Here is an 87,888-nt window from a genome sequence, read left to right on the forward strand (position 1 = left end):
GACATCAAGCCTATGGAGATCGCCCTCGACATGGCGCTTGACCACGTGAAGTCGTTCCTCACGGCGTGACGGCGTGTGCGCGGACGTAGCCGAGGGCTATGTCCAGGGCCACCTCCAACCGCCGCACGTCGCGGGTGGTGCGGGCGAGAAGCAGACCACCCTGTAGTGCGGCCATCAGGCCGGTCGCGAGCCTTTCAGGATCGGCATCCGCCGCGAGTTCGCCGCTGTCCCGAACCCGGGTGATGCCGCCTGCCAGGAGCGACTCCCATGCCGCGAAGCCCGCGCGAACCGCCGACCGTCCAGCTTCGTCGCCGTCGGCGAGCAGCTCAGCCAGGTCGCCCAGCGGACGGATCCCGTCGTCGCGCCTCTGCTCCAGGCGGACCACCTCGTCCCGCCATTGGACGAGGTCCCGTACCGAGTGCAGGTTGTTAAGCAATGGTTCCTGAATCGCGAGCAGCCTACCGAGCCTGGCTTCGACGGTCTCCCCTGTCGGACGCTCGTCGGCACGGCCGCCGTCCTGGCCATAAAGGTCCATAAGGTCCACTATAGGCAATGGCCAACCCGGGAAAATACATGATTATTGGACTATATAGTCCCTATTGAGTGATGTGAGTTCGATCATGAGCATGCATGAACCACGGGAGTCATTCGGGGAGAGCGCCGGGGCGACCGCGGACGGCATGGTGGTGGTAGTCGGTGACGTCCCGGCATCGGGGCGGTTCGAGGCACGTAACGGCGATGGTGAGCTTGTTGGGTACACCAGCTACCGACACAACGGAGGCGAGACGTTCCTGGTACGCACGGTGACCGAGCCGGCCTGGCGGGGACGTGGCGTGGCGACGGCCATGACTGTGGCGGTGCTCGACCTCCTCCGTGCGGCAGGTCGTTCAGTTATCCCGCGCTGCCCGTTCGTCCGTGATTTCCTCACACGACGCGACGAGCTGTGGGATCTGCTGCCCGAGCGGCACCGGCACATGATCAGACGGCGTTTCGGCCCGCCCAAGCCACAACGGACTGGGCGACGGTGCTGGGAGATGAGCGGGTGGCGAATGACCACCACCCCGGAGAGTGAGCAAGGCCGGGGTAATCAGGCCTGCTGGTGTTCGGCGCTGACCATCCACAGGTACTTCTCCAGGTCGTCGATGATGGCGTGCAGGAGGTCGGCGCTGGCCGGGTCGTCGGCTTCGATCTCGTCGTGCACCTGTCGCACCGTGGCCACGGTCGCGATGAGACGGTCGCCGACCAGTGCCACCACGTCCGTTGTGGATACTTCGCCGGCTGGGAACGTGGGCAGCGTCGTGGTCGCCGAGACGGTGTCCGAGCGACCGTCCGGGATGGCGCAGACAGCCCGCATGCGCTCGGCGATGGTGTCACTGGCCTCGCGGGCGGTGTCGACGATCTCGTCGAGTTGGTGGTGCAGATCGCGGAAGTTGGCGCCCACGAGGTTCCAGTGGGCCTGCTTTCCTTGCAGGTGCAGTTCGATCAGGTCGACGAGGATGGCTTGGAGGTTCCGCGCGAGCCGTTCGGGTCCGATGAAACGCAGGCCTTCGACGTCGTCACGGCGGGACGAGGTGGCAGTGCTGGTCATGGTGACGCCGTCTCCTTCGGTCTTGGGAGTGTTCATTCGGGGTCGTCACCGACGATGTGCACCGCCGCTTCCTCGGCGGATGCCGCGGAGCCGTCGATGCCGACGTCGCGTGCGTAGAGGTAGGCGTACGGGGTTTCCTCGTCGGCGCCCTCGACGAGACGTCCGGCACGGGTGATGCCGACCTCGTCGTCGAAGGGTTCGCCGTCGGTGTCGCTGGTGTCACCGATCCCGTCGCCCTCCTCGCGTAGGGCAACGTTCGGTATCTCCCTGGCAAGTCTGTCCGCCAGGGATTCGTGGCCGCCCGCTTCTCGGGCCGTGACACCCCAGTCGAAGACGGCGACGGGACGCTCCGGCGGCGAGTAGCCCTCGTCGAGCACGTCGGCGACCCCGCGGTCATCGAGGCTCTCCTTGGGCTCGAGCAGGCCGGAGTCGTTGTCGATGTCGTCTCTCACCGCGGGCTCCCGGCGGCGAGCGGAACCCGTACGGACAGTGCACCGCGCAGATCGAGCCATGCGTCGGTCGCGGTACGGACGAGGCGGGCGAGGACCGAGGTACAGCCGGGACAGCGAACCACGAGGCCGGCGCCGTCGTAGACGTGGGTCTCGGCGAACAGGCTGGCTCGGCCGCAGTGTGCGCAGGTCAGGACGGTGGTTGTGGCGTCGATGCCGAGTGCCTCGCCGAACGGGCCACCCGCGCCATTGCCATCGATATAGTCCCCGATGTGATCGTCGGCCATGTCGTAGATGCGGTCGCCGTTCGAGATCGTGCTCATCATCGTCCTTTACTCGGTCCGAAGCGTTCGGTCCGGATGGTGTCGGGGTTCTCTCCCTGAGCCAGGAGGAGCACGGAGACCATCTCCACGAAGCTGGCCGGGCCGCAGATGTAGGTGCGCGCGTCCATCCCTGGGCGGCCGAGCCGTCGCGAGGTCGTCCGGTCCGATCCGCCCCGCCGGGCGATTGGTGCCGAACGCCTTGCGCGTGAACAGGATCCTGATGTCCAGGCCGGGGCGGGATCGCAGCTCGGCGTCGTAGTAGATGTCGGCCGGGGTGCGTACGGAGTAGAGGAGCGTGAACGGTGGTGGGTGGGTGACGCGCGCCCGCTGCCGGACCATCGCCATGATCGGAACAATGCCCGAACCACCCGCGACGAGGAGGACCGGCATGCGTTCGGTGTCGCGCCAGGTGAACCAGCCACCGATCGGGCCGCGCATCTCGAGTTGGTCGCCGACTCGCAGTTCGTCGACGAGGTACGGGGAGACCTCGCCGTCAGGGATACGCTGCACCGTCAGATCGACGCGTTCGCCGTCGGCCGGGGAGGCGATGGAGTGATCGTCGCGGACTCAGTCATTGCTGTAGCGCTGCTCGCGCCATGGGTCGCCGTAGCTGTGGTAGCCGAGCTGCTCCCAGAAGCCGGGCTCCTCCTCGTTCAGGAGGTCGATGCCGGTGACCCACTTGGCCGATTTCCAGAAGTAGAGGTGCGGGACGAGCAGGCGCGCCGGACCGCCGTGCGAGCCGCTCAGGTCCTCGCCGTCGTACTTGTAGGCGATCCAGGCCCTCCCGTCGAGGAGGTCCTCGAGCGGCATGTTGGTGGTGTAGCCGCCGTAGGAGCGGACGAGCGCGAAGTCGGCGGCCGTCTCGACGTTCTCGAACAGCGTGTCCAGGGAGACGCCCTGCCACGTCGTGCCCAGCTTCGACCACCGCGTCACACAGTGGATGTCGACCGTGGGCTTCTCACTCGGCAGGGCGAGCAGCTCCCGCCACGACCAGCTGTACTTCGCGCCAGCTTCGTTGCTGATCGTGAACTGCCACGTGTCGAGATCGACACGCGGCGTCGGTCCGGCCTGCAGCACCGGGAAGTTCCTGGTCAGGTACTGGCCGGGAGGCAGGTCCGGAGTTACGCGTTCGCGGCGCCCGTGGAACCCCCTGCTGACGACATTCATCGACACCTCCTGAGTCGAAGCGCAGCATAGCTGAACTAAAAGGTCCACACAAAGGGTTCGATGCGCGGTCCCGAAGACGATGTAAAGAGGGCTGCCCGGTGAAGGTTAGGATGCCGTTGGCTGGACTTGATGGTCCATCGTGGAGGGAATCGTGAAAAACAGGCTCGACCGGATCCGGGCTGAGATCGTCGCGCATGACTCCAACGCCTGGGCGCGCGAACTCGGCTATGAGCCGATCTACTCCGTGGCGCCAGGCGCCCGGATCGCGCTCATCGGGCAGGCACCCGGTCGGAAGGCCCAGGAGAGTGGCGTACCGTGGAACGACGCCAGTGGTGTGAAGCTGCGGACCTGGCTGGGCGTTGACGACGAGCGGTTCTTCGATCCCAGCCTGTTCGCGATCCTCCCGATGGACTTCTACTATCCGGGCAAAGGCACGTCCGGCGACTTACCACCGCGCAAGAACTTCGCGGACCTCTGGCACAAGCGGATCCTCGCCGAGCTGGGGGATCTCGGCCTCACGATCCTGGTGGGCGGGTACGCCCAGAAGTACTACCTGGGTAATCGGATCAAGCCGAGCCTCACCGAGACTGTGCGCGCCTATGCCGAGTACCTGCCGTCGATGATCCCACTCGTGCACCCGTCACCGCTGAACTTCCGCTGGCAGGCCAAGAATCCCTGGTTCGAGGCTGAGGTCGTCCCCGCGTTGCGGTCGCTGGTGACCAAGGCGATCATCGCGTAGCCCAGTCCTTGGTGGTCGTTCGTCGTAGGAGACCCTGGATCCTGGCCGGGGTGACGGCGAGCCTGCCCCCGCATTGCGCCAACCGTCGCATCGCCGAGCTGGGCGGCACGGCCCGGCCGTCCAGCACCACCTCGGTCTGGCCGAGGGGCCCGATCCTGGGCCGCTCACTCAGCATCGACGCGCCTACCGTCCGCGACCGACGAGGAACACGGTCACGTGGTCCAATGCCATGGTCAATCCGATGGCCAGGACCTGGGGGTCGCGGGCGACGCCGAGACCGCACCCGCTTCGCGATTCCGATGCCTTCCGGTATGACATCGACGTCGCCGAGGTGGCGGAGGTGTGGCGTCGCGGGTCGGTGGTGGCTTCGTGGCTGGTCGATCTGCTGGCCGACGCGCTGGCCCAATCTCCGGAGCTTGCGAATTTCCGCGGGCGTGTCTCGGACTCCGGCGAAGGGCGCTGGACGCTGATCGCCGCGATTGAGGAGAGCGTACCCGCGCCCGTGATCGACGCGGCGCTGTTCGAGCGGTTCTGCTCGCGTGGGCTCGGCCGCTTCTCCGACGAGGCGCTGTCGGCGATGCGAGCCGAATTCGGTGGCCACGCGGAGAGAAGGACCGCCCCTGAATGCGCCACGACCTGCAGATCCTCGACGGCCCGGACGCCGTGACCGCTCGCGCCGCCGACGAGGTCGCGAATCTCGCCACCACTGCGGTCGTCGACCATGGGCGTTTCACCTTCGCAGTCAGCGGCGGCCACACGCCATGGCAGATGTTCGCCGCGCTCGTCACCCGCGACCTGCCCTGGCCGAACATCACCATCTTCCAGGCCGACGAGCGCGTCGCACCCGATGGCGATCCGGATCGAAACCTGACCCATCTGCGAGAAAGCCTCGGCGCGGTGGGCGCCGAGGTCGTACCCATGCCGGTGACCGACGCCGACCTGGAAGCCGCGGCACGACGATACGCCGAGCTGTTGCCGGCCCGATTCGATCTCGTCCATCTCGGCCTCGGCCCGGACGGTCACACCGCCTCTCTGGTCCCCGGCTACCCGGTGCTCACCGAGACCGACCGGCTGGTCGCGCTCACCCGGCCCTACCAGGGCCATCCGCGGATGACGCTCACCTATCCCGCACTCGCCCGCGCCGACCAGTTGCTACTGGCTCATCACCGGATCGAACAAGCGAACGCCGCTGCGCAAGCTACTGGCCGGTGATCCGTCGATCCCCGCCGGACGGGTGACGGCGGCGCGTTCGTACGTGCTCGCGGACAAGGACGCCGCGGGGCCGTGATGCGAGACGTGTCAGGGCCGCAGCGTTCGTCGCTCGACCGAATCACCGTGGCCGACCAGCACCTCCGTGACAAGCTCGGGAGGAAAAAGGCCGTGCCCGACGACGCCCGGTGTCGCCGACAGCCGTTCCGACAACCTTGCCGGGTTCCCCACGTCACCGTGATAGTCGGCGAGAATCCCACCATCCGGGCTCTTCGGCGCCTCGCGCACCAGGGCGGGCCCCAGCCTGCGCAGGGTGGCCGACAGGCCGAACTCCAGCAGCTCAAGCGGGATCGGAGCACGAATCACCTCGACGGGCTTTCGCGAATCACCGATCACCACGAACCGGCTCGCCGCCGCAGCAACGATCTTCTCCCGGGTGTGCGCTCCTCCGCCACCCTTAACCAACCAGCCGTCCGGGGCGATCTGATCCGCGCCGTCGATCGTCATGTCGAGATGGTCGACGATGTCGAACGGCCTGACGTCAAGACCCAGCTCCAAGGCCGCTCGCTTGGTGCGCGGCGACGTCGCGACACAACTGATCGACAATCTCCGCCGAGCCAGGGCCGGCAGCAGGTAACCGACCGTCGACCCGGTGCCCAGCCCGACGATCATGCCGTCTTCGACGAGTCCCGCCGCGGCCTCGGCGGAAAGCCGCTTCTCCCGCTCCACGTTCACCGGCTTCCTTCTCCCCGCATCCGGGGAATGAGAAACCCCAGGAGGGGTCATGCCCGAACGATCCTGTTGAGCGTGACTTCGTCAAGTCCGGCCTGCTGCTGCAGGGCTACCTGGACGGACGCGCCGGTTTGGGGCTCAGACAGGTCTTCCTACCGGCACCCCCTGGGTTACTACCGGCAGATGCTCCGTGCCGTTCCATCCGACACACCGGTGGTTTCCCAAGCCCGTAGGACGACAAGCGCTGTCCATGCTCCGGAACCGGTTATCGAAGGTGCAGGTCAAGGACCCGTCGAGCGAGGTTTCCCAGCTTGGCGGGCAGAGCACGGACAGCGAAAAGGGCCCGAAAAGGGCCCGGAGAGAAAGAAGATCGACTATGACGACAGCACGGGATGTCATGCACCGCGGTTGCGAGTGCCTGCGAATCAACGACAGCCTTGCCGAGGCCGCCCGGCGGATGGCCGAGTTGAATGTCGGCTCCTTGCCGGTCTGCGATGAGAACGGCCAGCTCAAGGGGATCATCACCGACCGCGACATCGTGGTGAAATGCACCGCAAAGGACAAGAACCCGGCCGAGGTCAAGGCTGGCGACCTCATCGAAGCCCCGGTGCGGTCCATCGACGCCAACGCCGACATCGACGAGGTCCTGCACCAGATGGCCGAGCACAAGATCCGCCGTATGCCGGTGCTGGAGAACAAGGAATTGGTCGGCATCATCAGCCAGGCCGACCTCGCGGCAAAGCTGCCCCAAGACAAGGTCGGCGAGTTGATGGAAGCCATCTCGGCCACCTCTCGCTGAAACAGCCACGACCCGCCCGGAATCGATGTTCGGCTACCGCGAGGCTGAGGAAACGACCACGGGAAGTGACTCCACCGAGCCAAGGGCCGACCAAACGAGTGATGTCGAGAGATGGGCGTCTGGCAGGTCTCTTCCCGGACACCCCTGTGCCGCCAGACGCCCACGTTTCCTTGCCTCAGGGGACCCTCCCCGATCAGGGTCCCTCCCAAGCCGGCGGAGCGGCTGCTGGGCGCGGTCGAGGCGATCTTTAGGATCTGGCCGAGGTGCGGTGTATTCGCCTTGACCCGATCGTCCCTCTTTGCAGGCCGTTGGAGTTTCCGGCGTACCTGATCGAGGAAGAGCTATGAGGGACGGCCGTACGGCCGCACACCAGTGGTGCCTCCCACGCCGGCGGCACCATCACGCACGTCAGGACGCCCCCCTCGTCCGCGAGGAGGGTAATGATCGCATGTTGCTGACCCGCGTCCTCACGACGTCAGCGACGCTGCTCCGCGGGGTGTTGCCCGACCCCCTGCGGAGCGCTTTCCCCTGCCCGCGGCGGCTCGCCACCTGCCCGGGAGGGTTCCATATCGACCTGCACCGCATCGGCGGGCCCGGTACGGAGAGCGCGGCCGAGCGGCTCGAGGACATGCTGCTCGAACAACCCGGAGTCGAGCGAGCGGAGGTCAACGGGCGTCTCGGCTGCGTTTTCGTGGGCTGCGATCCGGATGAGGTCGACCAGGACAAGCTGATGGCGATCGCCGCCGAACTCGACGAACAGGAGGAGCGGGCGCACCACACGCCGATCCGGCTGGCCGAGGAGCACGTACGCGCGACGATCCGGCTGGCCGCCGGCGTGACGGGGATCGGGCTGGTGTTCGCGGGCAGGGCGGCCAGGCTGCCGCGTCTCACCCCTGCCGTCCCCGCGCTGCTGCACCTGGCGGAATCCACGCCGATCCTGCGCGAGGAGCTGGACCGGCTCCTCGGCCGCCGCGCCACGAACGCCCTGTTCACCTCGGCGACCCTGATCACGCAGACGCTGACGCTGCGCCCGGTCGGGCTGCTCGCGCACGCGCTCGTGTCCGCCGGCCGCTACGTCGAGGCGCGAGCCGGCCGACAGGCCTGGGAGCTGCTGGAAGAGCGGCTCGCTCATCAGGCAGGCGCCTACCGGCACATCAGGACGGCGGCGCGGCTGCGGCCGTGCCCCCGGTCCCATGGCCCGATCGAGCGTTATGCGGACGTGGCGAGCCCGGCGGCGGCCGGCGGGTACGCCGTCACCAGGGTCGCCACGCGCAGCAAGCAGCGGGCTCTGGCCATCCTGATCTCAGCCACGCCAACGGTCGCAGCCATCAGTCGCGACGCCTTCGCGGGGGCGGTCAGCCGCGCGCTGGGGCAGCGCGGCTCCATCGTCTTCGAAACCGAAACGCTGCGCCACATGGACCGCGTCGACACGGTGATCCTCGATGCCGACAGCATCACAACCGGTTCGTGGACGATCGACCGGCTTGTGCCTCTCAGCACCGGCCTGGACACCGGCGAGCTCGGTGACCGGCTCTGCTCGCTGATCGACTTCGCCGATCCGTCCGGGACTTGGACCAGCGAGGACACGGTTGCCGAACCGCTCGCCGATCTGGACAAGCACCTCCCGGCGGAGGCTCCCGAGTGGCGAGCGCGAGGGTTGCTGCCGATCGGCGTGACCAGGGAAGGCCGCCTGGTCGCGGTCGCGGGACTGGCCCACGAGCTCGACCCCATGGCGGAGGCCGTCGTCGACACGGCCAAGGCGGCGACGACCGTGATGCTCGCGGGAGACGACGAAGGGCTCGCCCAGCGGCTCGCCATCGAGCGGCTGGTTCCCGGTGGTCCCGAACTCGGTGACGCGGTTGTCGAGCTGCAGTCCGAGGGGCACTGCGTCGTCGTGGTGTCACGAGAGTCCTGTCAGGGCCTGGTTCATGCGGACATCGGCGTCGGCGTGATGGACGAATCAGGGACCGTGCCCTGGGACGCCCACGTGGCCGGCGACCTGAGCGGCGCCCATCTGCTCCTGAGCTGCCTGCCCAGAGCCGTGCGCGTCAGCCGTAACGGCGCACGGCTCAGCGCTGCCGCGGCCGTCGTCGGCGGCCTGGTGGCGATCGCGGGCCCCGAGGCGACGTCGCTTCACCGAGGGCAGCTCGTGAATGCCGGCGCCTCGGTGATGGCCCTCATCCTGGGCGAGGGGGCCGGGCGCAGCGCCGGCCGCGTCCCGGTCCCCACCCTCGCCGACGCCAGGTCGGCCAAGGACGTCCTCGTCCGGCTGCACTCGTCCACCCACCGCATCGCGGAGGCCGAAGCCGTACAGCGCCGTGGTGTCGCGGGACAGGGTGGAGCCTGAAGGCCCGCACCCGCTCGCGTGCACGCGCCTGTAACCCCACGAGGGGTTCTCCTGGACCAGCCGCAGAATAGGCATGCGGATGGAGCGCACGGTGGGTGGACGCCCTAATACCTTCATGATTCAAGACACGCTCGCTGAGCCTGAATGGGCCGACGTGCTCACCGACGTGGACCGACCGGCGCGGCCTGACCCCGCTGTTCCACACCAACAGGACGCCGTACGGGACGGTGCAGTTGCGGCGCGATCGCCGCCTTGATCTGACCGGGCCGCCAGTGCCTGCGCAACAGAGCTGACGCGAGCCCGGTCGTACGCAGGACCAGGGGAAGACAAGCTGGCCTGCGGTGGCAAGGAGCCCTTGCATCATCCCGAGCACGGGAAATCACTCAGACGTGCCGCAGCCGTGAGCGTGCCTTGATGAGCCGCCGGGTAGCGGCCCCTCTTTCCGTCCGCTGGGAAAGGTGCCACGTGTCATGACCGCTGCCAAGGCGCCCGAGACAGCGCACGCAGACCACCGCCAGCCCGCTCGACGCACCGGCTGGCAGCCACCGTCGGCCCGCAAAGGGTCCGCCAGCCTGTGAGGGGGCTACCACGGCTCAGGTCCGTGCTTGGGCCAAACAACACGGCATCACGGTCCCCGCACGAGGAAGACTCAGCACGACCATCTGGGAGCAGTATCACGCCAGCCGGCAGTAGAGCACAGCGCCCCGCAGCCCCCAACGCAGACCGAGAGCACCACCCGTGCCCCCCGATAGCGCGGCGGCCGTGGGCACGGCCATCCACAGCCGAAATCCCGGCTTCCGGCCCCAGCGGCTGACCTGCCGTTCAGCTCGGCGACCGGGACGAGGTACGCCTGATCGTCTCCGGCGACTTCTACTACACCTTGTACGGCGACAACGTGCTCACCGCGCACGTCGAGCCCGCCGACATGGCGCGCATGCTGACCGCGTTCGTGGTCGATGTCGGTGAGGGCCGCGCCGCCATGGTGGATCGCATCAGCACCGTGGCGGCCGTCCGGCTCAAGTCCAAGGTCGGCGCGGCGGATTCGTCAGGCGGGCCTCCAACTGCGCCAGCGGCCCCCGTATGGCTTCGGGGCAGTCCGTCTGCGGACTTTCAGCCCGCCGGGCCGCTGATCGCGGCCAGGAGGCCCTCGAAGTCGTCCGAGCAGGGGCCGCACGCGCGCAGGTGCGCGGCGATGCCCGGGTAGCGCCGCTCGGCTCCGGCGTCCTGAGCCAGCAGCTCGACGTAGACATGGAGCATGGCCATCGCCTCCTCGCATCCCACGTCGCGAGGGTCGGTGCGGAGGAAGCGGTCCAGCTCAGCCCAGCCGTTCATGGTCGCCTCAACATGTCGTGGTCCATATAACCGTTCGCGGCGAGGGCGGCCCGGATCTTACGTCTGGCGTCGAACATCGTCTTGTAGATCGCGTTCCGGTTGGAGCCCAGCTCGAGGGCCAGGGCGTCCAGCGGAACCCCGGTCAGGACCAGCGCGACGAAGATCCGGCGTTGCCGTTCGGTCAGTTCTTCCTCCACGGCCCGGCGCAGCGCGGCGAGCAGATCGCGCCATTCCGACTCCCTGGCCGGGTCGAACCCGAACCGGTCGGGCAGCCGCTCCCAATCCTCGCCCTCGAGGCGTACCCCGGGATCACGCCAGAAATGCCGCCCGACCTTCGCCGACACCTCCAAGACGACGAACTTGTAGGCCCAGGTCGTGAACCGGCTCTCGCCGCGGAAGCCGCCGATCTTGGCGGTGATGGCCAGCAGCGCGTCGGACGCGGCCTGATGCGCCAGGTCGTCGAGCTCGGGGCCGGTGATGGCCAGCTGCGGGCTCCGCCTGTTCACCTCGCTCCTGGCGATCCGCAGGAGCAGCCCGTGCAACCGCTCGACGGCCGCCTGCCGCTCCGCCTCTGAGGCGCACAGCGCCCGCACCCACTCCTCCGACTCGGTGTCGAACGAGGCATGGGCGGCCGAGGTCGCGCCCCCCGCACGATGTGGCCTCGCCATATGGCCATGCTATCGACCTGCCGCATGTCGGCGAATTCGAAGGTAAGACTCTACGCGGTGACGACGCCAACACCATATGACCATCGGCGCGCACCCGGCGCGAGCGCTCATCAGCCATGTCATGCCCGTGGACCGGGCCGCCGAGGCATTCGATCTCCTCGACAAGCACCCATCCGAGGTTCTCCGGCTCGTCTTCGAATTCAAGGAGTAACAGTGAAGCTCGCCGTACAGGAGCAGCTTCTGCCTGGCCGTACCCTGCAGGAGAAGTTCGCGTTCGCGATGGACGCCGAGCTGGGCGGCATCGGAGTCATGACCCCGGCGTCCTGGGGCCAGTTCTCCCGGAGGCTGCCGCCGTTCGAGCCGCCGCGCACCCCCGAGGAGGACCGCGAGGTGCTGGCCGAGGCGCTCGGCATCCTCGGCGAGCACGCGCAGCGCAACGGCGTGCTCATCATGCTGGAGCCCCTCAACCGCTACGAGAACCACATGGTCAACACCCTGGCCGAGGCCGTCTCCTACTGCGCCATGGACTCCATCAGGGTCGTCGGCGACACGTACCACATGAACATCGAGGAGGACGACCCCTGCCGCTCCCTGATCGAGGCCGCCCCTTACATCGCCCACATACAGATCAGCGAGTCGAACAGGAACCAGCCCGGCACCGGCCACCTCGACTGGAGCGCCCAGCTGGCCACGCTCGACGCCGTCGGCTATGACGGCTACCTCGCTCTCGAGTGCCGCCTGCGCGGCGACCCCGAGATCGTGCTTCCCCAAACCGCTGCCTTCGTCAGGAAATATCTATGATTCTTCGCGACGCCGTGCGCGTTCTGGTGAACAACTGGGACGGCAACTACACGGTCCCTTCCCGTCGCCTCTACCCGCATCAGTGGAGCTGGGATTCCGCCTTCATCGCGATCGGCAACGCCCGCCTGTCACCGCGACGGGCCAGGACGGAGCTGCTGTCACTGTTCTGCGCCCAATGGCCGGATGGCAGGGTGCCGCACATCGTGTTCAACCCGAAGGTGCCGGAGGCCGCCTACTTCCCAGGACCACAGTTCTGGGGAGTACGGGCGCCGTCCGGATCGGCAACCTCCGGGATCGTGCAGCCGCCCGTGCACGCCCTGGCCGCGTGGAAGACGCACCTGGCCGAGCCCGATCCGGCGTTCCTGCGGCGTATCTACCCCCGGCTGGTGGCGCAGCAGGGCTTCTTGCGCACGCACCGGCGCTCCGCCAAGGGACTGATCTCGATCGTGCATCCCTGGGAGTCGGGCATGGACAACAGCCCGGCCTGGGATGAGCCGCTGCAGGCCGTGGAGCCGGGGCAGACCGGGCTCGTCCGCAAGGACCTCGACACCGTCAGCGCCGAAGAGCGGCCCACCGATTGCGACTACGCGCGCTACGTCGCCCTGGCCCTCGCCTACCGGGACTCGGGCTACCGCCTGCCCGGGGCGTTCCAGGTCGAGGACCCGCTGTTCAACGCCGCGTACGGGCTGGCCGAGCACACCCTCGCGGCGATCGCGCGGGAGCTCGGGCTCGACCCCGAGCCGCACGAGCGCGAGGCGTCCGCGACGACCCGGGCCCTGGTCGACCACCTCTTCGACGGCGCGCTCTTCCAGGCCCGCGACGTGCGCACCGGGCAGCTGATCGACTCCGCCAGCGCCGCCGGGCTCATGCCGCTGCTGCTGCCCGACCTGCCGGACAAGGTGGCCGACGCGCTGATCGACACCGCGCTCGACCGCTTCGCGCTCAAGGACGGCGTGCTGCCCGGCTACTCGCCGTTCGCGCCCGGCTTCGACCCCGCCCGCTACTGGCGCGGGCCGAGCTGGATCAACCTCGACTGGCTCGTCTGGCAGGGGCTCAAGAAGCGCCGCCCCGACCTCGCGGGACATCTCGCCAACGGCATACTCTGCGCCGCGGCGCGCGCGGGGCTACGCGAGTACTTCGACCCGTTCACGCTGCGCGGCCACGGCAGCCGCGACTTCAGCTGGTCAGCCGCTCTCGTCCTCGACGTCGTCGCTGAGCACGCCCTGCACAGCGTGCCGGCGTCCGGCCGCGAGATCGGTCAGAAGCTGAGGTGCTTCGGCGAAGCGGGCAACGTCAGTGATCACGTGCCGGCGTAGCAGCCCGACGCGCTCCCGCAGCAGGGCGATCGTCTCGTACGAGAGCCGCTCGCGGTCCCAGGCGTGCGCGAGGCCGCGCGGCACCCCGCCCATCTCGGCGCAACGCACGGTCAGCCCGTTGTGGTGGAACTCCTCGCCGGGCCGTACCTCGTCGGCGCCCCGAGTGTAGAAGGCCAGGTCGGCCAGTGTGCCCTGGGGGCGCAGCAGGCGCAGGCCCAGCGCCGGCGCCCGGCTCTGGCCACGTGCTGCGCAAGGACACGGATTCCGGTCGACTGGCGACCGGCCTCATGGCAGCGCTGCAGGGCGGATACCTCCTGGCGCAGACGGCCCACGACACCGGGCCCATGAGGATCGGGCTCGACATGGCGATCGACCACGTCAGGTCCTACGCCGTCACGGACGGGAGCGGCGGGGCCTGAGCGTGGGCACCCACGGCAAGAAACCCCGGGGTCGTGCCTCGCCCGGATCCCTCATCGGGGCGCCCGGACGGAGGCGCACCCTCTTCGACTTGGCTCGGCTCGGCGAGTTCCGAGGCGTGTAGGCTCGCACGAACTCGCTCATCGCGTAGTGGCCCGGCTCGTGCTCGGTGAGCAGGTGGACCTGCGCGAGGCCGCCAAAGCCCAGCTTGACGCTGGTCAGCGGCCAATGCACAAGCGGCACCGCGTCCTCGGCGTGAGATCGTCCGCCTCGACGCCACTCAACGCGCGCAAGAGCTCGGCGCACTCGGGGCCGAGCGCTTTGTAGGACCATGCGAGGGCGGAGCGGATGTCAAGGGCCGGTTCGCCCTCGTCCGCGAAGGTGTCGAGGAGACATGGCTTGGCCCGGATGCCGTCGGCTATGCGCTCCACAGTCAGGGACAGGCGGTAGGTTGCCTTCGCTCCGACGATCGACAGTGCCCGGGGGCAGACCCCCGCACAAGTCGATGACGTCGTCGGTCGCCGTCGGTTCCGCATTCGCGCGGGCCTGGCCGAACATGCGGACGAGGAATCGGCGGGACTCGTCTGCACTCAGTGGCGCTAGGGACACGGGTGTCCCTGATGCGTCATGAGCAGACCCGGCAGCCGGCTCCCAAGCCCTGTTTGGGGGAGAAGGGCAGACGTCAGCTAGCGTTACCACCGTTGACGTCGAATCCTGGTGGTGACGGTGATGGCGGCGGAGGAATCGAACTCCAGGGGCACGGCGGCGGCGCCGCGGCGCCGCCGTGACGCCGCAGCGACGCGGCAGGCGCTGCTGGAGGTGGCCCGCCAGCGGTTCGCTCGTGACCGCTTCGAGGCGGTCAGTGTCAGGGACATCGCCGCGGAGGTCGGCGTCAACGTCGCCCTGGTGTACCGCTACTTCGGGTCGAAGGCAGGGTTGTTCGCCACGGCGGCGGCGGACTCGGCGATGTTCGGGCGGTTGGACGTACCGGCCGAGGAACTGCCTGACCGGATGGCCGAGCTGCTGGCGTCCAGCGCGGCGCACTCGCCCGGCCTGGACGACCTGCTCACGGTCTGGCGGCTCATCGGGGAGACCTCCGATGAGGAGGGGCTGCCCGAGAAGGTGCGGGACTACGCCGAGAACAATGTCGTCGGGCCGTTCGCCACGGTCGCGGCCGGTGACGACCCGCGGCTGCGCGCGGAGCTGGCCGCCGCGCTTCTCGCTGGGATCAGGGTGCTGCGGTGGGCGTCTCCGCAGGGACGGCTGGCCACCGCGCCGCCCGAGCAGGTGGTCGAGTACGTCCGCCAGGGAGTGCGGGCACTGCTGCACGGCAGTGCCGGGGAAGGCAGTAAGTAAACGTATTTACTTACTAAACAGGGTGACGCTATCGTGCGAATGTAAACGTGTTTACTTGTATGGAGCCTGCCATGAAGACACAGCGCACGCACTACGTCACCACCACCGACGGCGTCACCATCGGCGGAACCGTGCACGGCCAGGGACGGCCACTGGTGTTCCTGCACGGGGGCATCGGCGACGGCGACATCGACTGGGACCGGCTGCTGGAGCACCTGACCGGCCGGTTCACCTGCCATCTGCCGAGCATGCGCGGCCGTGGCCTCAGCGGCGACCACCCCGACCTCAGCCCAGGTCGGCAGGTCGACGACGTCCTCGCCTACGTCGACAGCATCGGGGGGCCGACCGGACTGGTGGGCTGGTCCGCCGGCGCCAACCTGGCGCTCGGCGCGGCAGCGCGGTCCGACGCGGTGGACGCGGTGGTCCTCGTGGAGCCTCCGATGCGGGGCCTGATGGACGAGCGGGAGCAAGCGGTTATCGGCGACGCCGTCGCCCGGATGGGAGAACTGGCCGCCGAAGGCGACTTGACGGCTGCGGTCCGCGCGTTCGCAGGCGGGCCCTTCAACGACGAGGAGATGGCCGTGGCCGAGGAGGCCGGCTACTTCGAGGCCGCGGGCCGCTACGTCCCGCACCTGCTCAACATGCTCCAGCAAGTGGTGGCCTACGAAGGCCCCACCGCTGAGGATCCGGCCGTGCTCGGCGCGATCTCCGCTCCGGTGCTGGTGTTGCACGGATCCGACACCATGCCCTTCTACCACGCCAGCGCGCGGCACGTGGCCGACCACATCCTCAACGCACGGGTGCGCGAGATCCCCAGCGCCGGGCACGCCGCCCCGCTCACCCATCCCGAGACACTCGCCAAGACATTTGCCGAGTTCTTCGTAGCTGCGCGGCCGTCTGGGCTTGTTTCATAAGCGGGTTCCGTTGCAGGTCCACCCCCGACTCGGTCCAGCGGCAGGCCAAGAAAGACGGTGTCAGCGCGGGCCATCAAAATCCACGGAGGGTACGCCCTCAACGCCGGCGCCACCGAGGACGACCTGAAGGAGATCGTCTACCTCACCACGATCCCCGGCGGCTTCCCCCGCGCCATCCAGGCGTCGCAGGCGGTGGAGGAACTCCTCGCCTCCCGCCGACCAGACTGAGTCCTACCGGTGAGATGGTGGCCTAAGTGGTCGCGGGCAGACAGGCGGGCATCTCGTGCACGTCGTCGGCTCTAGGAACGAGTATCCGTTCGTACGGTCGCCCAGGTGAGCAGCGCGGTGACGGCCATGAGTGCGGCCGCAACCATGGGTAGCGCTCCCGCGCCGTACAGTTCCAGCCCGGCGGCGCCCACGGCTCCCGACAGCGAGACGGCGACGTAGGTTCGAGCGGCCACCGACTGCCTCAAAGGCTCGGGCAGGCCGTTCACTTGGTCATTCCTCCTCAAGGGGCCGATCGGATTTGTCCGGCGTGCCGGCTCCCCGGACCGCGTGTGCCTGTCCGTCTCGGCACACGACCACCTGGTCGAGCGCCAAAGAGGCGAGGACGATCTCCCGCGCCGCGCGGACCGTGGCCGCGAAGGCGTCCGGGTCCCGGCCGATGCGTTCGGCGCCCGCGCGCATGACACCGGACAGCAGCTCCACCGCGAGGTGCACGTCTCCGACGTCGTGGAACTCTCCGCGCGCGATGCCGGCCCGGACGACGTTCTCCACCTCCACCACGATCGCGTGGAACGGGCTGTCCGGCCCCTTCGGCAGATCGGAGCCCGGCCGGAACATCAGCTGCATGATCTGGTCCGTGAATGCCTCCAGAACCGCCACGACGATCTCCCGCATCCGCTCCGCGGCCGGGTTCGCGGACCGCGCGGCGATCGCGGCCACACGCTCGACCGCGGGCCGGCCCGCCCGCTGGGTCAGCGCCAGGACCAGCGCGCTCTTGTCGCGGGCGTAGTTGTACAGCGTGTTGCGCGCGAGCCCGGCCCGGGCCGCGATGTGGCCCATGTTGATCGAGTCGTAGTCGCGCTCGAGCAGCAGCTGCCGCATCGCCTCGGCGAGGTCGGCCCACACCATCTCGTGGTGCTCCTCGATGCTGGCTCCCCGGATCCGCGGCATCCGATCATCCTCTCCCATCGCGGTTTCCCTCTCGTCCCCGGTCCGCCTCCTGCCCCGCGCGTGACTACCTCTCGCCCCGCACGGCGGCCGTCCGCCTCCCGCCCCGCTTCACCTCCCGCTCAGCGCGGGGGCCGGGCGCCGGGCCGCCCGGCGCCTGAGCCGGTGGGTTACGCAGTGGCTCCCTTCGGGTAGTGGCGGCGCAGGTTGGCGGCGATGACGCGGTCGAGCGTGCGGTCGGACAGCATCCGAGCCAGGCGGATGATCAGGGCGGCATCCCGGCCGATGGTGTAGCGGGTGCGCGGCTTACGGGTCGTCACGGCCTTCGCGATGACCCGGGCGGCGGCATCGGCGGTCACGCCCGATGCGGTGCCCGAGGCCATCAGCGTGTTGATCGCCTGGACCAGGCTGCCGTAGCGCTCGTCCTGCTCCGGCGTCATCTGGGCGGCCAGTTGGTTCGCCGTCGCGATCCCGCGGGCGGCCATCTCCGTGCGGACGCCGCCGGGCTCTACCACGACCACCTGTACGCCCAGCGGTGCGACCTCCCGGCGAAGCGAGTCGCTGACCGCCTCCAGGGCGAACTTCGCGCCGGCGTACGCGCCGTAGGTGGGCATGGCGGCCTTGCCGCCGACCGAGCTGATGTTGATCACGCGACCCTTGCTGCGCAGCAGCGCGGGTAGGAGCGCCTGAGTGACGGCGATGTGACCGAACAGGTTGACTTCGAACACCCACCGCCACTGCGCCATCGGCAGGGCTTCGACCGGGGCGTTCACCTGGATGCCGGCGTTGTTGACGAGCGCGTGCAGCGCGCGCGGGTCGCCGGCGACCCGCGTCGCGAGCGCCTCCACCTGCTCGGACTTGGTGATGTCGAGGATGACCGGCTCGATCCCGGTCGATCGGATGGCGTCGGCGTCACGGTCGCGTCGCACGCCGGCCAGGACGTGGAATCCCCGTCGAGCCAGTTCGCGGGCGGCTGACGCGCCCATGCCCGTGGAGGCTCCGCTCATACGAAACACGCCGAATTCCGTGATTGCCCTCGTGGACGTCCTTGGCGATGCGGGCCAGGGCGTAGGCGTCGGCTTTGTTGTCGTTTTTGATGGTGACGCGCCGACGTCGTTCGATTTCAGCCATGACCGCTTTCTTGTCGGCGGTGCCCCCCATCGCGATGCAGTACGAAATCGAAGTAGAGGAATGTCTTTCTAGGATTCTCCCCTCCTCCACAGGAAAACGATGAAAATCTCTCCTGGTTCCCGGGTCGCCGGGAACCACCGGCCGCAGGAATTGTGACCCCGAGTTCGAGAGCCGGCTGTACGAACCCGGCTTGCCGGTACGTCGGCATCAGGACCGAGACCCGCGCGCGGTTCAGGGCCGGGGCGCGGGGCGGCGACGGCAGGTAGCCGCTGATACCGCAGCTCACAGTGGAGATGGCAGGTCGCACGAGATCGCCCTTGCCGCCGGACGGCAGTGGGCGGCTATAGTGAAGAACGCTCGTGTACGACAGTTCGAGGAGACCAGACGTGGCAGGTGACGACGACATCTCCGGGTGATACCGGAGGTTGATCGGCCCCGGCAGGCGCATGTGACCGCCGCCGATGTGGCCCTGGTCGTCGTTCCCTCAATCCCTGTCTCCTTTGCCGGGCGGCGTAAGCGCTGTCCGGATCACGTACGTACGAGGTCACTCGCATGTCCAATGCGTCTATCATCTGCTCCAACCTGTCCTTTTCCTGGCCTGACGACACGCCCGTCTTCAGCGACCTCTCCTTCACCGTGGGCGCGGGCCGTACCGGCCTGGTCGCCCCGAACGGCGCGGGCAAGAGCACGCTGCTCAAGCTGATCGCCGGCGAATACCGGCCCGGCGGCGGCGGCGTGTCCGTCAACGGCGTGCTCGGCTACCTGCCGCAGAGCCTGCCGCTGGTCGGCGACCTGACCGTGGCCGAGGTCCTGGGCATCGCGCCCGTGATCGCCGCGCTGGACGCCATCGAGTCGGGCGACGCGAGCGAGGAGCACTTACCACGATCGGCAACGACTGGGACATCGAGGAGCGCACCCGTGCCCAGCTCGACCGGCTCGACCTCGGCGACCTCGCGCTCGACCGCACGACGGGCACGCTGAGCGGCGGCCAGGTCATCTCGCTCGGCCTGGCCACGCAGCTCCTCATGCGGCCCGACGTGCTGCTGCTCGACGAGCCGACGAACAACCTCGACCTCGGCGCGCGCCGCAGGCTGCACACCGTGCTCAGCGACTGGAACGGCTGCCTGCTCGTGGTCAGCCACGACCGGGCCCTGCTCGACCGCATGGACCGCATCGCCGAGCTGGACCGGGGTGAGATGCGCTACTACGGGGGCGACTTCACGGCGTATGAGGAGGCCGTACGCACCGAGCAGGAGGCCGCCGAGCGGACCGTGCGCAGCGCCGAGCAGGAGCTCAAGCGCGAGAAGCGGGAGCTGCAGCAGGCCCGCGAGCGCGCCGAACGCCGGGCGAGCAACGCCGCCCGCAACCTCAAGAACGCCGGCCTGCCGCGCATCTTCGCCGGGAACATGAAGCGCGGCGCCCAGGAGTCGGCCGGGCGGGCGGGCCAGACGCATGCCGCCCGCGTCAGCGACGCCAAAACCCGGCTCGACGAGGCGGGACGCGCGGTGCGCGACGAGCAGAAGATCGTCCTGCACCTGCCCGGGACCAACGTGCCCGCCGGGCGCACGGTCTTCCACGGCGAACACCTGCGGGCCCGCGGCCTGTTCGCCGAACCCGGCCTCGACCTGACGGTCCGCGGGCCCGAGCGCATCGCGCTGACCGGCCCCAACGGCGCAGGCAAGTCCACCCTGCTGCGCCTGGTCAGCGGCGAGCTGGAGCCCGACGGCGGCACGATCAGGCGGGCCGACGGCCGGGTTGCCTACCTGTCGCAGCGGCTGGACCTGCTCGACGTCGAGCGCACCGTGGCCGAGAACCTGGCCGCCTTCGCGCCGGGCATGCTCGAAGCCGAGCGGATGAACCTGCTGGCCCGCTTCCTGTTCCGGGGCGCGCGGGCGCACCTGCCGATCGGCGTGCTGTCGGGCGGCGAGCGGCTGCGCGCCACGCTGGCCTGCGTGTTGTGCGCGGAGCCGGCACCCCAGCTCCTGCTGCTCGACGAGCCCACGAACAACCTCGACCTGGTCAGCGTGGGGCAGCTCGAAAGCGCGCTCAGCGCGTACGAGGGGGCGTTCGTGGTGGTCAGCCACGACGAGCGATTCCTGGCGGAGATCAAGGTGGAGCGCCGGCTGGAGTTGTCCGGCGGGCGGCTGCTGGAGACCGGGGGGCCCGCCGGTGAATGACGCGCTGCTGGCCCGCGATCTCGTACGGACGCTGGGCACGCGGCGCGTGCTCGACGGCGTCTCGTTCACCGCCGCGCCCGGCCACCGGATCGGGCTGATCGGCGAGAACGGCGCGGGCAAGACCACCCTGCTGCGGCTGCTGGCCGGGGTGGACGAGCCAGACTCCGGCACCGTCGCACGACCCGCCGACCTGGGCTTCCTGCACCAGGAGATACCGTTCGGCGGCGGGGTCACGATCGCGGACGTGGTCGGCGACGCGCTGCGCGAGGCGCGTACGGACCTGGCCGAGCTCGACCGGCTCACCCGCGCGCTGGCCGAGGCCCCGCACGACGCCGCGCTGCTCGACGCGTACGGGTGTCGGGCTGCTGACCCAGGACACCGTGTTCGAGCGGCCGGACCGGACGGTGCGGGAGACGTACGAGGTGGCGCTCGGTACGGAGCGCGCCGAGTCCGTGCCGTTGCGCTCGCTCGGCCTGATCAGCCCGCGTGACGTGGACCTGCGGGTGGGAGAGCTGTCGGTCGGCCAGCGCCGCCGGCTCGCCCTGGCGCTACTGGTGGCCGACCCACCCGAGCTGCTCCTGCTGGACGAGCCCACCAACCACCTCTCGCCCCGCCTCTCCGACGAGCTGGAGGTGGCCCTGGGCGCCGAGAGACCCGGCGCACTCGTGATCGCCAGCCACGACCGCTGGCTGCGCTCACGCTGGAAGGGCCGATACATCCGGCTGCCATGAGAGCTCAGTGGCACAACCCCCGCTCAGGGCCGGGTGGGCGGCCGGCCGTCCGATCGCGGGTTGACTGGACCCTCGGGTCCGGTTAGCCTGAACGGACCCCGCCCACGGAATCCGGCTGCGACACACGCACGGCCCCAAGCCGGCCCGGCAGCCTCTGGCCGGCGCCGCCGAGTCGTTCCGGCGGCTTGGTGCCACGACCCCAAGCTGAACATCAGCACGCGTGCCGCGCTACGCGACGCCTTGGGCAAAACATCCGACCACCACGAGGCCACCGTTACACCCGCACCCGGACACCAGGCCCTCCGGGCGGGCGCCGCCTGAACGGCCCGCTCAGCATCCCGGATGCTCTGCGCGAATACCGGAACCCGCGGGCAATCAGTACCAGCATCGCCCAGGCGCACCTCTACGGGAACAGTCGAATGACTCAATGTCAGGGACCGTCAACCTTGGCGGTCCGACGCGGACGAGTCCAGTTCGGCTGCTCGGCGGAGGTCCTTGGGGCGGCCTATGGCGCGGCGCATCTGGATCAGGTCTTTTCGGGAGACGTAGTGAACTTCCAGGCCGCCCGGGTCGACTGCGGTGATCGCGCGGTCGAGGAACTCTCGGACTTGAAGGATTCCCCAGGGGAGCGCCGGGGTGCAGCAGTCGCCGCTGGCTCCGGGTGAGGTGAACTGCACTTTGGGGCGGAGAAAGGAATCCGGGTGAATTGCTACGGATTTGCCCGTTTCGTCGGTAAGTCGGGCGTTGACGGAGGTGAAGGCGGCCGCCAGGGCTGGGGCGTGGGCCGGGGCGCCGTCCCAGAGCAGGTCTAGATCGCCGGTCAGTTCGGTGGATCCATGCATGATGCCGGCGACCTGCCCGATCACTACGACCCGAACGCCGTTGTGGTGGAAGGCTTCGAGCAGAGGGAACGGGTCGAACCCGAGGGCATCGTCCGTGTCGATCGTGCCGACGTCGTCGTCGGCGTCCTCGTGGCCCAGGCCGGTGGCCGCCCGGTTCAGGGCCAGTTCACGGGTGCGTCGTACGGCGGTGCGGAGTCGTTCCAGCGGTTCGTCGATCATCTGATTCATGCAACACCGACCGCACTCCTGGCGCACTCGAATTTCTCAGGGTCTGGCCGGGGCGGTCAGGTCGGGGGCATGACGCCCTTGCCGGCGAGGGCTTCGGCCAGGCGGTGGGATTCACCCACGACGTCAGGAGCCGTCCGAGGACAGGTCGAATTCCTCCGCCACGAGAGCGTACGAGCGCTCGCGCGCAAGGAAGTCGTGGATCATCGTGGTGAGCATCAACTCGTCCGCCTGGGTGCGCCGTTGCAGGTCTGTGAGGCCGGCGCGAATCGTGTCGGGGGCTCCGTGGATGACCGCGGTGAGCCACGTGTCGACGAAGCTCTGCTCGTCTGGCGTGTAGCGATATTGCGCCGCCGTGTCCGCGGCGGGCACGGCGGCTTCTGTGCTGGGAGCTTGCCACTTGGTGTAACTGGACCATAGAGTCCGGATGGCGTCGCAGTGTCGTCGTCCAGCGCGTCTCAAGCTGTCCCCTGCCGCCGAGCGCGTCGGCAACGCAGTCCGTCCGGGCCACAACGCAGAAAAGGGGGGAATTGCTGTGGAGACCAGTCCGCCGCCGGCAGATCCGGAAGGGCCGTTCCAGCGCGCCGACGCACGCCGCAATCACGAACGCGTCTTCGCGGCCGCGTTGGAGGTCTTTCGGGAGTTCGGCTTGCAGGGCACGGTGCCTCAGGTCGCCCAGCGCGCCGGAGTGGCAAGGCCACGGTCTACCGCAGCTATCCCGCCAAGGAAAACCTCGCGAAGGCGGTCGTCCAATACCGTCTGGCGGAACTTGAACGCAGGATCACCGGGTCGGCCACAACCGGCTCTGATCGCCGCCAGGTCTTCGACGCTTACGTCCGGAGCCTCTTCGAGAGCCTTGCCCACGACCGGCTACCGCCGGAGGTCCTGGCCGTGGCTCAATCGGCGGACGCAGCCGAGCTGCTGAAGCGGCTCACCCAACTGATGGAGGAGGCCAAGGCGGCCGGGCACGTCCGTTCCGACGCGACCGCGCTGGATCTGCGCGTGGTCTTGTGCGGTCTGGTGCTGCAGCTGTCGACCATCGCCGACCGAGATCCCGCTCTGTGGCGCCGCCTTCGCGGTCAGGGGCGCAGCGCCTGGAGTGTCAGTTCGCCGAACCGGCGCCACAGTGCGGGTTCCCTGTCGGCCACTCTGATCAGTTGCAGCATCATGCCGCAAAGCACCACGCGCAGATCCAGCACAGTGGCATCGGCGCGCACCAGACCCGTGGGTTTGGCCACCTCCATCAGGTTGGACAGCCGGTCGAGCAGGCCAGAGATGTTCCTGAACTGGCCGTCCGCGAGCGCCTCGGACAGCAGCCGGTCATCGGCGAGGCTCTCGAAGAGCCGGAGCACATATTGGCTGAACGCCACGTACGGATCCGTCTGGGCCAGCGCGGGTGCGGTGAAACGCTCCAGTTCGGCCAGCCGGTGGTCGACGACGGCTGCTACGAGATCTTCCTTGGTGGGATAGCTGCGGTAGACCGTGGCCTTGCCCACTCCGGCCCGTTCGGCGATCTGCGGCACGGTGCCCTGCAGACCGGCTTCCGCGAAGACGTCCAGCGCCGCCGCGAAGACCCGTTCGTGGTTGCGACGGGCGTCAGCCCTGCGAAACGGCTCGGCGGGTCTCGGACTCGTCTCCACTGGTTCCACGCCCCCAATTGTGCCTGTTGCCCGGCCATCCACCGTAACCACCGATCGTGCCCTGCACATGCTGGGCAGATCGACCGTCGAGGTGGTCCGGCCGCGGCCTTCCGGCTCGGGTACGAGCCGGTTTCAGCACCAGGGCCCGTGCATCAGCACCAGCACCAGCACATCCGTCATCGTCTTCATGCCCTTCTTCGCACAAGGCTTCTCCGTACGAAGCCATAGACTGGACCTCCACGTCCAATCTGGAAGGCTTGTCATGCGTCCGCTGACGCGCAAAGGAACTGCGACGCGGCAACGCGTCCTCGAAGGCGCTGCCATGCACATCCGCGAGCACGGTGTGGCCGACACGACGCTCGACGACATCATGGCCAGGACGTCGACGAGCAAGAGCCAGCTCTTCCACTACTTCCCCGGCGGTCGGGAGGAACTACTGCTGGCCGTGGCCCGCCTCGAAGCCGACCGCGTGCTGGAGGACCAGCAGCCCCAGCTCGGCGACCTCACCTCCTGGGACGCCTGGCAACAGTGGCGCGACCGGGTCGTCGAGCGCTACCGCAACCAGGGCCGCCAGTGCCCGCTCAATTCCGTCATGTCGCAGCTGCGCGGCAACACACCCGGCGCCCAGGCCGTGGTCACCGAGCTGATGAACCGCTGGCAGGCCGAGATCGCCGCCGGTGTCCGGCACATGCAGACCGCGGACGAGATTGACCCGGGCCTCGACCCCGACCAGGCGGCGGCCGCACTGCTCGCGTGCATCCAGGGCGGCGTGCTGATCCAGCTCTCCACCGGCCGCACGACGCACCTGGAGGCCGCCCTCGACATGGGCCTCGCCTACCTGCGGGCCGACCGTCTCCCAGCGAACTGACGATCCAAATTTGGACTTGACAGTCCATTTTTCACCGCGCAGGCTGTGGTCCGCACGGTACGGAACGGCCTTCGAACGGAGTAACACCCTCATGCCCGTGGACCACTACTACCTGCTCGGACGCTCGGGGTTGCGCGTCAGCCGGCTCGCGCTCGGCACGATGAACTTCGGCACCGGCGGCTTCCACGCCGCGTACGGCAAGACCGAGCAGGAGGCCCGCCCGATCTTCCGCCGCTACCTCGAAGCGGGCGGGAACTTCGTCGACACCGCCGACTTCTACACCGCCGGCGAGAGCGAGACCATCCTCGGCAACCTGATCGCGGAGGCCGGGGTGCGCGACCGGGTGGTGCTGACCACCAAGTTCACCAACAGCGTCGATCCCGCGGACCCGAACGCGGGAGGCAACGGGCGCAAGCACATGATCCGGGCGGTCGAGGCGTCACTGCGCCGTCTGCGCACCGACTACATCGACCTGTACCTGCTGCACACGTGGGACCGGATCACGCCCGTCGAGGAGGTCATGCGGACCTTCGACGACCTCACCAAGGCCGGGAAGATCCGCTACGCGGGCCTGTCGGACGTGCCGGCCTGGCCGACCGTACAGAATTGGGTGCCGGACAGCGCCGCCTGACGCCGCGCTCCCGGCCGTCGGGCCGCCGCGAACGCAAACCGGGTCGCGCTCCGCGAGGCCACCCGGCGCCACGGCATGGAGAACACCGTCGAGCAGATCGCGAAAAACCTATGGTGCGCTGCCTGGCGCACGGTGGCCCGTCGTTGGTCATCGACTCCTGCCAGCGGGTGCACGACCAGCCGGTCGACGGAGTCTGGTGCAGCGACCACTTCGGACTGACGGCTGACCTGACTCCGTCGCCGACGGTGGAGTTCGGCTGAGCCCGCCGGCTGGGCGCCGGCGGGCCCGCCGTTGACACCGTTAGCCGAGCGGTATGACCGGCTCCGTCGAACGGCCGGCGTAGAAGCAGCCCGTGGTGGGCAGGCTGCTCGCCGCCGGCGGCGTGGCGCCGTCGTAGACGGCCAGCAGGAAGTTCTGCGGGCACCGCCGGGTGCTGCCGGTGCGGATGCCGAAGTGCAGATGCGGACCGGTCGAGTTGCCGGTGTTGCCGGTCAGCCCGATCTGCTGCCCGACGCCGACCGACGCGCCGTTGGAGACGGACCACGACGAGAAGTGGCAGTACGTGTAGATGGCCCCGTCGGTTCCGGTCAGGTTGATGCCGCGCCCGCACGAGCTGTCGTCGATGACCGTCACCGTGCCGGCGCGCACAGCGTACGCCGGAGTGCCGGTGCCGACCGGTAGGTCGATCGCGGGATAGTCGTGGTGCGGGTCGTCGTACTCGCTGCGCGGCAGCGAGCTCCGCGGAAGGGGCAGCGAGAACGAGACCGCTCCGGTCGACGAGGTGATCCGGACCGCGTCGGCGACGACGTAGCCGGGCTGGCTGGTCCAGCGGCTGACGCCGACCACGTTGTAGTCGCCGGCGGCCAAGGTGAACGCGCCGAGACTGACCCAGCGGCCACCGTTCGCGCGCTGGTCGACGACCACACTGCGGGTGCCGCCGGTGGTCGCCACCATGAACGGGGTGGCGCTGTTGTAGCCGGCGTCCGCCGGATACCAGACCTCGACCAGGTGGGCCCCGGCCGCGGCGATCGACGCCTTGAACCAGGCGGCGTCGCTCGCGACGGTGTTCGGTGTCGCGAACCGGTAGTCCGCGCCGTACCGCTGCGCGGACCATGCCGACGTGCCCCAGTCGGCGCCGGCGATGAACCGTTCGGCGGTGGCGTTGTCGACCGTGGTGGTCGCGGCAGTCGCGGGGTCCGCGGGGCCGAGCAGAACCAGAGAGGCTGCCACGACGGTGGCTAACCAACGAGTGATGATCTTCACGGGCTGTGCCCTCCGGGGGGTTGAGGGGAAGCGCAGATGAAGATATTTAACCAATATACGAACGTCAATGAAAGATATCTACATATATCAGTTTCTTAGGGGGTCGAGGAGGATCTGGGCAGGATTGAACGGTAAGCCAGGGGCCCGGTGCACCACCCCGGCGGCGTGCATCGCGGTGAGCGCCTCCCCCAATCCGGCCGCCACGCCGTACAGTTCGTCGCCGGAGAGCGGGCCGTCGTCCTGCGCCCGGCGCTCCAGCGTCGGGCCGGGCACGTATTCGGTCGCCACCCAGGGGGTGCCGCTGCCGATGTCGGAGCCGAGCACCTTCGCCGTACACAGGCCGCCCACCCGCCGCAGCACGCCGACCTCCCTGGCGAACCTCGCCACGAACTCGTCGTCCCCGGTGTGGGCGGGATGGATCAGCTTGACGGCGGCACGTGTCCCGGAGGCGTCGACGCCGGCGTAGACGACACCCATGCCGCCCATGCCCAGGCGTCCCACGATGCGGTACGGGCCGACCGTCTCCGGCAGGTCCGAGGAATGCGCTCGGGCGTCCATTGAGCAGGCGTCCCTTCTCCCGCATGCGTTCCGCCGCGTTCTCGTGATCTCTACGAGAGATTAAAGGGGCCCAGGCACTCGCGGTAGATCAGCCGGGCGGCACGATTCCGTACTTGGAGACGGGGACGGCCGGTTGGGCGGCGCTGGTGAGTCCGATCGACGCGGTGGTGAAGGCGCCCTGACCCGCGCCGAACCCGCTCAGGGCTTGCGCGCCACCGCGCCGTACGCGTCGATCGGCTCGTCCGTGTCGGTGCCGGGGCGCCAGCGCGCGATCGGCACCACCCCCGGCTCGACCAGCTCCAGGCCGGCGAACTGCTCGGTGAACTGCTCAAGGCTGCGCAGGTAGTAAGGCACGGCCCCGCTCTCCGCGAGCTTGGCGCTGCCCTCATTGACGGCGTTGCCGGTGTCGGTGCTGTCCCAGAGCACCAGGTAGCTGCCGGAGGGGACGGCGTCCATCACCCTGCGCACGATGGAGAGCAACTCGTCGAAGTCCTCCACGTAGCCGAGCACGCCCATGAACATCACGCCGATCGGCTTGGTGAAGTCGAGCACGTTGCGGGCGTCGGAGATGATCTGCTCGGGCTCGTGGTAGTCGGCGTCGACGTAGGTGGTCACGCCCTCGGGGGTGGTGTTCCTCAGCAGGGCGCGGGCGTGCACGAGGACCAGCGGGTCGTTGTCGACGTAGACGATGCGCGCGTCCGGTCTGATCCCCTGGGCGATCTCGTGGGTGTTCTGCATCGTGGGCAGGCCCGTGCCGATGTCGAGGAACTGGTGGACGCCCGCCTCAGCGGTGAGGTGGCGCACGGCGCGGATGAGGAAACGCCGCGACTGCTTGGCCATCGTGACGATATCGGGATAGACCTTGGCGACGGCGTCGCCCGCGGCGCGGTCGGCATCGAAGTTGTCCTTGCCGCCCATCCAGTAGTTCCAGATGCGCGCCGCGTGCGGCACGCCGGCATTGATCTTCGCGGCGAGGCCTGAGCGGTGCTCATCGGGCATTTACGGGCTCCCAACGCGAACAGGGGTCATTGGGGAAGATCGTATAGGATTCCGCAATGGACGCCGACCCCCCAGGCTCGCTTTCTGGGTGTCCCGCTCGAAAATTGTGTCACGTGTTCTGAGCTGCGGTTAAGCGGCGTGGTGGTGCTCGCTGATCAAGCCGGCGCCTACCGGTTTTCGGCGGATAGATTGCAGGTCGTTGAGGTCGGTCACGTCGCGGAGGGTGTGTCGCGATGTCCGGGGGCCGTTGCTGCCGCGACTGGTGAGGCCGGTGCCCGTTGCCATGGATCAGGTTGTAGGGCGTCAAACATGGTCGCGCCGCCAGGCCTTCGTGACCTGCGCGACCAGGCGACGGAAGTTCCGCGCCGACCCGCCATACTCGGCGGCGGCCTGGGCCAACGGCAGCAGCCGCTTGGCTGAGACCTTCCCGTGCGTCGCGCCTGGCGCCGGTCAGGGGTGGAGCGAGCTCGGGGTCGCGCCGGCGGAACGTGATGAGTTTCCGATCGTGCGTGCGGTGGGACAGACCTCGCATGGGCGACATGTGGGACGTGGCGATCGTGGGAGCGGGACCGGCGGGCTCGGCGGCGGCGCTGCGGGCCGCGCAACTACGCCCGGAACTGCGCGTGCTCCTGCTGGACAGGGCCGACTTCCCCCGTGACAAGCCGTGCGGCGACGGCATCGCCGCCCACGGGCGCGACGAGCTGGCCCTGCTGGGGCTGCCCGCGCTCATCGACGACTACCGGCCCACTCCCCGCCTGACCGTGGTCTCGCCGGGCGGGGTGCGGGTCTCCGCCGAGGCCGCGCGGCCCAATCACGTGGTGCCGCGCCGGGTGTTCGACGCTCGCCTGGTGGCCGCCGCGCGGGCCAGGGGCGTCGAGGTACGCCGCCACCGCGTCAAGAATCTCGTCTTCGACGGGTCCGGGGTGGTCATCGACGGGCGGCTGCGGGCCCGTACGGTGGTGGCCGCCGACGGGGCCGGCTCGGTCGTGCGCCGCCTGATCGGCCTGGGCGCCGCCGCCGAGAAGCACACCGCCATCGCCGTGCGCGGCTATGCCGACGTGCCCGAGCAGGACGATGTCCAGCTCATCGCCATGCAAAAGGCGGGCTGGCCGGCCTATGCGTGGTCGTTCCCCATCGGCGACGGCACCGCGAACGTCGGCTTCGGCATGCTGCTGCCCCGGCTGCGCGCGGCGGGCGCGCCCGGACGTCAGGTGCTGCACGGCAGGCTCGCCGAGCTGCTGCCCGACCGGCCCGCCCGCGATCTGCGCGCCCACCACCTGCCGCTCTCGACCGGGCGGCCGACGCCCGGCGCTGGACGGGTCCTGCTCGCCGGTGACGCCGCAGGGCTGATCAACCCGCTCACCGGCGAGGGTATCTACTACGCGCTGCTGTCCGGGCGGCTGGCGGCCGAGGCGGCGGTGGAGTCGCCGGGCGATCCGCTGGCGCTGTACCGGGGCAAGCTGCGCGGGGCGCTCGGACGGCACCTGCGCACCACCGACGTGCTGGCCCGGCTGGCCCAGTCCCCCGGTTTCATCGACGCGGCGATCGAGACCGCCGCGCGCCGCAAGAACGTGTTCGACCTGCTGGTGGAGGTGGGGCTCGGGGCCGGGACGGTGCCCGCGCCGCTCGCGCTGGCCGTGGGGATGCGGTGGCTGCGCGGATCCCTGCGCGCCGGGCGGTGAGCGGGCGTGGAGCCATGCAGGTCACGCGGTGAGCGACGCGCCGCCGGCGACCAGGAGGATCACGTCCACGGCCGCCACGGCGACGGCGGTGACGAACGGCACCCGTGAGGACCTGGCGGCCAGTAGCAGCCCTGTGGCCGCGAGGGCCGAGGCGGCGGCTACGGCCAGCCAGCCCGCCACCCCGGGGGCGGCGCCTCCGGGGCCGAAGACGAGCAGGCAGGTGGCGGCCAGCAGCGGCACGGGGACCAGAAGCCGTACGCGGGCGGTGCCCATGTGCTGCGGCCAGCCGCGTACGCCGGTGTACAGGTCGCCCGCGATGTCCGGCAGCACGTTGGCCAGATGCGCGCCCACACCGAGCAGCGCCGCGGCCAGGATGGCCCACCACGCGGGCCACGGCTCACCGGGCAGGCCCAGTGTCACAAAGGCCGGCAGCACGCCGAACCCCACGGCGTAGGGCACCCACGACAGAAGTGTCGCCTTCAGCCCGAAGTCGTACCCCCAGGCCGCCAGCACCCCCGCGAGGTGCAGCGCGCCCGCCCGCCAGCCGGAGGCCAGCGACAGCGGCACGCAGCAGGCCAGCGCCACAAGAGCGGCGATCCAGACGGCACGCGCGCTCACCGTGCCGCCCGCGACGGGCTTGCCCGCGCGCCCGGTCGCCGCGTCCCGCTCGGCGTCGATCGCGTCGTTGCACCAGCCGATCGAGAGCTGCCCCGTCAGCACGGCCGCGCCCGCCAGCACGCACCCGACCGCGTCGCGCCCCGTGGCCACGGCCAGCGCGGTGACCAGAGCGGTCACGGCCGCGGTCGGGCCGGGATGGCACGCGCGCGCCAGTCCGACGGCCAGCCGCCCCGGGCCATCGCGCACGACGGCGGCGGCCACGGGGTCGGGGTCAGTCACAAGATGATCGTAGACCCGGCGATCGCCGCCGAGTTTTCCTACGCCCCATTCGTGGCTTAAATGACCATTTGAACGGGAAACGTGCGGGAGTGAGAGCTGTCGGCTGCCGAGGGAGAACTGCATGACCCGTATCGCCGCAGTGCGTTGTGCTTTTCCTCCCCACCGATACCCACAGTCCGAGCTCACCGACATGGCCGCCCGCGTGTGCCTGCCGGAGAACGCCGACCGGCGCCTCCTCGATCGCCTGCACCGCAGCGCCCGGGTGGACTACCGCAACCTCGCCCTGCCCATCGAGCAGTACGAGAAGCTCAACGGCTTCGGCGCCGCCAACGACGCCTTCGTCTCGGTCGCCGTGGACCTGGGGCTCGAGAGTGCGAAGGCCGCCCTGGACGCGGCCGAACTGGAGCCGACCGACGTGGACATGATCATGTTCACGTCGGTGACCGGCATCGCCGCGCCCTCCGTTGACGCCCGGCTGGCGGCGGCGCTCGGCCTGCGGCCCGACGTCAAGCGGGTGCCCATCTTCGGCCTGGGCTGCGTGGCCGGAGCGGCGGGCATCGCCAGGATCCACGACTATCTGCGCGGCTGGCCGGACCACGTGGCCGTGCTGCTGTCGGTGGAGTTGTGCTCGCTCACCGTGCAGCGGGGCGACTCCTCGCCCGCGAACCTCGTCGCCAGCGCGTTGTTCGGCGACGGCGCGGCCGCCGTGGTGGCCTGCGGCGGCGGACGCGGGGCGGGCGGTCCCACCGTGGTGGCCACGCGCAGCCACCTGTATCCGGGCTCCGAGCACGTCATGGGGTGGCAGGTGGGCGACACCGGGTTCCGGGTGATGCTGGACGCGAGCGTCCCGGCGGTCGTGCGGCGATACCTGGCCGACGACGTGCACGGCTTGCTGGCCGAGCACGGCGTGACGGCCGGGGAGGTGACGGCGTGGGTATGCCATCCCGGCGGGCCGAAGGTACTCGAAGCCGTGTCGGACGTGCTCGACCTGCCCGCGGACGCGCTCGACGTGACATGGCGCTCGCTGGCGGCCAACGGCAACCTGTCCTCGTCCTCGGTCCTGCAGGTGCTCGGTGACACCCTCGCCACCCGGCAGCCCGAGCCGGGAACCTGGGGACTGATCATCGCCATGGGGCCGGGCTTCTGCTCGGAACTCGTCCTGATCCGCTGGTGACCGCGCCCATGACCCGACTGCTGGTGACCGCCTTATGACCTGGTATCTGATACTCGTCGTGCTGGTCGGCCTGGAACGTGTGGCCGAGCTGGTCGTCGCCCGGCGCAACGCCGCGTGGAGCATGACGCGCGGCGGTGTCGTAGCCGGTCAGGGGCACTATCCGTGGATGGTGGCCCTGCACACCGGGTTGCTCGTCTGCGCGCCGCTGGAGGTCGCGCTGGCGGAGCGGCCCTTCCTTCCCGCGCTCGGCTGGCCGATGCTCGCCCTCGTCGTGGCGGCCCAGGGGTTGCGGTGGTGGTGCATCATCTCGCTCGGGCCGCGCTGGAACACGCAGGTGATCGTGGTGCCCGGCCTGCCGCTGGTGACGCGCGGCCCCTACCGGTTCCGGTGGCTGCGGCATCCCAATTACGTGGCGGTGGCGATGGAGGGGCTCGCGCTGCCGCTGGTGCACACGGCCTGGATGACCGCGCTGCCGTTCACGGTGCTCAACGCCGCGCTGATGGTGGTGCGGATCCGATGTGAGAACGCGGCTCTCGCCCTCGCCTCGGGGCGGTGACGTCGTGATCGACGTGCTCGTCGCAGGCGGCGGCCCGGCGGGGCTGGCGACGGCCGTTCATGCGGCGCTGGCGGGGATGGAGGCGGTCGTCGTCGAGCCGCGTGCCTGTCCCGTGGACAAGGCGTGCGGCGAGGGCGTCATGCCGGGCGGGGTGGCGGCGCTGGAGGCAATAGGGGTGGAGGTCGAGGGGCGCGAGTTCCGCGGCATCCGCTACCTCGACGGGCGGCGGGAGGTGCGGGCCGCCTTCTCCGCCGCTCCCGGGCTGGGCTTACGCCGTACGCATCTGCATGCCGCGCTCACGCGGCGGGCCGCCGAACTGGGCGTCAAGACGGTCACCGGCAAGATAACCCGCGTCGAGCAGGACCGAGACGGCGTGGAGGCCGCCGGGCTGCGGGCACGCTGGCTGGTGGCCGCCGACGGGCTGCACTCGCCGCTGCGCCGCTCCCTCGGCCTCGACCTGCCCGCGCGCGAACCCCGCAGGTACGGCCAGCGCAGGCACTACAGGATCGAGCCGTGGACCGACTTCGTCGAGGTCCACTGGTCGGGCGCCGGCGAAGCGTACGTCACGCCCGTCGCCCGGGACCTGATCGGCGTCGCGATACTCAGCTCGGTGCGGCGCGGCTACGACGAGCACCTGCGCGGCTTCCCCGACCTGAGCCGCCGCCTGTGCGGCCCGGCCGTCACCCCGGTGCGCGGCGCGGGCCCGCTGCGCCAGGCCGTGCGCGCCCGCCGCGCGGGACGCGTCCTGCTGGTCGGGGACGCCGCCGGCTACGTGGACGCGCTCACCGGCGAGGGCGTCTCGCTGGCCGTGCGCTCGGCCGAACTGCTGGTCAGGTGCCTGGCCGAGGACCGGCCCGAGGACTACGACGGCGCGTGGCTGCGGCTGTCTCGCACCCATCGGCTGCTGACGGGCGCGCTGGTGCAGGCCGCGCGCCGCCCCGGCACGGCCCGGCTGGTGGTGCCCGCCGCCCGCCGCCTGCCCGCCCTGTTCACGGGCATCGTCAGGATCCTCGCCTGACATTTCCCGTTCGTCGAGGCCGTCCTCGAGCACTTCGTGCCCGGATTCCGGCACACCGACTTCGTCGAGGTCATCATGAACTCACTGTCACAGCCTGCACTGGTCGACCTGCCGTCACGGTGGCCGGCCCGAAGGGTCGTCGGCGGCGAGGCCGCGCCACCGCCCGTGGCAGCAGGTCACTCATGACCGGGGCGGGGCGGTGGCGAAGTGCTCGCGGATCGTGGTCAGGACCGCGGGGGCCTGCTCGGTCAGGTAGAAGTGGCCGCCGGGGAAGATCTTGACGTCGAACGGTTCCTGGGAGTGTCGCGCCCAGTCGCGCGCCTCGTCGACGGTGGTGTGCGTGTCGCGGTCGCCGGGAGGCCGGCGACCTGTACGACCCCGCAGTCCGGGCCAACCGGCGAGCCGATCTCGATGGACTTGGCCGCCGTGCGCCCGATGCGACCCGATCCGCGGCTGTCGGATCATGCCTCGGGCAGCCCCATCCGTACCGCGCAGGAAGAGTTCAACCACACCTACTGCACCCTGCCTCCCCGCTGCGCGACGAGCGCGACCGTCTCCAGCGGAGTAGGCGCGGCTACCATGTTTGGTCGCCGGCACGAACCAGCATCTCGTTGACGGCGACCCGCCGCTCTCGCGTGACGATGTAGCTGATCGCGTCCGCGATGTCCTCCGGCCGCAGCGCCTCGATTCCGTCGAGCTGCCGGCGGGCCGCGTCCCGGGTGGTGTCGCTGACGTGGTTCACCAGCTCGGTGTCCACGGAGCCGGGCTCCACCACGCTGACCCGGACGCGTTCGCTGAGCAGTTCCTGGCGAAGCGATTCGGTGAACGCGTTCAGGCCGAACTTGGTCAGGCCGTAGACGCTGCTCCCAGGCCGGGCGACTCGCCCGGCCGTCGAGCTGACGTTCACCAGATCCGCCACCTGCCGCGGGGATGTCGACGCCGCGTAGATCAGGTGCGGGATGGCGGCGTGCGTGACGTGCAACAGCGCCGCCACGTTGAGCGAGATCATCCGATCCCACTCCTCGATGGTGGTGTGCAGCGCCGAGTTGAGCAGCATGATCCCGGCGTTGTTGACCAGGATGTCCAGGCGCCCGAACCGGTCCAGCGTGTCCTGGACCATATCGTCGGCGCGTTCGGGCTCGGTGATGTCGGCCTCTATCGCGACCGCCGCTCCTCCTAGCTTCGCGATGTCGTTCGCGACCTGGTCCAGGCGGTTGCGGCGACGGGCGGCCAGGGCGACCGCCGCGCCCTCGCGGGCGAGGCGACGCGCGGTCGCGGCGCCGATTCCGCTGCTGGCGCCGGTGACGAGCGCGACGGCTCCGTCCAGCGGCCGATCGTACATGTCTGCCTCATTCCCTCGGGTCGAGGACGACGCGGAAGCGGGCGTCGCCGCGGATCATTCGCTGATATGCCGCAGCACCCAGCCGCGCTGGGCCGGCGGCTCGAGAAATGCCGACACGACGAGACTCGCGCAGTTGGCCGCCGGGTCGCACCAGGGAGTCTCACTGGTCAACCGGGGCCAGGGTCAGGCCACGGGTGCGAGCGGCCGCCCGTCGGCCACGTGCCGGTCAGCTGAGGCAGCTCATTCCCTGAACTTCACTGCGTCATGGACTCGTACTCGCCGCGGGACAACGCGTCGCCGAGTTGCCTTCGGGAGCTGATCTTGAGCTTGGCGAAGATCTTGCGGAGGTGCCACTCGACGGTACGCGGGCTCACGAAGAGACGAGCCGCGACCTCCGGGTTGGACAGGCCATCCCGCACAAGCAGGGCGATCTGTTGCTCCTGCGGCGTCAATTCCTCACTCGTCGAGCCCGCGTTCTTGCGCTTGCGGACCGTCTCGCCTGTGGCGAGAAGCTCGCGGCAGGCCCGCTCGGCGAACGCCTCCATCCCGATCGACACGAACATTTCGTACGCCGTCCGCAGGTGGGCCCGCGCCTCGACCCGCTGACGGTCCCGCCGCAACCACTCGCCGTACAGCAGGTGGGCGCGCGCCAGTTCGGGGCGCAGCAGCGTCCGGCCCAACCGCTCGATCGCCTCGCGGTAGAAGTCGTCCGCGGCGGCGGCGTCGTCGCTCAGCAGCGCCCGGCAGCGAGCCAGGACCCCCTGGGCCCAGTCGGTGTCGCACGGTTCTGCTGAGTCCGCCAGATCTTCGAGCGCCCCGTGGGCGGCCGTGTCGTCTCCGACGCGCGCCGCCGCCTCGACGAGCTCGGGCAGCGCCCACTGGGAGACAAGCAGGTTGGCGCTCTGGGTGGTGGCCTGGGCCGCCGGCAGCGCTTGCTCATAGCGGGCGAGGCCGTTGTAGAGGACCGCGGCCGCCCAGTGCGCGGACGCGACACCATTCAACTGACCGCCGGCACCGGCCTCCTCGATCGTAGCGGCGATCAGCGCCGAGGCCTCGGCGTCCTTACCCTGCAGTGCTGTCAGCAGGAGCTTGGTGTGCTGCGTCATGGGCACGCCCGTCGCAGCGGCGACGGCTTCGGACTGGGCGACGATCGCGGCCGCGGCGGCGAAATCACCGCTCAACACGATCGGTAGCCCCAACGCGTGGAGATAGATGGGAAGCTCGGACAGGGCAGCGGCCGCACGCACTTCGTCGATCACCCTGACGGGCCACTCGGCCATGATCCGGTCCTCCCAGAGGAGCGCGGTCAAGCCACCGGCCGCCCAGCCCCATTTCAGAAGGTCCTGCAGGGGAGCGCCGGTGAGCGCGATCAGCGCCCTTCGCAACGTGGGAAGCGCGGCACTCCGGCCGTCGGTGATGAGCAGTGCGTAGGCCTCGAGCACGAGATCGAGGGCACGCGGACTACCTTCGGGAGAGGGAAGCTCCCTCATCGCCCGCGAGATCGCCATGAGGCTGTCCCTGTTTGCGGCCCCGTAAGATGCGCTCGCCCAGGCGACGAGATAGGTCTCCCGCGCCAGATCCATGTCGAAGGGCTCCAGCCGCTGTGCTGCCGTCAGCAACATCGGCGGCGCCTCGTTGTTGTAGCCGGCCGCGAACGTGATGTGACTGCGCACCAGGTGGGCTCGCACGCGTTGGAACTCACCCTGGGCGTCCCGGTCGGCGATGTCGACGAGCTTCCGCGCGGCGTCGAGGTCGCCCGCCCGCAGGCTGGCGTCGGCGGCCGACAGGGCACGTTCGGCGCGGTGCGAGGTGTCGATGGTCAGTGCCACGGATCGCTGCAGGAATGCCGCCGCGGCGGCCAGCCCACCGCGCGCCTGCGCCCGGCCGGCGGACCGTTCGAGTTCGGCGGCGACGGCCTCGTCCGGTCCGGGTGCGGCGGACGCCAGGTGCCAGGCACGGCGATCCGGATCGGTCCTCGCGTCGGTGGCCTCCGCCAGCGCCAGATGCACCGCGCGGCGATCCTTCTCCCTCGCCGACCCGTACACGGCCGACCGCACGAGTGGGTGGCGGAAAGTGACGCGTGCTTCGATCGTCAGCAGTCCGTCTGTACCGCCTGCGAGGGCCGTCTCCGGGATGGCCCCGAGCCGTTCGGCGGCACGCCGCACCAAGTCCGGATTGCCGACCGGTTCGGCGGCGGCGATCAGCAGGAGCAGCCGGGTCTGCTCGGGCAGGTCTTCGATCCGGTCAAGGAAGCTCTGCTCGATCCGGCCCGGCAACGTATCGGCGTTCAGCAGGCCGAACCCGCCGGCCATCTGGGTCATGGTCAGGCCGCGGGGTAATTCGAGCAGGGCGAGCGGGTTGCCCTTGGTCTCCGCGATGATCCGATCGCGGATGTGTTGATCGAGCCGGGCGTGCGTCACCGAGTCCAGCAGTGCGTGGGCGTCGGCATCACTCAGCCCGGTGACCTCCAGCTCCGGCAGTCCGAGCAAGTCCTGAGCCCGCTGGCGAGAGCCGAAGACCAGGGCGACAGACTCCGCCAGCAGCCGCCGGGCGACGAAGCCGAGGACCTGCGCCGAGGACCGGTCCATCCACTGCGCGTCGTCGACCACACACAGCAGCGGACGCCCCTCCGAGGCGTCCGACAGCAGACTCAACACCGCCAGCCCGACCAGGAACCGCTCCGGCGGGGCTCCCGCTCGCATCCCGAACACCGTCTCGAGCGCATCGCGCTGCGGCACGGGAAGGTTCTCCAGCCGACCCAGCAGCGGCGCGCACAACTGATGCAATGTGGCGAAAGCCAACTCCATCTCGGACTCGACACCGGCCGCACGCAGCACCCGCATGCCGGTTGCCGAGTTCTCCGCGTACTCCAGCAGCGCCGACTTTCCGACCCCCGGCGCGCCGTGCACCACCAGCACGCGGCTCTCCCCCATGCGGACGGCCTCGATCACCTCATCGAGGACAGCACACTCCGACCCCCGCCCGAGCAGCCCAACGTTCTCACCGTGCCCAGCCCCGCGCGTACGTTGGTCCACGGTCCCCCGCCTTTTGTCCCAATTGCACGACTCTGAATACACCAAAGACCCACCCCAGGCCAAGTTTCCGGACTTGCGATGACGGCAACGGAGCTGCCATGACGTGCACATTGACCTGAGGATCGGCTGACGCCTCGGCGGCTGTATCGCGACCATGGTCGCGCCCTACCTCCAGGCGCAGCCCTGGCCCGATACGATCCCGCAGGCAGCTTGTGGCGCGTTCGTCGTCTGGCGAGGGGTCGCGGGTGATGAGCCCGGCCTTCTCCAGGAGGCCTGCCTGGTAGGTGAGGCCGCTGTTGTGCCGCCGCCACCTACGGACGCTTCACGCGCTGATCAACGCGGCGCCTGCAGACCTGCGATCATCACGTGGATCAACAGGTCGTAGCTGTCGTCCAGGTTCTCGGGGAAGCCGAAGGCGCCCTGAGCTTCCAGGACCGCGAAGCCGTGGACGGCCGCACGCAAGCATCGGGCCGCGTGGATCGCGGCGGAGTCCTCCATTCCGTAGGCGCGCAGGGCGGCGGTGATGATGTCGATCAGCCGCGCCCCGGCCTCGGTCGTCTGCGGCTCAGGGCTCTGGATCAAAGCCGAGTAGCGGTGGGGATGTCGCTGCACATAGCGCCGCCACGCCTTCATGAATGCGCGAATGGCCTCGTCGGCAGAGCGGCCGAGCACGGCATGCCCAGCCTGGTCCGCGATGTCGTTCATGATGCGGGCCGATACGAGCGCACGCAGCCCGGCGAGATTGCGCACGTGCTTGTACAGGGACGGGGTGGTGACGCCCGCCCGGCCGGACACCGCCGACAGGGTCAGGGCTTCGGGGCCGTCCTCGTCCAGGACCTGCAGCGCGATGTCGACCACCGCGTTCGTGGACAGTGCCGCCCTAGCCACGCGCGCCACACCTGATGAAGTCCAGGACGGCCGTGGTTACTTCGGCGGGAAACTGAACATGCGCGTAGTGCCCCGCCCCCTCGATCAGTTCGAGCCGGCCGAGTCCGGCAGGCAAACCCGCCACGATGCCCTCGCCTTCCACTCGGGGATCGGGCCAGTCGGGATCGAGCGTGCCCATGAGGATGAGAGCCGGGCATCGGACATCGGCGAGCCGGGCGCCGGCATCAGTCGGGGCGGCCCTGCCCAGCTTGCTGACAACGGCCATCCTGCCCGGCCGACGCAAGTCCGCTTCAAGAGCGGCAACGTAGTCGCAGAAACCGGCGGGTTTAGCACCCGGGAAGGCGTAGTCGAGGTATCGCTTCCACAACCGGAGGCTGCGCAGCAGGTTGGCGCCCATGAGCAGGGCCATGCCCTTGCGGTAGCGGGCGTGGGTGACGATCGCGCCCAAGTTGATCTGCTGGGCGCGGGTGAACGGGCTGATCTCGACAATCGCACTGACCAGGTCCGGCTCCTGGGCCGCGGCGATGGTGGCGGCGCCCCCGCTGAAGGAGTGGCCCACGATGACGGCGGGGCCGCCCAGACGCCTGATCAAGGCGAGGATGTCGCCAGCCGAATCGGTACGGGTGTACGACGCCCAGCCTGCGCTGGACTTTCCGTGGCCACGCACGTCCATCCTCGCGACACGGAAGCCGGCCGCCGAGAGCCGGACCGCCACCTCGCGGTAGGCCGTCCTGTTCTCACCCATGCCGTGCGCAAGAACGATCAGTGGACCCTCGCCGGTCACGTCGTACGCGAGCTGCCCGCCCTCGACCTCCAGGACTTCAGTCGCGTTCACGTCTCTGTTAATAACCATAACCAAAAGGCTAATATATTTAGCCAACTTGTGCAAGGCTATCCCGACAGGCAGAAAGCGGAACTCTGGGCGGAACCGCCGCCGCGCGCCGACGGCTTGGGCGATTTGTCATCGCACCCACCCTGTGTAGTGGTCGCCACGCGGAAGGCGCAGTACTGCGGCGGGACGGATCCTCCGGCAGCCCGCGCAGGGCCTGGCGGACGAACTCCTCGTCCATGACCGCCTCGCCGACCGGCTCGACGGCGAGGAGCTTGGTGAGCAGTACCGGCTGCCCGCATTCACGACAACGCCGACGGCCCCCGGACTGAGTACGTTCGCCGGCACGCTGAGGCTTCTGCACGCCAGCTTCGCCCCGGTGCCCGACGTAGGCCCCCCACGTCTCAGTGCGAGCATTCCCCGCTATCTTGGGGTGGAATGCCGGACTGAGGAGGGACGTGTATGCCGCTGTCCTCGCAACCGCTGCGGAAGCTGGGCTTCTTGACCATCGGGCTGTTCGACGAGGCCGACCCGCGCCGGGGCCACGAGTCGACGCTCGAGATCATCGAGCTGGGCGAGCGACTGGGCTTCGACAGCGCGTGGGTTCGGCACCGCCATCTGCAGTACGGCATCTCTTCCCCGATCGCCGTCCTGGCGGCGGCGTCCCAGCGCACCAGCCGCATCGAACTGGGCACGGCGGTCATCCCCGTGGGCTGGGAGAATCCGCTGCGGCTCGCTGAAGACCTGGCCACGGTGGACGTCTTGTCCGGGGGCCGCCTCAACCCGGGCGTCAGCGTCGGCCCGCCACTCCACTACGACCGGGTCAAGGACGCGCTCTATCCCGGCACCGGCGACGATGAGGACTTCAGCCACGAACGCGTGCGACGGCTGCTGGGCTTCGTCCGCGGCGAGCCGGCCACCGACTTCAGCGGCGTCGAGGGCTTCGAGGTCTTCTCCGACCGGGTCCAGCCGCACTCCCCCGGCCTCGGCAGTCGCATGTGGTACGGCGGCGCGAGCCTGCGCTCGGCCTGCTGGGCGGGTGAGCAGGGCATGAACTTCCTGACCAGCAGTGTCGTGAAGGCTGAGGAGTCGGAGGACTTCGCCGAGATCCAGCTCTCCCACGTACGGGAGTTCCGCACGCACCACCCTGACGGCGACCGCGCCCGCGTCTCCCAGGGCCTGGTGGTCATCCCGACCGACACGGCCTCATCCGAGCAGCGAGCCAAGTACAAGGAGTACGCCGACAAGCGCACGCCCCGGACCACCGCACCGCAGGGACCGGCACGGATGATGTTCGCGCCCGACCTCGTCGGCAGCTCCGCCGAGATCGCCGAACGGCTCTACGCCCACGCCGCCTTCCGCGAGATCGATGAGGTCGCGTTCGCGCTGCCGTTCACGTTCGATCACGAAGACTACGTGCAGATCCTCACCGACATCGCCACCAGGCTCGGCCCCGAGCTCGGCTGGCGGTCCCGGCACTGACGGCTACCGGGCTCTGGGGTCGTATTCGGCGCGCACGCGAGCAGGCATCGACCGGCCGATCAACGCTTGTCCTCCGCAGCCGATGAGCAGCAGCCGTCCGCGCACCCATCGGCTGCGGCGCCGCCGGATGAGGGCATCGCGGTGGCGGGGACGGCGCAGCAGGCATCACCGCGCCAGGCCTCGCGGCCTTCCTTGACCGCGACGGCGGCGATGACCAGGGCGGCGATCGGGTCGGCCCAGGACCAGCCGAACAGACTGTTCAAGGCCAGCCCGACCAGCAGCACCGCGGACAGGTAGGTGCACAGCAGGGTCTGCTTGGAGTCGGCCACGGCGGAGGTCGAGCCGAGTTCGCGGCCGGCGCGGCGCTGGGCGTACGACAGGAATGGCATGACGACCAGCGAGAGCGCGGCCAGGATCAGACCGGGGGTGGAGTGTTCGGCCTCACCGGCGCCGAGCAGGGCGCGGACGGCGTCGAAGGTGACGTAGGCCGCCAGAGCGTAGAAGGAGATCGCGATGACACGCAACGCGGCCCGTTCGCGGCGTTCGTGGTCGGAGGCGGAGAACTGCCAGGCCACCGCGGTGGCGGAGGCGACCTCGACGACGGAGTCAAGGCCGAAGCCGATCAGCGCGGCGGAGGAGGCGATGGTGCCGGCGGTGATGGCCACCGCGGCTTCGATGACGTTGTAGGTGATGGTCGCGGCGACCAGCAGCCGGATGCGGCGTTGCAGTAAGGTCCGCCGGGCCGGGGCGGGCAGGTTCAGCGCGGTCATGACACCGCCTGCCCCCGGATGACGTCAGGGCCGCCGTCGGCCTCGGCTTCCACGTCGCTCGCGCGGCGCGGGTTCTGGACGGGGCACAGGGTGACCGCGTGTCCGGTGGCGGCCAGCAGCTGCTCGGCTGAGGTCAGCAGGTCCATCAGCTCGGGCCGGGTCAGGGAGTAGAACGACTGCCGCCCTTGGGCTCGGTAGTCCACCAGGCCGCAATCGCGCAGGCAGGCCAGGTGCTTGGAGACCGTGGACTGGGCCAGCCCCAGCTCGGCTGTCAGGTCCACCACGCGAGCCTCGCCACGGGCCAGCCGCTGCACGATACGCAGCCGCGTCTCATCGGACAGCGAGTGGAACAGCGCCGCCGCCGGAGTGATCCCCGCGGCGATCTCAGCGCTGACACATCTTCCACCATCAAAGTCAATCGCCATATAGCGATGATAGCCCAGTTTAGTCATGTATTGACAAGGGGTGCCGACCCCACCGCCACGCATGATTGCTGAACCGCCGGGGAAACCGGCGCCCGAGGGCGGCGCCGAGCTGCAGCGGCGCTGTCGCCGCGGCCCATGGTAGGTACTGTCGGCATGGAGTTTTTCTGTTATCACCGCGACCGGCCTGACTCCGCGACGCTGCGCGACGAACTGCTGGAAGAGCACTGGTCCTACATGGACCGGTACGCGGCGGAGATGATCGCCCGTGGCCCGACCTTCGGCCGCGGCGGCGACACGGCCACCGGCAGCGTGCACATCGTCGACCTGCCAGATCTCGCCGCCGCTCGTGCGTTCGTCTTCGACGAGCCCAACTACCAGGCCGGTGTGTACCGGGACGTGGTGTTGCGGCGATGGCGCAACGTGCTGGGGCGTACCATGTGGGATTTCCCTGGCGGCCGAGACGGCGGCAACCGGTATCTGGTGCTGGGCCTCGGCTCCGGGCAGGCTGCCGACCTCGTCCCGTCGCCCGGCCTGGACGAGCTGATCGCGTATGGGCCGCTGCTGTCCGACGACGGCACCACCTGGCTGGGTACGGCGCTGCTGGTCCGAGCGCCGGACCCGGATGCGGCACGTGCCGTCCTGACCCTGGACCGGTACGCCGACATCGAGGTCCACGACTGGGAGTTCGGCGGGCGGCGGTAATGAGCACTTGACCGTCGCCGAGGTGGGCGGACCTCGACGACGTCGAACATTTACGACACTGAACGCTGGCCGAAGCCGGCCACAACGTGCACATTACGAAGATCGGGAGCAACACGGTCGGAGGCGGCTGTGCCACCATGACGGTATGGCGATCTTTGTCCAAGAGGTCGGCGCCGTCGAGGCGCCGACGGTGGTGCTCTTACACGGTGTGGGCACCAGCGGCTGGATGTGGACCAAGCAGGTCTCCGCGCTGGCCGATGACATGCACGTGCTGGTTCCCGATCTGCCGGGACACGGGCGGAGCAACACGCAGCCGTGGATCTCGATCGCCGATACCGCCCGCCTGGTCGCCGAGGCGATCGCCGCGCGGGCGCCGGAGGGCAGGGCGTATGTCGTCGGCCTCTCCCTGGGCGGTTACGTGGCGGCACACCTGGCCGCGACCGCTCCCGAGGCGTTGAGCGGTGCGATCCTGAGCGGGGTGAACGTACTGCCGTTTCCCAACCCGGGCAGGTTGCGGCTCATGGGCACGCTGATGGCCCCGGTCATGAAATGGGGGCCGGTGCTGCGGGCCAACGCCCGCGCGCTCAACGTCCCCGCGGAGGACGTCGACGGCTACCAGAGCGCCGCGCGGGCCACCAGCCGGCAGGCGTTCCGCAGGGTCAGCGACGAAGCCCTCGGCTTTCGGCTTGCGTCCAAGGCCGCAGACTCCCCCTGCCCGGTTCTGGCAGTGGCCGGTGCGAACGAGCACGATCTCACCAGGCGTTCCCTGGTCGACATCGCCGCTGCGTTTCCCAACGGCGAGGCATGCCTGGCGCCCGGGGTGGGCCACGCGTGGAGCGGCGAAAAGCCCGGACTGTTCACGGCCATGATCCGTGCCAGGGTCACCGGCGGCCGACTGCCCGAGGAACTCATCCCCGTGAGATGACCCTGGACCCTCACTGCGTGATGGCTCGCGTCGCGAGCCGACGCCCGTAACCATCCGTCGCCCGCGTTGGTATCGACCGTACGGACAACTGGTCCTCGCAGGATCTTGGCCGCCTGCCCCCGCCTGCATGGCGGGTTCAGCGAGCCCGCGATAAACCGAAGAATCCACCGTAGAGACGACGGAATACAAATTGGGGAAGTACGGAACGCAATGCCGGCAACAGCCGAGCCCGCGGTCCGACGCGATAGACGTGACGCATCTTCCGAGATTCGACGGCATGCACTATCGCCTGGGCGAGAGGCTCAGGTGAGGGCCCGTCGAGCTGGAGTCGCCGAAAGCCGTCGATGACCCGCGTTCGCCCGGGTTCGTAGGCGCGGATCGGCTTGTCCGTGCTCATGGTATCCACCGCCCCCGTGCGTACGCTGGTGGCCTCTATGCACGTCACCTCTATGCCGAACGGCTCGACCTCGTAGCGTAATGCGTCAGCGTAGTGGTTGAGTGCGGCCTTGCTCGCGGAATAGAGGGAGTGGAAGGGAATGGCGGCGACGGCGGCGCTGGAGCTCATCAGGACCAGCCGCCCCCTGCCTTGTTCACGCATGGTCGCCAGGACCGCGCGTACCACGCGGTGGGCTCCAATAAAATACCCCTCCAATTGAGCGATGGCGAGCTCGTCCGACGTTTCCTCTGCCGCGCCCGCCACATAAGCGCCCGCGCTGTAGATGACCACATCAATGCGGTCAGCCAGCTTCAGAACGTGCTGAACAGCCGAATCGACCGAGTGCTCGCTGCCGACCTCGAGCTCGACCGGAGTAATACCCGGGCTGTTCACGCGAAGCCGCGTACGGCTCGATCCGAATACGGTGTGTCCTCTTTTCGCCAGAGCCTCGGCAGTCGCGCGACCCACCCCCGAAGAGGCACCTACGACAAGGGCTACCAGCTGCTCCTGATCAACCTTCACTTACTGACCTATACAGGACCCTCAATAAATGAGCAACGCTTTTCAGGCCCACCCAAAACCCCTCGTAAGATGAAGTATGCGCCGAGCACCGGGAAACGTACGCTTCCACCTGAGCAGCGACGACCTGGCGAATGTCCGGGTACGCGGGCCGCTGGGTCCCCTGGCGGAGACCATGTTCGCCATGTGCGCGCTGCACCGGTCTGACCGTGGGGCGGTGCAGGATGAATGGCGACGCCGCTCGCTGCGGAGGCTGAGCCCGGCAGGGGCGTGTGTCATGCGGTTCCTCACGCCCGCCAGCCGGATCCCCCTCGATCTGGCGGCCCTGGCCGGGCATACGCCCGACATCGACGAGGCCCTGGACATCGTGCGTACGGCGCCGGACCAATGGGTGCGCGAGGAACTCGAAACGCTGCCTAGCCGGCACATCCTTCCCGCGCCCGTACGGGGCCTTGCCGACAACGACCGCCAGGCACGCCTCGCGCTGATGGCGGCGGTACGCGCGTGCCACGAGGCGACCGTGGCGCCGTACTGGGACCGGATTCGCGCTCACCTGCGGGCCGAAACGGTTCATGTCGCCATGCGGCTTGCCACGGACGGCCTCTCCGGCCTGTTGGAGCGACAGCGGACGCGCGGCCGGTGGCGGCCGCCCTACCTCGATGTCCCGTTACCTGGGCAGGGACGGGACGTTCACCTGGGCGGACGCGGCCTGGACATCTTCGTGTCGGTGTTCTCCCACGATCTGAGCATGCTGGTCCCCGCCGATCAGCACAGCTCTTTTACCCTGGTGCTGCCGGCGTTGCCCGATCCCGGTACGGCGCCGGCCCTGTGGACGTCGCCGCGAGAGCCGACCCATCGCCGGCTGGCCGCACTGCTCGGCCCGACGAGGGCCGCGGTGCTGGAAGCCGTCGCCGAGGGCCGTGGCACCGGCCAGATCGCCCGCCACCTCGGCATCTCTCCGGCCAGTGCCAGTCAGCACGCCACCGTGCTACGGGAGGCCGGTCTGATCGTCACCAGCCGCGACCGCAACACCGTACTCCACACCCTCACGGCCCTCGGCACCATGTTGCTCAATGGCGGGACCATGCAACGGACCGATGACGATCCTCCAGCAACACGCTGAGCGCGGCGGTCCCGAGCGTTCGCCCGATACGCCACCGGCGAGCGAGGACGCCGCCGACCACGATGGCGTGTCCGCTCAGGATCTCTCCTCATCGTCCGGGTTCTCGGGGGCCGTCGGTGTGCAGGGGTGGAGCGTTGTCGAAAACCTTGGCCATCCACTCAACCGGGAGCCCGCCAAGCTGCTGATCTTGAAGTAGCCCTCGAACTGACGGGTGCCGCTGGAGTAGGTGGCGTAGCGCCGCTCGGCCCGCTGGTCACCGCTGCCGGTGGAGCAGGTCAGCCTGAACGTCAGGTCGCTGACGTCGCCGCAGCCGCGCTCCTGCACGTCGAACGACGGCGAGTACGACGTCCACGGGCCGGATTCCACGGGATCGGCCGAGGCGGGCAGCGCCGGCACGAGCAGCCCGATGGCCGCCGCACCTGCTGGCAGTAATCGCATCCGTCCTCCTGTTTAAGAAACTTTCCTATTGACAGTCATAGGGTCATTCCCTTTCACGATGAGTCAAAAGAGAGGCGGGCCTCCTCCTCGGCAGCTCGGCGGGCACCGGCAACCCGGCGGGTTCGCCTTGGAGGATGTGGCGGCGCAGGTCCTGGAGTTCGGCGCCCGGCTCGACGCCCAGCTCGCCGACGAGACGCCGCCGGGTGTCGCGGAAGACCTCCAGCGCGGCGGCCCCCCGGCCGTCGTCGTACAGCGCCGTCATGGTGAGGTACGCCAGCCGCTCGCGCAAGGGGTGCTCGCTCAGCAGCATCGACAGCTCGGGCAAGGACTCGCGCCGCCGGCCGTACCGGAGATCGAGCGCGATGCGCTCCTCCACAGCGGTGAGGCGCTCCTCGGCGAGCATCTGCCCGAACATCTCATGCAGCCACCCGCCCGCCACACCCGCCAGCGGCGGCCCGCTCCACAGGTCGAGCGCCTGCCGCAACAGAGGTCCCGCCCGCTCGGGGCCGGCGGCCCTGGCGCGGCCGACCAGGTCGCGGAAGCGGTAGAGGTCGACACGGGACGGGTCGACGTCCAGCCGGTAGCCGGGGGGCGAGGTGGCCAGCTCGACGCCGGTCAGCCCGGCCAGAACGCGCCGCAGGCGCGACACGTAGCCCTGGACGGCGTTGCGCGCCGAGGCGGGCGGACGGTCGTCCCATAACGCCTCAACCAGCCGGTCGGTGGAAACCGTCCGGCCCCGATGCAGCAACAACATCGCCAGCACGGATCGCTGCTGGGGCGTGGACGGCCCCAGCAGCTCGCCCCGCGTCCAAACCCCGACCGGCCCGAGCAGCCGGAACCCCGTCATGGCCACCACCGGTGGTCGTCAGTCGACGGTTACGACGATCTTGCCGTCCACGCCCTGCTGGGAGAGCAGCTCGGCGGCCTCGCCGACGCTCGTCCACGGTACGATGGCGTCGAGCGGCGGGCGCAGCCGCTCCTGCCGCACCAACTCCACCAGCCGCCTCAACATCGGTCCGCAGTCCGTGCCCGCCATCATGAAGTTGCCGAGCCAGAGGCCCTGCAGGCGAGCGCCGGGCGTGTGGTAGAAGTCGCCGGGGTGGAAGCTGGTCAGCGTACGGCTTCCGTTGCCGAAGGTCACACAGACGCCGCCCGGTGCCAGGGCGGTGAGAGCGGTCGCCAGTGAGTCTCCGCCCACGCCGTCGAGGATCACGTCGTAGCGGCCGGCCTCCTTGGCGGCCTCGATGCCCTGGAAGACCGTCGGGGTCGCGATGCCGTCCGCACGCAGTTGCCCAGGCAGGCTGGGCCGGCGGCTGACGGCGAAGACCTCGGCGCCCGCCAGGCTCGCCAGCTGGCAGGCGAAACGCCCCACGCCACCGGCCGCGCCCGTGATCAGCACCTTGCGGCCGAGCAGCGTCCCCGCCTGCTCCAGGGCGGCCAGCGCCGTCACCGCCGCCACAGGCAGGGCCGCCGCCTGGACGGACGTGACCGTGTCGGGAATCTCCGTGATCATCGTGGCGCCGGCGACGACGTATTCCGCCCAGGCTCCTTGCGGGACGAATCCGTAGACGCGGGCGCCCTTCGGCGCGGTGCCGCCGTCCACCGCGGCCTCCTCGACCACGCCGGCGAAGTCCCATCCGGGCACGTAGGAGTCGGTCGACTCGAGCGCGGTGCGGACCTCACCGGCGTTCAGCGAGAAGGCTTCCACCCTTATCAGGGCCTGATTCGGGGCGGGTTCGGGCTGCGGCGCCTCGGACAGGCGCAGGCGCGAGGCGGCGGTGGGATCGGTGATGACGGCACGCATGGCCCAACTCCGGTGAGTTTGAATTCCGATAACAGCTATTATCGTTATAGCAGCGCCTAATTACGGAAGTCAACGTTTCCGTTAAGCTGGGAGAGTGAACGAGGGCAAGGTACGAGGTCGGCCACGTGATCCCGCCGTCGGCATGGCCGCACTACGTGAAACGCTGGCGCTGCTCGACGCGCACGGCTACGACGGGCTGCGCATGGCCGATGTCGCGCGCAACGCCGGGATCGGGCTCAACTCCCTCTATCGGCGCTGGCCGACCAAGTACGCCCTCGTCGTCGAGGCGCTGCGGGCCGCGGCCGCCACACACGACATCGAGCCCAGCGACGACCCGCTCGAAGACCTGCTGGCCGGGCTGGTCAGGATCGCCGACGGCCTCGCCCACCGCGCCGGACCGCTGCTCTCCGTGCTCCTGTCCGATCCCACGTCCCAACTGGCCACCGCGGTGCGTGAGGCCAAGATCGAGCCGTTGCGCGCCGCCAACCGCGAACGCCTGCGCCGGGTGGTCGGCTCGGTGCCCGACCTGGAGACCCGGGCCGACGCGGGACCGGGCCTGATCTTCATCCACATGATGATCCACGGCAGCCCACCCGGCGAGGCGCTGATCCGCGAGGAGATCCTTCCAGTCATGATCAAGCCGTGATCTTCTGGGCTACATCCCCATAGTTGAAGGGTGCTGTCCGCGAAGGCGCGCGGCTCCCGTGACACGTGGTGAGGCGGAGCTCAGTGCATGCGGAAGTCGTAAGCCGCAGGCAGGGGGTGCTCGCGGCGGATCCGCTCGGGATCGGTGTCCGGGTGGCGTAGCTCCTGGTAGCGGAACCAGAGCTCGTCCAGGGAGACCTCGCCCTCGCGCAGGTTGTGCACCGAGATGCCGCGGTCGATGAGCGCTCCGGCCCTGTCCAGGTCGCCCGCGCCGACGGCGGCCTCGGCCTCGCGCAACCGGATCAGCCCGAGCGCCCGGTCGCCGGGCTTGAGCCGGTCGATCAGCGCCAGCGCCTCGGCTGCGCGGCCGGCGGCGAGCAGGGCGCGCAGGGTCTCGGCGGTGAGCGCGACCACGTTCTCCGCCAGGGCATGCGCCTCCGCCAGGAGGTCCGCGCCGGGTCCCGAGCCCGCCAGCCGGGCGCTCTCGGCCAGGCAGCGCAGGGCCCAAGGGGTACGACGGTGTTCCAGGGACTCCCGCCACGCCCGCTCGGCCCCCTCGCGGTCGCCGTCGGCGTACCGGACCAGGCCCAGGTGGTAGAGGGCGTGCCAGCCGGCCGGATGCCTTTCGAGTAGCTCGCGCCAGCGACTCCCCGTCACGGGTGCGGCGGGCGGGTCGCACTCGGGCAACCGCCCGGTCTCCAGAAGTTCCCGCCACGGGCGCTGCTCCTCGCCGGTCTCACCGAAGTCCAGCTCCGGTACGGCTTCCGCCGCGACCTCCAACGCGCCCCATCCCGACCCCCGGCTCAGCAGCGCCGGCGGCTCCTTCGAGGGAACGGATGGAAGGCGGTCGAGGGTTTCCCGCGGGACCAGGCGGTCGACGGCGGCCGTGGCGGCGCTCGTGGCCTCGCCCCACGGACCGTGGGCCGACGAGGGGTCGAGTTCCAGCAGGCCAAAGGCCTCCGCCCAGGTCCACGTCGCGCCGCCCGGCATCGGCACGTGCTCCAGCTGCGTCCTGGCCAGCCCCGCCTGGATCTCCAGATAGCGCGACGACGGCCCGCTCAGCCACTCCTGCCAGCGGCGGCCGCCCGGTCCCTTCCCCCAGTGGAAGAGCTTGCGCCCGCGCAACCGGTCGGTCGACACCTGCACGAGCCCTCTGCCCGAGGAGTCGACGGCGGCGATCCACCGCCGCTCCCCCGCCGGGATCTCGAAGAAGTAGTCCGCCGAGTTCCGCGCCGTGTCGGTGTAACTGCGGTCGCGCCCGTCCGGCGCCGGAAAGTCTTCCAGCCGGAGCACGGCGGTGTAGTCGAAGTGGTACGCCTGCGTGGCCGGAGCCAGCACGCGCACCCCTGCCGCCTCGGGGACGGCGATGTTCGACCACCAATAGGCGGGAACCGGCTCGGCGTCCGGGTTGTGCAGTGTGACCTCGACGAACAGGACAGGCGACTCCTTGGGCAGCCAGGCGTCGATCCGCAACACCAGCCGACGCATCCGCTCGAACTCGTACATGCGCAGCATCGGCGTTCCGTCGGTCCGCATCAGGCGTACGGCATGCAGAGGCGAGCAGGTCAGCGGCCAGTGGCCGGTCGCGCCGAGGTTCCACTCCACGCCGCCGGCCAGCCAGGCGTCGCGCAGCGCCAGGTTCGCCGGCTGGAGAATCGGGTTGCGGTGCAGCAGTTCCCGGCCCGAGGGGCGGTGGACGAGCGACCAGAGCCGCCCGCCGTACGCGGGGAGGAAGGTGGCGGTCAGCACGTCGTTCTCGAGGACCACCACCGGCAGGTCACGCTCGGTGCGCGCACGACTGTAGCCGTCCTGCGCCGTGTAGGGCAGGAGTGAGTACGGCTGGCCGTGCTCGATCTGGGCCGTCATTTCCTCATCCGCCCCGACCACGCCACGCTTGGCCCAGGTGCCGCGCAAGAGCGGCAGCGGGCTGGCGGCGGGCGGGTCGGCGGCGGGCAGGCGCATCGTGCCGGTTCGCAGGACAGACATGGTTGGTCCCCCGGAAGAAGAGGTTTCTTTGCTCATTCAATGATCAGCCCTGTCAATCGTCGGAGCGGGCCGCGATGAAGGAGCACATGCAAGAGCTGAAGACGGCGCACGCCAAGGGCGGCAAGGTCGTCTGCTTCTTCCAAAGCGCGCAGAAGTTCAAATCGAGGTACGCGACGCTCGGCTTCAACGACGACGCGAACCTGGACGAAGGCGCCATGTGCCGACCTCCTTCGCCCTGACGGAGTTGACCGCCATCGAGGAGGCCCGGATCGCCGAGCTCGTGAAGAAAGCGGTGAGCTGAGGACTGAGCAAGTCCACGAGCTCAGCCGTACATCGCGCGCGTGTAGTCGGCGTGGGGCTTCCAGTTGGGGAAGGCCCAGTCGTCGTGGTCCACCTCGGCGCCCTTGTTCCTGGCGGCGGCGATCGCGCGGTCGCGTTCGGCCTCGGACCTGTCGCTACCGACTCCCAGCAGCCTCGACCACCTCGGCATGAGCAGCAGCGTCTCACCCGCCGTCCACGGTCCGCTGAAGTAGTAGCCGGCCGCTCCGACGGCCCAGCGGGCGCGCGCCACGTCGTCGGCCCACGAATTGGACCCTGGGGCGATCAGGCCGTCCCTGCGGAGCGACACGAGGAACTCGATCGCGTTGACGTAGGGGGCGGCGTGGTAGGCGTACTCCCCGGTGCGGTAGAGCAGTCCCGCGCCTCCCTCGAAGCCGCCGGCCTGGGCCAGCTTGTCCACCTCGAACCCCAGCCGGAGCGGCATCCCGATACACCAGACGAACCCGTGCGCCTCGCCGCCCGACGACTTCTGTACGGCGCTCGCCGCCGCGCGGAACGCGTCATAGGTGGCCGGCGGGGCGTCGGGGTCGAGGCCGGCCTTGGCCACCATCTCGGTGTTGAACCAGTTGGCCGTCATGTACTGGTGGTAGTCGTAGATCGGCCAGGAGTAGACCTTGCCGTCGACCATGTGGATGCCCTCGTACAGGGAGTCCTTCAGCCTGGCCATGGTGGCGTCGCTCAGTTCGAGCGGTGCCACCCAGCCGTCCTTGATGAGCTGGCGGACCGGGGCCTCCAGGCCCACGTTGGCGTGGATGTCGGGCAGTTGGTCACTCTGCTTGGCGAGCTGCATCACCTGCGGGAACTTGGCCGCGCTGACGTTGGTGTACTCCACGGGCAGCCCGCCGGACGACTTGGCGAACCGCGCGAAGTGCTTTTCCTTCGCTTGTTCCAGGCTCTTCTCGGGGTCCCACCAGGTGAGGGAGGTCCGCGAGGTAGCGGGCGCGCCCGTGCCCCCGCCGCATGCCCCGCGGGAGGCGGCCGTTGCCACGATGCCTGACGTCTGGACGAACCTGCGGCGACTCAGCTTGCGCATTCGGACGGACCACCTTCCAGGGCGGCGGCAGGCGTGAGTAAACGATTTCTCGGAAATTAACTATCCGAGCAGCGTGCTGTCAACCCCGCACATAGTCAGGTGGAAAAAACGCGAGCTCATATGAGGTTGCGCGGTTTCCCCTACATTCCAGAGGGGGTGGAAATCGATTACCAACATGGGAAAATCCCGGCCCCCTTCGAGGGCCGGGACGGCGATCAGTACTCGTCCAGGACCTCGATGTCCTCCCCGGTGGCCTCGCGGACCACCTCGAACGCTGCGACGCCCACGGCGGTGGGAGGGATCGTCTGGCGGGCCGCCTGCAAGCTGGCGGCGGAATCCCAGCGCCAGACCCCGACCCATGTCCCGTCGTCGAGCCGGCCGAGGCGCGCTTCGGTGAGGCCGGGCAGCGCGTCCCTGGTGGCGGCGACCAGAGCCGCGTGCCGAGCCCGGACCTCGTCGGCACCTGCCGCGTCGGCCTGGAAGCGGGTGATGCTGATGACAGGCATACCTGTATCCCCTCTCTAGAGTTCACATCTAGTGATTTAGTCTAGAAATAGACTCTAATTAGGGCGATGTCAAGCGGATGACATCGGAAGTGACCTGCGCCCAGCGCGGTCTGCCCGGCGCCCCGCTTGACACATACCCCCAGGGTGTATGTATCTTTCCGAAATACATACCCCCTACAGGTATCTGGAGAAGCTCATGTCCGAACCATTCCCGCGGCGCTGGACCGCCCTGGCGCTGATCGCCGCCGCCCAGTTCATCGTCATCATGGACACGTCGATCATCGGCGTAGCCCTCCCCCGCATGCAGGAAGACCTGGGCTTCTCCCAAGAGAGCCTGTCCTGGGTCTTCAACGCCTACGTCGTCGCCTTCGGCGGACTGCTGCTCCTCGGCGGCCGGCTGTCCGACCTGTTCGGCGCCCGCAGGTTGTTCGGCGCAGGCTGGCTCATCCTGCTCATCGGCTCCCTGGTGGCGGGCATCGCCCCAGAAGTGTGGGTGGAGCTCACCGGGCGCGCCGTTCAGGGCGTCGGCGCCGCCCTGATCGCACCGTCCGCCCTCACCCTGCTCATGATGCTGTTCGGCCACGACCCCAGGGAGCTCACCAAGGCCCTCGCCCTGTACGGCGCCGCCGCACCGGCGGGCGGCACCGCTGGAGTGTTCCTCGGCGGGGTCATCACCGAGTACCTGAGCTGGCCCTGGGTCTTCTACATCAACATCCCCATCGCGCTCGTCGCCCTGCTCGCCACCGGCCCGCTGATGCCCGCCGCCCAGGCCCGGCGCGGCTCCGTCGACGTGCTCGGCGCGCTCACCGTCACGCTCGGCCTCGGCGCGGCCGTCTACGCCATCGTCCGCGCGCCGGAAACCGGCTGGGGCTCCGCGCAAACCTGGCTGGTGCTGGCCGGCGCCGTGGCGCTGCTCGCCGCGTTCGTCGCGATCCAGGCCCGCCGCCGCGAGCCGCTCATGCGCCTGTCCATCTTCCGCACCCCGGACCTCGCCGCCGCCAACCTCACCCAGCTGCTGCTGGGCGGGGCCTGGATCCCGATGTGGTTCTTCCTCAACCTCTACCTGCAGCAGGTCCTCGGCTACAGTGCCTTCCCCAGCGGTGCCGCGCTGCTGCCGATGACCGTCCTCATCATGATCGGCATGATCGTCCTCGCTCCCAGGACCATCGGCCGGTTCGGCCCCAAGTCGATGACGGTCACCGGGCTGACCCTGCTCGCGGCGGGCATGGCATGGCTGTCGCTGATCAGCCCGCAGGGGAGCTTCGCCGTCGACGTCCTGCCTCCCAGCCTCGTCGCCGCGCTCGGCATGTCACTGGCCTTCATCCCCTCCCTGGGCACGGCCATCTCCTCCGCGCGTCCCGAGGAGGGCGGCCTGGCCTCCGGCATCGTCAACACGAGCTACCAGGTCGGCTCCGCGCTCGGCCTCGCGGCGATGACCGCCGTGGCCGCCGCCAACGGTTCCGGTCAGCTCGGCAACCTGCCCGCCCTCACCAGCGGCTTCTCCGCGGCGTTCATCGGAGCGGCCGGCATCGCCCTGGTCGGCGCGCTTCTCGCCGCCGCCACCCTGCGCAGGCGCGGGGCCGTACGCACTGAGCCCGCCGAAGAGTCCGCCTCCACCCGCGGCTGACCTATGGAGGACTCGCCGCATGGAACACCGCGCCCGGCTCCCGCGCTCTGGGGGTCGGGCGCGAGGACGTGCGGACAGCAGGCTCGGCGCGGGTCGTATCCAAGAACCTGTGAGCGGCGGTCATAGCGGCTCTGCATGATGCGCGGACGAGCGGCGGCAAAGCGAGCACGAGAAGGGCCTCCAGCTCTACGGGCACTCCCGCCCCGAGGACTTCCTCATGTCCATCGGCTGGGCAGCCGGTGACGTGCTCACCCTTGGCGCCAGCTCCACCTGCCTCTGGCCCAACGGCACCCCGGAGCCCTCCTCCACCCCCTGACCAGGGCTTCAGGGCGCGAGGCTGATGGTGGAGGGGATGCCCTGGCGGGTCATCTTCGCGTACGGGCACAGCGCGGTCGCCCGCGCCAGCAGCGGGGTGGCCGTTTCGCGTTCGACTCCTGGCCAGGTCACGACGAGGTCGGCGCGTAGTTGATAGCCGCCGTCCGCGGGGTCGCGGCCGAAGGCCACGCTCGCCTCCACCGTGATCGGTCCGGGGTCGAGGGAGTGCTGGCGGGCCAGCAGGCTGAGGGCGCCGTGGAAGCAGGCGGCGTACCCGGCGGCGAAGAGCTGCTCGGGATTAGGGCCGGCGGTGCCGCCGCCCAGTTCCTCGGGCATCCGCAGCTCCAGGTCCAGGGCCCCGTCGGCGGAACGGGCATGGCCGGTGGCCCGGCCGTGGGCGGAGCTGCCGCCGGTCACAGTGACGTGCGTGGTGTAGAGCGGTTTGAACGCACGGCCGCTGTAATCGTGCTCCGTGGACAATATCGGGTCGTTCACCGATTGTGCCTTTCGTACCGCGGCCACACGAGGAGCTGTGGCCGGGCATCGCTCATGGGCGGTGCCAGCGCCGCAACTTGTCGGGGTTCAGGACGATCCAGACCGCGGTGACCTCGGTCCCGGCGACGCTCACGCCGACCGCCGCCACGGCCTGGCCCGCCCGGCGCAGCACCAGACCTGTCCGGCCGTTCACGGATTCCATGGCCACGTCGGTGCCGGGTTGACCGGTCAGCAGAGCCGTGACGAACCGGGCGACCGCGTCCGCGCCATGGGTCGGGCGTACCGGGGCGCGCAGCTTGCCGCCGCCATCGCTCACGACCATCGCATCCGCGGCCAGAACCGCCCGCAGCGCCTTCGTGTCCCCCTTGCCGCACGCCGCGGCGAACCGGCGCGCGACCCGATCGTGCCTGTCCCGCATCGCTTGCCTGGACCCGGCCGGGTGCTCCGTCAGGCCGGTGACGAACTCGGGCCGCACAGGAACGCCGGGCGCCGCGGCCGAGCCGCGTCGCGGGGTGCCGATGGGGGCCTGGACGCCGTTGATGACCGGGGCGCCGGTGGCGAGCCGCTCCAGGCAGATGCCTCCGGCGACCCGCGTCAGCCAGGCACGCGGCACCGCGATGCGGTCACGTTTCGCATCGTCGAGGGCATACCAGCGGCGATAGGTCTCCTGGACGATCCGGTCGGCCGTTTCCGCCGAACCGAACATCCACAAGGCGACCTCGAGCAGGTGCTCCCGTTCGTCGAGCATCTCCGCCAGCGTCTCGGCGCCTGCCTCGGTCATATCCCGCCACCCCCGCAGCTGGGAGAGTGCGTGCGAAGCCGCTCCTGTCGCCAAGCCGTGGCCGGCCCGGCGTGGCGGTCGGCCAACGGGATCGTCAGCACTGTTTCCTCTGTTCTTCGGTGTCGACGGTCAAGACCCCTATTGTGACGTCCGTATGCCCTGTCAGATCTGCTGGCGCCCCCGGAAACGGGACTGTTCGAACGCGTCGAGTTTGGCCGGGCTGACGATCCACATGACGTGATGGATGCCCTGCGGCGAGCCCTCGATGGTGAGCAGTGTGGGCGCGCTGTTGGGGCGGGGTACGATCACGCCGGCGCGCCCGTTCACCTCGACCCACGTGAGGTCGGCGCCCGACCAGAACCGCGGCGCGTACGCGGCGACGAACCTCGCCACGCGGTCGCCGCCCAGCAGGGGGAACCGCGCCGCCCCTCGCATGCCGTTGCCGTCGGAGGTGCTGACGACGTCGGCGGCGAAGAGGTCTTCGAGAGCGGCGACGTCGCCCGTTTGGGCGGCGGCGACGAAGACCTTCATGAGGCGCCGGTGTTCGGTCTTGTCGATGGGCTCACGTCGTTCGGCGCCCAGACGTTTGCGGGCGCGGCTCACCAACTGGCGGGCGTTGACCTGGCTGAGCTGCAGGATCTCCGCGATCTGCGCGTAGGGGTACACGAACGCTTCGCGCAGCACGTACGCGGCCCGCTCAGTGGGAGTGAGCCTCTCGAGCAACAACAGGAGGGCGAGTTCGAGCGCTTCGCCTCGTTCGGCGCCGAGCGCGGGGTCGAAGCTGGTGTCGACGGGCTCCGGGAGCCACGGACCTATGTACGACTCACGGCGCGCGTGGGCGGACTGGGCGACGTTGATGGACAGGCGTGTGGTGATCGTCGCCAGGAACGCCGACGGATTCTCGATGGTCGCGCGGTCGGTGTTCTGCCAGCGCAACCAGACTTCTTGCAGGATGTCCTCGGCTTCCGCCGCGCTGCCGAGCATCCGATAGGCGATGCCGAAGAGGCGCGGGCGCAGCTCGATGAAGGCGGAAGCGGCCCGTTCGAGCGCTTTTGCCGGATCCAGGGATTCTGTATGCATGTCTACCCCGCGCCCTTCGATGCATCGGCGTCGTTCACGCCGTCGGATGCCGAGACTGGCAGGACAAAAGCTCCGTTCAGCCTCGCACGTGGCCGGCGGCGTCGAGGATGGCGGCGGCCACGGCGTCGGGCTGCGAGGCCGCGATCGCGTGTGAGGCGCCGGCGACCTCGCGGGTGCCTCGTGAGCCGGCCCGTTCGGCCATGAACCGCAGCGCGGCCGCCGGGATGTTGAGGTCACGCTCGCCGTGGACGAACCAGGACGGCGTCGTACGCCAGCCCGGCGCGCTCGCCGTCAGCCCGTCGGTCAGCGCCTTCTCGGTCACCGGCCGCTGGGTCGCCGCCATCAGCGCGGCCTCGTCGGCGTCGAGGTCGGCGCAGAACTGGTGGTGGAACTTGTCGTCGGCGATCCGGAACTCGTTGCCGCCGGAGGCCACCGGGTAGGCGACCAGGGCCTCGCCGAGGCTGCTGCCCTCGAACTTGCCGGACAGCAGCAGCGCGCTCTCGCCGGGCTCGGGGGCGAAGGCGGCGACGTAGACCAGCGCGCGCACGGCCTGGTTGCCGGCCGCCGCCTGGCTGATCACGATGCCGCCGTAGGAGTGGCCGACCAGGACGACCGGCCGGCCGATGCCCGCGATCACGTCACGCACGTACGCGGCGTCGCCCTCCACGCTGCGCAGCGGGTTGGCCACGGCGACCGCGGTGAGCCGGTTACTGTGCAGGCGCTGGATGACGCGGCTCCAGCTGGCCGATTCCGCGAAGGCGCCGTGGACCAGGACGACGACGGGCTGCTCGCTCATGAGTTGGCCTTTCCGGTGTTCAGGGCGGTTTTGAGTACCTCGATGGCCTGGGCGGTGGCGGCCCGCGCGGCGTGCGTGTCGCGGACCGGGTTGAGCATCATGAAGTCGTGCAGGATGCCGTTGTAGCGGACGCTGGTGGTCGGCACCCCGGCCTCGGTGAGGCGGCGCGCGTACGCCTCGCCCTCGTCACGCAGCACGTCGTTCTCGTCGACGATGACGAACGCCGGCGGCAGCCCGGCCAGGTCCTCCAGGGTGGCGCGCAGCGGTGAGGCGGTGATCTCGGCGCGCTGGGCTGAGTCGGTGGTGTAGGCGTCCCAGAACCAGGCCATCGCCCCGGCGGTCAGGTGCGGGCCGTAGGCGAACTCGCGGTAGCTGTCGGTGTCCTGGGCGGCGTCGGTGACCGGGTAGTACAGCGACTGGTGGACGAACGTCACGTCGCCGCGCCGCTTGGCCAGGATGGTCAGCGCGGCGGCCATGTTGCCGCCGACCGAGTCGCCGGCCACCGCCAGCCGGGACGCGTCCAGCCCCTCGTCCGCGCCGTGCTCGGTGATCCACCGGGCCGTGGCGTACGCCTGCTCGATCGCGACCGGGTAGCGGGCCTCGGGGGAGCGGTCGTACTCCACGAAGACCACGGCCGCGTTCGCGCCGGTGGCGAGCTCGCGGACGAGCCGGTCGTGGGTGCCGGCGTTGCCGAGGACCCAGCCGCCGCCGTGGACGTACAGGAGGGCGGGCAGGTCCCCGGACGCGCCGGACGGCTTGACGATCCGCACCCGCACGTCGCCGGCCTCGGCCGGGACCGTGATCCACTTCTCGTCCACCGCCGGCTGGTCGACCGGGCCGGACTGGACGTCGTCGAGGACCTTGCGGGCGCCGTCCGGGCCCAGCTGGTAGAGGAACGGCGGCTTGGAGACCGCGTCCGCGAACTCTTGAGCGGCGGGCTCCAGGATGTGCTTGCTCATGGTGTCTCTCCCCTTTTCTTGATGAATCAGCGGCCGGCGGATGCGCCGTCCGCCTCCCCCGGGTGGACGGGCTGACCTGGTGGCTCCTCGTGGAAGCCGATCTCCCTGTGGGTCCCGTCGCACAGCGGTTTGTTGCCGGAGTGGCCGCAGCGGCACAGCGTCATCCTGTTGCGGATCTCCAGCGGCCGGCCGTCCGCCCGCAGGACCGGCACCCGGCCGGTGACCCACAGCGAGCTGGCCAGTCCGTCCTCTTCCTCCAGGACCGAGATGGCCTGCGGAAGGTCCGGCTCGATCGTGTCGCCGCCGCGTCGGAGTGCGTAGCTGTAGGAGCCGGAGGGACAGTGGTCGATCCGGCCCATGACGTTGGAGCGCACGTCGCTGTCGCCGGTGTCGGCGAGCATCGCGGCGATCGGCCTGGTGCGTCCGATGCAGAAGGCGGCGTGGATGCACAGCTCACCCACCCGTTGGGCCGAGATCCCCACGCCGTCGTGCACGTGCTGCAGTTCCTTGTACGGCCGCACGTCCGCCGACTCCGTGCCATCGAACCCGATCACGGCGTGGGTCCCGTCGCAGAACGGTTTGGAGCCCGAGTGGCCGCAGCGGCACAGCGCGTAGGTGTCCTCGGTCTCCAGGGGCTCGCCCGTCTTCCAGGTCAGCGCGCTGTTCTCCCCGTTCTCCGCAGACACGATCTTGTGTTTGCGCCTGAGCGGGACGCCGCCGTACACGACGTACGGGCCGTCGCGCAGCACGACGATCCGCTGCCGGTCGCCCACGCTCCACCGGCGCAGTTCTGGGGCCACGTAGTCGAAGGTGGGGCCGGCCGTGGTGCCGTCTTCTTCGGGCATCGCCATCAGGGCCTGGGCCTGGGCCTTGAGCGCGTACATGGTGCCGGTGGCGACCGCGAGCAGCTTCGGGCTGCCGTTGAAGGCCCGCTCGAGCAGGTGCAGCACGGCGCAGTAGGTGTGGTTGAACTCCTCCTGCGCCGTACGGATCGCGCCATGGTCGGACAGACGGGGGTTGCGCCGCATCGGACGTACGCCGGCCAGATCCACGGAAACGGCCTCACCCGTGGGCCCGGACTGCGGGGTGTCACCACGCCGGTACCGCCGGCCGATGCTGAGCTCCTGGAAGCGGTAGTAGTGCGCGACCTCGTCCCGCTCGGGGTGGAAGACGTCCTGGTCACCGTCCCAGACCTCGCCACGGGCGCTGCCTTCGCCCTGTTCGACGATCTCCTCAAGCGCCGCGAGCGCCGAGTCCAGACCGTCGACGGCGAACAGTCGCCCGGCGGTGTGCCGGAAGTGGCCGGCGCTCACCTGGCGCGCGGGATCGCCGGAGAAGACCGCCCGCTCACCGAGCCGGTCGCACAGGTGGCGCAGTCCTTGTTCGATCGCGTCGTAGAACTGCCCGATCGTCTCGTAGTCGTCGCCCTCCGCCGGGGCGCCGGGGGGCGCCGGCCGTTCGAGACGCAGGAACATCTCGAGTGCTTCCGCGCCGAACGGAACGAGCGACAGTTCCAGGGAGCGGTCACCGTGGGGCAGAGACCGGGGGTGCCGCGGCAGCATCCGCGGCGTGTCGAGTCGCGGCCGGCCGCCGACGGCGTTGAGCAGGTTCGCGGCCAGCGCCAGGTGCAGCATCTCCTCGGCGAAGACGCTGCCCACCACCTCGACGGCCTCCGGGTTGCGTTCCGGGTCGAGCGAGTACAGCGCGCACAGGTACGGCGGCAGGGTTGCGTGTTCCAACTCGATCGCCCACTGCAGGTGCTCACGAAGGCTGTCGAGCGTCGCGATCGGTGCCGGCGCGACGGCGCTCCCGTGCTGTTCTGGGTGGTTCATGCTGTCTCGCTTCGGTTCTCGAAGGGCTCCTTGGGGGCTTCAGGCATTTCCTGGGCGATGATCGTCCGGCCCGTGCTCGCCCTCCAGCACCTCGACCGCGTCGAGCAGGCCACGCAGGCCGATCTCCTCGCGTTCGACGTCGGTCGGATCGAACAGCCACTCCGTGACCGGCAGGCCGACCTCCTCCTCCGGGTGGCTCGACTCGGCCAGGGTCACTTCCGCCTCGACCTCGATCTTGAGCTCGTACAGGAAGTCGTCGTTCTCGCCGCTCGAAGCGCTCATCTTTTCTCCATACGTGGCTCGGGTGGACGTTCGACGTGGCTCGGGTGGACGTTCGACGTGGCTCGGGTGGACGTTCGGCCAAGCCGCCGCGACAGGTCCAAGCTCCTGAAACGTCTTTCGCGACGGAGCCAGGACTACTTCCTGACCGCGGTCCGGCCGGGCCAGTCGCTGTAGCGGATCCGGCCGAGGATCGCGTCGTCGCCCGGCACCAGCGTCCGCTCGTCCAGCTCGGCCCCGAAGTAGCGCGCGTGCGGGTCCGCGACCACCTGACGCGAGTCGCCCCAGCCGGCCAGGGCGAGCCGGAAGAACGCGTCCATCCGGAACTGCTCGGGCCCGGCCACCTCGACCCTCCCGTTCAACGGCGAGCCCACCGCGACCCGGCCGACCGCCTGGGCGACCTCCTCCCCCGCGATGGGCTGGAAGAGCACCGGCGCGATCCGGACCGTGCCGGCGTCCGTGGCCCCGTCGGCGATGCTGTGGGCGAACTCGAAGAACTGCGTCGCGTGCACGATCGAGAACGGGATCGACGACTTCTCGATCAGCGCCTCCTGAGCGATCTTCGCCCGGAAGTAGTCGCTCCCTGACAGCCACTCGGTGCCCACCACCGACAGCGCGACGTGGTGACCGACACCGGCCGCGGCCTCCGCGGCGAGCAGGTTGCCGGTGGAGGTCTCGAAGAACTCCAGCACCGCGGCGTCCTCGAAGGACGGCGAGTTCGACACGTCGACCACCACGGACGCGCCGGCCAGGGCCTCGGCGAGCCCTTCTCCCGTGAGGGTGTTGACGCCGGTGTCGGGTGCCGCCGCCACCGCCTCGTGGCCGTGCTCACCGAGCTTCGTGACGAGCTTCGACCCGATCAGGCCGGTCCCCCCGACTACCACGATCTTCATGGCTGACCCCTTTCTGTCCTCCGGGGCACCTGTTGCCGACCGGTCGCCAGCTAAGACAGGACGGCCGCCAAGCTTGTGACAGTTGCCGCGAAATTCTTTTTGAGACTGCGGAGGTTTTGAGGCTGCGGAAACCGTCGGATCAAGATGTCTGCTGGATGATCGCCACCGGGCAGGCGGCGTGGTGCAGGACGGCCTGGCTGACCGAGCCGTGCATCAGCGCGCTGAGCTCGTGGCGGTGGTGAGAGCCGACAACGAGCAGGGACGCCTGCGACGCCGCGCGCATCAGCGCCTTGCCCGGGTGGCCGGTGAGAGACTCCTGGACGATCGTGACCGCGGGCAGGCGCTCCCGCCACAGGGCCAGGGTGCGCTCGGTCAGGGCCGAGCGACTCGGGTCGGCTGATCCGTCGGCGCTGACATGCGCCAGCGTCAGGGCGTTCGCGGTCCGGGCGGCGTACGGGAACGCGAAGGCGAGCAGAGCCTCGCTCTCGCCATGGCCGGCGATATGGCCGGCGATGCCCACCACGACAGGCCCGCGCGGCGTGCCAGGCCCGCGCACGACGACGACAGGGCAGGCGGCCTCGGTCCCGAGCCGGGCGCCCACCGATCCCAGCAGCAGGCCGCCGACCTCGCCGAGCCCGCGGCTGCCCACGACGAGAAGCTCTGCCTGGCGAGAGCGGTGCAGCAGTGCGGTGACTGGTGGTCATGGCAACCGCCGTCGGGGCCTCCGACGGCGTACAGGGTGGTGTGGAATCCGACTACTCGACGAGCTTGCCGACGCTTGAGACCTCGCGCATGAGCGCCGCGATCTCGGTGGGGATCGGCGGGATGGCCTCCCTCCCCACCGCCCCTGGACCGGACCACACGAGGTTGACCCGCAGTGCGGGGTCGAGGTCGGGGTAGTCGGAGCGGTTGTGGCAGCCGCGGGTCTCACGACGCTCGAGTGCGGTCTCGATCGTCGCGCGCGGCGAGCGCCGCGGACTTCAGGTCGAAGGCGTGGGCCAGGTCCTGGAAGCCGGCGAGGTCCGGGTGCACGCCGACGTTTGCCATGCGCGCCTCCACGTCGGTGAGCTCGGCGAGGCCCTTCAGCAGACTGCCCTCGTCGCGCACCACACCGGCATGCTCGGTCATGACGTCGCGGAGGGCTCGTTGCAGTGAACGTACGTTCTCGGGGCCGTCGGCCGCGAGGCTCTCGTCCACCTCCGCCCGTGCCGCGTCCAACGCCTCGGCCGAGCGGCGCTGGGCGTCGAGGCCCGCGGAATACCCGGCGGCCGCCTGTCCGACGATGCGGCCGAACACGAGGAGCTCGATGAGTGAGTTGCCGCCGAGGCGGTTCGCGCCGTGCAGGCCGCTCGCCGCCTCGCCGATCGCGTACAAGCCGTCGACTCCCGTACCGTGATCCTCAGGCCGCACCCAGACCCCGCCCATCGAGTAGTGCGCGGTCGGTGCGATCTCGATCGGCTGCTTGGTGATGTCGAGCATCTGCAGTTCCAGGAGCGTCTGGTAGACGCGAGGCAACCGCGTCATGATCGTCTCGCGCGGCAGATGCGACACATCAAGCCAAACGCCGCCGTCCGGGGTGCCCCGCCCTTCTTTGATCTCCGTGTACGCCGCCAGCGCGACGCGGTCACGCGTGGACAACTCCATCCGCTCGGGGTCGTACCGGGACATGAACCGCTCACCGAGCTGGTTGCGCAGGATTCCGCCCTCGCCCCGAGCCGCTTCGGAAACGAGGGTGCCCGCCGCGTCTTCCGGCGCGATGAGACCGGACGGGTGGAACTGCACCAGCTCGGGATCGCGGATCCGGCAGCCGGCGAGGACGGCGAGGCGAAACGAGTCGCCCGTGTTCTCGTCCCGCCGGGAGGAGGTGCGCCGCCAGATCCGCGTGTGGCCGCCGGCGGCCAGGATCACCGCATCGGCATGGATGACATAGCGGCTGCCATCGGTCAGGTCGAACCCGTACGCGCCGAAGACCGCGTTGTCGCGGACGAGGAGGCGGGTGATGTACACGGTGTCGAGAATGGGGACGTCGAGCTGCGCCGCCCGGTTGATCAGGGTGCGTTGGATCTCGAGTCCGGTGTAGTCGCCGGCGAAGGCGGTGCGCCGGTAGGTGTGGGCGCCGAAGAAGCGCTGCGAGATTCGCCCGTCCTGCTCGCGGGCGAACGGCATGCCGTAGCGCTGGAGGTCTTCGATGCCCCGCGCGGCTCCCTCGGTGACGATCCGCACCGTCCGGGGGTTGGCGAGAAGGTAGCTCTCCTTGAGGGTGTCCGCCGCGTGCTGTCGCCAGCTGTCCTCGGGGTCCATCGTGGCGAGCGCGGCGTTGATGCCGCCTGCCGCGAGCGAGGTGTGCGCGTCCGCCTTCGGGCGCTTGCCCACCGCGAGGACGCCGACTCCGCGCTCGGCGAGCTCGATCGCGGCCCGCAGCCCGGCTCCTCCCGTACCGATGACCAGGACCGACGTGGCGATCCGTTTCTCCGAAAAGTGCATGCTGCTCCTTCGACCGCATCACAAAAGCGATTCAGGAAGGACGACCGGGCAGCGGCGTGTTTTGTGACATCCCTCGCGGGACCGGCGTTACTTCACGGCTCGCCGGAGCTTGGGAGTCCGGGGCCACGACAACCCCTCGGCATGGGTCACGATCGTGACGGCGACCAGCAGGGCGCAGATGACCGCGATCGCCGCGACCACGGCGGCCACGCCGATCTGGGACGCCGCGAGCGGCAGCAGCAGGATGACGGTGACGCAACCCAGAACCGCACCGAAATGGACGACACGCTCCGTGACGACGAGCGCGTGTACCGCCCAAAGCAGGATGAGATACAGACCGACCGGGATGGCGACGGCGTAGCCGATCGCCATCGGTGACGCCTCCGCCTCGTGCGCACTCTGCTCGACCGCGGCTTCGAGCCCGGCGCCGAGGGCCGCGAGGGCCGCGAAGATGCCGTAATGGCCGTATCCCCACAGATAGGACCGATGACGACGGTCACTGAGCCCTTCCCCAGCCTGTACGAGGAAGTACAGCCACCAGTGGGCGAACAGCAGGCCGAGGCCGGAGACGGCGATGACGACGAAGGAGCTGCCGATCTGACCGGCTTCGAGCGCCCCTTCGACCCCCCTGCTCGCGGCGAGGACGCCCTCACCGAGCAGAATGATCGTGAAGAGGCCGTAACGTTCGGCGATGTGGTGCGGGTGCCAGTTGGTGGTCCTGGTCCGTTCCGCCCACCGCGGCACCGCGAGTTCCAGAACGACCAGGCAGGCGAAGAATGGCAGCGCGGACCACGAGGGCAAGACGCCGGACTCCACGAGGAGGAAGCGGAGGATCCACCCCACCTGCATGAGGCTGATGCCGGCGGCGTAGCGCAGCGCGGTGCGGCGCCTCTCCGGATCTTCGAGACCGGCCCGCAGCCATTGGACGACGAGCCCGAGCCTCATGATGACGTAGCCCAGCGTGACGACGGCGTAGTCCGAGTGACCGAACGCGGCCGGCACACCGGCGGCCAGCACCAGCACGCCGGCCATCTGCACCATGGTCAGCAGCCGGTAGGCGACGTCGTCGGTGTCGTAGGACGAGGCGAACCAGGTGAAGTTCATCCACGCCCACCAGATCGCGAAGAACACCTGAAGGAACGGGACCAGCCCGGCCAGGCCATGACCGTCCGCGATGCTGTGCGCGAGCTGAGCGGTGGCCGCCGCGACCGCGACCACGAAGGTGAGGTCGAACAGCAGCTCGAGCTGGCTCGCGGTGCGGTGCGGCTCGTCGATGGGACGAGCGCTCATCCGTACGCGGATCCGGATCGTGGTGCCGGCTGGGGGCAAGGTCGCGCTCCTGTCATTTCGTGAGTCCCTGGTCTGAAAGACAGCGAAGCACGCCGATCTGTGACAACGACGCTACGGCGCTTCGCTTCCCATCCGCAGGGTGTAGCGCATCTTCTCCACGCCGGTCGCGCCCAAGCGGTCATAGAACCGGATCGCGCCCGTGTTCCAGGCGGGAGTGTTCCACTGCACCTCTTCCACTCCGAGGGCGCGGGCCTCGGCGACGACCGCCTCGAAGAGCAGCCCGCCGAGCCCCTGTCCACGGTGGTCGGCACGCAGGTAGAGACAATCCAGGTGAAGGTACGTTCTCCCCCGCCAGGTGGCGAACTCGGGCGCGCACGTGGCGTATCCGGCCAGTTGTCCTAGTCGTGCCCCGTGGCGTCCGGCCAGACTGACGTCGAAGGAGCAGCCGGTCAGGACCTGGGTCTCCTCGCCGTCATGGCGCAGCGCCGCACGCAGGGCCGTACGCAGGGCACGCGCGCGGGCGAGATCGGCATCCGTCACTGCTTCGGGGTCGGCCAGATCGTGCTCCCGCAGCCAGCGTCCCAGGTCGGCGGGTGTGGCGAGGCCGTCGTGTGCCTCGAGCCGGCGGCCGTGGGCGGTGAAGGTGCGCAGGTCCTCGGTGTTGACGTACTGATGGATCAACGCGATGCCGGGCGGCAGGCCGGTGACGTCCTCAGGGCTGTTGGGCGGGAGCATGGCGGATGCCGGCGTGTCCAGCGCTCATATCCTCTCCTCGAAGTGGGCTCGCAGGTAGGCGTCCAGGTCGGGGCCCGCGGGATCGGCGAGCACATGCCGAAGCCACGCCCGCCGCTCGAAGTCGGTGACGGCCAGCTCCCACACGCAGCCGATGGCCGCGCTCGGTGAGGGCTCAGCTCCTCGGGCCGATCCAGCGGCGCGGAGAACAGCCGCTGATGGATCTCGTTCTCGCCGGACCACCAGTCCACCAGCGCGAAGCAGTAGTCGGCGGCGTCGTGCGCGACGGCGAAGGCGACGCCATAGCGATCGCCGGCGTGCGGAGGGGACGGCAGCGCCGATGCCGCGACCTTCGTGGTGGCGGTCATGAGGGCGTCACGAGGGCCGTCGTCTCGCGCAAGGGGGCCGGTCCCGCTCCGGACTTTCGCGTCCAGGCGGTGGCGGCAATGGCGGAAATCAAAACCACCGGCACTTGGCGCAAGGGTGGTGCCCACTTTTTCGGAAAACCCTCACGATTGCTTACCGTATTATTCCACTACCCACTGCTATCGTCGGCTGATCGAGTCGCGAGAATGACGGGGGACGCGTTGAGCGCAATAGTTCGGATCGCGGTGATCATCATGTTCAGTTGCGGCGCGCTGCTGACGGCGACCAGCGCATCTGCAGCCGAAGAACCCACGGACAACACCTCCCTGATCCAACGTCTGGTAGGCGCCGACCTCGGGACCGTCATCAGGGCATTGCCCGGCGTTTTCTGCGGAAACCGCCTGATCGCCTACAACTCACCCTCGCCCAATTCGCCCACGAAGTGCGTCAACGGCCCCGAGGACAGCGGAAACTCGACAAACAGCGGGAATTACCATAATGAAGGTAACGCAATCAACAGCGGCAACTTCTCCAACACCAACGGCTCCACCGGAAGCAGTAACAATTCGAACGGCGGAAACACCGCCAACGGACCTCAGCACGTTTCCCCGGCCGGGTGAGCGGGCGATGAGGAGCTTGCTACGGAAGGCCGGAGTGACCGCGGCGTATCTCGGACTGATGCTGACGGCGGTCGTGCTGTCCACACCATTGCTCGAATGCGCCTCCGTGGCCGCGGTTCAGGCCGGGCACGACAAGTTCAAGGACCGGGGCAACCTCTGGAAGAGCGGCAACTACCGCGTTCGCGGGCGCCAGGTGAACAGCGGCAACTGGGACAACGCCAACGCGGCCATAAACAGCGACTTCAGCATCAACGGCAGTAACTTCGCCAACGGACCGCAGTACATCCTGAACCGCGAGGGCATCTCCAAGCTGGCGCATTAAGGGGCGTGCGATCCCCGGCGCACCATTCCAGCGCCGGGGATCCCCCCGTACGGCAAGTCCGAAGTTGAACGTCCACGGCAGCCCGGGGACGGCGTTCTCGCCGGGCCGTCCGTGCTCCGACGCGAAAGGCTCGACGATGGTGCATCACTCAGGGGCCAAGATCGGGCCCGACGATCCTCGCTACGATCCGCTCCGCCGCGGTTTCAACCCCCGGTGGCTGGCCGCCAGGCCCGACTACATCCGCCTTCCCCGCAGCGGCGACGAGGTCGCGCGCGCGTTGCAGGAGGCGCTCGACGAACCCGCGCTCCCGGAGAGGTCACGCATCACGGTCCGGTCCGGCGGTCACTGCTATGAGGACTTCGTCTGCTCCCCCGACGTACGAGTGATCATCGACCTGTCCCTGATGGACGGCGTCCACGCCGACGAGACCACGGGCGACGTATGCATGGAGGCAGGCGTCACCATCGGGCAGCTCTACAAGAAGCTGTACCAGGCCACCGGCAGGGCGCTGCCCGGTGGCTCGTGCCCCTCGGTCGGGCTCGGCGGGCACGTGGCAGGCGGCGGCTTCGGCCTGCTGTCCCGCCAGTACGGCCTCACCGTCGACTACCTCCACGCGGTCGAGGTCGCCGTCGTCAACGGGAGCGGCAGGGTGGAGCTGGTCACCGCCACCAGGGACGACGCCGACCCCGACCTCAAGGACCTGTGGTGGGCGCACACGGGTGGCGGCGGGGGCAACTTCGGCATCGTCACCCGGATGTGGTTCCGTGACCTGCCCCAGGCGCCCAAGCGCGTCCTGCTCGCCACCGGAGGCTGGAAATGGGCGGACATCGACGAGAGCCGGTTCCGGCAAATCGTCGGCAACTTCGGCGCCTTCTTCGAGCAACACCAGGGCGGCCCCGGCGACGAGTACGCCGACCTGTTCGCCATCCTCCTGCTGAGCCACCCGAGCAGCTCCCAGATCGGCCTGATCGCGCAGATCGACGCCGAGGTCCCGGACGCCGAAGAACTGATCAGGAACTTCGAGCGGGAGATCAACCAGGGTGTCGGACAGGTGCTGCACCCGCTGACCGAGGCGCTCGGCGAGTACGCCGCCTTCGCCGTCAGCGAGGCGTTCGGCGAGCGTGCGGCCGCCACCACCGACGAGAGACTCGGCCGTGCGCGGGAGATCCCGACGCTGCCCTGGACGGTCGTCAGCAAGGTCGTCGGCGCTCCGACGCCCAACAACAGAGCCGGCAAGCACAAGTCGGCCTACATGCGCAGGCCACTGCCCAGGAACCAGGTCACCGCACTGTGGCGGGGCCTGACCGAGGACAGTAAGACGCCCAGGGACGCGGTGGTGCAGATCGACTCCTACGGCTCCGCCGTCAACCGGGTGCGGCCAGAGGAGACCGCCGTGGCACAGCGAGACTCCATCATGAAGCTGCAGCACCAGGTCTACTGGCCGGCGGACCAGGACGGCACCGACCACCTGCGCTGGATCCGCACCCTGTACCGGAACATGTACCCCGGCGGAGTGCCCGTCCCGGACGAGACCACCGACGGATGCTTCATCAACTATCCGGACATCGACCTCAGCGACCCCGCATGGAACACCTCCGGAGTCCCGTGGTCCACCCTCTACTACGGCGGCAACTACCCCCGGCTGCGACGCGCCAAGCGGCGCTGGGACCCGCGCAACGTCTTCCGCCACGGCCAGTCCATCGAGCCCTGACGCCGGGCCACCGCCTACGCGCGCGCCTCCGCCCAGGTGAACTCCGGGCGGATGCCGCGTTTGATGAGAGCCTGCCCGGCGATCTTCAGCTCGAACATCGCCGGCACGTTCGGCGCCGCCCCCGACGTCCAGCAGGACTCCAGGTCGGTCAGCAGCCGGGTCAGAATGCGCCGGAACTCCAGCGACAGTTCCGGCTCCGCCGTCGAAGGCTCGAAGTGGTACACCTCGGGCAGGGTGATGGGCGCGCCGGTGAAGCTCCACTCATCACCGGTCTTGATCAGCCGCCTGCCTACGTACAGCTCCTTGTACAGGTAGTAATGCGCGTGGCTCGTTCGCTCACCGGTGGGCGAGCCGGGCGAATCGGGCAGGCCCTCCCCCTCGCTCTTGATCCGGTCGATCGTCTCGATCGCGTCGGCGACGGTCCTGATCGGCCCCGCGAAGGGGACCTCCACCGCGTGGGCGTCCGGATCGATCCCGGGACAGGTCTCTCTGAACGTCTCGATGATCGTGTCGTAGAAGGCGCCGATCGTCGGCGGCGGTGGCGTCTCCAGGCGGGCGACGGGGGGAAAGTCCGGGTGCTCGATCTGCATGAACACCGCGATCTGGTCCTTGACCAGCGGCTTGAGGTCGATCGGCAGCTGCTGCGGGATGCCGCCTGGGAGCTCGTTCGCCGGGTAGACGGGCAGGAAGTCCGCGTGGGCCACCGACGGTGTGCCGCCGACCGCCGTCAGCAGGTTCCCCGCCAGCGCGAAGTGGTACATCTCCTGGCTGACCACCCGATGCACCACGCCCTCGGTACGGTCGGGATCATGCTTGACCGACCATTGCGCGCACAGATACGGCGGGATCGTGGCGAACTCCAGCCTCATCGCGAGCCGCAACGCGCCCTTGAGGTCGTCCGGCGAGAGGATGCGCGCCTCGACGTACTCCCTGAGTGTCTTCATCGGGGGAGTCCCCGTCATCACCGGCTTCATGTCACAACCCGAGCTTCCTGAGTTCGTCGTCGATGATCGATCGGGCCTCGGGCGAGACGCCCGGGAAGGCGAGGAGCGGCACGTTGCCGTGATAGCCGATGGCCGGGAACCCCGCGTCGGAGGTGAAGTAGCCGCCGACCACCAGATAGCGGAGCCTGACGAAGAACGCCCACCGGACTGCCGCGGCAGGGGACGCGATGAAATGGACGATCTCCCGCCGCCGGGCGTCGTCGAGGTCGAGGAAGCCGGCGCCGAAGCGTCGGCGCGACTCGTCGTCGACTATCGCGAGGCCGTCCTTGATGACGGTTCGGTGGGCCGGGTGGGGTTTGTACGGAGCGCTGACCCAGTCGTCGATGAAGTCGGCGATTCCCATCGCGCTCGGCGCCGGATGGTCGGCGGTGCCCGGCAGGATGATGTCACCGAGCACCGCGATCAGCGCCCGCTCGTGCTCCGACAGCGTGCGCGGCCACGGCGTGTGCGGGGTGACGACGTTGGGATCGGTGCCGTAGCCCTGCGGTGTCCCACGGCCGGCGGGCATCCCGTCCCGGTACATCGTCTCCCGCCACTCCCAGCTCACCGGGGCCGCGAGGTTCTCGCTGGTCACAGCGCGCCTCCCTTGATCAGATCGAGAATGCGGGCCGAGCCCCGCGCCGCCAGGGCCATGATCGTCAATGTGGGGCCCTTGTCCGGGCTCGACACGAACGAGGCGCCGTCGAAGACGAACACGTTCCGCGCCTCCCAGCACTGGTTGTAGGAGTCGAGCACGGAGTTCTCCGGGGACGTCCCCATGCGCGCGCCGCCGACCTCATGGACCGCCCCACCGGGGCGTGGCATCTTGAACGGAGCCGGATCCGGTGCGCCTCCGAGCAGCTGGAACACCTTGTCGAAGGTGGCCTGCATGTGCTTGGCCTGCCGGATCTCCGACTCCCCCCACTTCCAATGGAAGCGCAGCACCGGAACGCCCCACTTGTCCTTGTACGTGGGGTCGAGCTCGCAGAACGAGTCCTCGTTCGGGATCATCTCGCCCTCGCCTATGAGGGTGACGAAGGAGCCGAACTTCCGCCGGACCTCCGCGCGCAGGGCGTCGCCGTAGGTCGCGCTCCCGGCGTGAACGTAGCCCCCGACGCTCATGGTGGGCATCCTGCGCCCCCCTCGCGGCTCGATGCGATACCCGCGCGGGAAGTCGAGCTCGCCCGGGGCCGCCTGCAGCAGCCACCACGGCACGTAGATGTGCGGCGCGAAGATGCCGTCGTCGTTCTGCGGTGGAATGTTCTCCAGCATGGGAATCCGCGAGTCCCGGTTGAACTCCACGCTGTCCATGAGGTACTTGCCGACGAGACCCCGGCCGTTGCCGAGGCCGTTGGGGAAGGCGTCGCTTCGCGAATTGAGTAGGATGCGCACGGACGAGCACGTTCCCGCCGCCAGCACCACCACCCTCCCCGGCACCGAATGCTCGGCCCCGGTCACGCGGTCGTTGTAGCTGACCCCGGTCGCGCGTCCGGTCTCGTCGACATCGATCCGCGACACCATGGCGTCGCACACGACAGTGAGATTGCCGGTGGCGCGGGCGGGTGGAATGAGCACGGTCGTGCTCTGGAAGTTGGATCGGCTGGAGCATCCGCGGATGCACGGGGTCGCGTACAGGCAGGCCGCACGACCGTTCAACGGCTGGGTCAGGATGGCCGCGCGGATCGCCGCCACCTTCATGCCCAGTCGCTCGAACGCCCGGCTGAGGACGATCTCGTGCGCGCGCGGCGTCGGGGGCGGGAGGTGGACTCCCGGCGGGGAGTCTGGCACGTTCTCGATTCCGTGCGGCAGCCCGGTCACGCCGATGAAGCTTTCGACCTTGTCGTACCAGGGCGCCAGATCGGTGTATTCGATCGGCCAGTCGAAACCCAGTCCGTCCCGCGTCTTCGGTTTGAAGTCGTACGGTCCGAAGCGCAGGGCGACCCGGCCCCAATGGTTGGTACGGCCCCCCAGCATCCTCGGCCGCCACCAGTAGAATTCAAGATCGGGAGGCGTCCCGGGCGCGTCGGTGTACGGCTCGCCCTCGATCACCTGACCGCCGTCAACGGTGGCGTCGTAGAACCCGTTGGGCTTGTCCGGCGTCAAGACGGACCGCAGCGGCGCGATCTCCTGTGTGTGGAACATCGGCGTTTCCGTCCCGGGGTCGTAGTCCCGGCCCGCCTCCAGCATCAGGACGCGAAGGCCCTCCCGTGACAGCTCGTACGCGGCCATTCCCCCGGCCGCCCCAGAACCGACGACGATGACATCGAACGCCGTTGTGCCCGACACGTCGCCTCCCTCCCACCCGATCCGACTCGCGATGAGTTTTCCCAGGTCAGAGGGGTTAATACGTCCTAATTGTTTTGCCGATTCATAGCACGAGACCGGCCGTCGGCGCCTGTCGCGGGGGGAATGACGGTCAATACGGCGGATCTTCGGCCAGGCATTCCCGCAGCAGTACGAATCCGGGCATGGTCTCCGCCGGTTGCACGCCGACGTCGAAGATCTGCGGGTCCTCGAAGACGGGCTCTCCGTTCGGGCGGCGTACGTAGGCGACCCGTCCGTAGTCCACGCCGTCCTCGCGGTCGAAGCTCATCCAGGTGATGGCCTCCTGTTCCCCCTCCCGGAGGGGATCGTCGGAGACCGGCCGTACGGCGATGGTGCTCGGCGGCTTGAACAGCCACACCTGCGGAACGGCCAGCACCCACCGGACGACGCCGATCTCCTGGGCCTTCTCCGCCGCCCCGATCTCGAACGCTGCCGCCGCCACGGGGTCGCGCAGGTAGCCGGGATCGCTCAGCACGAGCCTGCTCGTGCCCTCCATGGCGACGACGGCCGGGAACTCCCGGGCCACGATGCTCTCCTCCAAGCGCTCCACCACGTCGAACAGCAGACGCGCGGTCGCCTCGTTCATGTCGCCTCCGACCACCTCGCTCAGCATTGCCCTGCCGCACCAGCGTTTCAGAAACCGCCGCTCACAGGCCCAAGACTCGCAGAGCCCGGCCGGCCTTACGTGGTCGTCCCGCTGAGGGAAGCCCCGAGAGCAGTCGTCATATACAGGACATTGCGCCCAGATCGCTCGCGCGCCACCAGCCTGCTCTCCCGCAGCACGCGGAGGTGCTGTGACACCGCGCTGGGCGTGACACCGAGCGCACGAGCCAGCTCCGTCGTCGTCGCGGGGGACCGCAGTGCCTCGATCAGTTCGGCTCGCACCCTGCCGAGCAACCGGACCGCGCTCCCCGCGGGCGCCCGCGTCCCCGCGGTCCACAACGTCCCGAGGCCCCGTGCCGGGTAGCGCACCGTGGTCTGCGTGGACGTCCGCTTCTTGATCAGCACGTACGGCGAGCCGAGAGCGACGGGCATGAGGACCAGCCCGCCAGGACCGAGCTCCACGACGCGCTCGGCCCGCCAGCGCGCTTCGGTAAGCCTCAGCCGGCCATCGCCCCAGTGCAGATCCGGATGCAGGTCGGTGAACAACTTCTGGGCACCGCCGGCGGCCATCTGCTTGGCGCGATAGATGACGTCCGCATCGAGCACGGCCCGGATCCGTGGCCAATGTGGTGCGATGAGCCGGTCATGGGCCGCGCGCAGTTCCGCGGCGATCGCACGCAGTCCTGCCGCCGGCCGCTCGGCGAGCGCGGCGACCGGGTCAGGGAGTTCTTCGCCGAACACGCGCCGGAGGCTGATACGTACTTGAGCGGCAGGTGTCCTTCGCAACGTCGCCAGGTCGTCCTCGATGGATCCCCCCGAGCCGGACGGGGCGGGAACGAGGAACCCCGGCCAGCTCGGCCGGTCGCCGACGATCAGCGGCCACGTATGCGGGAGGTCGAGTGGGTGCCTGGCCAGCTCGTCCGCCGCCCACCGCAGCCACCGCAGGTTGATCGGATTCCGATCAAGACCGCCCAGCTGCTGCAGGGCGGACACGGTCTCCGACAGCGGCGAGATCGCGAACCGGGTCGCCGCCAGCTCGGCGACGCCGAGATCGATCTTCAGAGCCATGGGCTGATTATGTAGCAATGGTCTAAATGCTGCCGTGACGGTGCCCCCGCGCCGGAAGATCACGACATGACGCAGAGCGACACCGAACCACGATTGACCGCGAGCTACTGGCGGTTGTGGTGGGCGACGGGTATCAACAGTGTCGGTGACGGGGCGTTCGCCGCGGCTGTTCCGCTGCTGGCCGTCACGGTCACCCGCGACCCCCGGCTCGTGTCGCTCGTGTCGGCGGCGACGTACCTGCCCTGGTTGCTGCTGTCACTCCCCGCCGGGGCGCTCGTCGACCGGCACGACCGCGTCGGCCTCATGTGGCGCGCGCAGGCGATCCAGGCGTTGATCGTCGGCGTCGTCGCGGTCCTCGCCGCACTGGGCCACGTCGGCATCCCGGTGCTCGCGATCATGGCCTTCTCGCTGGGGGCGTGCGCGGTCGTCTTCGCCAACGCCGCGCAGGCGGTGTTGCCGGACATCATCGCGAAGCCCCTGCTGCACAAGGCGAACGGCCATCAGCAGACGATCACCACGATCGGCCTGCAGTTCGCGGGACCACCGCTCGGCAGCCTGCTCTTCGCCGTCGCCGTCGCGCTGCCGTTCGGGATGGACGCCGGTTCGTTCGCCCTGTCCGCCGCGCTGCTGGCGACACTCCCCAGGCGCGGGCCCCGGCGGATCGAGCACCCACCGATGCGTACGGCGATCGCGGACGGCCTGCGCTGGCTGGCCCGTCACCGGCTGCTGCGCACCCTCGCGCTCCTGCTCGGTGTCAACACCTTCTGCTGGCAACTCGGCAACGTCACACTCGTCCTGCTGGCGACCCAGACGTTGCACCTCGACGCGCCCGGTTACGGCCTGCTGCTCGCCGGCGCCGCGATCGGCAGCCTGCTCGGCGGCCTGGTGAGCGCGCGCATCGTCAAGAGGACGGGCGCGCTCCCCGCACTGCTCACCGCGCTGGCCACGAACGTCGTCGTCTTCGCCGGGATCGGGCTGAGTCCGAACGCGATCGTGCTCTGCGCCCTGCTGGCCGTCAACGGCTTCCTGACCACGCTCTGGAGCGTCGTGACCGTCAGCCTCCGGCAGGAGATCGTGCCGGCCGAGCTGCTCGGCCGGGTGAACAGCGTCTACAGGATGCTCGGGTGGGGACTCATCCCGCTCGGGGCGCTGGCCGGCGGGCTGGTGGCGCACGCGTTCGGGTTGCGCGCGCCGTACCCCGTCGCGGGGGTGCTGCGCGGAATCGCCCTGCTGGTCGCGATGCCCGCGCTGGTCCGTGCCATGCGTGACTGAATCGGGAGCGAGGCCCGAGGGCCTCGCCACGATGTCCGACGCGCTCAGGCCGGCTTGGCGCCGGCGCCGTCGGCGACCATGAAGCCGTAGTCGCCGGGGGCGACGTTGGTCAGGTGCTCGCGGCCGAGGATCAAAATGCTCGGCTCGTACGGCGCGACGATCTCCTCGAGCACCTCGAAGGTGTGCGGGCTGATGATCTTGGCGAGGACCGTGCCCTTGGGGAGGCGTTCGCCGAGTCGTTCGACCCCGAAGTCCGACAGCATCGTGCCGCCGACGGTCGGCGCGAGCGTGGTCAGCGTCTCGACGATCACCTGGTCCTCCGGCGGCGCCACCGGCTCGCCGGGCAGCATGCCGACGGTGCGCAGGACGTTCAGCGTGCCGTCGACGCCCTTCCTCAGGTAGTCCTCGATGCGCTGGCCCCCGCCGCCGAGCTCGCTGACCATGCAGCGCACGCCCTTCTCCAGCGCCCAGCCGGTGGCCGACCCGATGTAGGGGTGACCGTGGTAGAGCACGGACGTGCCGTACGCCCGCGACATCTCGGCTCCCGCGTCGTGGATGTAGGCGTACTCCACGGTGGCGAAGTTGCCGCCGGAGTGGAAGTCGATGAAGTAGTCGGCGCCTTCCAGGATCTCGCTCAGCACCGCGGCGAGCTGCTCGGTGACGGTGCCGCCCCGGTTGCCGGGGAAGATGCGGTTGAGGTTGACGCCGTCGAGCGGCGTGTTGCGGGTCAGCGCCTGGTGCGCGTACGGGTTGGCCACGGGGACCGCGACGATGGTGCCGGCGAGCTGGGCCGGGTCGATGCTCTCCAGGAGGCGGCGGACCGTCTCCGACCCCATCGGCTCGTCGCCGTGGATGCCGCCGAACATCACCATGCGCGGGCCCTCGGACGCGCCTCGCAAAGTGTGCACGGTCAGTTCCAGGCGGTGCCCGCCGGCCAGTGTGGTCACGGGGATCTGTGCGACGGTCATACGGAGGATCCTTCCTTCGCTTTCTCTACGGACTCTGCGGGTGCGGGTGCGGGGGAGTTGGTCAGGGAGGAGAACACGCCGGAGCGGGCCAGCAGCACCGCCACGATGGCGGCGATCGCCAGCGCGGCGACGATGAGCAGGGTGGACAGCGCGGCCAGCGTCGGGTCCTGGAACTTCTGCATGTAGACGAACATCCAGACCGGCAGCGTGTTCTGGTCGGGGGAGAGCAGGAAGACGGTCATGTCGACCTCGTCGAAGCTCACCACGAACGCGAACAGCGCGGCGGCGATCAGCGCGGGCCTGATCTGCGGCAGCGTGGCCAGGCGGAAGGCCCGCAGCGGGGCGGCGCCCAGGTCCTTGGCGGCGGAGTCCAGCGTGGAGTCGGCCCGCATCAGCGCCGCGGTCACCACGATGACGACGAACGGCAGCACGATCACCGTGTGGGTCACGATGAGCCCGATCGTCCCGCCGAACAGGCCCAGCCGGTGCAGGTAGATGAACCCGGCGAAACCGAAGGCCACCTTGGGCACGACGGTGGGCGACAACACGAACGACTGCAGCAGCCCGCTGCCCGGCATGCGGTGCCGGACCAGCGACACCGCGACGGCCGTGCCGATCACCAGGGCCAGGATCGTGGCCATGATGGCCACCTCCAGGCTCAGCAGCGTCGCCGCGCCCAGACCTTCCTGCTCGAAGAGGTTGGCGTACCACTTGGCCGACAACGACGGTGGCGGCCAGGTGCCGTACGAGACGGACGAGAACGAGTTGATCATGATGATGACCAGCGGCAGCAGCACGTACGCGTAGACGATCGCCAGCCAGACGCCCCAGCCGCGCGCCCCGGCGGGCGCCGCGCCCGCCGCCGTCACCCCGCCCTGCTCGGCTCGCGCGGTACGGCGCTGCAGCCAGCCGAAGACGCCCAGCGCGACGACGGCCAGCGCCAGCAGCGCGTACGACGAGACCGCCGCCAGCGGCCAGTCCACGTTGTTGACGTTGTCGTAGATGTCGGTGGCCAGCACGTTCACCCGGCCGCCGCCGAGCAGGCTGGGCGTGGCGAACGAGCTGATCGACAGCGCGAACACCAGTTGCGCACCGCCGAGCAGGCCGGGCCAGGTCAGCGGCAGCGTGACCTTCACGAAGCGCCGGAACGAGCCCGCGCCCAGGTCCCCCGCCGCCTCGCCGAACGCCGGGTCGAGCTGCCCGAGTGACTGGATGATCGGGAACACCATGAACGGCAGCAGGATGTGCACCAGCGCGATCACCACGGCGGTGCGCTCGTAGAGCACCTCCACCGGCCCGAGTCCGGCCACCCCGAGCACGCTGTTGAGCACTCCGCTGTCGCCCAGCATGAGCTCCCAGCCGTAGGTGCGGGACACGACGCTGGTCAGCAGGGGCGCGAAGATGATGAACAGCCCCGCGTACCGCCAGGCGGGACGCCGTATCCGATGCAGGGCGTAGGCCGTGGGGTAGCCGACGACCGCGGCGACGACCGTGGTGATCAGGCCGAGCAGGACCGTCTCGCCGACGATCCCCCAGTGGTAGCCGCCGGTCAGGAACGTCTGCCAGGTGACGGTGGTGCCCGCGATGTCGGTGCCGTCGGGCAGGTACTGGTGGAAGCTGTATTCGAGCAGGGTGAGCATGGCCCCGACGAACACCCCGGCCAGCAGGACGACGCTGGGCGCCGCCATCAGCCAGGCCGTACGATGTCTCCGCATGTCGTCGCGCCCCTCAGATGCGCGAGGCGATGTCGGTTTCCCAGCGCTTCTGCCACTCGGCGTTGTTACGCCCGACGATGCCGTAGTCGATCTCCTGGAAACCGTCGCTGGTCGCCTTGGCGAAGGCGGGCAGCGCGGCCAGGCTCCGCGGCAGCTCCGCCTTGGTGTTGGCGGGCACCTCCACGCTCGTCTCCGCCCAGCGGGCGCACCACTTGGGTGAGAGCATCTCGTTGATGATGTCGTGGATGGCTTCGAGCTGGCTCTGCGACTGGCCCTCGACGGCCTGGAGGTTGACCGGCAGCGGGATCGCGCCCTCCTTGGGCACGACGTACGTCAGCGGGGCGCCGGAGTTGATCCACTGCTGCCCGGTGCCGGCGAAGTACGCGGTCAGCGGCGCGGTGCCGTTGCTCAGCACGTTGAGGTACTGCGGATTGGATTCCACCAGCAGCCGGATCTGCTGGGCCTCGCGCTTCCACAGCTCCCAGCCGGGCTCCATGTTGTCCAGTCCGCCGCCGTTCAGCTTGGCGGCCATGTAGACGGCGTACCAGGGGAAGGAGAAGAACGAGACCTGGCCCTGGTAGGCGCGGTTCCAGAGGTCGGCCCAGGAGCCGGACACCTGGGGGAGCTTCTGCTTGTTGTAGAGCAGGCCGAGCTGGTCGATGCCGATGCCGATCCCGATGCCGTCCTGGTAGCGGAAGCGCTCGTCGATGTCCGCGGCGTTGCTCATGGACGCGTAGTCGAGCTTGGTGAACATCTTGTCGTCGGCGCCCTGGGTGGAGGTCTGGGCGTTGAAGAAGCCGAAGTTGACCAGCGGCTGGTCGGGGGCGGCCTTCTTCTGCGCGAGCATCTTGGTGTAGCCGACGGAGTTCGACTGCTCGTAGACCTTGATCTCCACGCTCTTGTGTGAGGCCATGTACTCCTTGGCGAACTCCTTGGGCATCTTGCCCAGGTCGCCGCCGAGGAAGGCGAACATGGTCAGCGTGAGCTTGCCGTCCTTGGACGCGGACGGCGCGGCGGACTTCGGGGATACGCTGCCGCAGGCCGCGGCGAGGGTCATCCCCGCCGCTCCGGCCGCGGTGCCGAGGAACCGGCGCCGCGAGATATCCGTCATTTCGATCTAACTCCCTCAGTGGTTGAGGACGACACCGGCGTCCACGTCCCAGCCGGTCTCGACGTCATCGCCGATCGCCAGGGTGGAGCCGGCCTCTTCGCGCCGTTCGGAGATCACCAGGACCCCCGAGGCCAGCCGTACGTGATAGCGGGTGCTCGCGCCCTGGAAGATCACGTCTTCCAGGCGGCCGTGATAGCGGTTGGCGCACGTCAGGTTCTTGCCGACGGCGACGTGCTCGGGCCGGACGGACACCGCCCGCCCGGTGCCCGCGACCTTGACGCTGATGCCCGCCGACTCCAGCAGGCCGCCCTCGCAGGCGCCCTCGAACAGGTTCGTGTCGCCGAGGAAGGTGGCGGTGAACGTCGTGGCGGGCGAGCGGTAGAGGTCGGCGGGAGGCCCGATCTGCTCGATGCGGCCCTCGTTCATCACCGCCATCCGGTCCGACATCGTCAACGCCTCCACCTGGTCGTGAGTGACGTAGACGAACGTGGTGCCGGAATCGTGCTGGATGCGCTTGAGCGCCTGCTGCATCTGGACCCGCAGCCGCAGGTCCAGCGCGCCCAGCGGCTCGTCGAGCAGCAGCACGGCCGGCTCGTTGGCCAGGGCGCGGGCGATGGCCACCCGCTGCTGCTGACCGCCGGACAACTGCGACGGGTACCTCTCGCCGAACCCGTCCAGGTCCACCAGCTCCAGCATCGAGCCGACGATCTCGCCGACCCTCCTCGCGGGCTTGCGCTGCAGCCGCGGCCCGAACGCGACGTTGTCGGCCACGGTCAGGTGCGGGAACAGGGCCAGGCGCTGGAAGACCATGTTCGTGGGACGCCGGTGCGGAGGACGGCCGCGCATCGACTCGCCCCTGATCAGGACCTCGCCCGAGGTGGGCTCCTCCAACCCCGCCAGGATGCGCAGCGTCGTGCTCTTGCCGCAGCCCGAGGGGCCGAGCATGGAGAAGAACTCCCCCTTGGCCACGGCGAAGTCGACCTGCTCGACACCTCTGGCGCCGTTGTCGTACACCTTGCGGATACCGCGGAGCTCGGCGTCGGGCGTGCTGGTCATGTCGTGCTCCTCATTTCCGCGAACGCCTCCTCGGCCGCCTCGAGCAGGGCCTCGACATCGGCCTCCGTGTGCGCGGTGGACAGCGCGGCGTGCAGCAGCGGCTTGGCCGGGAGCAGGATCCGGCGCTCGCGCGCGACCCGGTGCAGGATCGCGTAGCGGGCCGGGTCGCTGGCCATCGCCGTGCGGTAGCCGGTGACCGGGCCGGACATGAAGTACGGCTGGAAGTGACCGCCCGCGCCGGCGACCAGGGCGGGGACGTCGTACGTGCGGGACAGCTCGGCGAACCCCTCCCGCAGCCGGGTGCCGAGCTTGTCGAGGTATGCCTGGGCCGAGCCGTCCGCCAGCAGCGGCAGGGCCGCCGCCGCGGCGGCCACCGCCGAGCCGTGGCCGTTGTAGGTGCCGACCCAGCCGACCGGCCCTCCGCTCGACGGGTCGGTGACGGCCAGCAGGTCCGTGCGGCCCTCGACCGCGGCCAGCGGGTAGCCGTTGGCGATGGCCTTGCCGTACGTGGTCAGGTCGGGGGTGATCCCATAGACCTGGCGCGCGCCGCCAGGGGCCAGGCGGAAACCGGTGAGCAGCTCGTCGAAGATCAGCACGATGCCCAGCTCGGCGGTCAGGTCCCGCAGCAGCCGCAGGTACTCGCCGGTCGCCGGGATGAAGCCGATGTCGATGAGAACGGGCTCCACGACCACGGCGGCCAGCTCGGCGGCGTGCTCGCGCAGCAGCCGCTCGGTGGCGGCCAGGTCGTTGAACGGCAGGACCACGGTGTCCCCCGCCGACCGCGACAGGCCCGCCGAGCTGGGCGGCGCCGCGGGCCGTTCCGCGGGCCCGAGCTGGTCGGGGGCGGGCCAGGTCGACACCCACAGCGGGTCGAACCAGCCATGGTAGGCGCCCTCGGCCTTGGCGACCCGCTCCCTGCCCGTGCTGTGCCTGGCGATCGCGAGCGCGTGCATCAACGCCTCGGTGCCGGTGTTGGCGAACTTGACCCGCCCGAAATCCGGGATCATCCCGGCGAGCCGCTCCACCGCGTGCACCGCGTCCTCGGTCTCCACCCCGGTGGTCAGCCCGCGGCTCACCGCGGCCGTGACGGCCGCGTCCACGTCGGGGTGGCGGTGGCCGAGCATCACCGAGGCGTTGCCCATGGTGCAGTCGAGGTAGCGGTCGCCCTCGACGTCCCACAGGTACGGCCCCTCGGCACGGTGGAAGTAGACGGGATGCGGCGACTGGAAGCGGGTGTTGGAATGGACGCCGCCGGGCACGTACCGGCTCGCGCGTTGAAAGAGGGCGTGCGACGTGGTCACCTGTTAACTCCTCATCTCCAGGGAGAGCCGCCCGGCCTCGGCCAGCAGCGCGGGCACGCAGGCGTTCGCGTTCTCGCGCGTGAAGCGCGCCGCGGGGCCCGCGATCGAGATGCCGCCCACCGCGTGCCCCGACCGGTCGAGAATCGCGGTGGCGCGGCAGCGCAGGCCGACCGCGTAACTCTCCTCATCGACGGCGAACCCCTCCGAGCGGGCGGTCGCCAGCTCCTCCCTCGTCTCACGCAGCGCCTGCTCGGCCTGCTCGCCGACGGTGGCGCGCACGATCTCCAGCTGCCGCCGTACGGGCAGCATCGCCAGCACGGCCTTGCCCATCGCCGAGGTGAGCGGGTTGAGCACGTCACCGACGTGGGCCACGGCCCGCAACGAGTGCGCGGGCTCCTTCCGTGCCACCAGCACGATCTGGTCGCCCACCAGCAGGCCCGCACTCGCGCTCTCGCCGGTCTGCTCGGCCAGCGACTCCACGGCGGCCTTCAACCGGTCGGCAGCGTGCATCTGGTCGAGCGTCCGCACGGCCAGATGCACCAGCCTCGGCCCCGCCGAGTACCCGGACCTGTCCATCTGCACCAGGAACCCGCGCTCGACCAGCAGCCCGACCAGCCGCGACGCGGTGGAGGGGGGAACACCAGCCGCCGCGGCGATCTCACCCAGCTGCAGGGGGGCGCGGTCGTGGGTGACCGCGACGTCCAGGACGTCCAGCAATCGGGCGAGGTAGCTGGTCCGAGACTCGCTTCCACTCAGTGGAACTGCCTTTGCATTCATTGGACGGCAATTTAGGTACGTCTCTATCGGGAGTCAAGACCAGGGAAAAAACGGAAACAAGCAGTTACATGCCCGTTTCAATCCATTAATCCCGTACGACCTGCCGCAGCGTGTTCATGGGCCGGGGGCGTAGCGGAGCGCGTGGGGCCGGTACTCCCCATAGCACTCCGCCTCGCGCAGGGCGTCCAGGAAGGACACGGGGCCGTCGAAGGCGGGCATCTCCAGATAGGCGGCGCCGACCCCGGCCGGGTCGTGGGCGTCCGAGCCCACGGTGCCGGGCAGACCGTACGCCCGCGCGGTGCGCAGCGCGGTCCGGTTGTGCTCCTGATCGGGGATCTTGGCGTTGAACACCTCGACCGCGTCGATCCACCCGGCCTCGCACATCGCGTCGAGGCCGGCGCCGACCCCGCTGCGCAGCGGGTCGTACGGGTGCGGCGCGCAGACGAGGCCGCCCTGCGCGCGAATCCGCTCGACCACCTCGCGGGCGCGCAACACGTACGGCACCCGCTCGGTGAGCGGTCCCGGTGAGCGGCGGGCGGCCTCTTGAACGGCGGGCGGTCCCGGTGAGCGGCGGGCCGGTCAAACGGTGAGGCCGAGTTCGGCCAGGAGTTCCTGCGAGTAGGCGATGCGGCCGGTCAGCTCGCTCGGCGGGGCCTGGCACAGGGCCAGCGCGGCGGCGGCCATCACCTCCGGCGGTTCGGCGTTCGGGTCGTCCTCGGTGGTCAGGTGATGGAACAGCGTGCCGGGTGTAGGCACCACCTTGGTCGGGGCGAGCGAGTTGACGGCGATCCCGTCGGCGTAGAGCTCGGCGGCGAGCCCGGTGCTGAGGCGTTCGAGCGCCGCCTTGCACATGCCGTACACGGTGCCGCCCAGCCCCGCGCGCGGGCCAGGCGGGATGGCCGGGTGGCGGGCGGCGACGGAGGAGATGTTCAGGATCCAGCCCCGCCCGCGCTCCCGCATGCCGGGGATGACCAGCTGCGCCAGGTGGGTCGGCGCCGTCACCTGCACCTCGAACATCAGCGCCTGGCGACGCGCGGTGAACTCGGCCACCGGCGTGAAATAGGTGACGGCGGCGTTGTTGACCAGGATGTCGATCTCGCCACAGCGCTTGTGGACCTGCTCGACCAGCCGTTCCCGGTCCTGCGGGACGGACAGGTCGGCCGCGAACGCCTCCGCCGTCCCGCCGGCCGCCCGGATGCCGCCGACCGTGTCCTCCAGCGTGCCGGGCAACCTGCTGGTTCCCGGCGTCACCGTACGGGCGCTGGCCGCGACGCAGGCTCCCTCGGCGGCGAACCCCGCCGCGATGGCGGCGCCGATCCCCCTGCTCGCCCCCGTCACGAGCGCGACCCGTCCGTCCAGCCGCCCCATGGCCATCCCGCCTTCCCACGGTTTTAGAACTAAGTTCTGGAATTAGCTTCAAGCCGGACGCGCCCAGCTGTCAAGGTCCGGCGTGCGGTCTTGACATGCGAGACGCTAATGATAGAACTGGATTCTAGGATTCTGTTTCGCCAGGCCCTCCAGGAGCGGCCGCCGCCGCGCCGGAGCGAGGAGAACGCATGGAACTCGATCTGGGTCCCGAAGTCGAAGCGTTCCGAACGGACCTGCGCGGCTGGCTGCGCATACACGTCCCGAGCGGGCTCGCCGACCTCGTCGACTGGAATCTCGCGCCGGTGACCGGCGGTCACCGGCCGTCCGCCCTGGTCCGGGCGCTGGCCGACCCGCGCTACCTGGAATGGGAGCAGGCGCTCACGGAGGCGCGCCTGGTGTGCCCGCAATGGCCCGCCGAGTACGGCGGGCAGGACATGGACGCGATCAGGATGGCCGTGCTGAACGAGGAGTTCGCCCGCGCGGGCGTCCCCCGGGTCGCGCGCGGGATGGGCGAGTCGCTGGTCGGCCCGTCCGTCCTCGTCCACGGCACGCCGGAGCAGAAGGCCGCCTTCCTGCCCAGGATCGTCTCCGGCGAGGACGTCTACTGCCAGGGCTTCTCCGAACCCGGCGCGGGCTCTGACCTGGCCGGCGTACGCACCCGCGGCGTCGTGGACGGCGACGAGATCGTGGTGACCGGGCAGAAGGTGTGGACCTCGGGGGCGGCCAGGGCCACCATGATGTTCGTGCTGTGCAGGACCGACGTGGACGCGCCCAAGCACGCCGGGCTCTCCTACGTGCTGGTGCCGTTCACCGTCCCGGAGATGCAGTACCGGCCGATCCGGCAGATGACCGGCGCCGCGGAGTTCTGCGAGGAGTTCCTCGACGGGGTGCGGGCCCCGCTGTTCAACGTCATCGGCGGGCTGAACAACGGCTGGCGGGTCGCCATGACCACCCTCGGCCATGAGCGCGGCGGGCGCTCGACCGTACAGCACCTGCGTTTCGAGGGCGAGTTCTGGGAGCTGGTGGAGGCCGCGCGCCAACGCGGAAGGGACACCGATCCGCTGATCCGCCGCCGCCTGGCCTGGGCCTACACGCAGGTGCAGCTCATGCGTTACGGCGGGCTGCGCACGCTCGCAGGGATGGCCGCGGGGCGGCAGCCCGGCCCGGAGTCCTCGATCGCGAAGCTGTTCTGGAGCGAGTACCACAAGCGGCTGGGCGAGCTCGCGGTCGACATCCTCGGCCCGGAGGCGCTGGTCAGGCCGGAGGGCGCGGGCTACCCCACCACACGCTGGCAGAACGTCTTCCTGTCCAGCCGCGCGGGCACGATCTACTCCGGCACCAGCGAGATCCAGCGCAACATCATCGCCGAGCGAGCGCTCGGCCTGCCCAAGGAGACGAAACCGGCCGGGCCGGCACGGAAGACGGGGGCCTGAACGATGAAGTTCGCGGAGAGCCAGGAGCAGAGGGAGCTGCGCGATTCCGTACGGCGGTTCCTGGCCGAGAAGTCGCCGCTCACCGCCGTACGCGAGCAGATGGACGGCCACGACGGCTACGACCGGGCGGTGTGGCGGCAGGCCGGCGAGCAGCTCGGCCTCACCGGGATCGGGATCCCCGAGGTCTACGGCGGGGCCGGGGCCGGCTTCGTCGAGCAGTGCATCGTGCTCGAGGAGATGGGCCGCGGCCTCTACTGCGCCCCTTACTTCGCCGGCGCGGTGCTCGCCGCCACCGCGCTCACGCGGTGCGACGACGAGGACGCCAGGAAGCGGTACCTGCCGGGAATCGCGTCAGGCGAGGTGATCGCGACGCTGGCCGTCACGGGCGACGGACGGACATGGAACGGCACCGACACGGCGCTGGCCGCCCGCGAGGACGACGGGACCTGGCGGCTGTCGGGTCACCGCGGCCTCGTTCTCGACGGGCACGTCGCCGATCTGATCCTGGCCGCGGCACCCACCCCCGGCGGGGTCTCCCTGTTCGCCGTGCCAGGCGGCGCACCCGGGCTGACGGCGACCGCGCTGCCCACCCTGGACCAGACCAGGCGGCTGGCCCGCCTGGACTTCGACGAGGCGCCGGCCGAGCTGATCGGGACCGCGGGCGCCGCTCCCCTGGAGGCCGTCATGGACGTCGCCGCGGTGGCCCTGGCGGCGCAGCAGCTCGGCGGCGCGCAGGCCGCGCTCGACATGGCCGTCGAGTACGCCAAGGTACGCCGCCAGTTCGACCGCCCGATCGGCAGCTTCCAGGCGATCAAGCACAAGTGCGCCGACCTGCTGATGGAGATCGAGTCGGCCCGGTCGGCGGTCGTCTACGGCGCGTGGGCCGTCGCGGAGGCGGCCGAGGACGTGCCGGTGGTGGCGCCGCTGGTCAAGGCCTACGCCTCGGAGACCTACCTGCACGCGGCGTCGGAGAACATCCAGATCCACGGCGGCATCGGCTTCACCTGGGAGCACGACGCCCACCTGTACTTCAAGCGCGCCGCGTCCGACAGCCTGCTCTTCGGCGACGCGGACTTCCATCGCGACCGGCTGGCAGACCGGATCGGAATCTAGGCCGAAGGACCCCAGGCCGTCTAGGAGGGCACATGCCACTGAACCATGACGTGATCGGCGTCGAGTCCGAGCCCGTCGAGAAGAGCTGGACCAGCAAGGACACGCTGCTCTACGCGGTGGGTGTCGGCGCCGGGCTGGACGATCCGGCCGAGGAGCTGGCCTTCACGACGGAGAACTCGGCGGGCATGCGGCAGCGGGTGCTGCCCACGTTCGCGGTCCTGGCGGCGCAGGGCGGCGGGGGACGGGAGCTCGGGGACTTCGACCGGGCGATGCTCGTACACGCGGAGCAGGGGTTCGAGCTGCACCGGCCGCTGCCGCCGGCCGGCTCGGTGCGGATCACCTCGAAGGTGACCGGCATCTACGACAAGGGCTCTGGAGCGCTGGTGGTCAGCGAGGCGCTCGCGGTGGACCCGGAGACGTCCGAGCCGATGATCACCTCGCGCAGCTCGCTGTTCATCAGGGGCGAGGGCGGGTTCGGCGGCTCCCGGGGGCCGGCCGCGGAGTGGAAGTCGCACGACTGGCCGCCGGACCATCAGGTCACCTACCGGACCCGCCCCGAGCAGGCGCTGATCTACCGCCTGTCCGGCGACCGCAACCCGCTCCACTCCGACCCCGCCTTCGCCGCCCGCGCCGGGTTCCCCCGCCCGATCCTGCACGGGCTGTGCACGTACGGGGTGACCGGACGGGCCCTGCTGCACACCCTCGCCGACTCCGACCCGGCGCGCTTCGCCGCGATGTCCGGCCGGTTCAGCGCGCCGGTGTTCCCCGGGGAGTCACTGACGGTGTCGATGTGGGTGGACGGCGACACGGCGATGTTCCGTGCCGCGAAGGACGACGGGACGGTCGTGATCGACAGGGGCACGGTGCGCCTCAACCAGTGAGACCCCCGTGGGCGGGTTCCCGTGCGGCTCAATCAGTGAGACCCCCGTGGGCGGGTTCGTTCCCGCCAACCGTGCGGCTCAACCAGTGAGACCCCCGTGGGCTGGTTCCCGCCAGGTGACGAGCGCGTCCAGGGCCTCCACCCGCGAGCCCGACACCAGCAGCGGGTTGATCTCCAGCGACTCGAGCCGGTCGCCCAGGCTCTGGGCGAGGCCGGCGACGCGCGTCACCACGTCCGCGACCGCGCCGAGGTCGGCGGGCTCGGCGCCGCGGGCTCCCTGGAGCAGCCGGGCTCCACGCAACTCCGTCAACGCGCGCCGCACCTCGGCGGCGTCCACCGGGAGGATCCGCAGGGCGGTGTCCCGCAGGATCTCGACCCATAGCC

At 69.6% G+C, this 87,888-nt stretch carries 97 protein-coding genes and 3 pseudogenes; 39 read left to right on the forward strand and 61 right to left on the reverse strand.

The features are described from left to right. Window positions 1-58 precede the first annotated feature (58 nt). Entirely contained in the window at window positions 59-535 is a 477-nt protein-coding gene (locus tag ITP53_RS05530; RefSeq protein WP_195894199.1) for a TetR family transcriptional regulator C-terminal domain-containing protein, read from the reverse strand. Between the two features lie 145 nt (window positions 536-680). Here ITP53_RS05530 and ITP53_RS60960 point away from each other — a divergent pair. After that, a pseudogene (locus tag ITP53_RS60960) lies at window positions 681-935 on the forward strand (GNAT family N-acetyltransferase); the annotation flags it as partial. 152 nt (window positions 936-1,087) lie between these two features. On the opposite strand, the gene ITP53_RS05540 reads toward ITP53_RS60960, so the two are convergent. Genes ITP53_RS05540 through ITP53_RS05560 form a run of 5 tightly spaced genes read right to left on the reverse strand, consistent with a single transcriptional unit; the run spans window position 1,088 to window position 3,527 of the window. Next, complete coding sequence (locus tag ITP53_RS05540; protein WP_195894200.1) at window positions 1,088-1,588, reverse strand: Dps family protein; 501 nt, start codon at window positions 1,586-1,588, stop codon at window positions 1,088-1,090. A 32-nt stretch (window positions 1,589-1,620) separates the two neighbouring features. Further along, entirely contained in the window at window positions 1,621-2,040 is a 420-nt protein-coding gene (locus tag ITP53_RS05545; protein WP_195894201.1) for a DUF5709 domain-containing protein, read from the reverse strand. Then, a complete protein-coding gene (locus ITP53_RS05550) occupies window positions 2,037-2,360 on the reverse strand; it encodes a DUF6510 family protein (protein ID WP_236050482.1) in 324 nt (107 codons plus the stop codon). The genes ITP53_RS05545 and ITP53_RS05550 overlap by 4 nt, the downstream gene beginning before the upstream one ends. A 9-nt stretch (window positions 2,361-2,369) precedes the next feature. Continuing rightward, complete coding sequence (locus ITP53_RS05555) at window positions 2,370-2,909, reverse strand: FAD-binding oxidoreductase (protein WP_328814091.1); 540 nt, start codon at window positions 2,907-2,909, stop codon at window positions 2,370-2,372. Window positions 2,910-2,927: 18 nt separating this feature from the next. Further along, window positions 2,928-3,527, reverse strand: a complete 600-nt coding sequence (locus tag ITP53_RS05560) for a sulfite oxidase-like oxidoreductase (protein WP_195894203.1) — start codon at window positions 3,525-3,527, stop codon at window positions 2,928-2,930. A 151-nt stretch (window positions 3,528-3,678) separates the two neighbouring features. On the opposite strand from ITP53_RS05560, the gene ITP53_RS05565 reads away from it, so the two are divergent. Next, window positions 3,679-4,266 (forward strand): uracil-DNA glycosylase family protein, encoded by a 588-nt coding sequence (locus ITP53_RS05565; protein ID WP_195894204.1) that lies wholly within the window; start codon window positions 3,679-3,681, stop codon window positions 4,264-4,266. Here the strand turns inward: ITP53_RS05565 and ITP53_RS05570 are convergent. Further along, on the reverse strand, window positions 4,256-4,441 hold the full coding sequence (locus tag ITP53_RS05570) for a hypothetical protein (RefSeq protein ID WP_195894205.1): 186 nt from the start codon (window positions 4,439-4,441) through the stop codon (window positions 4,256-4,258). The two genes, ITP53_RS05565 and ITP53_RS05570, sit on opposite strands and share 11 nt — an antisense overlap. Window positions 4,442-4,507: 66 nt before the next feature. Here ITP53_RS05570 and ITP53_RS05575 point away from each other — a divergent pair, with 66 nt between their 5' ends. Continuing rightward, a complete protein-coding gene (locus tag ITP53_RS05575) occupies window positions 4,508-4,933 on the forward strand; it encodes a hypothetical protein (RefSeq protein WP_207755560.1) in 426 nt (141 codons plus the stop codon). Further along, window positions 4,891-5,478, forward strand: coding sequence for a 6-phosphogluconolactonase (pgl, locus tag ITP53_RS05580; RefSeq protein ID WP_195894206.1), 588 nt, complete (start codon window positions 4,891-4,893; stop codon window positions 5,476-5,478). Before ITP53_RS05575 ends, pgl begins: the two co-directional genes overlap by 43 nt. Window positions 5,479-5,565: 87 nt before the next feature. Here the strand turns inward: pgl and rpiA are convergent, their stop codons facing one another. After that, window positions 5,566-6,210: a ribose 5-phosphate isomerase A gene (gene rpiA, locus ITP53_RS05585; RefSeq protein ID WP_195894207.1), complete on the reverse strand. Its 645-nt coding sequence runs from the start codon at window positions 6,208-6,210 to the stop codon at window positions 5,566-5,568. Window positions 6,211-6,583: 373 nt separating this feature from the next. Here rpiA and ITP53_RS05590 point away from each other — a divergent pair, with 373 nt between their 5' ends. From ITP53_RS05590 to ITP53_RS60965, 3 genes are all read left to right on the forward strand, one after another. Beyond that, window positions 6,584-7,006, forward strand: coding sequence for a CBS domain-containing protein (locus ITP53_RS05590; protein WP_195894208.1), 423 nt, complete (start codon window positions 6,584-6,586; stop codon window positions 7,004-7,006). A gap of 448 nt (window positions 7,007-7,454) precedes the next feature. Beyond that, window positions 7,455-9,353, forward strand: a complete 1,899-nt coding sequence (locus ITP53_RS05595) for a hypothetical protein (protein ID WP_195894209.1) — start codon at window positions 7,455-7,457, stop codon at window positions 9,351-9,353. A gap of 477 nt (window positions 9,354-9,830) precedes the next feature. Further along, window positions 9,831-10,046, forward strand: coding sequence for an Lsr2 family DNA-binding protein (locus ITP53_RS60965; RefSeq protein ID WP_195894279.1), 216 nt, complete (start codon window positions 9,831-9,833; stop codon window positions 10,044-10,046). Window positions 10,047-10,463: 417 nt separating this feature from the next. On the opposite strand, the gene ITP53_RS05605 is transcribed toward ITP53_RS60965, so the two are convergent. Both ITP53_RS05605 and ITP53_RS05610 read right to left on the reverse strand, forming a co-directional pair. Beyond that, window positions 10,464-10,685, reverse strand: a complete 222-nt coding sequence (locus ITP53_RS05605) for a hypothetical protein (protein ID WP_195894210.1) — start codon at window positions 10,683-10,685, stop codon at window positions 10,464-10,466. Continuing rightward, window positions 10,682-11,353: an RNA polymerase sigma factor gene (locus ITP53_RS05610; protein ID WP_195894211.1), complete on the reverse strand. Its 672-nt coding sequence runs from the start codon at window positions 11,351-11,353 to the stop codon at window positions 10,682-10,684. Before ITP53_RS05610 ends, ITP53_RS05605 begins: the two co-directional genes overlap by 4 nt. A 76-nt stretch (window positions 11,354-11,429) precedes the next feature. On the opposite strand from ITP53_RS05610, the gene ITP53_RS59070 reads away from it, so the two are divergent. The 7 genes from ITP53_RS59070 to ITP53_RS57055 all read left to right on the forward strand — a co-directional run bounded on the left by ITP53_RS59070 (window position 11,430) and on the right by ITP53_RS57055 (window position 16,385). Next, a complete protein-coding gene (locus ITP53_RS59070) occupies window positions 11,430-11,564 on the forward strand; it encodes a hypothetical protein (protein ID WP_268960941.1) in 135 nt (44 codons plus the stop codon). Window positions 11,565-11,566: 2 nt separating this feature from the next. Then, a complete protein-coding gene (locus tag ITP53_RS05615; RefSeq protein ID WP_195894212.1) occupies window positions 11,567-12,154 on the forward strand; it encodes a sugar phosphate isomerase/epimerase family protein in 588 nt (195 codons plus the stop codon). Then, window positions 12,151-13,470 (forward strand): MGH1-like glycoside hydrolase domain-containing protein, encoded by a 1,320-nt coding sequence (locus ITP53_RS05620; RefSeq protein WP_207755561.1) that lies wholly within the window; start codon window positions 12,151-12,153, stop codon window positions 13,468-13,470. Before ITP53_RS05615 ends, ITP53_RS05620 begins: the two co-directional genes overlap by 4 nt. A 242-nt stretch (window positions 13,471-13,712) precedes the next feature. Beyond that, window positions 13,713-13,889, forward strand: a complete 177-nt coding sequence (locus ITP53_RS05625; protein ID WP_207755562.1) for a hypothetical protein — start codon at window positions 13,713-13,715, stop codon at window positions 13,887-13,889. 727 nt (window positions 13,890-14,616) lie between these two features. After that, window positions 14,617-15,243, forward strand: a complete 627-nt coding sequence (locus tag ITP53_RS05630; RefSeq protein ID WP_195894213.1) for a helix-turn-helix domain-containing protein — start codon at window positions 14,617-14,619, stop codon at window positions 15,241-15,243. 71 nt (window positions 15,244-15,314) lie between these two features. Next, on the forward strand, window positions 15,315-16,157 hold the full coding sequence (locus ITP53_RS05635) for an alpha/beta fold hydrolase (protein ID WP_195894214.1): 843 nt from the start codon (window positions 15,315-15,317) through the stop codon (window positions 16,155-16,157). A gap of 57 nt (window positions 16,158-16,214) precedes the next feature. Then, entirely contained in the window at window positions 16,215-16,385 is a 171-nt protein-coding gene (locus tag ITP53_RS57055) for a carboxymuconolactone decarboxylase family protein (protein WP_195894215.1), read from the forward strand. 71 nt (window positions 16,386-16,456) lie between these two features. On the opposite strand, the gene ITP53_RS05645 is transcribed toward ITP53_RS57055, so the two are convergent. From ITP53_RS05645 to ITP53_RS05655, 3 genes are all read right to left on the reverse strand, one after another. Next, window positions 16,457-16,651 (reverse strand): hypothetical protein, encoded by a 195-nt coding sequence (locus ITP53_RS05645; protein WP_195894216.1) that lies wholly within the window; start codon window positions 16,649-16,651, stop codon window positions 16,457-16,459. Window positions 16,652-16,655: 4 nt separating this feature from the next. Further along, window positions 16,656-17,333, reverse strand: a complete 678-nt coding sequence (locus tag ITP53_RS05650) for a TetR/AcrR family transcriptional regulator (RefSeq protein WP_195894217.1) — start codon at window positions 17,331-17,333, stop codon at window positions 16,656-16,658. Window positions 17,334-17,500: 167 nt separating this feature from the next. Beyond that, entirely contained in the window at window positions 17,501-18,337 is an 837-nt protein-coding gene (locus ITP53_RS05655; protein ID WP_195894218.1) for an SDR family oxidoreductase, read from the reverse strand. A gap of 676 nt (window positions 18,338-19,013) precedes the next feature. Here ITP53_RS05655 and ITP53_RS59075 point away from each other — a divergent pair. From ITP53_RS59075 to ITP53_RS55835, 4 genes and pseudogenes are all read left to right on the forward strand, one after another. Beyond that, a complete protein-coding gene (locus tag ITP53_RS59075) occupies window positions 19,014-19,442 on the forward strand; it encodes an ATP-binding cassette domain-containing protein (protein ID WP_268960942.1) in 429 nt (142 codons plus the stop codon). Beyond that, window positions 19,364-20,638 carry an ABC-F family ATP-binding cassette domain-containing protein gene (locus ITP53_RS05660; protein WP_328814092.1) on the forward strand — a complete coding sequence of 425 codons (1,275 nt, stop codon included), beginning with the start codon at window positions 19,364-19,366 and terminating at the stop codon, window positions 20,636-20,638. Before ITP53_RS59075 ends, ITP53_RS05660 begins: the two co-directional genes overlap by 79 nt. Window positions 20,639-20,684: 46 nt before the next feature. Further along, window positions 20,685-20,813 (forward strand): annotated as a pseudogene (locus ITP53_RS61700) (ATP-binding cassette domain-containing protein); the annotation flags it as partial. A gap of 181 nt (window positions 20,814-20,994) precedes the next feature. After that, window positions 20,995-21,369: pseudogene (locus tag ITP53_RS55835) on the forward strand (ATP-binding cassette domain-containing protein); the annotation flags it as partial. A 440-nt stretch (window positions 21,370-21,809) separates the two neighbouring features. On the opposite strand, the gene ITP53_RS05670 reads toward ITP53_RS55835, so the two are convergent. The 3 genes from ITP53_RS05670 to ITP53_RS05680 form a co-directional block, all read right to left on the reverse strand. Next, on the reverse strand, window positions 21,810-22,430 hold the full coding sequence (locus ITP53_RS05670; RefSeq protein WP_236050483.1) for a hypothetical protein: 621 nt from the start codon (window positions 22,428-22,430) through the stop codon (window positions 21,810-21,812). A gap of 132 nt (window positions 22,431-22,562) precedes the next feature. Then, window positions 22,563-22,808, reverse strand: a complete 246-nt coding sequence (locus ITP53_RS05675) for an LLM class oxidoreductase (RefSeq protein ID WP_195894220.1) — start codon at window positions 22,806-22,808, stop codon at window positions 22,563-22,565. A 707-nt stretch (window positions 22,809-23,515) separates the two neighbouring features. Next, window positions 23,516-24,085, reverse strand: coding sequence for a TetR/AcrR family transcriptional regulator (locus tag ITP53_RS05680; protein ID WP_207755563.1), 570 nt, complete (start codon window positions 24,083-24,085; stop codon window positions 23,516-23,518). A 253-nt stretch (window positions 24,086-24,338) separates the two neighbouring features. Between ITP53_RS05680 and ITP53_RS05685 the strand changes: the two genes are divergently transcribed. The 3 genes from ITP53_RS05685 (at window position 24,339) to ITP53_RS05695 (ending at window position 25,835) form a co-directional block, all read left to right on the forward strand. Next, window positions 24,339-24,944: a TetR/AcrR family transcriptional regulator gene (locus ITP53_RS05685; RefSeq protein WP_195894222.1), complete on the forward strand. Its 606-nt coding sequence runs from the start codon at window positions 24,339-24,341 to the stop codon at window positions 24,942-24,944. 97 nt (window positions 24,945-25,041) lie between these two features. Further along, on the forward strand, window positions 25,042-25,575 hold the full coding sequence (locus tag ITP53_RS05690; protein ID WP_328814067.1) for an aldo/keto reductase: 534 nt from the start codon (window positions 25,042-25,044) through the stop codon (window positions 25,573-25,575). A 110-nt stretch (window positions 25,576-25,685) separates the two neighbouring features. Continuing rightward, the gene (locus tag ITP53_RS05695; RefSeq protein ID WP_195894223.1) at window positions 25,686-25,835 is read left to right on the forward strand and encodes a hypothetical protein; all 150 of its coding nucleotides are present in this window, start codon (window positions 25,686-25,688) and stop codon (window positions 25,833-25,835) included. A 40-nt stretch (window positions 25,836-25,875) separates the two neighbouring features. Here the strand turns inward: ITP53_RS05695 and ITP53_RS60105 are convergent, their stop codons facing one another. The 3 genes from ITP53_RS60105 to ITP53_RS05710 all read right to left on the reverse strand — a co-directional run bounded on the left by ITP53_RS60105 (window position 25,876) and on the right by ITP53_RS05710 (window position 28,395). Then, window positions 25,876-26,805, reverse strand: coding sequence for a golvesin C-terminal-like domain-containing protein (locus ITP53_RS60105; protein ID WP_328814069.1), 930 nt, complete (start codon window positions 26,803-26,805; stop codon window positions 25,876-25,878). Between the two features lie 120 nt (window positions 26,806-26,925). Next, window positions 26,926-27,396 carry a serine/threonine protein kinase gene (locus tag ITP53_RS05705; protein ID WP_195894224.1) on the reverse strand — a complete coding sequence of 157 codons (471 nt, stop codon included), beginning with the start codon at window positions 27,394-27,396 and terminating at the stop codon, window positions 26,926-26,928. A 198-nt stretch (window positions 27,397-27,594) separates the two neighbouring features. Continuing rightward, entirely contained in the window at window positions 27,595-28,395 is an 801-nt protein-coding gene (locus tag ITP53_RS05710; protein WP_195894225.1) for an SAM-dependent methyltransferase, read from the reverse strand. A gap of 530 nt (window positions 28,396-28,925) precedes the next feature. On the opposite strand from ITP53_RS05710, the gene ITP53_RS05715 reads away from it, so the two are divergent. Further along, window positions 28,926-30,077 (forward strand): NAD(P)/FAD-dependent oxidoreductase, encoded by a 1,152-nt coding sequence (locus ITP53_RS05715; protein WP_236050484.1) that lies wholly within the window; start codon window positions 28,926-28,928, stop codon window positions 30,075-30,077. Window positions 30,078-30,098: 21 nt separating this feature from the next. Here the strand turns inward: ITP53_RS05715 and ITP53_RS05720 are convergent, their stop codons facing one another. Beyond that, on the reverse strand, window positions 30,099-30,974 hold the full coding sequence (locus ITP53_RS05720) for a UbiA family prenyltransferase (RefSeq protein WP_328814071.1): 876 nt from the start codon (window positions 30,972-30,974) through the stop codon (window positions 30,099-30,101). A 121-nt stretch (window positions 30,975-31,095) separates the two neighbouring features. Here ITP53_RS05720 and ITP53_RS05725 point away from each other — a divergent pair, with 121 nt between their 5' ends. Genes ITP53_RS05725 through ITP53_RS05735 form a run of 3 tightly spaced genes read left to right on the forward strand, consistent with a single transcriptional unit; the run spans window position 31,096 to window position 33,722 of the window. Continuing rightward, complete coding sequence (locus ITP53_RS05725) at window positions 31,096-32,148, forward strand: type III polyketide synthase (RefSeq protein WP_195894228.1); 1,053 nt, start codon at window positions 31,096-31,098, stop codon at window positions 32,146-32,148. A gap of 34 nt (window positions 32,149-32,182) precedes the next feature. After that, complete coding sequence (locus ITP53_RS05730) at window positions 32,183-32,704, forward strand: isoprenylcysteine carboxyl methyltransferase family protein (RefSeq protein ID WP_195894229.1); 522 nt, start codon at window positions 32,183-32,185, stop codon at window positions 32,702-32,704. Between the two features lie 4 nt (window positions 32,705-32,708). Beyond that, entirely contained in the window at window positions 32,709-33,722 is a 1,014-nt protein-coding gene (locus ITP53_RS05735) for an NAD(P)/FAD-dependent oxidoreductase (protein ID WP_195894230.1), read from the forward strand. Window positions 33,723-33,902: 180 nt separating this feature from the next. On the opposite strand, the gene ITP53_RS05740 is transcribed toward ITP53_RS05735, so the two are convergent. The 5 genes from ITP53_RS05740 to ITP53_RS05760 form a co-directional block, all read right to left on the reverse strand. Then, window positions 33,903-34,187, reverse strand: coding sequence for a thioesterase domain-containing protein (locus tag ITP53_RS05740; protein ID WP_195894231.1), 285 nt, complete (start codon window positions 34,185-34,187; stop codon window positions 33,903-33,905). Between the two features lie 109 nt (window positions 34,188-34,296). Continuing rightward, complete coding sequence (locus ITP53_RS05745) at window positions 34,297-35,064, reverse strand: SDR family NAD(P)-dependent oxidoreductase (protein ID WP_195894232.1); 768 nt, start codon at window positions 35,062-35,064, stop codon at window positions 34,297-34,299. A 254-nt stretch (window positions 35,065-35,318) separates the two neighbouring features. Beyond that, window positions 35,319-38,015, reverse strand: coding sequence for an ATP-binding protein (locus ITP53_RS05750; protein WP_207755566.1), 2,697 nt, complete (start codon window positions 38,013-38,015; stop codon window positions 35,319-35,321). A 417-nt stretch (window positions 38,016-38,432) separates the two neighbouring features. Then, the gene (locus ITP53_RS05755) at window positions 38,433-38,957 is read right to left on the reverse strand and encodes a TetR/AcrR family transcriptional regulator (RefSeq protein ID WP_207755567.1); all 525 of its coding nucleotides are present in this window, start codon (window positions 38,955-38,957) and stop codon (window positions 38,433-38,435) included. A 22-nt stretch (window positions 38,958-38,979) separates the two neighbouring features. Beyond that, on the reverse strand, window positions 38,980-39,822 hold the full coding sequence (locus ITP53_RS05760; RefSeq protein ID WP_328814076.1) for an alpha/beta fold hydrolase: 843 nt from the start codon (window positions 39,820-39,822) through the stop codon (window positions 38,980-38,982). Window positions 39,823-40,278: 456 nt separating this feature from the next. On the opposite strand from ITP53_RS05760, the gene ITP53_RS05765 reads away from it, so the two are divergent. Further along, the gene (locus ITP53_RS05765; RefSeq protein WP_195894236.1) at window positions 40,279-41,298 is read left to right on the forward strand and encodes an LLM class flavin-dependent oxidoreductase; all 1,020 of its coding nucleotides are present in this window, start codon (window positions 40,279-40,281) and stop codon (window positions 41,296-41,298) included. Window positions 41,299-41,357: 59 nt separating this feature from the next. Here the strand turns inward: ITP53_RS05765 and ITP53_RS05770 are convergent, their stop codons facing one another. Both ITP53_RS05770 and ITP53_RS05775 read right to left on the reverse strand, forming a co-directional pair. Then, window positions 41,358-42,068 (reverse strand): cation transporter, encoded by a 711-nt coding sequence (locus tag ITP53_RS05770; protein ID WP_195894237.1) that lies wholly within the window; start codon window positions 42,066-42,068, stop codon window positions 41,358-41,360. Continuing rightward, window positions 42,065-42,493: an ArsR/SmtB family transcription factor gene (locus tag ITP53_RS05775; RefSeq protein WP_195894238.1), complete on the reverse strand. Its 429-nt coding sequence runs from the start codon at window positions 42,491-42,493 to the stop codon at window positions 42,065-42,067. The genes ITP53_RS05770 and ITP53_RS05775 overlap by 4 nt, the downstream gene beginning before the upstream one ends. A gap of 153 nt (window positions 42,494-42,646) precedes the next feature. Here ITP53_RS05775 and ITP53_RS05780 point away from each other — a divergent pair, with 153 nt between their 5' ends. Then, on the forward strand, window positions 42,647-43,195 hold the full coding sequence (locus tag ITP53_RS05780; RefSeq protein WP_195894239.1) for a YciI family protein: 549 nt from the start codon (window positions 42,647-42,649) through the stop codon (window positions 43,193-43,195). A 145-nt stretch (window positions 43,196-43,340) separates the two neighbouring features. Next, window positions 43,341-44,120, forward strand: coding sequence for an alpha/beta fold hydrolase (locus ITP53_RS05785; protein WP_195894240.1), 780 nt, complete (start codon window positions 43,341-43,343; stop codon window positions 44,118-44,120). A gap of 136 nt (window positions 44,121-44,256) precedes the next feature. Here ITP53_RS05785 and ITP53_RS05790 read toward each other — a convergent pair whose 3' ends face one another. Continuing rightward, complete coding sequence (locus tag ITP53_RS05790) at window positions 44,257-45,078, reverse strand: SDR family oxidoreductase (RefSeq protein ID WP_195894241.1); 822 nt, start codon at window positions 45,076-45,078, stop codon at window positions 44,257-44,259. A 76-nt stretch (window positions 45,079-45,154) separates the two neighbouring features. Between ITP53_RS05790 and ITP53_RS05795 the strand changes: the two genes are divergently transcribed. Further along, window positions 45,155-46,198: an ArsR/SmtB family transcription factor gene (locus ITP53_RS05795; protein ID WP_195894242.1), complete on the forward strand. Its 1,044-nt coding sequence runs from the start codon at window positions 45,155-45,157 to the stop codon at window positions 46,196-46,198. Between the two features lie 75 nt (window positions 46,199-46,273). Here the strand turns inward: ITP53_RS05795 and ITP53_RS05800 are convergent, their stop codons facing one another. From ITP53_RS05800 to ITP53_RS05810, 3 genes are read right to left on the reverse strand one after another with little or no spacing between them, the layout of a single operon-like run. Further along, on the reverse strand, window positions 46,274-46,636 hold the full coding sequence (locus tag ITP53_RS05800; protein ID WP_195894243.1) for a hypothetical protein: 363 nt from the start codon (window positions 46,634-46,636) through the stop codon (window positions 46,274-46,276). Window positions 46,637-46,679: 43 nt separating this feature from the next. Next, a complete protein-coding gene (locus ITP53_RS05805; protein WP_207755568.1) occupies window positions 46,680-47,483 on the reverse strand; it encodes an AfsR/SARP family transcriptional regulator in 804 nt (267 codons plus the stop codon). Window positions 47,484-47,501: 18 nt separating this feature from the next. Continuing rightward, on the reverse strand, window positions 47,502-48,440 hold the full coding sequence (locus ITP53_RS05810; RefSeq protein WP_195894244.1) for a zinc-binding dehydrogenase: 939 nt from the start codon (window positions 48,438-48,440) through the stop codon (window positions 47,502-47,504). A 94-nt stretch (window positions 48,441-48,534) separates the two neighbouring features. Between ITP53_RS05810 and ITP53_RS05815 the strand changes: the two genes are divergently transcribed. After that, a complete protein-coding gene (locus ITP53_RS05815) occupies window positions 48,535-49,086 on the forward strand; it encodes a TetR/AcrR family transcriptional regulator (RefSeq protein WP_195894245.1) in 552 nt (183 codons plus the stop codon). Window positions 49,087-49,166: 80 nt separating this feature from the next. Here the strand turns inward: ITP53_RS05815 and ITP53_RS05820 are convergent, their stop codons facing one another. Next, entirely contained in the window at window positions 49,167-51,071 is a 1,905-nt protein-coding gene (locus ITP53_RS05820; protein WP_195894246.1) for a DUF5107 domain-containing protein, read from the reverse strand. Window positions 51,072-51,157: 86 nt separating this feature from the next. On the opposite strand from ITP53_RS05820, the gene ITP53_RS05825 reads away from it, so the two are divergent. Continuing rightward, on the forward strand, window positions 51,158-51,310 hold the full coding sequence (locus tag ITP53_RS05825; protein ID WP_207755569.1) for a hypothetical protein: 153 nt from the start codon (window positions 51,158-51,160) through the stop codon (window positions 51,308-51,310). A gap of 83 nt (window positions 51,311-51,393) precedes the next feature. Here ITP53_RS05825 and ITP53_RS05830 read toward each other — a convergent pair whose 3' ends face one another. Further along, window positions 51,394-52,443: an ABC transporter substrate-binding protein gene (locus tag ITP53_RS05830; protein ID WP_195894247.1), complete on the reverse strand. Its 1,050-nt coding sequence runs from the start codon at window positions 52,441-52,443 to the stop codon at window positions 51,394-51,396. A 215-nt stretch (window positions 52,444-52,658) separates the two neighbouring features. Next, complete coding sequence (locus ITP53_RS05835) at window positions 52,659-52,949, reverse strand: antibiotic biosynthesis monooxygenase (RefSeq protein ID WP_195894248.1); 291 nt, start codon at window positions 52,947-52,949, stop codon at window positions 52,659-52,661. 196 nt (window positions 52,950-53,145) lie between these two features. Here ITP53_RS05835 and ITP53_RS05840 point away from each other — a divergent pair, with 196 nt between their 5' ends. Beyond that, window positions 53,146-54,576 (forward strand): MFS transporter, encoded by a 1,431-nt coding sequence (locus tag ITP53_RS05840; protein WP_195894249.1) that lies wholly within the window; start codon window positions 53,146-53,148, stop codon window positions 54,574-54,576. Window positions 54,577-54,900: 324 nt separating this feature from the next. Here the strand turns inward: ITP53_RS05840 and ITP53_RS05845 are convergent, their stop codons facing one another. From ITP53_RS05845 to ITP53_RS05900, 13 genes are all read right to left on the reverse strand, one after another. Next, window positions 54,901-55,386: an Ohr family peroxiredoxin gene (locus ITP53_RS05845; protein WP_195894250.1), complete on the reverse strand. Its 486-nt coding sequence runs from the start codon at window positions 55,384-55,386 to the stop codon at window positions 54,901-54,903. 52 nt (window positions 55,387-55,438) lie between these two features. Next, complete coding sequence (locus ITP53_RS05850) at window positions 55,439-56,167, reverse strand: sigma-70 family RNA polymerase sigma factor family protein (RefSeq protein WP_195894251.1); 729 nt, start codon at window positions 56,165-56,167, stop codon at window positions 55,439-55,441. A gap of 162 nt (window positions 56,168-56,329) precedes the next feature. Then, the gene (locus ITP53_RS05855) at window positions 56,330-57,247 is read right to left on the reverse strand and encodes an RNA polymerase sigma-70 factor (protein WP_195894252.1); all 918 of its coding nucleotides are present in this window, start codon (window positions 57,245-57,247) and stop codon (window positions 56,330-56,332) included. A 76-nt stretch (window positions 57,248-57,323) separates the two neighbouring features. Beyond that, a complete protein-coding gene (locus ITP53_RS05860; protein WP_195894253.1) occupies window positions 57,324-58,043 on the reverse strand; it encodes an alpha/beta fold hydrolase in 720 nt (239 codons plus the stop codon). Continuing rightward, window positions 58,040-59,002, reverse strand: a complete 963-nt coding sequence (locus tag ITP53_RS05865) for an alpha/beta hydrolase (RefSeq protein ID WP_195894254.1) — start codon at window positions 59,000-59,002, stop codon at window positions 58,040-58,042. Before ITP53_RS05865 ends, ITP53_RS05860 begins: the two co-directional genes overlap by 4 nt. Before the next feature lie 26 nt (window positions 59,003-59,028). After that, a complete protein-coding gene (locus ITP53_RS05870; RefSeq protein ID WP_195894255.1) occupies window positions 59,029-60,834 on the reverse strand; it encodes a ferritin-like domain-containing protein in 1,806 nt (601 codons plus the stop codon). 39 nt (window positions 60,835-60,873) lie between these two features. After that, window positions 60,874-61,116 carry a hypothetical protein gene (locus ITP53_RS05875; protein ID WP_195894256.1) on the reverse strand — a complete coding sequence of 81 codons (243 nt, stop codon included), beginning with the start codon at window positions 61,114-61,116 and terminating at the stop codon, window positions 60,874-60,876. A 134-nt stretch (window positions 61,117-61,250) separates the two neighbouring features. Then, complete coding sequence (locus tag ITP53_RS05880) at window positions 61,251-62,006, reverse strand: SDR family oxidoreductase (protein ID WP_195894257.1); 756 nt, start codon at window positions 62,004-62,006, stop codon at window positions 61,251-61,253. Window positions 62,007-62,145: 139 nt separating this feature from the next. Beyond that, complete coding sequence (locus ITP53_RS05885; RefSeq protein WP_328814093.1) at window positions 62,146-62,691, reverse strand: universal stress protein; 546 nt, start codon at window positions 62,689-62,691, stop codon at window positions 62,146-62,148. Window positions 62,692-62,761: 70 nt separating this feature from the next. After that, window positions 62,762-62,959, reverse strand: coding sequence for a hypothetical protein (locus ITP53_RS60970; protein WP_407941217.1), 198 nt, complete (start codon window positions 62,957-62,959; stop codon window positions 62,762-62,764). Next, window positions 62,934-64,490 carry an FAD-dependent oxidoreductase gene (locus ITP53_RS05890; RefSeq protein ID WP_207755570.1) on the reverse strand — a complete coding sequence of 519 codons (1,557 nt, stop codon included), beginning with the start codon at window positions 64,488-64,490 and terminating at the stop codon, window positions 62,934-62,936. The genes ITP53_RS60970 and ITP53_RS05890 overlap by 26 nt, the downstream gene beginning before the upstream one ends. Window positions 64,491-64,577: 87 nt before the next feature. Beyond that, window positions 64,578-65,819: a low temperature requirement protein A gene (locus tag ITP53_RS05895; RefSeq protein ID WP_207755571.1), complete on the reverse strand. Its 1,242-nt coding sequence runs from the start codon at window positions 65,817-65,819 to the stop codon at window positions 64,578-64,580. Between the two features lie 72 nt (window positions 65,820-65,891). Then, window positions 65,892-66,515 carry a GNAT family N-acetyltransferase gene (locus ITP53_RS05900; RefSeq protein ID WP_207755572.1) on the reverse strand — a complete coding sequence of 208 codons (624 nt, stop codon included), beginning with the start codon at window positions 66,513-66,515 and terminating at the stop codon, window positions 65,892-65,894. 215 nt (window positions 66,516-66,730) lie between these two features. Here ITP53_RS05900 and ITP53_RS55845 point away from each other — a divergent pair, with 215 nt between their 5' ends. The 3 genes from ITP53_RS55845 (at window position 66,731) to ITP53_RS05915 (ending at window position 69,531) form a co-directional block, all read left to right on the forward strand. Next, a complete protein-coding gene (locus tag ITP53_RS55845; RefSeq protein WP_207755573.1) occupies window positions 66,731-67,498 on the forward strand; it encodes a hypothetical protein in 768 nt (255 codons plus the stop codon). A 7-nt stretch (window positions 67,499-67,505) separates the two neighbouring features. Further along, entirely contained in the window at window positions 67,506-67,820 is a 315-nt protein-coding gene (locus ITP53_RS05910; RefSeq protein ID WP_195894258.1) for a hypothetical protein, read from the forward strand. Window positions 67,821-67,956: 136 nt separating this feature from the next. Further along, a complete protein-coding gene (locus ITP53_RS05915; protein WP_195894259.1) occupies window positions 67,957-69,531 on the forward strand; it encodes an FAD-binding oxidoreductase in 1,575 nt (524 codons plus the stop codon). 14 nt (window positions 69,532-69,545) lie between these two features. Here the strand turns inward: ITP53_RS05915 and ITP53_RS05920 are convergent, their stop codons facing one another. From ITP53_RS05920 to ITP53_RS05940, 5 genes are all read right to left on the reverse strand, one after another. Beyond that, on the reverse strand, window positions 69,546-70,475 hold the full coding sequence (locus ITP53_RS05920) for a ferritin-like domain-containing protein (protein ID WP_195894260.1): 930 nt from the start codon (window positions 70,473-70,475) through the stop codon (window positions 69,546-69,548). A gap of 31 nt (window positions 70,476-70,506) precedes the next feature. Beyond that, the gene (locus ITP53_RS05925; RefSeq protein WP_195894261.1) at window positions 70,507-71,109 is read right to left on the reverse strand and encodes a gluconate 2-dehydrogenase subunit 3 family protein; all 603 of its coding nucleotides are present in this window, start codon (window positions 71,107-71,109) and stop codon (window positions 70,507-70,509) included. Further along, window positions 71,106-72,800, reverse strand: coding sequence for a GMC oxidoreductase (locus tag ITP53_RS05930; protein ID WP_195894262.1), 1,695 nt, complete (start codon window positions 72,798-72,800; stop codon window positions 71,106-71,108). The genes ITP53_RS05925 and ITP53_RS05930 overlap by 4 nt, the downstream gene beginning before the upstream one ends. A 130-nt stretch (window positions 72,801-72,930) precedes the next feature. Beyond that, window positions 72,931-73,425 (reverse strand): hypothetical protein, encoded by a 495-nt coding sequence (locus tag ITP53_RS05935; RefSeq protein WP_195894263.1) that lies wholly within the window; start codon window positions 73,423-73,425, stop codon window positions 72,931-72,933. Between the two features lie 95 nt (window positions 73,426-73,520). Continuing rightward, entirely contained in the window at window positions 73,521-74,510 is a 990-nt protein-coding gene (locus tag ITP53_RS05940; protein WP_195894264.1) for an ArsR/SmtB family transcription factor, read from the reverse strand. 66 nt (window positions 74,511-74,576) lie between these two features. On the opposite strand from ITP53_RS05940, the gene ITP53_RS05945 reads away from it, so the two are divergent. After that, on the forward strand, window positions 74,577-75,782 hold the full coding sequence (locus tag ITP53_RS05945) for an MFS transporter (RefSeq protein WP_195894265.1): 1,206 nt from the start codon (window positions 74,577-74,579) through the stop codon (window positions 75,780-75,782). Window positions 75,783-75,826: 44 nt separating this feature from the next. Here the strand turns inward: ITP53_RS05945 and ITP53_RS05950 are convergent, their stop codons facing one another. The 8 genes from ITP53_RS05950 to ITP53_RS05985 form a co-directional block, all read right to left on the reverse strand. Next, window positions 75,827-76,750, reverse strand: coding sequence for a succinylglutamate desuccinylase/aspartoacylase family protein (locus ITP53_RS05950; protein WP_195894266.1), 924 nt, complete (start codon window positions 76,748-76,750; stop codon window positions 75,827-75,829). Beyond that, the gene (locus ITP53_RS05955; RefSeq protein WP_195894267.1) at window positions 76,747-78,465 is read right to left on the reverse strand and encodes an ABC transporter permease subunit; all 1,719 of its coding nucleotides are present in this window, start codon (window positions 78,463-78,465) and stop codon (window positions 76,747-76,749) included. Before ITP53_RS05955 ends, ITP53_RS05950 begins: the two co-directional genes overlap by 4 nt. Window positions 78,466-78,478: 13 nt before the next feature. After that, window positions 78,479-79,576 carry an ABC transporter substrate-binding protein gene (locus tag ITP53_RS05960; protein WP_195894268.1) on the reverse strand — a complete coding sequence of 366 codons (1,098 nt, stop codon included), beginning with the start codon at window positions 79,574-79,576 and terminating at the stop codon, window positions 78,479-78,481. Between the two features lie 15 nt (window positions 79,577-79,591). Then, window positions 79,592-80,632, reverse strand: a complete 1,041-nt coding sequence (locus tag ITP53_RS05965) for an ABC transporter ATP-binding protein (protein WP_195894269.1) — start codon at window positions 80,630-80,632, stop codon at window positions 79,592-79,594. After that, a complete protein-coding gene (locus tag ITP53_RS05970) occupies window positions 80,629-81,933 on the reverse strand; it encodes an aspartate aminotransferase family protein (RefSeq protein ID WP_195894270.1) in 1,305 nt (434 codons plus the stop codon). Before ITP53_RS05970 ends, ITP53_RS05965 begins: the two co-directional genes overlap by 4 nt. 3 nt (window positions 81,934-81,936) lie before the next feature. Continuing rightward, window positions 81,937-82,650: an IclR family transcriptional regulator gene (locus ITP53_RS05975; protein WP_195894271.1), complete on the reverse strand. Its 714-nt coding sequence runs from the start codon at window positions 82,648-82,650 to the stop codon at window positions 81,937-81,939. Between the two features lie 174 nt (window positions 82,651-82,824). Further along, a complete protein-coding gene (locus ITP53_RS05980; protein ID WP_195894272.1) occupies window positions 82,825-83,205 on the reverse strand; it encodes a PHP-associated domain-containing protein in 381 nt (126 codons plus the stop codon). An 84-nt stretch (window positions 83,206-83,289) separates the two neighbouring features. Beyond that, the gene (locus ITP53_RS05985; protein WP_195894273.1) at window positions 83,290-84,078 is read right to left on the reverse strand and encodes an SDR family NAD(P)-dependent oxidoreductase; all 789 of its coding nucleotides are present in this window, start codon (window positions 84,076-84,078) and stop codon (window positions 83,290-83,292) included. A gap of 188 nt (window positions 84,079-84,266) precedes the next feature. Between ITP53_RS05985 and ITP53_RS05990 the strand changes: the two genes are divergently transcribed. Genes ITP53_RS05990 through ITP53_RS06000 form a run of 3 tightly spaced genes read left to right on the forward strand, consistent with a single transcriptional unit; the run spans window position 84,267 to window position 87,505 of the window. Beyond that, a complete protein-coding gene (locus ITP53_RS05990; protein WP_195894274.1) occupies window positions 84,267-85,511 on the forward strand; it encodes an acyl-CoA dehydrogenase family protein in 1,245 nt (414 codons plus the stop codon). Window positions 85,512-85,514: 3 nt separating this feature from the next. Beyond that, window positions 85,515-86,624 carry an acyl-CoA dehydrogenase family protein gene (locus ITP53_RS05995; protein WP_195894275.1) on the forward strand — a complete coding sequence of 370 codons (1,110 nt, stop codon included), beginning with the start codon at window positions 85,515-85,517 and terminating at the stop codon, window positions 86,622-86,624. A 32-nt stretch (window positions 86,625-86,656) separates the two neighbouring features. Then, window positions 86,657-87,505 (forward strand): MaoC/PaaZ C-terminal domain-containing protein, encoded by an 849-nt coding sequence (locus ITP53_RS06000; protein WP_195894276.1) that lies wholly within the window; start codon window positions 86,657-86,659, stop codon window positions 87,503-87,505. Between the two features lie 78 nt (window positions 87,506-87,583). Here the strand turns inward: ITP53_RS06000 and ITP53_RS06005 are convergent. Next, window positions 87,584-87,888, reverse strand: a 305-nt coding sequence (locus ITP53_RS06005) for an acetate--CoA ligase family protein (protein ID WP_195894277.1), incomplete at its 5' end; no start/stop codon positions are given.

The organism is Nonomuraea cypriaca, from assembly GCF_015645445.1.
GTDB classification, from domain to species: Bacteria; Actinomycetota; Actinomycetes; order Streptosporangiales; family Streptosporangiaceae; genus Nonomuraea; species Nonomuraea cypriaca.

Bases quoted from the DNA above. Each gene is read 5' to 3' on its own strand.
- ITP53_RS05530 (WP_195894199.1), bottom strand. From the start codon at position 535: ATGGACCTTTATGGCCAGGACGGCGGCCGTGCCGACGAGCGTCCGACA.
- ITP53_RS05540 (WP_195894200.1), bottom strand. From the start codon at position 1,588: ATGACCAGCACTGCCACCTCGTCCCGCCGTGACGACGTCGAAGGCCTG.
- ITP53_RS05550 (WP_236050482.1), bottom strand. From the start codon at position 2,360: ATGAGCACGATCTCGAACGGCGACCGCATCTACGACATGGCCGACGAT.
- ITP53_RS05560 (WP_195894203.1), bottom strand. From the start codon at position 3,527: ATGAATGTCGTCAGCAGGGGGTTCCACGGGCGCCGCGAACGCGTAACT.
- ITP53_RS05570 (WP_195894205.1), bottom strand. From the start codon at position 4,441: ATGCTGAGTGAGCGGCCCAGGATCGGGCCCCTCGGCCAGACCGAGGTG.
- ITP53_RS05575 (WP_207755560.1), top strand. From the start codon at position 4,508: ATGGCCAGGACCTGGGGGTCGCGGGCGACGCCGAGACCGCACCCGCTT.
- pgl (WP_195894206.1), top strand. From the start codon at position 4,891: ATGCGCCACGACCTGCAGATCCTCGACGGCCCGGACGCCGTGACCGCT.
- ITP53_RS05590 (WP_195894208.1), top strand. From the start codon at position 6,584: ATGACGACAGCACGGGATGTCATGCACCGCGGTTGCGAGTGCCTGCGA.
- ITP53_RS05595 (WP_195894209.1), top strand. From the start codon at position 7,455: ATGTTGCTGACCCGCGTCCTCACGACGTCAGCGACGCTGCTCCGCGGG.
- ITP53_RS05605 (WP_195894210.1), bottom strand. From the start codon at position 10,685: ATGAACGGCTGGGCTGAGCTGGACCGCTTCCTCCGCACCGACCCTCGC.
- ITP53_RS05610 (WP_195894211.1), bottom strand. From the start codon at position 11,353: ATGGCGAGGCCACATCGTGCGGGGGGCGCGACCTCGGCCGCCCATGCC.
- ITP53_RS59070 (WP_268960941.1), top strand. From the start codon at position 11,430: ATGACCATCGGCGCGCACCCGGCGCGAGCGCTCATCAGCCATGTCATG.
- ITP53_RS05620 (WP_207755561.1), top strand. From the start codon at position 12,151: ATGATTCTTCGCGACGCCGTGCGCGTTCTGGTGAACAACTGGGACGGC.
- ITP53_RS05630 (WP_195894213.1), top strand. From the start codon at position 14,617: ATGGCGGCGGAGGAATCGAACTCCAGGGGCACGGCGGCGGCGCCGCGG.
- ITP53_RS05635 (WP_195894214.1), top strand. From the start codon at position 15,315: ATGAAGACACAGCGCACGCACTACGTCACCACCACCGACGGCGTCACC.
- ITP53_RS05650 (WP_195894217.1), bottom strand. From the start codon at position 17,333: ATGCCGCGGATCCGGGGAGCCAGCATCGAGGAGCACCACGAGATGGTG.
- ITP53_RS05655 (WP_195894218.1), bottom strand. From the start codon at position 18,337: ATGAGCGGAGCCTCCACGGGCATGGGCGCGTCAGCCGCCCGCGAACTG.
- ITP53_RS59075 (WP_268960942.1), top strand. From the start codon at position 19,014: ATGTCCAATGCGTCTATCATCTGCTCCAACCTGTCCTTTTCCTGGCCT.
- ITP53_RS05670 (WP_236050483.1), bottom strand. From the start codon at position 22,430: ATGATCGACGAACCGCTGGAACGACTCCGCACCGCCGTACGACGCACC.
- ITP53_RS05685 (WP_195894222.1), top strand. From the start codon at position 24,339: ATGCGTCCGCTGACGCGCAAAGGAACTGCGACGCGGCAACGCGTCCTC.
- ITP53_RS05695 (WP_195894223.1), top strand. From the start codon at position 25,686: ATGGTGCGCTGCCTGGCGCACGGTGGCCCGTCGTTGGTCATCGACTCC.
- ITP53_RS05705 (WP_195894224.1), bottom strand. From the start codon at position 27,396: ATGGACGCCCGAGCGCATTCCTCGGACCTGCCGGAGACGGTCGGCCCG.
- ITP53_RS05710 (WP_195894225.1), bottom strand. From the start codon at position 28,395: ATGCCCGATGAGCACCGCTCAGGCCTCGCCGCGAAGATCAATGCCGGC.
- ITP53_RS05715 (WP_236050484.1), top strand. From the start codon at position 28,926: ATGGGCGACATGTGGGACGTGGCGATCGTGGGAGCGGGACCGGCGGGC.
- ITP53_RS05725 (WP_195894228.1), top strand. From the start codon at position 31,096: ATGACCCGTATCGCCGCAGTGCGTTGTGCTTTTCCTCCCCACCGATAC.
- ITP53_RS05730 (WP_195894229.1), top strand. From the start codon at position 32,183: ATGACCTGGTATCTGATACTCGTCGTGCTGGTCGGCCTGGAACGTGTG.
- ITP53_RS05740 (WP_195894231.1), bottom strand. From the start codon at position 34,187: ATGATCCGACAGCCGCGGATCGGGTCGCATCGGGCGCACGGCGGCCAA.
- ITP53_RS05745 (WP_195894232.1), bottom strand. From the start codon at position 35,064: ATGTACGATCGGCCGCTGGACGGAGCCGTCGCGCTCGTCACCGGCGCC.
- ITP53_RS05765 (WP_195894236.1), top strand. From the start codon at position 40,279: ATGCCGCTGTCCTCGCAACCGCTGCGGAAGCTGGGCTTCTTGACCATC.
- ITP53_RS05770 (WP_195894237.1), bottom strand. From the start codon at position 42,068: ATGACCGCGCTGAACCTGCCCGCCCCGGCCCGGCGGACCTTACTGCAA.
- ITP53_RS05775 (WP_195894238.1), bottom strand. From the start codon at position 42,493: ATGGCGATTGACTTTGATGGTGGAAGATGTGTCAGCGCTGAGATCGCC.
- ITP53_RS05780 (WP_195894239.1), top strand. From the start codon at position 42,647: ATGGAGTTTTTCTGTTATCACCGCGACCGGCCTGACTCCGCGACGCTG.
- ITP53_RS05785 (WP_195894240.1), top strand. From the start codon at position 43,341: ATGGCGATCTTTGTCCAAGAGGTCGGCGCCGTCGAGGCGCCGACGGTG.
- ITP53_RS05795 (WP_195894242.1), top strand. From the start codon at position 45,155: ATGCGCCGAGCACCGGGAAACGTACGCTTCCACCTGAGCAGCGACGAC.
- ITP53_RS05800 (WP_195894243.1), bottom strand. From the start codon at position 46,636: ATGCGATTACTGCCAGCAGGTGCGGCGGCCATCGGGCTGCTCGTGCCG.
- ITP53_RS05805 (WP_207755568.1), bottom strand. From the start codon at position 47,483: ATGACGGGGTTCCGGCTGCTCGGGCCGGTCGGGGTTTGGACGCGGGGC.
- ITP53_RS05810 (WP_195894244.1), bottom strand. From the start codon at position 48,440: ATGCGTGCCGTCATCACCGATCCCACCGCCGCCTCGCGCCTGCGCCTG.
- ITP53_RS05820 (WP_195894246.1), bottom strand. From the start codon at position 51,071: ATGTCTGTCCTGCGAACCGGCACGATGCGCCTGCCCGCCGCCGACCCG.
- ITP53_RS05825 (WP_207755569.1), top strand. From the start codon at position 51,158: ATGCAAGAGCTGAAGACGGCGCACGCCAAGGGCGGCAAGGTCGTCTGC.
- ITP53_RS05830 (WP_195894247.1), bottom strand. From the start codon at position 52,443: ATGCGCAAGCTGAGTCGCCGCAGGTTCGTCCAGACGTCAGGCATCGTG.
- ITP53_RS05835 (WP_195894248.1), bottom strand. From the start codon at position 52,949: ATGCCTGTCATCAGCATCACCCGCTTCCAGGCCGACGCGGCAGGTGCC.
- ITP53_RS05840 (WP_195894249.1), top strand. From the start codon at position 53,146: ATGTCCGAACCATTCCCGCGGCGCTGGACCGCCCTGGCGCTGATCGCC.
- ITP53_RS05850 (WP_195894251.1), bottom strand. From the start codon at position 56,167: ATGACCGAGGCAGGCGCCGAGACGCTGGCGGAGATGCTCGACGAACGG.
- ITP53_RS05855 (WP_195894252.1), bottom strand. From the start codon at position 57,247: ATGCATACAGAATCCCTGGATCCGGCAAAAGCGCTCGAACGGGCCGCT.
- ITP53_RS05860 (WP_195894253.1), bottom strand. From the start codon at position 58,043: ATGAGCGAGCAGCCCGTCGTCGTCCTGGTCCACGGCGCCTTCGCGGAA.
- ITP53_RS05865 (WP_195894254.1), bottom strand. From the start codon at position 59,002: ATGAGCAAGCACATCCTGGAGCCCGCCGCTCAAGAGTTCGCGGACGCG.
- ITP53_RS05870 (WP_195894255.1), bottom strand. From the start codon at position 60,834: ATGAACCACCCAGAACAGCACGGGAGCGCCGTCGCGCCGGCACCGATC.
- ITP53_RS05875 (WP_195894256.1), bottom strand. From the start codon at position 61,116: ATGAGCGCTTCGAGCGGCGAGAACGACGACTTCCTGTACGAGCTCAAG.
- ITP53_RS05880 (WP_195894257.1), bottom strand. From the start codon at position 62,006: ATGAAGATCGTGGTAGTCGGGGGGACCGGCCTGATCGGGTCGAAGCTC.
- ITP53_RS05890 (WP_207755570.1), bottom strand. From the start codon at position 64,490: ATGCACTTTTCGGAGAAACGGATCGCCACGTCGGTCCTGGTCATCGGT.
- ITP53_RS05900 (WP_207755572.1), bottom strand. From the start codon at position 66,515: ATGCTCCCGCCCAACAGCCCTGAGGACGTCACCGGCCTGCCGCCCGGC.
- ITP53_RS55845 (WP_207755573.1), top strand. From the start codon at position 66,731: ATGGATCTCGTTCTCGCCGGACCACCAGTCCACCAGCGCGAAGCAGTA.
- ITP53_RS05910 (WP_195894258.1), top strand. From the start codon at position 67,506: ATGAGGAGCTTGCTACGGAAGGCCGGAGTGACCGCGGCGTATCTCGGA.
- ITP53_RS05915 (WP_195894259.1), top strand. From the start codon at position 67,957: ATGGTGCATCACTCAGGGGCCAAGATCGGGCCCGACGATCCTCGCTAC.
- ITP53_RS05920 (WP_195894260.1), bottom strand. From the start codon at position 70,475: ATGAAGACACTCAGGGAGTACGTCGAGGCGCGCATCCTCTCGCCGGAC.
- ITP53_RS05935 (WP_195894263.1), bottom strand. From the start codon at position 73,425: ATGAACGAGGCGACCGCGCGTCTGCTGTTCGACGTGGTGGAGCGCTTG.
- ITP53_RS05940 (WP_195894264.1), bottom strand. From the start codon at position 74,510: ATGGCTCTGAAGATCGATCTCGGCGTCGCCGAGCTGGCGGCGACCCGG.
- ITP53_RS05945 (WP_195894265.1), top strand. From the start codon at position 74,577: ATGACGCAGAGCGACACCGAACCACGATTGACCGCGAGCTACTGGCGG.
- ITP53_RS05950 (WP_195894266.1), bottom strand. From the start codon at position 76,750: ATGACCGTCGCACAGATCCCCGTGACCACACTGGCCGGCGGGCACCGC.
- ITP53_RS05955 (WP_195894267.1), bottom strand. From the start codon at position 78,465: ATGCGGAGACATCGTACGGCCTGGCTGATGGCGGCGCCCAGCGTCGTC.
- ITP53_RS05960 (WP_195894268.1), bottom strand. From the start codon at position 79,576: ATGACGGATATCTCGCGGCGCCGGTTCCTCGGCACCGCGGCCGGAGCG.
- ITP53_RS05965 (WP_195894269.1), bottom strand. From the start codon at position 80,632: ATGACCAGCACGCCCGACGCCGAGCTCCGCGGTATCCGCAAGGTGTAC.
- ITP53_RS05985 (WP_195894273.1), bottom strand. From the start codon at position 84,078: ATGGGGCGGCTGGACGGACGGGTCGCGCTCGTGACGGGGGCGAGCAGG.
- ITP53_RS05990 (WP_195894274.1), top strand. From the start codon at position 84,267: ATGGAACTCGATCTGGGTCCCGAAGTCGAAGCGTTCCGAACGGACCTG.
- ITP53_RS05995 (WP_195894275.1), top strand. From the start codon at position 85,515: ATGAAGTTCGCGGAGAGCCAGGAGCAGAGGGAGCTGCGCGATTCCGTA.
- ITP53_RS06000 (WP_195894276.1), top strand. From the start codon at position 86,657: ATGCCACTGAACCATGACGTGATCGGCGTCGAGTCCGAGCCCGTCGAG.